114 protein-coding genes, 3 tRNA genes, 6 pseudogenes and 1 riboswitch (2 of these 124 cut by a window edge) are annotated in these 115,343 nt (G+C 46.6%); of the genes and pseudogenes, 44 read left to right on the top strand and 79 right to left on the bottom strand.

Translation table 11 applies throughout. The annotated features are described in order from the left end of the window. The 8 genes from AB3Y96_RS09550 to AB3Y96_RS09515 form a co-directional block, all read right to left on the bottom strand. Positions 1 to 509, bottom strand: partial view of a CpaF family protein gene (locus tag AB3Y96_RS09550; RefSeq protein WP_025801730.1) — the 5' end (the start) only. Its footprint begins 772 nt before the window's first position; the window shows 509 of its 1,281 coding nt (coding positions 1-509); the start codon lies at positions 507 to 509; the stop codon falls past the left edge of the window. Continuing rightward, positions 510 to 1,637, bottom strand: coding sequence for a tight adherance operon protein (locus AB3Y96_RS09545; RefSeq protein ID WP_367299057.1), 1,128 nt, complete (start codon positions 1,635 to 1,637; stop codon positions 510 to 512). Positions 1,638 to 1,649: 12 nt separating this feature from the next. Beyond that, positions 1,650 to 2,144 carry a hypothetical protein gene (locus AB3Y96_RS09540; RefSeq protein WP_367299056.1) on the bottom strand — a complete coding sequence of 165 codons (495 nt, stop codon included), beginning with the start codon at positions 2,142 to 2,144 and terminating at the stop codon, positions 1,650 to 1,652. Beyond that, the gene (locus tag AB3Y96_RS09535; protein ID WP_282100190.1) at positions 2,141 to 3,472 is read right to left on the bottom strand and encodes a type II and III secretion system protein family protein; all 1,332 of its coding nucleotides are present in this window, start codon (positions 3,470 to 3,472) and stop codon (positions 2,141 to 2,143) included. Before AB3Y96_RS09535 ends, AB3Y96_RS09540 begins: the two co-directional genes overlap by 4 nt. Before the next feature lie 68 nt (positions 3,473 to 3,540). Then, complete coding sequence (locus tag AB3Y96_RS09530) at positions 3,541 to 4,362, bottom strand: SAF domain-containing protein (RefSeq protein WP_367299055.1); 822 nt, start codon at positions 4,360 to 4,362, stop codon at positions 3,541 to 3,543. 19 nt (positions 4,363 to 4,381) lie between these two features. Further along, entirely contained in the window at positions 4,382 to 4,819 is a 438-nt protein-coding gene (locus AB3Y96_RS09525; RefSeq protein WP_072307439.1) for a prepilin peptidase, read from the bottom strand. A 142-nt stretch (positions 4,820 to 4,961) separates the two neighbouring features. Then, positions 4,962 to 5,198, bottom strand: coding sequence for a Flp family type IVb pilin (locus AB3Y96_RS09520; RefSeq protein ID WP_025801724.1), 237 nt, complete (start codon positions 5,196 to 5,198; stop codon positions 4,962 to 4,964). Between the two features lie 173 nt (positions 5,199 to 5,371). Next, positions 5,372 to 5,962, bottom strand: coding sequence for a transcriptional regulator (locus AB3Y96_RS09515; protein WP_367299054.1), 591 nt, complete (start codon positions 5,960 to 5,962; stop codon positions 5,372 to 5,374). Between the two features lie 1,052 nt (positions 5,963 to 7,014). Between AB3Y96_RS09515 and AB3Y96_RS09510 the strand changes: the two genes are divergently transcribed. The 11 genes from AB3Y96_RS09510 (at position 7,015) to AB3Y96_RS09460 (ending at position 18,093) form a co-directional block, all read left to right on the top strand. Further along, on the top strand, positions 7,015 to 7,575 hold the full coding sequence (locus tag AB3Y96_RS09510; protein ID WP_367299053.1) for a fimbrial protein: 561 nt from the start codon (positions 7,015 to 7,017) through the stop codon (positions 7,573 to 7,575). Positions 7,576 to 7,704: 129 nt separating this feature from the next. Next, a complete protein-coding gene (locus AB3Y96_RS09505; RefSeq protein ID WP_367299052.1) occupies positions 7,705 to 8,397 on the top strand; it encodes a molecular chaperone in 693 nt (230 codons plus the stop codon). A gap of 118 nt (positions 8,398 to 8,515) precedes the next feature. After that, a complete protein-coding gene (locus AB3Y96_RS09500) occupies positions 8,516 to 11,092 on the top strand; it encodes a fimbria/pilus outer membrane usher protein (protein ID WP_367299051.1) in 2,577 nt (858 codons plus the stop codon). Positions 11,093 to 11,107: 15 nt separating this feature from the next. Continuing rightward, on the top strand, positions 11,108 to 12,034 hold the full coding sequence (locus AB3Y96_RS09495) for a fimbrial protein (protein ID WP_367299050.1): 927 nt from the start codon (positions 11,108 to 11,110) through the stop codon (positions 12,032 to 12,034). Between the two features lie 9 nt (positions 12,035 to 12,043). Further along, the gene (locus AB3Y96_RS09490; RefSeq protein WP_367299049.1) at positions 12,044 to 12,553 is read left to right on the top strand and encodes a fimbrial protein; all 510 of its coding nucleotides are present in this window, start codon (positions 12,044 to 12,046) and stop codon (positions 12,551 to 12,553) included. 30 nt (positions 12,554 to 12,583) lie between these two features. Continuing rightward, the gene (locus tag AB3Y96_RS09485) at positions 12,584 to 13,117 is read left to right on the top strand and encodes a fimbrial protein (RefSeq protein WP_072307432.1); all 534 of its coding nucleotides are present in this window, start codon (positions 12,584 to 12,586) and stop codon (positions 13,115 to 13,117) included. A 24-nt stretch (positions 13,118 to 13,141) separates the two neighbouring features. Beyond that, complete coding sequence (locus AB3Y96_RS09480; protein ID WP_367299048.1) at positions 13,142 to 13,675, top strand: fimbrial protein; 534 nt, start codon at positions 13,142 to 13,144, stop codon at positions 13,673 to 13,675. A gap of 513 nt (positions 13,676 to 14,188) precedes the next feature. Then, a complete protein-coding gene (locus AB3Y96_RS09475; RefSeq protein ID WP_367299047.1) occupies positions 14,189 to 15,136 on the top strand; it encodes a LysR family transcriptional regulator in 948 nt (315 codons plus the stop codon). 335 nt (positions 15,137 to 15,471) lie between these two features. Further along, positions 15,472 to 16,323 carry an aldo/keto reductase gene (locus tag AB3Y96_RS09470; protein ID WP_367299046.1) on the top strand — a complete coding sequence of 284 codons (852 nt, stop codon included), beginning with the start codon at positions 15,472 to 15,474 and terminating at the stop codon, positions 16,321 to 16,323. Between the two features lie 48 nt (positions 16,324 to 16,371). After that, positions 16,372 to 17,361, top strand: a complete 990-nt coding sequence (locus AB3Y96_RS09465; protein WP_072307428.1) for an aldo/keto reductase — start codon at positions 16,372 to 16,374, stop codon at positions 17,359 to 17,361. Between the two features lie 297 nt (positions 17,362 to 17,658). After that, the gene (locus AB3Y96_RS09460) at positions 17,659 to 18,093 is read left to right on the top strand and encodes a hypothetical protein (protein WP_072307427.1); all 435 of its coding nucleotides are present in this window, start codon (positions 17,659 to 17,661) and stop codon (positions 18,091 to 18,093) included. Positions 18,094 to 18,195: 102 nt separating this feature from the next. Here the strand turns inward: AB3Y96_RS09460 and AB3Y96_RS09455 are convergent, their stop codons facing one another. Continuing rightward, the gene (locus AB3Y96_RS09455) at positions 18,196 to 19,209 is read right to left on the bottom strand and encodes a magnesium transporter (RefSeq protein ID WP_367299045.1); all 1,014 of its coding nucleotides are present in this window, start codon (positions 19,207 to 19,209) and stop codon (positions 18,196 to 18,198) included. Between the two features lie 57 nt (positions 19,210 to 19,266). After that, a riboswitch (M-box (ykoK) riboswitch) is annotated at positions 19,267 to 19,451 on the bottom strand. Positions 19,452 to 19,650: 199 nt separating this feature from the next. Continuing rightward, positions 19,651 to 20,223, bottom strand: coding sequence for a TetR/AcrR family transcriptional regulator (locus AB3Y96_RS09450; RefSeq protein ID WP_367299044.1), 573 nt, complete (start codon positions 20,221 to 20,223; stop codon positions 19,651 to 19,653). Positions 20,224 to 20,342: 119 nt separating this feature from the next. Here AB3Y96_RS09450 and AB3Y96_RS09445 point away from each other — a divergent pair, with 119 nt between their 5' ends. From AB3Y96_RS09445 to AB3Y96_RS09435, 3 genes are all read left to right on the top strand, one after another. After that, positions 20,343 to 21,809, top strand: a complete 1,467-nt coding sequence (locus AB3Y96_RS09445; RefSeq protein ID WP_367299043.1) for an MFS transporter — start codon at positions 20,343 to 20,345, stop codon at positions 21,807 to 21,809. 22 nt (positions 21,810 to 21,831) lie between these two features. Next, complete coding sequence (locus AB3Y96_RS09440) at positions 21,832 to 22,353, top strand: DedA family protein (RefSeq protein WP_367299042.1); 522 nt, start codon at positions 21,832 to 21,834, stop codon at positions 22,351 to 22,353. 89 nt (positions 22,354 to 22,442) lie between these two features. Further along, positions 22,443 to 22,790 carry a nitrous oxide-stimulated promoter family protein gene (locus tag AB3Y96_RS09435; protein WP_367299041.1) on the top strand — a complete coding sequence of 116 codons (348 nt, stop codon included), beginning with the start codon at positions 22,443 to 22,445 and terminating at the stop codon, positions 22,788 to 22,790. A gap of 75 nt (positions 22,791 to 22,865) precedes the next feature. On the opposite strand, the gene AB3Y96_RS09430 is transcribed toward AB3Y96_RS09435, so the two are convergent. Continuing rightward, positions 22,866 to 23,438, bottom strand: coding sequence for a DedA family protein (locus tag AB3Y96_RS09430; protein WP_072307421.1), 573 nt, complete (start codon positions 23,436 to 23,438; stop codon positions 22,866 to 22,868). Between the two features lie 290 nt (positions 23,439 to 23,728). Here AB3Y96_RS09430 and chaA point away from each other — a divergent pair, with 290 nt between their 5' ends. The 3 genes from chaA to AB3Y96_RS09415 all read left to right on the top strand — a co-directional run bounded on the left by chaA (position 23,729) and on the right by AB3Y96_RS09415 (position 25,786). Further along, on the top strand, positions 23,729 to 24,838 hold the full coding sequence (gene chaA / locus AB3Y96_RS09425; protein WP_040046923.1) for a sodium-potassium/proton antiporter ChaA: 1,110 nt from the start codon (positions 23,729 to 23,731) through the stop codon (positions 24,836 to 24,838). Positions 24,839 to 25,028: 190 nt separating this feature from the next. After that, entirely contained in the window at positions 25,029 to 25,313 is a 285-nt protein-coding gene (locus tag AB3Y96_RS09420) for a DUF1778 domain-containing protein (RefSeq protein WP_046457807.1), read from the top strand. After that, positions 25,304 to 25,786, top strand: a complete 483-nt coding sequence (locus tag AB3Y96_RS09415; protein WP_367299040.1) for a GNAT family N-acetyltransferase — start codon at positions 25,304 to 25,306, stop codon at positions 25,784 to 25,786. The genes AB3Y96_RS09420 and AB3Y96_RS09415 overlap by 10 nt, the downstream gene beginning before the upstream one ends. A gap of 56 nt (positions 25,787 to 25,842) precedes the next feature. On the opposite strand, the gene AB3Y96_RS09410 is transcribed toward AB3Y96_RS09415, so the two are convergent. Further along, positions 25,843 to 26,685 (bottom strand): DMT family transporter, encoded by an 843-nt coding sequence (locus AB3Y96_RS09410; protein WP_367299039.1) that lies wholly within the window; start codon positions 26,683 to 26,685, stop codon positions 25,843 to 25,845. Between the two features lie 153 nt (positions 26,686 to 26,838). Further along, the gene (gene phoH, locus AB3Y96_RS09405) at positions 26,839 to 27,627 is read right to left on the bottom strand and encodes a phosphate starvation-inducible protein PhoH (RefSeq protein ID WP_025801705.1); all 789 of its coding nucleotides are present in this window, start codon (positions 27,625 to 27,627) and stop codon (positions 26,839 to 26,841) included. Between the two features lie 523 nt (positions 27,628 to 28,150). Here phoH and AB3Y96_RS09400 point away from each other — a divergent pair. After that, entirely contained in the window at positions 28,151 to 28,585 is a 435-nt protein-coding gene (locus AB3Y96_RS09400; RefSeq protein ID WP_025801704.1) for an Rrf2 family transcriptional regulator, read from the top strand. An 87-nt stretch (positions 28,586 to 28,672) separates the two neighbouring features. Here AB3Y96_RS09400 and cheZ read toward each other — a convergent pair whose 3' ends face one another. The 12 genes and pseudogenes from cheZ to flhD all read right to left on the bottom strand — a co-directional run bounded on the left by cheZ (position 28,673) and on the right by flhD (position 41,103). Beyond that, complete coding sequence (cheZ, locus tag AB3Y96_RS09395; protein ID WP_025801703.1) at positions 28,673 to 29,317, bottom strand: protein phosphatase CheZ; 645 nt, start codon at positions 29,315 to 29,317, stop codon at positions 28,673 to 28,675. 9 nt (positions 29,318 to 29,326) lie between these two features. Further along, the gene (gene cheY, locus AB3Y96_RS09390; RefSeq protein WP_025801702.1) at positions 29,327 to 29,716 is read right to left on the bottom strand and encodes a chemotaxis response regulator CheY; all 390 of its coding nucleotides are present in this window, start codon (positions 29,714 to 29,716) and stop codon (positions 29,327 to 29,329) included. A 34-nt stretch (positions 29,717 to 29,750) separates the two neighbouring features. Then, the gene (locus tag AB3Y96_RS09385; RefSeq protein WP_025801701.1) at positions 29,751 to 30,803 is read right to left on the bottom strand and encodes a chemotaxis response regulator protein-glutamate methylesterase; all 1,053 of its coding nucleotides are present in this window, start codon (positions 30,801 to 30,803) and stop codon (positions 29,751 to 29,753) included. Continuing rightward, a complete protein-coding gene (cheR, locus tag AB3Y96_RS09380) occupies positions 30,800 to 31,675 on the bottom strand; it encodes a protein-glutamate O-methyltransferase CheR (RefSeq protein ID WP_367299038.1) in 876 nt (291 codons plus the stop codon). Before cheR ends, AB3Y96_RS09385 begins: the two co-directional genes overlap by 4 nt. Before the next feature lie 67 nt (positions 31,676 to 31,742). Next, entirely contained in the window at positions 31,743 to 33,374 is a 1,632-nt protein-coding gene (locus AB3Y96_RS09375) for a methyl-accepting chemotaxis protein (RefSeq protein WP_367299037.1), read from the bottom strand. A gap of 254 nt (positions 33,375 to 33,628) precedes the next feature. Then, the gene (gene tsr, locus AB3Y96_RS09370; protein WP_072307416.1) at positions 33,629 to 35,293 is read right to left on the bottom strand and encodes a methyl-accepting chemotaxis protein; all 1,665 of its coding nucleotides are present in this window, start codon (positions 35,291 to 35,293) and stop codon (positions 33,629 to 33,631) included. 179 nt (positions 35,294 to 35,472) lie between these two features. Further along, positions 35,473 to 35,967 carry a chemotaxis protein CheW gene (gene cheW / locus AB3Y96_RS09365; protein WP_040046929.1) on the bottom strand — a complete coding sequence of 165 codons (495 nt, stop codon included), beginning with the start codon at positions 35,965 to 35,967 and terminating at the stop codon, positions 35,473 to 35,475. A 77-nt stretch (positions 35,968 to 36,044) separates the two neighbouring features. Further along, complete coding sequence (gene cheA / locus AB3Y96_RS09360) at positions 36,045 to 38,096, bottom strand: chemotaxis protein CheA (RefSeq protein WP_367300304.1); 2,052 nt, start codon at positions 38,094 to 38,096, stop codon at positions 36,045 to 36,047. A 150-nt stretch (positions 38,097 to 38,246) separates the two neighbouring features. Continuing rightward, positions 38,247 to 39,095, bottom strand: a pseudogene (gene motB, locus AB3Y96_RS09355) (flagellar motor protein MotB); the annotation flags it as partial. Beyond that, entirely contained in the window at positions 39,092 to 39,985 is an 894-nt protein-coding gene (motA, locus tag AB3Y96_RS09350) for a flagellar motor stator protein MotA (RefSeq protein WP_040046931.1), read from the bottom strand. The pseudogene motB and the gene motA, both read right to left, overlap by 4 nt. A gap of 183 nt (positions 39,986 to 40,168) precedes the next feature. Then, positions 40,169 to 40,750, bottom strand: coding sequence for a flagellar transcriptional regulator FlhC (gene flhC, locus AB3Y96_RS09345; RefSeq protein ID WP_046457813.1), 582 nt, complete (start codon positions 40,748 to 40,750; stop codon positions 40,169 to 40,171). Between the two features lie 2 nt (positions 40,751 to 40,752). Beyond that, positions 40,753 to 41,103 (bottom strand): flagellar transcriptional regulator FlhD, encoded by a 351-nt coding sequence (gene flhD / locus AB3Y96_RS09340; protein WP_025801692.1) that lies wholly within the window; start codon positions 41,101 to 41,103, stop codon positions 40,753 to 40,755. Positions 41,104 to 42,209: 1,106 nt separating this feature from the next. Between flhD and AB3Y96_RS09335 the strand changes: the two genes are divergently transcribed. The 4 genes from AB3Y96_RS09335 to AB3Y96_RS09320 all read left to right on the top strand — a co-directional run bounded on the left by AB3Y96_RS09335 (position 42,210) and on the right by AB3Y96_RS09320 (position 44,342). Then, positions 42,210 to 42,629, top strand: coding sequence for a universal stress protein (locus AB3Y96_RS09335; RefSeq protein ID WP_046457814.1), 420 nt, complete (start codon positions 42,210 to 42,212; stop codon positions 42,627 to 42,629). Between the two features lie 208 nt (positions 42,630 to 42,837). Beyond that, a complete protein-coding gene (locus AB3Y96_RS09330) occupies positions 42,838 to 43,068 on the top strand; it encodes a (4Fe-4S)-binding protein (protein WP_072307413.1) in 231 nt (76 codons plus the stop codon). Positions 43,069 to 43,078: 10 nt separating this feature from the next. Then, complete coding sequence (locus tag AB3Y96_RS09325) at positions 43,079 to 43,351, top strand: GNAT family N-acetyltransferase (protein WP_072307412.1); 273 nt, start codon at positions 43,079 to 43,081, stop codon at positions 43,349 to 43,351. Positions 43,352 to 43,436: 85 nt separating this feature from the next. Beyond that, entirely contained in the window at positions 43,437 to 44,342 is a 906-nt protein-coding gene (locus AB3Y96_RS09320) for an alpha/beta hydrolase (RefSeq protein ID WP_367299036.1), read from the top strand. Positions 44,343 to 44,398: 56 nt separating this feature from the next. Here AB3Y96_RS09320 and AB3Y96_RS09315 read toward each other — a convergent pair whose 3' ends face one another. Then, positions 44,399 to 44,902: a DUF2501 domain-containing protein gene (locus AB3Y96_RS09315; protein WP_367299035.1), complete on the bottom strand. Its 504-nt coding sequence runs from the start codon at positions 44,900 to 44,902 to the stop codon at positions 44,399 to 44,401. Positions 44,903 to 45,275: 373 nt separating this feature from the next. On the opposite strand from AB3Y96_RS09315, the gene ftsI reads away from it, so the two are divergent. From ftsI to AB3Y96_RS09300, 3 genes are all read left to right on the top strand, one after another. Further along, on the top strand, positions 45,276 to 47,048 hold the full coding sequence (gene ftsI / locus AB3Y96_RS09310; RefSeq protein WP_367299034.1) for a peptidoglycan glycosyltransferase FtsI: 1,773 nt from the start codon (positions 45,276 to 45,278) through the stop codon (positions 47,046 to 47,048). Between the two features lie 363 nt (positions 47,049 to 47,411). Continuing rightward, a complete protein-coding gene (locus AB3Y96_RS09305) occupies positions 47,412 to 49,019 on the top strand; it encodes a phosphoethanolamine transferase (RefSeq protein ID WP_367299033.1) in 1,608 nt (535 codons plus the stop codon). 503 nt (positions 49,020 to 49,522) lie between these two features. Then, the gene (locus AB3Y96_RS09300; protein WP_072307407.1) at positions 49,523 to 50,887 is read left to right on the top strand and encodes a GGDEF domain-containing protein; all 1,365 of its coding nucleotides are present in this window, start codon (positions 49,523 to 49,525) and stop codon (positions 50,885 to 50,887) included. A 7-nt stretch (positions 50,888 to 50,894) separates the two neighbouring features. Here the strand turns inward: AB3Y96_RS09300 and AB3Y96_RS09295 are convergent, their stop codons facing one another. Together AB3Y96_RS09295 and AB3Y96_RS09290 are read right to left on the bottom strand one after the other, a co-directional pair. After that, a complete protein-coding gene (locus tag AB3Y96_RS09295; protein WP_367299032.1) occupies positions 50,895 to 51,599 on the bottom strand; it encodes a DUF2461 domain-containing protein in 705 nt (234 codons plus the stop codon). Between the two features lie 73 nt (positions 51,600 to 51,672). Further along, the gene (locus tag AB3Y96_RS09290) at positions 51,673 to 52,245 is read right to left on the bottom strand and encodes a hydrolase (protein ID WP_072307405.1); all 573 of its coding nucleotides are present in this window, start codon (positions 52,243 to 52,245) and stop codon (positions 51,673 to 51,675) included. A 275-nt stretch (positions 52,246 to 52,520) separates the two neighbouring features. Here AB3Y96_RS09290 and AB3Y96_RS09285 point away from each other — a divergent pair, with 275 nt between their 5' ends. After that, a complete protein-coding gene (locus AB3Y96_RS09285) occupies positions 52,521 to 53,705 on the top strand; it encodes a multidrug efflux MFS transporter (RefSeq protein WP_072307404.1) in 1,185 nt (394 codons plus the stop codon). A gap of 60 nt (positions 53,706 to 53,765) precedes the next feature. Here AB3Y96_RS09285 and brnQ read toward each other — a convergent pair whose 3' ends face one another. From brnQ to AB3Y96_RS09260, 5 genes and pseudogenes are all read right to left on the bottom strand, one after another. Continuing rightward, positions 53,766 to 55,055 (bottom strand): branched-chain amino acid transport system II carrier protein, encoded by a 1,290-nt coding sequence (brnQ, locus tag AB3Y96_RS09280; RefSeq protein ID WP_367299031.1) that lies wholly within the window; start codon positions 55,053 to 55,055, stop codon positions 53,766 to 53,768. 571 nt (positions 55,056 to 55,626) lie between these two features. After that, on the bottom strand, positions 55,627 to 56,526 hold the full coding sequence (locus tag AB3Y96_RS09275; protein ID WP_367299030.1) for a DUF4434 domain-containing protein: 900 nt from the start codon (positions 56,524 to 56,526) through the stop codon (positions 55,627 to 55,629). After that, entirely contained in the window at positions 56,526 to 59,501 is a 2,976-nt protein-coding gene (locus tag AB3Y96_RS09270) for an NfrA family protein (RefSeq protein WP_367299029.1), read from the bottom strand. Before AB3Y96_RS09270 ends, AB3Y96_RS09275 begins: the two co-directional genes overlap by 1 nt. Continuing rightward, positions 59,498 to 61,698, bottom strand: a pseudogene (gene nrfB / locus AB3Y96_RS09265) (cyclic di-3',5'-guanylate-activated glycosyltransferase NrfB). Before nrfB ends, AB3Y96_RS09270 begins: the two are co-directional and overlap by 4 nt. A gap of 520 nt (positions 61,699 to 62,218) precedes the next feature. After that, positions 62,219 to 63,076: a nickel/cobalt efflux protein RcnA gene (locus tag AB3Y96_RS09260; protein WP_367299028.1), complete on the bottom strand. Its 858-nt coding sequence runs from the start codon at positions 63,074 to 63,076 to the stop codon at positions 62,219 to 62,221. Between the two features lie 120 nt (positions 63,077 to 63,196). Here AB3Y96_RS09260 and rcnR point away from each other — a divergent pair, with 120 nt between their 5' ends. From rcnR to AB3Y96_RS09245, 3 genes are all read left to right on the top strand, one after another. Then, positions 63,197 to 63,469, top strand: coding sequence for a Ni(II)/Co(II)-binding transcriptional repressor RcnR (gene rcnR, locus AB3Y96_RS09255; protein ID WP_072307400.1), 273 nt, complete (start codon positions 63,197 to 63,199; stop codon positions 63,467 to 63,469). 449 nt (positions 63,470 to 63,918) lie between these two features. After that, a complete protein-coding gene (locus AB3Y96_RS09250) occupies positions 63,919 to 64,584 on the top strand; it encodes a TetR/AcrR family transcriptional regulator (protein ID WP_247650375.1) in 666 nt (221 codons plus the stop codon). A gap of 79 nt (positions 64,585 to 64,663) precedes the next feature. After that, positions 64,664 to 65,818 carry an MFS transporter gene (locus tag AB3Y96_RS09245; protein ID WP_367299027.1) on the top strand — a complete coding sequence of 385 codons (1,155 nt, stop codon included), beginning with the start codon at positions 64,664 to 64,666 and terminating at the stop codon, positions 65,816 to 65,818. Positions 65,819 to 66,279: 461 nt separating this feature from the next. Here AB3Y96_RS09245 and AB3Y96_RS09240 read toward each other — a convergent pair. Continuing rightward, a pseudogene (locus AB3Y96_RS09240) lies at positions 66,280 to 66,490 on the bottom strand (DUF4113 domain-containing protein); the annotation flags it as partial. Between the two features lie 106 nt (positions 66,491 to 66,596). On the opposite strand from AB3Y96_RS09240, the pseudogene AB3Y96_RS09235 reads away from it, so the two are divergent. Further along, positions 66,597 to 67,091, top strand: a pseudogene (locus AB3Y96_RS09235) (tyrosine-type recombinase/integrase); the annotation flags it as partial. Positions 67,092 to 67,238: 147 nt separating this feature from the next. On the opposite strand, the gene AB3Y96_RS09230 reads toward AB3Y96_RS09235, so the two are convergent. From AB3Y96_RS09230 to uvrY, 6 genes are all read right to left on the bottom strand, one after another. After that, positions 67,239 to 67,325: transfer RNA gene (locus AB3Y96_RS09230), tRNA-Leu, on the bottom strand. Between the two features lie 10 nt (positions 67,326 to 67,335). Continuing rightward, positions 67,336 to 67,409, bottom strand: a tRNA-Cys gene (locus AB3Y96_RS09225). A gap of 52 nt (positions 67,410 to 67,461) precedes the next feature. Further along, a tRNA-Gly gene (locus AB3Y96_RS09220) sits at positions 67,462 to 67,537 on the bottom strand. Positions 67,538 to 67,695: 158 nt separating this feature from the next. Continuing rightward, the gene (pgsA, locus tag AB3Y96_RS09215) at positions 67,696 to 68,244 is read right to left on the bottom strand and encodes a CDP-diacylglycerol--glycerol-3-phosphate 3-phosphatidyltransferase (protein WP_025801668.1); all 549 of its coding nucleotides are present in this window, start codon (positions 68,242 to 68,244) and stop codon (positions 67,696 to 67,698) included. A gap of 57 nt (positions 68,245 to 68,301) precedes the next feature. Continuing rightward, positions 68,302 to 70,134, bottom strand: a complete 1,833-nt coding sequence (uvrC, locus tag AB3Y96_RS09210; protein WP_072307395.1) for an excinuclease ABC subunit UvrC — start codon at positions 70,132 to 70,134, stop codon at positions 68,302 to 68,304. Then, positions 70,127 to 70,783: a UvrY/SirA/GacA family response regulator transcription factor gene (gene uvrY, locus AB3Y96_RS09205; RefSeq protein WP_025801666.1), complete on the bottom strand. Its 657-nt coding sequence runs from the start codon at positions 70,781 to 70,783 to the stop codon at positions 70,127 to 70,129. The genes uvrC and uvrY overlap by 8 nt, the downstream gene beginning before the upstream one ends. 605 nt (positions 70,784 to 71,388) lie before the next feature. Here uvrY and AB3Y96_RS09200 point away from each other — a divergent pair. The 11 genes and pseudogenes from AB3Y96_RS09200 to AB3Y96_RS09150 all read left to right on the top strand — a co-directional run bounded on the left by AB3Y96_RS09200 (position 71,389) and on the right by AB3Y96_RS09150 (position 82,302). After that, positions 71,389 to 71,613 (top strand): DUF2594 family protein, encoded by a 225-nt coding sequence (locus tag AB3Y96_RS09200; RefSeq protein WP_072307394.1) that lies wholly within the window; start codon positions 71,389 to 71,391, stop codon positions 71,611 to 71,613. 128 nt (positions 71,614 to 71,741) lie between these two features. Further along, positions 71,742 to 72,086, top strand: coding sequence for a GlpM family protein (locus tag AB3Y96_RS09195; protein ID WP_367299026.1), 345 nt, complete (start codon positions 71,742 to 71,744; stop codon positions 72,084 to 72,086). Between the two features lie 119 nt (positions 72,087 to 72,205). After that, positions 72,206 to 72,466: a DUF2545 family protein gene (locus AB3Y96_RS09190; RefSeq protein ID WP_072307392.1), complete on the top strand. Its 261-nt coding sequence runs from the start codon at positions 72,206 to 72,208 to the stop codon at positions 72,464 to 72,466. A gap of 609 nt (positions 72,467 to 73,075) precedes the next feature. Beyond that, the gene (locus AB3Y96_RS09185; RefSeq protein ID WP_367299025.1) at positions 73,076 to 73,522 is read left to right on the top strand and encodes a VOC family protein; all 447 of its coding nucleotides are present in this window, start codon (positions 73,076 to 73,078) and stop codon (positions 73,520 to 73,522) included. A gap of 695 nt (positions 73,523 to 74,217) precedes the next feature. After that, complete coding sequence (locus AB3Y96_RS09180; protein WP_367299024.1) at positions 74,218 to 74,862, top strand: acyltransferase family protein; 645 nt, start codon at positions 74,218 to 74,220, stop codon at positions 74,860 to 74,862. Further along, complete coding sequence (locus AB3Y96_RS09175; RefSeq protein ID WP_367299023.1) at positions 74,808 to 76,007, top strand: acyltransferase family protein; 1,200 nt, start codon at positions 74,808 to 74,810, stop codon at positions 76,005 to 76,007. Before AB3Y96_RS09180 ends, AB3Y96_RS09175 begins: the two co-directional genes overlap by 55 nt. 429 nt (positions 76,008 to 76,436) lie before the next feature. Beyond that, the gene (locus tag AB3Y96_RS09170; protein WP_367299022.1) at positions 76,437 to 78,296 is read left to right on the top strand and encodes an acyltransferase family protein; all 1,860 of its coding nucleotides are present in this window, start codon (positions 76,437 to 76,439) and stop codon (positions 78,294 to 78,296) included. A gap of 796 nt (positions 78,297 to 79,092) precedes the next feature. Next, positions 79,093 to 80,175 carry an acyltransferase family protein gene (locus AB3Y96_RS09165; RefSeq protein WP_367299021.1) on the top strand — a complete coding sequence of 361 codons (1,083 nt, stop codon included), beginning with the start codon at positions 79,093 to 79,095 and terminating at the stop codon, positions 80,173 to 80,175. A 165-nt stretch (positions 80,176 to 80,340) separates the two neighbouring features. Then, positions 80,341 to 80,716, top strand: a pseudogene (locus AB3Y96_RS09160) (tyrosine-type recombinase/integrase); the annotation flags it as partial. A gap of 459 nt (positions 80,717 to 81,175) precedes the next feature. Then, entirely contained in the window at positions 81,176 to 81,613 is a 438-nt protein-coding gene (locus AB3Y96_RS09155) for a CidA/LrgA family protein (RefSeq protein WP_367299020.1), read from the top strand. Next, entirely contained in the window at positions 81,613 to 82,302 is a 690-nt protein-coding gene (locus AB3Y96_RS09150; RefSeq protein WP_072307385.1) for an LrgB family protein, read from the top strand. Before AB3Y96_RS09155 ends, AB3Y96_RS09150 begins: the two co-directional genes overlap by 1 nt. Positions 82,303 to 83,159: 857 nt before the next feature. Here the strand turns inward: AB3Y96_RS09150 and AB3Y96_RS09145 are convergent. After that, positions 83,160 to 83,324 carry a hypothetical protein gene (locus tag AB3Y96_RS09145; protein ID WP_247650376.1) on the bottom strand — a complete coding sequence of 55 codons (165 nt, stop codon included), beginning with the start codon at positions 83,322 to 83,324 and terminating at the stop codon, positions 83,160 to 83,162. 224 nt (positions 83,325 to 83,548) lie between these two features. Here AB3Y96_RS09145 and AB3Y96_RS09140 point away from each other — a divergent pair, with 224 nt between their 5' ends. Both AB3Y96_RS09140 and AB3Y96_RS09135 read left to right on the top strand, forming a co-directional pair. Next, complete coding sequence (locus AB3Y96_RS09140) at positions 83,549 to 83,827, top strand: DUF1471 domain-containing protein (protein WP_072307384.1); 279 nt, start codon at positions 83,549 to 83,551, stop codon at positions 83,825 to 83,827. A 243-nt stretch (positions 83,828 to 84,070) separates the two neighbouring features. Continuing rightward, complete coding sequence (locus tag AB3Y96_RS09135; RefSeq protein ID WP_072307383.1) at positions 84,071 to 84,628, top strand: fasciclin domain-containing protein; 558 nt, start codon at positions 84,071 to 84,073, stop codon at positions 84,626 to 84,628. 105 nt (positions 84,629 to 84,733) lie between these two features. Here AB3Y96_RS09135 and AB3Y96_RS09130 read toward each other — a convergent pair whose 3' ends face one another. From AB3Y96_RS09130 to AB3Y96_RS08945, 38 genes and pseudogenes are all read right to left on the bottom strand, one after another. Next, positions 84,734 to 85,933 (bottom strand): phage tail protein, encoded by a 1,200-nt coding sequence (locus tag AB3Y96_RS09130; protein ID WP_367299019.1) that lies wholly within the window; start codon positions 85,931 to 85,933, stop codon positions 84,734 to 84,736. Between the two features lie 15 nt (positions 85,934 to 85,948). Further along, a complete protein-coding gene (locus tag AB3Y96_RS09125) occupies positions 85,949 to 86,947 on the bottom strand; it encodes a DUF6453 family protein (protein ID WP_367299018.1) in 999 nt (332 codons plus the stop codon). Further along, positions 86,947 to 90,120, bottom strand: coding sequence for a host specificity protein J (locus AB3Y96_RS09120; protein ID WP_367299017.1), 3,174 nt, complete (start codon positions 90,118 to 90,120; stop codon positions 86,947 to 86,949). Before AB3Y96_RS09120 ends, AB3Y96_RS09125 begins: the two co-directional genes overlap by 1 nt. A 55-nt stretch (positions 90,121 to 90,175) precedes the next feature. Then, positions 90,176 to 90,817 carry a tail assembly protein gene (locus tag AB3Y96_RS09115; RefSeq protein ID WP_314349895.1) on the bottom strand — a complete coding sequence of 214 codons (642 nt, stop codon included), beginning with the start codon at positions 90,815 to 90,817 and terminating at the stop codon, positions 90,176 to 90,178. Further along, positions 90,817 to 91,548 carry a C40 family peptidase gene (locus AB3Y96_RS09110; RefSeq protein WP_131020498.1) on the bottom strand — a complete coding sequence of 244 codons (732 nt, stop codon included), beginning with the start codon at positions 91,546 to 91,548 and terminating at the stop codon, positions 90,817 to 90,819. The genes AB3Y96_RS09115 and AB3Y96_RS09110 overlap by 1 nt, the downstream gene beginning before the upstream one ends. A gap of 4 nt (positions 91,549 to 91,552) precedes the next feature. Continuing rightward, positions 91,553 to 92,308, bottom strand: a complete 756-nt coding sequence (locus AB3Y96_RS09105; protein WP_367299016.1) for a phage minor tail protein L — start codon at positions 92,306 to 92,308, stop codon at positions 91,553 to 91,555. A 63-nt stretch (positions 92,309 to 92,371) separates the two neighbouring features. Then, positions 92,372 to 92,713, bottom strand: a complete 342-nt coding sequence (locus tag AB3Y96_RS09100; protein WP_367299015.1) for a phage tail protein — start codon at positions 92,711 to 92,713, stop codon at positions 92,372 to 92,374. A 202-nt stretch (positions 92,714 to 92,915) separates the two neighbouring features. Next, positions 92,916 to 93,188: a hypothetical protein gene (locus AB3Y96_RS09095; protein WP_367299014.1), complete on the bottom strand. Its 273-nt coding sequence runs from the start codon at positions 93,186 to 93,188 to the stop codon at positions 92,916 to 92,918. Between the two features lie 61 nt (positions 93,189 to 93,249). Then, entirely contained in the window at positions 93,250 to 96,285 is a 3,036-nt protein-coding gene (locus tag AB3Y96_RS09090; RefSeq protein ID WP_367299013.1) for a phage tail tape measure protein, read from the bottom strand. A 29-nt stretch (positions 96,286 to 96,314) separates the two neighbouring features. Next, positions 96,315 to 96,584 (bottom strand): DUF1799 domain-containing protein, encoded by a 270-nt coding sequence (locus tag AB3Y96_RS09085; RefSeq protein ID WP_367300303.1) that lies wholly within the window; start codon positions 96,582 to 96,584, stop codon positions 96,315 to 96,317. Positions 96,585 to 96,622: 38 nt separating this feature from the next. After that, entirely contained in the window at positions 96,623 to 96,976 is a 354-nt protein-coding gene (locus AB3Y96_RS09080) for a phage tail assembly chaperone (protein ID WP_367299012.1), read from the bottom strand. Positions 96,977 to 97,062: 86 nt separating this feature from the next. Continuing rightward, on the bottom strand, positions 97,063 to 97,758 hold the full coding sequence (locus tag AB3Y96_RS09075) for a phage tail protein (protein ID WP_061554340.1): 696 nt from the start codon (positions 97,756 to 97,758) through the stop codon (positions 97,063 to 97,065). A gap of 74 nt (positions 97,759 to 97,832) precedes the next feature. Further along, positions 97,833 to 98,054 (bottom strand): hypothetical protein, encoded by a 222-nt coding sequence (locus AB3Y96_RS09070; protein WP_367299011.1) that lies wholly within the window; start codon positions 98,052 to 98,054, stop codon positions 97,833 to 97,835. Between the two features lie 2 nt (positions 98,055 to 98,056). After that, positions 98,057 to 98,479 carry a phage tail terminator-like protein gene (locus AB3Y96_RS09065; protein WP_367299010.1) on the bottom strand — a complete coding sequence of 141 codons (423 nt, stop codon included), beginning with the start codon at positions 98,477 to 98,479 and terminating at the stop codon, positions 98,057 to 98,059. Continuing rightward, a complete protein-coding gene (locus AB3Y96_RS09060; RefSeq protein ID WP_367299009.1) occupies positions 98,480 to 99,067 on the bottom strand; it encodes a hypothetical protein in 588 nt (195 codons plus the stop codon). It abuts the gene before it with no gap. 2 nt (positions 99,068 to 99,069) lie between these two features. Beyond that, positions 99,070 to 99,414, bottom strand: a complete 345-nt coding sequence (locus AB3Y96_RS09055; protein WP_061554336.1) for a hypothetical protein — start codon at positions 99,412 to 99,414, stop codon at positions 99,070 to 99,072. Between the two features lie 20 nt (positions 99,415 to 99,434). Beyond that, positions 99,435 to 99,941 carry a hypothetical protein gene (locus tag AB3Y96_RS09050; protein WP_367299008.1) on the bottom strand — a complete coding sequence of 169 codons (507 nt, stop codon included), beginning with the start codon at positions 99,939 to 99,941 and terminating at the stop codon, positions 99,435 to 99,437. Next, positions 99,941 to 100,420, bottom strand: coding sequence for a DnaT-like ssDNA-binding protein (locus AB3Y96_RS09045; RefSeq protein ID WP_367299007.1), 480 nt, complete (start codon positions 100,418 to 100,420; stop codon positions 99,941 to 99,943). Before AB3Y96_RS09045 ends, AB3Y96_RS09050 begins: the two co-directional genes overlap by 1 nt. A gap of 54 nt (positions 100,421 to 100,474) precedes the next feature. Then, the gene (locus AB3Y96_RS09040) at positions 100,475 to 100,954 is read right to left on the bottom strand and encodes an Ig domain-containing protein (RefSeq protein WP_367300302.1); all 480 of its coding nucleotides are present in this window, start codon (positions 100,952 to 100,954) and stop codon (positions 100,475 to 100,477) included. 53 nt (positions 100,955 to 101,007) lie between these two features. Further along, positions 101,008 to 101,967: a major capsid protein gene (locus tag AB3Y96_RS09035; protein ID WP_367299006.1), complete on the bottom strand. Its 960-nt coding sequence runs from the start codon at positions 101,965 to 101,967 to the stop codon at positions 101,008 to 101,010. Positions 101,968 to 101,979: 12 nt separating this feature from the next. Further along, the gene (locus AB3Y96_RS09030) at positions 101,980 to 102,756 is read right to left on the bottom strand and encodes a hypothetical protein (protein ID WP_061554331.1); all 777 of its coding nucleotides are present in this window, start codon (positions 102,754 to 102,756) and stop codon (positions 101,980 to 101,982) included. Positions 102,757 to 102,887: 131 nt separating this feature from the next. Next, positions 102,888 to 103,223, bottom strand: coding sequence for a hypothetical protein (locus tag AB3Y96_RS09025; RefSeq protein WP_367299005.1), 336 nt, complete (start codon positions 103,221 to 103,223; stop codon positions 102,888 to 102,890). Between the two features lie 119 nt (positions 103,224 to 103,342). Beyond that, positions 103,343 to 103,522, bottom strand: coding sequence for a GnsA/GnsB family addiction module toxin (locus AB3Y96_RS09020; protein ID WP_367299004.1), 180 nt, complete (start codon positions 103,520 to 103,522; stop codon positions 103,343 to 103,345). A 17-nt stretch (positions 103,523 to 103,539) separates the two neighbouring features. After that, a complete protein-coding gene (locus tag AB3Y96_RS09015; RefSeq protein WP_367299003.1) occupies positions 103,540 to 103,728 on the bottom strand; it encodes a hypothetical protein in 189 nt (62 codons plus the stop codon). Between the two features lie 641 nt (positions 103,729 to 104,369). After that, a pseudogene (locus AB3Y96_RS09010) lies at positions 104,370 to 105,452 on the bottom strand (phage minor head protein); the annotation flags it as partial. Between the two features lie 16 nt (positions 105,453 to 105,468). Further along, on the bottom strand, positions 105,469 to 106,875 hold the full coding sequence (locus AB3Y96_RS09005) for a DUF4055 domain-containing protein (RefSeq protein ID WP_367299002.1): 1,407 nt from the start codon (positions 106,873 to 106,875) through the stop codon (positions 105,469 to 105,471). Next, positions 106,875 to 108,203: a terminase large subunit domain-containing protein gene (locus AB3Y96_RS09000; protein ID WP_367299001.1), complete on the bottom strand. Its 1,329-nt coding sequence runs from the start codon at positions 108,201 to 108,203 to the stop codon at positions 106,875 to 106,877. The genes AB3Y96_RS09005 and AB3Y96_RS09000 overlap by 1 nt, the downstream gene beginning before the upstream one ends. Continuing rightward, positions 108,172 to 109,194, bottom strand: coding sequence for a terminase small subunit (locus AB3Y96_RS08995; RefSeq protein WP_325930175.1), 1,023 nt, complete (start codon positions 109,192 to 109,194; stop codon positions 108,172 to 108,174). The genes AB3Y96_RS09000 and AB3Y96_RS08995 overlap by 32 nt, the downstream gene beginning before the upstream one ends. Positions 109,195 to 109,921: 727 nt before the next feature. Continuing rightward, entirely contained in the window at positions 109,922 to 110,251 is a 330-nt protein-coding gene (locus AB3Y96_RS08990) for a hypothetical protein (protein ID WP_072307711.1), read from the bottom strand. A gap of 200 nt (positions 110,252 to 110,451) precedes the next feature. Next, positions 110,452 to 111,177, bottom strand: a complete 726-nt coding sequence (locus AB3Y96_RS08985; protein WP_072307710.1) for a hypothetical protein — start codon at positions 111,175 to 111,177, stop codon at positions 110,452 to 110,454. A gap of 69 nt (positions 111,178 to 111,246) precedes the next feature. After that, entirely contained in the window at positions 111,247 to 111,708 is a 462-nt protein-coding gene (locus AB3Y96_RS08980) for a lysis protein (protein WP_072307709.1), read from the bottom strand. Beyond that, positions 111,705 to 112,247 (bottom strand): lysozyme, encoded by a 543-nt coding sequence (locus AB3Y96_RS08975; RefSeq protein ID WP_367299000.1) that lies wholly within the window; start codon positions 112,245 to 112,247, stop codon positions 111,705 to 111,707. Before AB3Y96_RS08975 ends, AB3Y96_RS08980 begins: the two co-directional genes overlap by 4 nt. Then, a complete protein-coding gene (locus tag AB3Y96_RS08970) occupies positions 112,247 to 112,462 on the bottom strand; it encodes a class II holin family protein (protein WP_004094663.1) in 216 nt (71 codons plus the stop codon). The genes AB3Y96_RS08975 and AB3Y96_RS08970 overlap by 1 nt, the downstream gene beginning before the upstream one ends. A gap of 178 nt (positions 112,463 to 112,640) precedes the next feature. Further along, the gene (locus tag AB3Y96_RS08965) at positions 112,641 to 113,048 is read right to left on the bottom strand and encodes a type II toxin-antitoxin system HicB family antitoxin (RefSeq protein ID WP_072307707.1); all 408 of its coding nucleotides are present in this window, start codon (positions 113,046 to 113,048) and stop codon (positions 112,641 to 112,643) included. Between the two features lie 50 nt (positions 113,049 to 113,098). Further along, a complete protein-coding gene (locus tag AB3Y96_RS08960) occupies positions 113,099 to 113,272 on the bottom strand; it encodes a type II toxin-antitoxin system HicA family toxin (RefSeq protein WP_061059845.1) in 174 nt (57 codons plus the stop codon). A 335-nt stretch (positions 113,273 to 113,607) separates the two neighbouring features. Further along, positions 113,608 to 114,381, bottom strand: a complete 774-nt coding sequence (locus AB3Y96_RS08955; RefSeq protein ID WP_367298999.1) for an antitermination protein — start codon at positions 114,379 to 114,381, stop codon at positions 113,608 to 113,610. After that, positions 114,378 to 114,581 (bottom strand): protein ninH, encoded by a 204-nt coding sequence (locus AB3Y96_RS08950; RefSeq protein ID WP_367298998.1) that lies wholly within the window; start codon positions 114,579 to 114,581, stop codon positions 114,378 to 114,380. The genes AB3Y96_RS08955 and AB3Y96_RS08950 overlap by 4 nt, the downstream gene beginning before the upstream one ends. Continuing rightward, the gene (locus tag AB3Y96_RS08945; RefSeq protein WP_367298997.1) at positions 114,578 to 115,174 is read right to left on the bottom strand and encodes a recombination protein NinG; all 597 of its coding nucleotides are present in this window, start codon (positions 115,172 to 115,174) and stop codon (positions 114,578 to 114,580) included. The genes AB3Y96_RS08950 and AB3Y96_RS08945 overlap by 4 nt, the downstream gene beginning before the upstream one ends. A gap of 74 nt (positions 115,175 to 115,248) precedes the next feature. On the opposite strand from AB3Y96_RS08945, the gene AB3Y96_RS08940 reads away from it, so the two are divergent. Continuing rightward, positions 115,249 to 115,343, top strand: the beginning of a protein-coding gene (locus tag AB3Y96_RS08940; RefSeq protein ID WP_072307376.1) for a universal stress protein. 343 nt of this gene lie beyond the right edge of the window; only the first 95 of its 438 coding nucleotides appear in the window; the start codon lies at positions 115,249 to 115,251; its stop codon lies off the right edge, out of view.

The raw sequence follows: 115,343 nt of genomic DNA, 5'->3' as shown, positions 1-115,343 counted from the left end.
CTTTTACCAAATTTACGGATAGAGATAGAGGTTCCGTCTAACGCTATTGGCGGGATCGCGACGTTTAATCGACTGCCGTCATGTAGCCTCGCATCCACCAACGGTCGCCCTTCATCGAGGCGGCGACCTACTTTTTGTACCAACCGTTTGGCGATATCGGTTAATTGATTATTATTAATAAACCGGCATTTTGTGAGCTCCAGCTTACCCGCTCGTTCGATATAAATATTTTCGGGGCCATTAACTAAAATATCGCTGACGGTTTCATCTTCCAGCAGCGGCCTTAATGGACCATAGCCAAGGATTTCATCCGCCATCATTTCAGCAAAGCTATTTTGGTTTTGGGAATTCAAATAGATATTTTGCTGTTCAGCCACGCGTTCCAGCACACGATTCATTTCAGCTAGCAGCTGGATACGATCGTCTACTAATGCTTCAATGGTATTAATCTCGATATTTTGTAATACGCCATCGCGCAGTGCTTCTTGAATTTCAACGCTGATGTCCATTTACGCCACCTGACTTTTTTTCAGCAGGCCATTTTTCATCAATCGATGGATGATCGATCCTTTGTGGACCGGAGCCCCGCCGAGAATTAAGCGAGTGAGTTGGTCGATAGGCGCAACTTTGCGATTTAGGCCAGCAAAACGCGTGATACCGTCCTTTTGTTTGTTATAGGGAAACACCACATCCATCGGTCGTCCTAATAGCGACTGGAGATCTTCAATACTCAACATATTCATGCTGAATGGTCGACTGTCATTTAGGCATATAAATAGCCTACGCGGTGCCAGCTGGGAGCGATTAAGCGACTCGACGACTTCGATCATGCCGCGCGCAACCCGCACTGATGCCATTGAACGATCCATGACTAAAACTAGGCAGGAGGAACTTTCAACCAGCTGGCGTAGCGTCTCTTTATTGGCGGTATTAATAGCCTCTTCAAACAGCACAAAATTATATTTTTGGAAGCCATCTAATGAGAGATCGGGATATAGCGGGCTGCTGCTGCTCATAAGATCAAGATTCTTTTGCCCAGCCACAATTTCCTGCACCATTTTTTTGCCCGTAAGCAAATCAAGGTCGCGCGAACCGGCCGCGCCCTGAACAAAGAGCGACGGCATTTCTTTGGCTTGCACAATATTACTGATGGTCTGGTAGGCAATAGCGCTATTACCTACCCCACCTTTGCAGCCCAATATGCTAATGCTGACCGCCCAGCGCATTGATTTTAGATTAGTACTCGAAATAGCCGACTGAACAAAAAGCTCACGCTGAGAGTTTAAATTGAAATATTGAATACCATCGCGCAAGAACGCCTGTGCCAGCATAATAGAATCGCTGTCACCAACTACGCAGCACCATACGCCACGCGGCACCATGGCTAAAATAGCGGGCACAATATTATCGATATACTCTTGACGCCCAATATCAATAACGATGCCATAGTCTTTTTCAGAAATAGCCAGATTATGGCTTGAATCTAAATCTTGCAGGACGCTGGTGACCTGATTAAAACCGGCTAATCGCAATAATTGACTTAGCTCTTCATTAATGACCTTGCGCGAGGATAAAACATAAAATGCTTTCTCATTCTGCGCTGACTTAACATCGTCCTTTTGTGGGAATAACAGCATATTTGCTCTTCCTCAGAAATAATATTTGTATGGGCTAACCAGTGAGGAAGCGAGATTGTTGTTAATGGCGCATCCCGTATCATCATAAAGATCAAACTTATAATTCTGTGTCATATAGCGACACTCAGGTAAACGCAGCGTAATTTTTTGAATATGAACCTGAATACCCGAGGCTTCTTGAGTGCGATAGCCGCCGCCCTGATAGGCTAAAGAGATCCTCTCCGGCGTGATGCCTTTGGTAATCAGATCTTGTCTCACCTGCTTGGCGGTGGTCGAAAAATCATCATCAAACCACTCAAGGCGGATATAACCGTTAAATCCACCGCTGGCTTGATTAATAATTTTGCCCACCGCAATTTCTTTAGAAATTTGGTCGCTTGACGTTAGCGCAATGACCTGTTCAGTTATTTGTGGTGAACCGTGCTTTTCTAATTGGCTAGCCCAGCTGGCAGACGATGCCACCGCCATGAATAAAAGAGCACAACGGAATAGATATGAGATCCTCATTTAATAAATCCTCCCTGTTCGACAAAGCCTTCAGCAAGTTTTCTATCGCGTAAATTACTAATGCCTTCAAAATTCATAAAACGGGCAAGCGTTGAAGTACGTTGAAAATCTGGCAAAACGATGTCGCGCATGGTGACGGGTTTAACCAGGTTAACGGTGGCGACCACCACCAGTTCGCCGCGTGTGCGCTCGGTTTTCGCATTTCTAAACAACGCACCAAGAATCGGTACATCGCCAATAAACGGTAGGCGCGAGAGATCTTCGCGTTCGTTATTGCTGATAAGCCCGCCCAGTAGGAAGCTTTCTCCATCGGCAAGTTCAACGGTAGTTTTTGCCCGACGCGTTTGGAATGCAGGGAACGAGTCGCCGGCGTTGGTGCTGTAGGTGCTATCCACGTTGCTGACCTCTTCCCCCAGCGTCACGCGGATACGTTTGCTACTGCTAACTTTGGCGCCCACGTTGAGCTTGATACCAAAATCCTTATATTGGACATTGGACCCATTGGCAGAGCTGGTAACCACCGGCACCTCCCCCCCAACCAGAAACTCGGCGGATTCGCCCGATAATACGGAAAGATTCGGCTCAGCCAGCACGCGAGCCACCGAGTCATTGCTGATGGCATGCACCAGCGAACTCAGCGTGTCGGCGTTGAATTTCACAAAGCGGAACGTGCCGGGCGTAATATTGCCGCCGGTTCCGCTGATGGTTCCCCAATCAATGCCCACGTTATCGCTAAACGTCTTGGTCACCTCGACGACCGAGAGCTTCACGTTGACTTGATTGGTGATCGGCAGTTTTAACTTGTTGATCACCTCCTGATAAACCACCTCATCAAGCCAGGCATTGCTGTTTTCGCTTCCACCCGCGCTGCCGCCGCTCATACTCGGCACATCTTTTTTATTCGCCGTGCGTTTAGCGCCGACGCCTTCACCCACAATTTGATAAACACGGTCGCGATCTTCTTCTGTGGCCACGGTTCCGCTCAAAATGTAGGTTTTGCCCACTTTTTGAATCGAAATTTGACTATCCGGTACCAACTGCCCCACTTTTTTTTGCACCGCGCTTAAAATGGGGTCAACCACCAGCGTGGTTTTAATGAGCTGGTCACCATTTTTATCAAAGGCAATGAGATCGGTTTGACCATCGCTTTTGGCATAAACCATCACGCCTCGGTCACCGATAATCTCATAGTCGGCCACTTTAGGCGCAGAGATGAAAATCGTGTCAATATTTCCGTCGACTTGAATAACCTGAGACTCTCCGGCCTCCATGTAGACCTCTTGAGCATGCGCACAATAGGAGAGAAATAAACCCGTTACGCCCAGCAGCCATAGCGCTCTTGAATTTACTCGTCTTATTTTTGGGTATTTATCGTGTTGCTTTGTTAAACAAAAAATCACTCTCCACCTCTCAACTCTTTAACGGAATTAAACTGGGGCAATACTTCATCCATTCTTATTTTTTGGTTGTTCTCATTCTCATATTCGTCAAACGGGAATAATAGAATTTCACCTGCCTTCTCAACGACCTTGAGTTCAGCCAGCTGTTGACTGTCTAATCTCAATACCACGGTTCCGACCGAATCATCCCCGCTATAGCTTTTGCTGACGGCTTTGGGTGTTTTTTTTATATCTACGATAGAGATGGGCCCCATCACGCGGCTAATTGCATAGCGCTTCATGTTTTTGTCTGGGTTATTACTGCCTTCAGTCACCAGACCCACATTATTTTTTTTGCTTTTATCAACCTCAACTAATCGGATGTAGAGTGAGACTTCATCACCAATAGAAAGAGAAGAAAGAAGATATTCGTCCTCCGGCTTAATTTTATAGCTATAAGGTGTCTCATTGCTTCTCAGTGAGTGAGCTGAGAAGGTTGGACTCTTCGGTGACTCCACCATTTCAGGTAAAATAATGCTGCCTTTTGAAATATTGTGTCTAATTAAGTATCCCTGAAGATCTCCGTTATCTAATGAGGAAATATCACGGCGATCTTTGCTTTCTTTGGAAATCTCAATCGACGTTATTTTGTAATCATCACGATCTAAGATGTCATAAGGTTTTAGCTCCCTTATGGCTTCAGCCACCATGATGGTATGACTTGTCTGAGGCGCAGGCTTCACCTCCGCGATCTCTGGCGTTTGCTTTTGCACAAAAATACCGGCGATTCCGACTGCAATAACAATTATTGAAAGAAAAAAAAGCATGCGATGGTTCATTAAGATGTCCTAAGCAGGATTAATAATAAAAAGACGCCACGGGATAGATAAGGATAAATGCTAAAGAAATAGCGACACCGTAAGGCACGCCGTGACTACGTAGATTATTACGAAAAAAAATAAGACCGCCGATAGCGACAATGCCGCCAATAAATGCAGTTAAAAACAAAAAATCATAAAATGCGCTGCCCTGAAAGGAGATTGCTAATACCGTGACCAGTTTGGCATCACCGCCGCCCCATAACCGAGCAATGAAAAGAACAAAACCGCCGGTTAAAGCGATAAGACCGAACAGAATATTTGGTAGGTGTGATTGCAAAAGAATCATTGGCAATAGCGATATGGCGAGTAGCAAAAGACTCGTGTGGGTAATCTTTCTAAAAAAAATGTCCTGCCACATAATAAAAATCAAAATTATGCAGGTGACAATAAAATTAGCTTTGATTAACCACGCCATGTCTATTTCCATTTTAGTTATTAGAAAGGTGAACAATAAAATGCAGCAAGAATATCATCCATGATGTTCTTGCTGCTAAACAGAGAGCCTTACAATAAATACGTTCTAACTTATTGTTAGTGCATTATGGTGTTGTAATCCGTTACGGCGTAGTTTTGCTGATAGTAACGCTTTTGATTGCTTCAGCAATTTTATCAAACGTTTCTTTCAATGCGCCCAAGAAGCCGGAGTTCTGATCGCCAAGAATAAATGCCAACAGTGTAGCCATGGCTACGCCGATTAATGCATATTCAATCGCAGTCACGCCGCGTTGATCTTTACCAAACTCATGAAAACGAACATGAGCAGCCACATAACATTTAGTTAAAAAAGTGTTCATTGGTATTCCTTGTAAATTTAAATCCGCCATTTCGGTGGCGTGTTAATAACCATCTTGTTGTTGCCGATGCCCCATAGGTAACGACGGAGCCATTAGAATATATTGCACCTCAGGAGTCCTTATTGAGGTCATATTTGTTTTTATAATTTATGATTGATAAACAACGCTGAGAGTTATTTAGCAAAAAATAAGATAACCACAACGACAAGCGTTGATATCCAACACACCGCCAGCAGCGATAATATTGAGATAAAAACATTCCACCGGCGTGAGTGATACCACTCTTTCCCGCTATTCGATGTCTCCTTCTGGTAAGCATATCCCATGGCCTCTAAGGGAGACGTTGGCGCGTCAGTGATTCCAGTCGATGTGGCTAACGATAGTATTGCCGCGTTAGCCTCAGGGCCGCTATCGGGTAGAAACTTTTTTTCACGTAGCACATTCCCCATATACTTAACGCCTTTTCTAGGTATCGTTTTTATAAATGCGCTTGAAAGACCGATCTGATCAAATGACTTTCTCAACATATAGATTTGGCCATAGTAGCTACTGTCACTCACCGAACCCCGCTGCTCATGCCATACCTGATTGATAATATTTTGTTTATCGGTTTCCCCTTCCAATAAAAGAAGCAAGAACCTATAACTATTTTCTGGTAGGTTAATCACTGTACCAAAGTCATTAATCAGACAGCGCTTTTCAGGCTCAAACCGAATGCCATCCCCAAGGATGAATATCGTGTCATCCTTACTTACATCATTCATTAGCCGTAAGCTCCTGTGTGACTTAAACCTTCAATATCATTGGCCTTCGCCGTTAAAAATAGAATCTCATTATCCTCATCCATCTTATCGAATAGCCTATTTAAGTTTGAATTATACAAGAGAGAAATAATCGAATAAACCCTATTAGTCTCATTTGATCTCATTCATAGAAATAAAGAATAATATAGCGGATATTATATCGATCCCCCTTTTTTTAAAGGATGTCAGATCGCGAGAAATACAAAAAAAAGATTATTCATTAACACTATTCTGAAATAACCATAAATAACCTCATGTTGATAAAAAATATAACCATTATAAACACGAACATTCCTTTGAAATTTAGAGAGTGTTATTACTTAGCTGGCGGTTGTTTTTTATCAACATGCCTAATTTATACTCTTAGGAAAATATTATTAATAAGAAAATACTGAACTTCGCGAGATTTATAATTATTTACTGAGAGTTATTGATACATGACGGCGCAGCGCTGCAAGGTTTTCTCATACTCTCACGCCATTTTTCTGAAGATTCCGTGCCAACGATTCTCCGGTCATTTTTCTAGCATACCGCCAGCTTGACGAAGTCACATTCGCCTTTAGGCTGCTGTTCAGGCATAAATTTAGTCCGTGTCATTCCTTTTGTTGAGAACATAGCCTGATCTAACGGCCTCCCTAAGGCGTTCTCAGATATATACTACGGCGGATTAAGGGGGTTCCTGCCTAAATAAATCGTAGCCAAGTTATCAAAGAATAATACCCTGCTGGAAATAACCGGGGTAAATTATCGATCATAGTGATTCATGACAATATAAACTGTTCTACCATGCGATATTTACGCAATATATCAGCAGGTATTTAATTAAACTAAATCGCGCTGTTAGATATAATAACTTGAATGATACTTTTCTGATTGTATGATGCCTCCAAGATAAAACATCGATGCAAGGATGCAAGAGCGATGAGCATTTACTCTTCCAGTTCTCCGCATTTATGATTTATTTACACTACCTAGTATTATTTTAGTTATGTTAGTAAAAAAGGGAAATTTAAATGTCGACTAATAAAACTGCACTTCTTATTGCGCTGTCTTTGGCTTCTGCTGCTTCAACATCTGCAATGGCAGCCGATGGCAAAATCAACTTTACAGGTAAAATTACCGATGCACCGTGTACAGTTTCTATTCCAAGTCAGAACCGTGATGTTACGTTAGGCAACGTACCGTCATCACAAATGGCGACTGCTGGCGCAAAGTCAGAATCTAAACAGTTCCAAGTTGATCTGCTGAACTGTAGCGCAACAGTGAAATCAGCATCAATCACCTTTGGCGGATCAGTGGCCACACCAAGCGGCGCTGGCGTAGCGGATCCAACTCTGTTCGCCGTAAACTCTCCTGATGGTTCAGCCACGGGGACCACGGCAAGCAACGTAGGTATCGAAATTTCTGATTCAGCAGGTGCGGTGCTTTCACCAAACAAAGCGTCAGCGGCTATGACTCTGACGCCTAAAGCAGCCTCTCAGTCTCTGTATTTCAATGCCCGCTATAAATCTTTGGGTACCGCAACCACGGGTGATGCTAACGCCACAACCGACTTTACTATCGCCTACCAATAATTTAATAGCCTTCATTTAATCTATTTATTGGCTAAAGCCCAAGGGACAACTGTTTTTCATATTTGTACTTGGGCTTATTTTTTATAAGGCGCTATGACCTAAAATCTCATAGGCCAAAAGGTTAATATCATGCACGCTAAATCCGCACTCTGCTCTTTTGTATTATTAGCTATTTCTCACTCCGCATTTAGTGCTGCGACGGACTCAGGGGGTGTGGTTTTAAGTGCCACGCGGGTTGTATACGATGCGAGTAATAAAGAAACCTCTGTTTCTATTAAGAATAAAAATACCGATCAATACTTCCTCGTTCAGTCATGGATTGATGACAATACAGGAAATAAGAAAGTACCTTTTGCAATAACCCCGCCGTTATTCCGTTTAGGTGCAGATAAGTTAAATATGCTACGCATTGTTAAAACATCAGGCAATCTTCCTGATGATAAAGAATCTGTGTTTTATATTAACGTTAAAGCTATTCCTCCCGTGCCTGATGACTCGGTTACACAAAATACGCTTCAGGTGGCAATTAAAACGCGGATTAAACTCTTTTATCGCCCAAAAGGTTTGCAGGGCAAACCTGAAGACGCCTACCAGCAACTTCAGTGGTCTATTCAGGGTAATGATCTGGTGGTGAAAAACCCTTCCCAGTATTCCGTCAGCTTTAATGAAATCACCGTTGGCGGTAAAGACGTGAAAGAAATAAACATGGTTGAGGCCAAATCAGAAGCCCACTACCCGCTCTCTGCTGGGCAACGAGGGCAGATATCATTTAGCGCCATCAATGATTTCGGCGGCGTGTCAAAAACTGTAACTGCACACTAATTGCGTATTACCTCGATTGTTTATTAAAGAGACAAACATGTTGCCGTCAATAATATCTACAAAGAAAAAAATGAATGCATTGACTTCTTTGTGCAGGGAAAGCCATAGATATTTTACTTTGAGTACTCTTACCCTGCTGGTGTTGTCGGGGCACTGCTTTGCAAGATCAAACTTTAACCCTGCGTTTTTAGAAAACTTAGGCGCAGGCAGCGATGTTTCTGACCTTTCCTCCTTCGCAGCACAGTCTGACAACCAAATGCCGGGCAAATATCTGGTTGATGTTTATCTCAATGGTAATCCTGTCGATCACCGAGAAGTCGAATTTATCACGGCTCCGGCAGCGGTCGTGCAAAAAGACGCCACGGGATTAATCCCCTGCTTTACGGAAGAAACGTTGCGTAACTACGGGGTTAAAACAGATTCGGCCGAGTCAATGGCGGCAAGTTCAACAACGCCAACAACACCAACAAAGGCGGAGAGTACCGATAAAAAAGACACCGCGTCTTCAGCCACAGCATCAGCATCAACCGCACAGTGCAGTAACCTTTTGCAGGCTATTCCCGCGGCAAAAACGACTTTTGATTTTGACCGCTTGCGTTTAGATATCAGCGTGCCACAGATTTTTGTCTCTAATTCGGCCAGAGGATACGTTGACCCCGCTTTATGGGATGACGGTATTTCCGCATTATTGCTGAATTACAATTTCACCGGTGCCAATGGTGACGATCAGAATGACTACTATTTAAACCTTCGCAGCGGCTTCAACCTTGGTGCTTGGCGTTTGCGTAACTACTCGACCTGGAACCAAAACAACGGCCAGCGTGAGTTCAACAATGTTAACACTTATTTGCAGCGCACCATCGTTCCGCTAAAAGCGGAACTCACCATGGGCGACAGCTATTCTGGCGCCGACGTTTTTGATAGTTTTCAGTTTCGTGGCGCACAGCTTGCCTCCGACGATGACATGCTGCCAGACAGCATGAAAAATTTTGCGCCCGTGATCCGCGGTATTGCTAAAACCAATGCGCAGGTCACCATCAAGCAAAACGGTTATACCGTTTATCAATCCTATGTCACGCCGGGCGCGTTTGAGATTAACGATCTCTACCCTAGTTCTGACAGCGGCGACCTTACGATCACTATCAAAGAACAAGACGGCAGCGAGCAAACCTATATTCAGCCGTATGCCTCCGTGCCTATTTTGCAACGTGAAGGCCGTCTCAAATTCAGCGCTACGGCTGGGCAATATCGCAACGGCTATGGCTCCGATAAACCTGAGTTTGCGCAATTCACGCTGATCCGTGGTTTCAGCAAAGGGCTAACGGTTTACGGCGGTATGCAGGGCACGCAAAAATATGCCTCTGCCGCGCTGGGTATTGGTAAAAACATGGGCGATCTTGGCGCTATCTCGTTCGATGTCACTCAGGCCCGCACCCAACCGCCCGAAGATGAAACCGACAGCGGCCAGTCTTATCGCTTTTTATATGCCAAAACTTTCGCTGAGACAGACACCGATTTTCGCTTAGTGGGCTATCGCTATTCCACCAGCGGTTATTACAGCCTGGATGATTCGGTCACCCTCAACGATGACCACGACGATTATGCAGATTTTAACATTCGCACCCATAAGCGCAGCCGCGTCGAGGGGTCAGTCAGCCAGCAGCTCGGTGAAAATGGCGGCTCTCTCTACTTTTCTGCCAGCCTGCAAGACTATTGGGACAGCAGTGAAAAAGAACAAACCCTGCAGACAGGCTACAGCAATACATGGAACAGTATTTCTTACAACATTGCCTATAACGATAACTATGTAGGCAACGAAGAGCATGATCGGCAAATATCGATTAATGTCTCTATCCCGCTCGATCACTGGCTAAAATCCGCCTCGGCAAACTACAGCATGAGCCACGATTCTAACGGTCGGGTGCAAAATCAGGCGGGGATCAGCGGAACGTTGCTTGAGGATCACAATCTTAGCTACAGCGTTTCTGAAGGCTATACCAATCAAGGCCAAGGCGACACCGGGAATACCAGCCTGAATTATCAAGGGCAATACGGCAACAGTAACATCGGCTACAGCTACAGCAAGGATTCACACCGGGTCAACTACGGGCTCCAGGGCGGTATCATTACACATAGTCACGGCATCACGCTCTCGCAGCCGCTGGGAGATACCGTGGCTTTAGTCGAAGCGCCCGGCGCTGACAATGCCCGAATAGTCAATAACACCGGGGTGAAAACCGATTTCCGCGGCTATGCCGTTGTGCCCTTCCTTTCTCCTTACCGTCGAACCAGCGTGGGTTTAGATACCACAACGCTGGGCGATAAAGTGGAACTTGACGAGAGCGCCAAAGATGTTATTCCGTCACGCGGAGCGATCGTTCGAGCTAATTTTAATGCGCACGTAGGTTATCGCGTGATGATGACGCTGAAACGCGAAGATGGTAAGCCGTTGCCTTTTGGTGCCACCGTAACATTATTAAATGAAACGGAAAGCGATACAAAAAATAGTGATTCTATAAGTACAGGCATCGTTGGGGAACAGGGTGAAACATTCTTAAGTGGATTACCTGAGCAAGGATTGCTTATTGCTCAGTGGGGCACTGATAAAAACCGAAAATGTAAAATTAAATATGAGATAACTGCTCAGCAGCAGTCTGAATCATTACCGATCATCATTGCCACTTGCAAACTATAAATTAAAAGGTTTTCTATGTTTAATAGCATAAATAGCAAACTCAAACTTGCTTATTTTAGATTTATTATCTTCATTGTTATTTTTAGTTCGTCGTATGCATATAGCGATGATATTATAGTTAACATGGGCACTTTGACCGTAAATAATATATCAACAACTGGCAAGGTTACCATTCCTGTCGGTGCTTATCGACGTGAAGGTACGCCAGCTATTGCCAATAATGATAATAAGTACAAGTACGATGCTGTCCATTGCGATGTAGTCACTTCAGAAAATGTCTGTTTACTTATGATTACCGGAAATACAGGTGGGAAACGCGATGTATATATGGCCCCAGGAGTAAGACGAGGTCAAATACAGCTTTTAGGAGGCGGTTTCTCTCCCCTTCTGCCTGGGGATATTATGACGCTAGATTTGGTTCTTAATAATAGTGGGTTTAAAGGTTCAACCACGTGGGAAAATGCATTGGCTGGGAGATTTTACGATAAAAATAGGAACGTTGTTGGATATCTTCGGTTTTATGTAACCATAATAATAAACAGTGCCACGTGTACAGTTTCAACAGCACATGATATGAATTTTACATGGCCCCAATTATCCCCAAGCCAAATAGAAAATGGCTCCGCAGAGGTAAAAAATGCGCCAATCAGTATGTCATGTTCTACTACAGATGAAAACAAACCAGTGACTGTTACCGTGACATCTGCAAATGGGTATGCCAATGCTTCCGACGGGGTTATTAATACAAACAAAAGCAATTTAGGCATTAAACTGACATGGGCGGACTCTGGGGAAGCCATACCATTAAATAAAGGATTATTAATGAATGCATACAATGGATCAAATTTCAGCATTAATGCAAAACCCGTATCAACTAGCAGCGAAAAAATAATCGCTGGAGATTTTGAAACTACAGTAACAATAAGTTTTGATTATCATTAAGGAAACTTTATGATTAAAAAAATGATGTTTTTCTATTTATTATTAACAAGTAGCCATGCGTTTTCAGCGGCTCCTGAAATAGTACAAATACACTATCGTGGAACGGTAGTGATTCCACCATGCACAATAGCAACACCTTTCGCATCAGTTAATTTTGGCAATATTATTGCTGCCGATTTTGCTAGCTCAAGCGCAGCCACGGACTGGAAAGAGTTAGATATAAATTTAACGGATTGCGTCGGAGTTACTAGCTTTACTATTTCGGTAAGCGCCCCAGTATCAACGGCAAACCCAGCATATATTGGTTCAACAGGAACAGCTGAGCATATTGGCATCGAAGGCGCTGCCATTTTGGAGACCAATACTCCCATTTATAATGGTGTTGTTATAGCACGTAATACAGGTGGGGAGTTGAGTCAGACAATCCCCTTAAAGTTTCGTTTACACAATGATGACTCTGGCGAGGCCACCACCGGTACTGTCAGCAGTACAGTTACGTTAACCTACGCATTTCAATAATGCGTTAATTTGAAAATGGAATTACATACTATGATAAACAAAAATATATATCCCCTTGCGCTAGCATTTATATTTCCCGCAGTATTATCCAGCTCCGCAGGAGCTGCCGATAATACCGTGATCAATATTACTGCGACGGTCTCTGCGGCAGCCTGCACCACCTCGGCTCCGGCATCCATCCCCCTCAATTTCGCTCTAAATGCCAATGATGTTGCCGCGTCAAATGCCAACTCGGCCTGGTCTGGTGATGCCACCATATCTTTAAGCGGTTGCCCATCAACCACTAAAAGCATCGACGCCGTGTTTAGCGGCCCGGCCATCAGCGGCGATACCAGCGGCTATCAAATGAAGAATAGCGCCGGCACCGCTGTAACCACCGGCAGTATTCAGCTGGCAAAGTCGGCAGACAGCACCCTGCTCACCAACGCCAGCGGCACCTATAACGTTGCGACAGCCAGCAATGCCGCCTCCTTTAAAGTGAAAGCGCGCATGCACTCTATTACGGGCGCAGTTATGCCGGATACCTATACCACCGCCATCGACGTTACCTTTAACTACCATTGATTTCACTGCTAACAGGAAGCCATTATGTTCATCCTTAGCAAGCAATCTAGGGTTGCCTTAAACAGTTTGCTGATATCAACGCTGTTTACCTCGCTCTCCTGTCTGGCATCGGATACAAGTCTGGGAGTGAGTGCAACCGTGATTGCCTCCTCCTGCACCGTTGAAGCCTCGGCAAATCAGGATGTGAATTTAGGCTCATTTTATGCCAACGTACTTAATTCGCCCGGCAGTGCAACGGATTGGGCTAACTTTACTATTGATCTAAGCAGCTGCCCTGCCTCAACGCGCTCAGTTGATATGAAACTCAGTGGAGAGGCCGAAGGTGCGACGAAATATTTTCAGAACACCGGGGGGAGTAGCACCAACGTGGCAATTGAAATTGCTTCTCAGCAAACCAGCTCAGCCACTATTGGTCCAGGAGATACCATCAGTACTGCCGTGGTTCAAGCCACGCATCAGGCATCATTTCCGTTGCATGCCAGAATGATCTCTCCAGTAGGAGGGGCAACGTCTGGTACGATTGCAGGCTCCGTGGAGCTTACGTTCCAATATAAATAAATTCCGTATCACGAATAAATAGCTGAGGTTGTGTTTTATCAACCTCACCTAACATAGAGTTAAAACAGCGAACAGTGCGCATAATAAGTATATGCGGCAATATTATTAGCATGCTAATTCAAAGAATGAGGTTTCTGTCGCCAGTTTATTAACCCCATTTTCGGCTAATGAATTTATTGTCTCCACGACTGTAAGTTGCGTTCTTAATCTTTATAATACCTATAATAAAAACAACGACTCTCTATTTAAGCCATCAGTTTTACAATACCAATAAAGCGTATCACATTTTTAAAAAATCATTTCGCAAAACAATAAAGATAAAAAATTTATACAGTAAATCATTAACCAATACTAGCCACACAATCCACCTTACCATGTTAAATATTGGTTACTTTATTGTTTAATTTTTTTTGCAATTCAATTGCATGCTCTTTATAGAGTATATTTCCGTTATGAATAGAAAACAGATCATATATATTTTCAATTGGAATTAAACATATAAAGGAAAATACCATGAAAAATACACATCGCAATCTCTCACCAAAAAGTAAAGGCATTGACTTTAATCTTCTGGTTATCTTTGAAGCCGTTTTTCTGCACAAAAGCGTGACTAAAACAGCGCTTATATTGAACGTGACGCCTTCTGCTATCAGCCAATCACTGAGTAAACTACGGCTCTATTTTTCTGATCCGCTATTTGTCCGTGAAGGAAATACGCTATTTGCCACCACGGTAGCTGAAAATATTTACGATCGCCTCAAGGATGGGCTATCCCATGTTCGTCAAAGTCTAGATTATATCTCAGACGTCAGTTTGCAGAGTTCATTTATCATTCACGCGTCCCCTTACCTCGGGGTGCGTTTACTCCCTGAGATTTGTGCTGAAATCGAAAACAGGGATCTTAATATCAATATCTCAAACAATTACAATGATACAAAAGAAAATAATATCGAAAACATCTTATTACAGAAGAAGGCTGATATTATTTTTGACGTCAAACCTTTTTACAGTTTTTCAACTGTCTCTGAAATCCTGCTCATTGAAGATGTTATTGCCGTATGCGCTAAAAATCATCCTCGATTAGACTCAAAATTAACCAAAGAAGATATACTTGCTGAAAAATCTATTTACTCAAGCATCGCTCATAACGGAGGATTAAAAGTACAAAGCGATATCGATGATTACTTCCCCAACCGTAAATTTATTTTCTCCAGCAATTCCATCATTACGAATATTGCTATAGCAGAAAAAACCAGTGCAATTAGCTTTATTCCAAAATCGTTTTTTGATAAATTTTCCGATAGCTTTAACATTAAAATGCTTGAGCTTGATATCACACTAGAGCCTGTGAAAATTTATATGTCATATAATAAAATTTCGTTAAAAAATAGAAACTTTAATTCCCTTATCAATATTATCAAGGAGCATGTTTTTCCTTCAATAGTGCATCCTACACAATAATATAACTGGCCTGATAATTATGACCTCATTGTTCTAGCGGCTTATGTCCCTGAAGTTCATAACGGTGGCACAGCACCAACGTGACATGGCATCAACGTGACATAGCATTAACGCGGCACCGCGCCGCGGTTAATTAGCGAATACTGTTAATATTCATCAAGCAATCTACCTTCTATCAACGCGAATACCTCATTTCTTCAGTTGATACTCATAATGCACCTACTCAGCTTATCATTCATGAATTTAACTCATAAAGGCTAGCGCATTTAGGCATCTAATCGAATAAATCTGTTTGGAGTATGCTTTCTCTATCGTCACATACGGAGGACTGCATCATGCAGACGGTCACACTTAACAACGGTATTGAAATGCCTTTACTCGGCTTTGGCGTCTTTCAGATGACGGACGCAGCCGAATGCGAACGTGCGGTGATTGATGCTATCGAAACGGGCTATCGCCTCATTGATACCGCGGCCTCTTATCAAAATGAAACTCAGGTGGGTAATGCCCTGCGACAAAGCGGGATTGCTCGCGATGAGCTGTTCGTAACCACCAAACTTTGGCTGCAGGATACAAATTATGAAGGTGCAAAGGCGCAGTTTGAGCGCTCGCTCAATCGCCTACAGCTTGATTATATTGACCTGTATTTAATTCATCAGCCATATGGCGACGTGCACGGCGCGTGGCGGGCGATGGAAGAATTACAGCAGGCAGGAAAAATTCGCGCCATCGGCGTGAGTAATTTCCATCCCGACAGACTTGCCGACCTGATAGCGTTTAACCGTGTTGTACCGGCGGTAAATCAGGTGGAGGTCAATCCGTTTAATCAGCAGCTGCACGCCGTGCCTTGGATGAACAGCCGCCATATTCAACCTGAGGCTTGGGCGCCTTTTGCCGAAGGCAAAAATGGTTTGTTTCAGCATCCGGTGTTGACGGCTATTGCCAACCACCACGGCAAAACCGTCGGACAGGTAGTGCTGCGTTGGCTATATCAGCGAGGCATTGTGTCGTTGGCGAAATCCGTTCGCAAAGCGCGGATGGAAGAGAATATCAATATTCTGGATTTTGCACTTTCTGATACGGACATGACGCAGATCGCAGCGCTTGATACCGCCACCAGCGCTTTTTTCTCTCACCGCGATCCGGCGATGGTGGAATGGCTCACCCAGCGCAAGCTAGACGTGTAACTCCGTTCATTTGCCCGCAATAAAGAACTCAATAACAAGGCGATTAATATGCAAAAACGTATGCTAGGTAAATCTGGGTTAGAAGTGTCAGCGCTGGGTCTAGGCTGTATGGGGCTGAGTTTTGGCTATGGCCCTGCTACCGACACCAAACAAGCAATAGAACTGATCCGCACCGCCGTTGAACAGGGTGTGACCTTCTTTGACACCGCCGAAGTCTATGGCCCTTATGCCAATGAATCATTGCTGGGCGAGGCGCTGAAGCCTTTCCGCGACCGCGTGGTTATTGCCACGAAATTTGGTTTTACCTTTGGTAATGATAATAAGCAACAGATTTTAAACAGTCGTCCTGAGCATATTCGTGCCGCCGTCGAAGGCTCACTGAGCCGATTAAAAACAGACGTCATTGACCTGCTCTACCAGCACCGCGTTGACCCCGAGGTTCCTATCGAGGACGTGGCAGGAACCGTGAAAGATTTGATTGCTGAAGGCAAAGTTAAACACTTTGGATTATCTGAAGCTGGCGCCCAAACCATTCGCCAAGCGCATGCCGTTCAGCCCGTTACGGCGCTGCAAAGCGAATACTCAATGTGGTGGCGTGAACCCGAGCAGGAAATCATGCCGCTGTTGGAAGAGTTGGGCATTGGTTTTGTTCCCTTTAGCCCTCTGGGTAAAGGTTTTCTGACTGGCGCAATCAATGCACAAACCACGTTTGGCGCTGATGATTTTAGAAGCAAAGTGCCTCGCTTTGCCGCCGAAGCGCGGGAAGCTAACGAAAAATTGGTGTCGCTGCTTGCTGCGTTAGCCGCAGAGAAAAATGTCACTCCGGCACAAATCGCGCTGGCTTGGCTATTAGCACAGAAACCGTGGATTGTGCCCATTCCTGGCACCACCAAACTTCATCGTTTAACAGAAAACTTGGGCGCAGCCGATCTGGCGCTGAACGCAGAAGATTTGCGTAAAATCGCCAACGCGCTCGAAACCGTGAAAATCGTGGGCGATCGCTACCCTGCTTCATTGATGGCGCGCGTAGGACGATAAGGGATTAATGGCAGGAGGCCATCGGGTTAATACTCGCTATTTATCAGACCGAGATAAGCGGCTCTACCACACCGCGGGGCGCTCAGGCGGCTTACGCCGCTGCGACCCCATCGGTGTGCTCCCGCTAAAAATTGGCTTAGATCAGCAGTGCTAATCGTCCGATCATCTGCCTTCATTGGCTATTCCCATTTTTCACGCCGTTTGATTGTGTGGGGCAAAAATTGAAGTCTGAACATTTAAAGTTTGCACGTAATGTGTCGCTCTTAGTTCAGTACCCATTTGATAATAAGCCCTAACATGAAAAAATTATCCGCTCTCGCCTTAGGCTCCGTATTATCACTGACGGGATGTGCCGCCATCGTTGGTGATGAATCTCAAACTGTTTATGTAGATAGTTCACCGTCTCAGGCTCTGTTTGTTATTTCTGATAATAACGGGCGAGTTGCCGCCACAGGAACCACGCCCACAACGGTTACTCTGCCAAAATCAGCGGGTACTTATTTGGGGTGGCTGAGCTATCAGATCACTTTTTCCAAGGCTGATTTCCAGCCTGTTATCATGCCGCTAAAAACGCGACCTAATGCCTGGTATATATTCGGTAACTTGACCACCTTAGGCGCGGGCTGGCTGATCGATCCTTTTTGGGGCGGCATGTATAACCTGCATCCCGATTCCGTTCATATCAATATGCTGCCGTGCCCGGTCGGTAGATTCGGTTCATTCTGTTCTTAATCTTGGCTAAATCATCTCATGAGTATCCCTTCCCACACGGGAAGGGATATTTGTATCAGTAAATATCTTCCGAACTTCGCTTAATATAAAGCGGCGTCGCCTTTAATTGATTCCCAAGGTGTACTGCGCAATTTTGAAATAAATAATCAAACCGGTTCCGTCGATAAACGTGGCAATAAACGGTGCAGATACAACCGCCGGGTCAATTCCCACGCGCTTCAATACCATGGGGATCACGGAAGAAACCACGGCGCTCCACAGCGTAATACAAACCAGCGTTAAGCTAACAATCAGCGTAATTTCGGGGCCAATCCCCATCATCCACGCACGCACACACCCCGCGAGTCCTAAGGTTGCCGCGATCATCAGCGACGTCGTCATCTCTTTACGGATAATTTTACCCAGATCGCGTAACCGCACCTCGCCCAGCGCCATCGAACGCACCAAGGTTGATGTTATCTGCGTGCCACTGTTTCCCCCGGTGCCAATGAGCAGAGGGATAAAGAAAGCTAACGCAATCGCAGATTCCAGTGCTTCTTCAAAATGCTGGATCACGCTGCTGGTGTAAGCTTCAGCCACAAACAGCAGCAGCAGCCACACCGAACGTTTCTTCCACAGCGTTACCGGACTGGTTTCCAGATACGGTTTTTCCAAGGGCAAACTGGCCCCCTGACGCTGCGCATCCTCAGTCACTTCATCTTCTAATAAATGCGCAATCTCTCTTTCGGTAAGGCATCCGACTAATTTACCGCCCGCGACGACGGGCACAATATCGACATCCTCCTTGGAAATACGGGAAATAACCTCAGTTCTTTCATCCGCAGGGCTAACATGAAAAAAATGATGCTCCATTAAATTCTGAACAGTCTGGTTATCATTCATTTCCTGAAGCAATTTTTTAACGGGTAATACCCCGCACAATTGCTCGCCGGCAACAACAAAGACCTGTGCTGGTATATCGTTAGTTTTGAGTTGGGAAAGAAAAACTTTACGTGCTTCTTGCACGCTAAGAATATGAGATAGCATGATGAAGTCAGTACTCATATATTGAGCAATGGCATCATCTTCAAACTCATCATTATGATTGTGGATCGCATTTTTTACATGGTAAGACATAGTTTGATTCCCTATAGAATTAAAACCTCATAGGGGCGAACAAGACTAAGATAGGAAAGTAGATCCCTACGTCTTGGGTTTAGCACTATACAACGTATTCAGCAATGTATTGATTTTGCTGAAAGTTACCTTGGCAACACCTTGATTCGATGGATGCCTGTATTTCCCTGTGTGGTCTCTCTCGATACCATCAGGGCGATAACTTATGTTTGTATAGGAGCCTCGCCATAACGAGATCGTCATAAAACACGGAAATCCTACACTGCAAAAATAAACCCGTTTTAATAATCCGATTTTGGTTTATTGAATATTTAGAAAAATGCTTTCAAGTTAAACGAAATCTATTTAACTTAAACAACCCTTTGCTAATGGTTACTTCTTTTTAGTTATTTACCACTCATTTTTTGAACAGCCATTAGGTTCTAAAACGTTAATCTCGCATTATTTATTGATGCCTTTAGCTGTGTTTTTGTCTGCGGGTAAAATAATCGTTTCAATATCCTTAAATATAGACTCCCACTCGGTTTCATCTATATCCATCAAACCAAAATACCGCAGCATAAATGCGCCCTCGGTCGCTAAAAACGCGATTCGAGCCTGCTTTCCTTGCTCGGAATCGAGGTCTAAATTCGCGATGCGCTCACGATACCAACGGCGCGTATTTTCGAGATGCTCTTTGGTCTGCAATAAACTAACCAATAGTCCTGCCGCCTTGGCGCTGGAAGCCTGATCGTATCTATGCGTGGCCACCACGTGCGCCGCAACGCGATGAGTCGGTGAGTCATCCTGCGTTGCCACCAGATCAAACACGCGATCGTAGGCATTTCCCCAGCGTTCAAACATGGCATCAATCAGCGCATCTTTGTTGCCGAAACAGTATTGTACCCCGCCTTTTGAGATCCCCATCGCACGCGCTACAGAGTCGATAGTCAATGCAGCAGCGCCAAGGTTTGCAATAATTTCTTCCGCTGCATCCAGCACTTTTTCTCTATCGATACTGCGTTGACGTCCCATTTAGACACCCTCGTTTTAAATACGTACGTATGGATTAAAACTATACATTATCAATCATAAACTTTGTTAGCTGAATGATTGTCGCCACCTGCGGCATCACAGACTTTAGAGACAAGACGATGAACGTACATTATCGCTGGTTAACGCTCACACTCGTATCCAGTGCGCTGTTTTTAATCGTTGTTGATATGACGGTACTTTACACCGCGCTACCTAAACTAACGCTGTCACTGAACGCAAATGCTTCAGAAAAACTATGGATTATCAACGCGTATCCGCTGGTTGTCGCTGGGCTATTGCCAGCCACAGGCATGCTAAGCGATCGTATCGGCCACAAAAAATTATTTATCTATGGCCTTCCGGTATTTGCCGCCGCCTCACTGTGCGCCGCATTTTCACCGACCGCGGCAACGCTTATCGCCTCACGCGTATTTTTGGCCGTGGGCGCGGCCATGATGATGCCGCCGACACTTTCGATTATTCGCCATACGTTTACCGAGCCTAAAGAACGCGCCTTAGCCATTGGTATTTGGTCTGCTGTTGCCTCCGGCGGCGCGGCGATCGGCCCCGTCATTGGGGGGGCTTTGCTGGAATATTTCTGGTGGGGTTCCGTTTTCCTGATTAACGTACCGGTCGTTCTGCTGGTTTTCCCGCTGGCGATACACCGGATCCCAAACTGTGGCAGCCTCAGTCGCTCTCCTTGCGACTACCTAGGTTCCATTCAGATCATGGTAGGACTGGTCGCATCGATCTACGCATTGAAAGAGCTCAGTAAACCAGATGCCTCGTGGACGATAATGTTGCTTTCCGCCCTGATTGGCATCCTGTTTTTGGTGCTGTTTTATAAACGCCAGCGCAGATCCATGTCGCCCATGATTGATTTTTCGCTGTTTAGCAATCGCATGTTTTTCAGCGGCGTCTGCATTGCGTTGGTCGCTATGCTGGCGATGGTTGGCGTTGAACTGGTGCTCAGCCAACGCCTTCAGCTCGTGGTTGGATTATCCCCGCTGCAGGCGGCGTTATACATCCTGCCAATCCCTCTGGCCTCAGCGCTGGCGGGGCCTTTTTCTGGCCTTTTGCTACCAAAATATGGCGAGCAGAAGATCGTATTGGGTAGCCTGCTGATAACCGGACTTGGCATCATTGGTTTAGCCCTGCGCTATCAGGAAAGCACTATCGAAATTTTTGGCTACTTGATTGCGATTGGCTACGGCATCGGCGGTGCATTTACCGCGTCGTCAACCGCCATTATGTTCAACGCGCCGAATGAAAAATCAGGCATGGCCGCCTCGATTGAAGACGTGGCTTATGAATTGGGCAGCGTACTTGGCATTACCCTGCTGGGTGGAATGATGACGGCTATCTATAGCAACAGCCTGATTCTTCCCGCTGAGTTTGAGGATAATGTTGAAGCCTACGACAGTATCGACGAAACCCTGAGGCTGGCGGGAAATATGGATATAGAGCAGGCGCAGAGCCTAACGCATCTTGCCCATATGGCGTTTGATCAGGCGTTTGTTTCCGTCTTGATTTCTGCCTCCCTTTTGCTGTTGCTGAGCGCCGTTACGCTAAAACGCACTCACTAGCGCCGATATTTTGGAGATTCTCATGGCATGGTTCGAACGCTTTTTATCACAGATTGCCGATCACCCCGCGCAAATTTTTGCCCTGTTGTTTGTTATCGCGCTCGGTAAATCTACCGTGATGATCTCCTCGGTCCTGCCGCCCGCATCCTTGATGTTGCTGGCGGCGATCGCTATCAGCCAGCCTTCGCTTTCTATTGAACTGGTCTGGCTCGCGATCACGCTGGGCGCCACTCTTGGCTCAATACTGACGTTTCATTTTAGCCAACTGATAAACCAGAAAATGCTTTTTCCACGTTTTTTCGCTCGCCATAACGGCAGGTTGCAACGCATCAGCGAAAAACTACAGCATAAGGGTGGCCTGCTGGTCTTGTTCACGTCGCGTTTTGTGGCCGTACTGCGCTATATGGTTCCAATGGCCGCCGGAATGCTGACTTTTAGCCGCACGCGCGTTTACTGTGTTACCGCATGTTCAGCCGCCGTTTGGGCTTGCCTCTTTATCGGTATCGTTTCAGGCGCGCTCTATTTCACCGCGCCCCTCATTTAGCCATCAGCGTTAAGGGGTATGGAATCGGCCTCATCAATACATGTATGATAAATGAATATTATATATTGATGATGCGGAGAGATTTAGCGATGCCAGACAGCCGAATTCAAAGGGAAAAGCTGACGATCAGAAAAATGATCTCGCTTTATCAGCGCCGCAGCCCGGATGCTCAGCACGACAACCAGCACTACGACAACTTATATGCCTATGCGGTAAAACGCCTCGATCGTTGTGTTTTTGGCGCAGAAAAACCCGCCTGCAAGCAGTGTCCGGTACACTGCTATCAACCCGCCAAGCGCGAAGAAATGAAGCAAATTATGCGCTGGTCTGGCCCGAGAATGCTGTGGCGGCACCCTATACTTACCATCCGTCACCTGATTGACGACCAGCGTCCTGTACCCGAATTGCCGGAAAAGTATCGTCCTAAAAAACCGTAAACGATGAAACGCGTGGGCAGCATACCCGCGCTAATACAAAGGACCCTCTGCCCTTTGTATTCTATGCATCGTTTGTTACGCATCGCTGTCAGGCTGTTTTGAGCGATACCACTTCACCCCGATTAATCCCACCAGCAACGCGACCATCAGCACCACAAAAGCAATGCGCCGTTGATGCTCGTGGGCGAACAAACGGAACAGCACCTCACTGGCGGCATAGCCGAGCGTGACGATAATAAATGCCCAAATCGCCGCACCGATAACATTCAGCAGCACAAACTTGCGCAGCTTAACGCCCGACGAGCCGATGATGATGGGTCCAATGGTGCGAAAACCATAGGCAAAACGCATCCCTAAGATCAGCAGCGTTTCATGCTCACGCACTCGCTGTTGGAAACGTTGGATTTTTTTCTGCTGTCGCTTAAAACGCGCCAAGATCTGACGACCAAACCGCCGCCCCACCAGATACAGCGTGAAATCCCCCGCCGTTGCGCCCAAGAAAGTCATCAACAAAACCAAAGGATAGGACAGTAGATGCTTGTGAGCCGCTGCGCCTGCCAGAAAAGCGATGGTTTCGCCCTCAATAATGCTGCCAATCACCACCGCAACATAGCCGTAATCTGAAATCCACTGGCCTGCATCCGTCATATTTGCTTTCCTCTCACTAATATCCCTTAATGATACCGCAAAAAAGTCATTCCCTTTGGTTTCAGAAAACTAATGAATGTATTCTCAGCATTTCCCGCGCGGTTAAACGTATCGCCAACTAGCATGATTTAATTGAGCAGACCGTGATAAAAATTCATAAAATAAGTAAAGCTAGGTAAAAACTAATCGATAAAACACATTTTTTTGATAGGCTATATATAGTTTTATCGAAGTATTGATTGGATTTTGCGATTGACCGCCTGCGCATCGTTACACGGAGAATAATCATAATGAAGTCAGAAACTGAAGCATGCCGCGTGAAAACACGGCATAGCGAGTACTCATTAGCTCTACCTGTTATCGCCTTAGTTGTCCTGACCCTGTGGGGCAATACTCAGAGTTTACCCGCCGTTGCCGGCATCAATATCCTCGCGCTGATCGCTATATTGAGCAGCGCGTTTAGCGTAGTGCGTCATGCTGACGTGCTGGCACACCGTTTAGGTGAACCCTACGGCTCATTAATTCTGAGCCTTTCCGTGGTTATTCTTGAAGTCAGCCTGATCTCGGCGTTGATGGCCACCGGCGATGCCGCTCCGGCGCTGATGCGCGATACGCTCTATTCCATCGTGATGATTGTTACCGGTGGTTTGGTTGGTTTTTCATTGCTGCTCGGCGGGCGTAAATTTGCCACTCAGTTTGTCAATCTGGCCGGTATCAAACAGTATTTAATTACGCTGATCCCACTGGCGATCATCGTTTTAGTATTGCCAATGACCTTTCCCGGTGGAAACTTCACCACGGGTCAAGCGCTTATGGTGGCCGCCATTTCCGCCGCGATGTACGGCGTGTTCTTGCTGATCCAAACCAAAACCCACCAGAGCCTGTTTGTTTACGAGCATGAAGATGACGGCGACGATCCGACTGACCCGCACCATGGTAAACCTTCGGCTCACAGCAGCGCCTGGCACGCCGGTTGGTTAGTGGTGCATTTGATTGCCGTTATTGCGGTCACTAAGTTCAATGCCAATCCGCTTGAAAGCCTGCTAAGCACGCTGAATGCACCGCAGCAGTTCACCGGTTTCTTGGTGGCACTGCTGATTTTGTCGCCGGAAGGATTGGGGGCATTGAAAGCCGTATTGGCCAATCAGGTGCAGCGCGCCATGAACCTGTTCTTCGGTTCTGTGCTAGCCACCATCTCGCTGACGGTGCCTGCGGTCACGATTATTGCAACGCTAACCGGCCAGCCGCTGATCTTTGCGCTGGATGCCCCACAGGTGGTGGTGATGGTCGCCGCATTGATGCTGTGTCAGGTTTCATTTAGCACCGGGCGTACTAACGTTCTGAACGGCGCCGCTCACTTGGCGCTGTTTGCGGCTTACCTGATGACGATCTTCTTGTAGTCTTCCTGAAATATCTATCAGCGCGTGAAGCGGAGGAACTTATTCCTCCGCTTTGCTTTTTCACAAAGCAAAGCACGCTATCAGTACAAGCACCGCCTCTAGAGCAATCCTCATTGCGCACCAGCATAGCAATCTGTTATCCGCCCTGCTATTATTACGTATAGCAATTTGTTACCAATCGGAGGTTTCTATGCAAACAACTCCCCGTAAATCTACACGTAATAAGCAAATTAACGTTCGCGCCAGCGAAGAAGAGAGAGCCGTTATAGACTACGCTGCCAGCCTAGTGAATAAAAATCGGACTGATTTCATCATTGAGAAAGCCGTACATGAAGCCCAAAATATCATTCTCGATCAACGTGTGTTTGTCTTGGACGATGCCCGTTATCAGGCGTTCATTGAACAGCTAGAAGCACCGGTTCAAAATGTTGAAGGCCGCCAACGCTTGATGGATGTGAAACCTGAATGGGAATAAATATCACGTCTCCTGAGCTACTGACCGAAGAGCACGAACTGCAATCTTTCAACAGTGGAAATGATGTGCTCAATAATTGGCTTCGCCGCCGCGCGATGAAAAATCAGTACCTTAATGCCTCCCGCACCTTTGTTATTTGCCTCGAATGTACCAATCGCGTCGTTGGCTATTACTCTCTTGCGACCGGGTCCGTAAGCCATGCCGACTTGGGACGTGGCTTACGCCAGAATATGCCAAATCCTATCCCTGTTATACTGCTGGGCCGCCTCGCCGTTGACGTGTCTACTCAGGGTCATCATTTTGGGAAATGGTTACTTAATGATGCGGTGATACGTGTATCTAATCTGGCCGATCAGGTAGGAATTAAGGCCATTATGGTCCATGCCATCAATGAGCAAGCGCAGGCGTTCTATGAATACTTTGGTTTTGTTCAGTCTCCCATTGCGCCAAACACGCTGTTCTACAAAATTTAAACACCGTGTTATTGGGGACCTTTACCTCATGGTGCGCGGTATAACATCTTGCACCCTCACCCCAACCGCGACAGCATAACCCCCGTCACAATCACCAAGCTGGCGGCGATCCTTGCTTTCCCCAGCGGTTCTTTCAGTAACCACACCGAAAATATCATGGCGAATAACACGCTACTTTCACGTAGCGCGGCCACAACGCCAATCGGCGCCTGCGTCAATGCCCAAATCACAATGCCATAGGCCAGCAGCGACATCGTGCCGCCCGCTAAACCCACCCGCCAGTTGCGCTTAATCTGCCCCCAGATTTTTCCTCGCTGATGCAGCCATAACAGCGGTAGCATAATGATCCCGTTGAGCGTAAACAGCCACAGCGTGTAGGTGAGCGGAGCTTCGGCGGCGCGGGCTCCTGCTCCATCTGAAAGCGTATATCCGGCGGTAAACATGGCGGTGATTAAGGCATAGCGTACGGCTTTACCATTCAGCTTGCTGCGCCCGCCGCCGCGTAGCGCCATTAACAGCACGCCTGAAACCAATACCAGTGCACCGATAATGCCTAGCAGAGGCGGATATTCACGCAAAAACAGCGCGCTGAGCATCATCGCCAGCAGCGGCGCACTGCCGCGTGCCAGCGGATAAATTTGGCCGAGATCCCCTTGTCCATAAGCCCGGCTGAGAAACAGGCAGTAGCCGGTATGCAACACCAAAGAGAGTAGCAACCACGGCAGCGATGAGAGGCTAGGTAAACCGACCCACGCTAAGCCACACAGCGAAACCGCGCCGGAGAAAACCGCAATCAGCGCCACGCCAACAAAGCGTTCCTCACCGATTTTAACAAGGGTATTCCAGCTCGCATGCAGCAATGCGGCACACAGCACCGCCAGAAAAACCGTGGTCGTCATACCAACTTCTCACTAAATTAATCGAGATACCAACAGCATAAAGTCTCCACGCTGGATTGTCATAAATACGTCATAGAAGTGTTATGTGTAGGCGTTTAAATAAGCAAGGCCACCCGAAGGTGGCCCTGAGAGCAAAATTGGATGAGGAAAAGCTTATTGGTAGGCGTTTAAGGTGCGCTGGCAAAGCGCCGAGCGAACGCAGTCTTGGCTGTCGAAGCGGATAATACTGACCATCCCATCCTCGGTGAAGCGTTGCAGCGCATCTTCGAGGCCGGATTTCACTCCGCGAGGCAAGTCACATTGGGTAATGTCGCCGTTAACCACCACGGTGACGTTTTCCCCCAAGCGGGTCAGGAACATTTTCATTTGGCTAGCCGTGACGTTTTGCGCCTCGTCGAGGATCACAAAGGCGTTTTCAAAGGTGCGGCCACGCATATAAGCGAAAGGTGCAATTTCCACCTTGCCGATTTCAGGACGTAAGCAGTATTGCAGGAATGAAGCCCCTAAACGTCGAACCAGAACGTCATAGACCGGGCGGAAATACGGTGCAAATTTCTCAGAAACATCACCGGGTAAGAAACCAAGATCTTCATCGGCCTGTAGCACAGGGCGCGTAACGATAATACGATCGACCTCTTTATGGATCAGAGCTTCGGCCGCTTTCGCTGCGCTGATGAAGGTTTTACCGCAGCCTGCTTCGCCTGTTGCGAAGATTAACTGTTTGGATTCAATTGCAGACAGATAAGCGACCTGCGCTTCCGTTCTGGCCGTGACTGGCGCGTTATCACGTTTTTCCCGCGCCATGCCAATGGTTTCAATACCGCCCATCTGAACTAGAGAGGCAGCCTGATCTTCCTCGCGCTGACGTTGACTACGACCATCACGTTTAACCACACGTTTAGCCTCACGACGCGCTCTGATAACAGCTTTCTGTTTTCCCATTTTGGCACCTTACAGTTGGTTTCAATCGTCATTCCACGTTTCATGAACGAACTGTCACTCGCTTATCTGAGAACCTCCTCATAGGATAGAGACGTGCTTAATACGAACCCGCGCGCGAAGCCAATCCCTGCGGCGCGCAGTCGTAGCCAATAGAGTGAAAATAGAGGTATGGATAAATTTTTCGGGGAAGAAAGCCGTGACGCCCATTTTGCTGCGTCGACTTTTTGGCTGTCAGAGACAACCTGTTGAATGGTGCTGATTTGACATCGTGCTAGCCCAGGTAAGGACTGTTTCATCCGCGCTCCTCACAAACCTGCTGGTGCAATAACCTGCGTTGATGTGAATACTTCCGTCGCCTCATGAAAATGTACTGCTTGATAATGACAGTATAATGACAATGTTAATACTTTCTCCACTTATTGTTAATAAAGTTTTAACTTTGCTATTAATTCACTGACAGCCAGCCAAAAGCGCCATAATTATGTTATAAACATGGTTAATATTCTTTCTTTCACGCGGCTTCATGAAATTAACCACCTACACCGATTTTGGCTTACGCGCTCTGATGTATCTGGCCTCAATGCCCTATGGTCAGCGCACCAGCGTGGGCGAAATTGCGACCCATTACGATATTTCGCGTAATCATATGGTCAAAGTGGTGGCGCAGTTAGTGGGCTTGGGTTATATCCATGCGGTACGCGGCAAAGGCGGCGGCATCGAGCTGGGCAAGCCTGCGGCGGAGATTAATATCGGACAGGTGATCCGTGCGTTAGAGAGCAATCTCAGCGGCATTGACTGCAATTCACCCGGCTGCAAATTGATAAAAATCTGCAAGTTACAGGCTGCGCTAAAAGTGGGTATGGAAGCATTTTTAACCGCAATGGAAGACTTCACGCTTGCCGATCTGGTCAGCAATCGCGGCGAGATTATTGCAATTCTGGGCATTCCAGCAGAGTAAAAAGCATCAAGGCGGAAAACGTTTCCCGCCTTGATAAAAACCGTCAGAGCGTCACAAACACATTCGTGCTATGCCAGCCTTAGGTGATTAGAAGCCTAAACTTCCCAGCAAATCATCCACCTGCTCCTGATTCGCCACAATGCCTGGGCCGTTTTGATTCATCTGAGGACCATTGAGCAAACCATCGTTGTCACGTTTTGGTTTTGCCGTCACGTCTGGAATGTTTTCGACCAACACCGCCAGCAGCTCTTTCTCGATTTCTTGCACCACGCCCATCATGCGCTTGATAACCTGACCCGTTAGATCTTGGAAATCCTGTGCCATCATAATTTCAAGCAGCTGAGCATGCGTGAACGCCGTGTGTTCTGGCACCGCAGCCAAATAGCTACGGGTGTCAGAAACCAAAACGCGCGCATCAGAAAGTTCGATAGGATTTTCAAACCACTCATCCCAACGCACTTTTAAATCTGTCGCCCCTTTTTCTAACGTCGTTTGACGTGGCTGCGCCGCTTCAACACAGTTTAAAGCACGCTCTGCGGCCTGAGCCGTCATCTGCACCACATAATCTAAACGATCGCGGGCGTCTGGAATCGCTTCTGCCGCCTGAGCAATGGCCTGATCCAGCCCAAGTTCTTTTAGGCTGTCGCGCAACATGCGAGTTAGTTGCCCAATCCGAGCAATAATATCGTTGGCCGTCGCCGCATCAGTTGCTGGCATAGGATGTTCGTTCATTGTGACTCCTTAGATCCCCAACTTTTCAAAAATCTTATTCAGCTTTTCTTCTAGCGTTGCTGCCGTAAACGGTTTAACGACGTAGCCGCTGGCACCTGCCTGCGCTGCTGCAATAATGTTTTCTTTCTTCGCTTCCGCGGTCACCATCAATACCGGCAATGTTCCCAGACTGCCGTCGGCACGAATCGCCTGTAGCAGCTGCAGACCATCCATATTGGGCATATTCCAATCGGAAACCACAAAATCAAATGCCCCTGTACGCAGCTTGGTTAACGCGTCCGCGCCATCTTCCGCTTCTTCTACATTGTTAAAACCCAGCTCTTTAAGCAGGTTTCTTACGATGCGGCGCATTGTGGCAAAATCATCGACAACCAAAAAACGCAGATTCTTATCCGCCATACTGACTCCTCAAAAGTCCCCCCATTAGGGAACGTTAAATACGCAGCGCCTGTCCGGCGCTAATTTGCGTCAGCATTCGCTGACTGACTTGTTGCAGATCGACCACTTCATCGACGCCGCCCGTTAAAATGGCCTCTCTTGGCATGCCAAACACCACGCAGCTGGCTTCATTTTGCGCGATGGTATAGGCCCCTGCCTGATGCATTTTGAGCATACCCGCAGCGCCATCGTTGCCCATGCCGGTTAAAATCACGCCCACCGCGTTGCGTCCTGCATAGCGCGCCACTGAGTCAAACAGCACATCGACCGAAGGCCGATGACGGTTAACCGCCGGGCCCTGATGCAGGCGCACAATATAGTTAGCGCCGCTGCGCGCCAGCTCAAGGTGCATATCCCCCGGCGCAATATAGGCATGCCCCGGCAACACGCGCTCGCCCTCTTCGGCTTCCTTTACGGTGATCTGGCATAGTTTGTTCAACCGTTCGGCAAACGAACGCGTAAACCCCGGCGGCATATGCTGGGTAATTAACAGCGCCGGACTTGATGAAGGCAGCGGCTGTAGCACATGACGAATCGCTTCCGTTCCGCCCGTTGATGCGCCAATTGCAATCAGTTTTTCACTGCTGAGCAGCGGGGTATGGCTGAGCGTCACCGGCTTCACCGGCATCGTGCCGCGTGCGGGCAAACGCGCTTTCGCCGCCGCACGCACTTTATCGGCAATCATTTCGCTGTAGGCCAACATGCCTTCACGGATCCCAAGCTGAGGTTTGGTCACGAAATCCACCGCGCCAAGCTCAAGCGCCCTAAGCGTAATCTCTGAGCCCTTACCCGTTAACGACGACACCATCACCACCGGCATCGGGCGCAAACGCATCAGCTTTTCAAGAAAATCGATGCCGTCCATGCGCGGCATCTCAACGTCTAGCGTGAGCACCTGCGGATTAAATTTTTTGATCAGATCGCGTGCCACCAGCGGATCTTGCGCCACCGCCACCATTTCCATATCAGGATGGCTATTAATAATCTCGGTCATCAATTGACGCATCAGCGCTGAATCATCAACGCACAACACCCGAATTTTACTCATCGACTCTCCTTGGACAGCCCATACACGGTTTGTCCGCGCAAATAAAACTCTTGGCTGATATGGCTAAAGTTTTCCGAATGCCCCGCAAACAACAATCCGCCGGGTTTCAATAGTTTGATAAAGCGATTGAGGATGCGCGCCTGAGTCTCTTTGTCGAAATAAATCATTACGTTGCGACAAAATATGGCGTCAAACGGCCCCGGTAAATCCCACTGCGGAGCCAGCAAATTCAGCATTTGAAAGTGTACCCGCTGGGCAAGCTCTGGCCTGACACGGACAAAGCCCTCCTGCGGCCCGGTGCCACGCAGAAAAAAGCGTTGTAGCTGTGAAGGCGTGAGATGCTTGGTTTCTTCTTGTCGATAAACGCCGCGCACCGCTTTCTCTAACACCTGTGTATCGATGTCGCTCGCCCAGACCTGCGGCCCCACAGGCGTCGTGCCTAAGGCTTCCGCTAGGGTCATCGCGATCGAATAAGGCTCTTCTCCCGAAGAAGCCGCCGTACTCCACACGCAGTAGTTGTGTGGTCGCTTACGCGCATGCTCCGCCAAAATGGGGAAGTGGTGCGCTTCACGAAAAAAGGCGGTTAAATTCGTGGTTAATGAATTAATAAACGTTTGCCACTCTCCGTGGCTCTGGCTGCTTTCTAATAACGCCAGATACGCGCCAAAATCATTCAGATTCAGCGCGCGTAAACGCCGCACGAGTCGGTTATAAACCATCTCCCGCTTATGGTCGGCCAACACAATCCCTGCGTGTTGGTAAATAAGTTGGCTGATGCGACGAAAATGGGCGTCTGCCAGAGGCACTCTCTGCATCATTAATGCAGGTACCTGAGCATCATCGTTTCCTGACTGTGTAAATAAATTCGCCATCACTCACCCAATTTACAATACGCGAGCAGAGAACCTCCGCCCGCGATTAACTACCGTTTAGCCGATGCTAAATCGGTTGCCATACATCTTTGTCCTTGGGCAGCGACTGCTCTGAGCTGGCAATAGGATTATCGACAGCTCGGGCAGCGGGTGCTGATACCAGATGGAACGCGGCAACAGAGCGGGTCAGAGCATTGGCTTGCTCTTCCACCGCCTGCGTCGCTGATGCAGCCTCTTCGACCAGTGCCGCGTTCTGCTGCGTCACCTGATCCATTTGCGTTACCGCCAAGGCAACTTGTTCTATGCCTCGGCTCTGTTCATCGGAAGCAGAGGAGATTTCCCCCATAATGTCGGTGACGCGAGCTACCGAACGCACGACCTCATCCATGGTGCTACCGGCGTTTTCAACCAGTACCGATCCCTGCTTCACTCGGCTGACCGAGTCATCAATCAGCCCTTTAATTTCTTTTGCTGCCTGCGCGCTGCGCTGCGCCAGATTGCGCACCTCTCCGGCGACCACGGCAAAACCGCGACCTTGTTCACCGGCACGCGCCGCCTCAACCGCCGCATTCAGCGCCAGAATGTTGGTTTGGAAAGCAATGCCGTCGATCACGCTGGTAATATCGCCAATTTTCTGCGAACTGGTGGCAATCTCGTGCATGGTACGCACTACATTGCTGACGATTTCACCGCCGGTGGTGGCCGTTCCCGAGGCTTCTTTGGCCAAGCGTGCCGCCTGACGTGCGTTATCGGCGTTCTGTTTCACCGTTGCGGTGAGCTGCTCCATGCTGGCGGCAGTTTCTTCCAGCGAAGCGGCCTGCTGTTCGGTGCGCGAAGAGAGATCGTTGTTACCCGAGGCAATCTCTTGCAGACCGCTATAAATCGCGTCAGATCCTTGGCGGACGGTTAATACCGTTTTCACCAGCGACTGCTGCATTTTTTGCAGGCTGCCAAACAGCTGGCTCAGTTCATTACGGCCAAATACGTGAATTTCGGCTGAAAGATCGCCTGCGGCAATGCGATCAAAATGCGCGCGCATGGTATTCAGCGGCGAAATCAGCATTTTGCGTAGCCAATACAGCGAGCCTAAAATCACAACAATCAGCATTGCCACGGCACCCACCACCATCAGCATTGAGAGGGTGTACGAGTTTTTATTTTCCGTTGCCGATTTTGTCAGCACATCATCTACGTGCTGGGCATAGGCCTGTGTCTGGACTTCAAACAGGTCTTGGACTTTCTGCGTGGGCTGATCCATAAAGCCTTGCAGATCGCCTTTCTCTAATAACGCAATGAGCTCGCGTAGCGTAGTACGCAGATTCTCGTAGCTCACTTTGGTGGTTTCCGTCAGCTCAATACCTTCTTTGGTCACGCGTGGTATGGCTAAGAACTGATTAAAATAAAGATCCGCTTTTTGCAGTGATGAACGAGTACCGGCCATTAGTTCATTCACTTTTTCCTGCGGGACTTTCAACGCAGCCCTAGTGCCAGCGCGGTTAAGCGTGTTACGCGCCTGCAGCAAAGCAACCCATGACTGATTCAGCGCTTCTCGCTGATCGTTAACGATCTGAACGTTAGAAAAGTTGTTGTTATCGGAACGAATCGACATAAATGACAAGCCGGTAGATCCTAATTGCAGCAGACAAAACACCATCAGCAGCACGAATAGACTGGTTGATACTCGGATTCGGTTAAACACGATGCTTTCCTTTTGGGCCGGTTCGTTTGTAGGGTACCCGGCGCTGTCACGTTTAATGATTTCCAACGCAGTTGGCGCCGTGTTGCCAGCGACAGCGCCAATGCGAGGAAGACATACTCATAATTTCAAGGTGCAGCTCGCTTAAAACATAAAGCAGGTAAATGTCTTTCAGCTTTTCCGTGAGGCCGCTTTCTCTGCCACACAGACGGTGATCTTCGCCACCGTGTTGCTGGTTAGATCGTCATAGCGAAAACTTAGAACGTTTCCCAATTGTCTCCAGTATCCGCTGCCGCGATACGTGGCGCAGGCGTGGAAATAACCGGTTTGACGCTGCGACTTTCGCCGATGTCTTCTTTGAACTCTTGTTGGATACGGAAAACAGACACCGCCTGCGTTAGCATGCTGGCCTGTTCTTCCAAGGCAGCGGCGGCAGAGGCAGATTCCTCAACCAACGCGGCGTTTTGCTGGGTAACGCGGTCCATTTCAGACACCGCCTGACCGACCTGATCGATCCCGCGGCTTTGCTCATCCGACGCAGAGGCGATTTCGCCCATAATGTCGGTAACGCGCGTCACCGCACTGACGATATCACCCATGGTTTCACCGGCGCTTTCCACTAAGGTTGAGCCGATATCCACACGGTTAACGGAATCTTCAATCAGGCCTTTGATCTCTTTAGCGGCCTGAGCACTGCGCTGGGCTAGGTTTCTAACTTCGCCCGCCACCACCGCAAAACCGCGCCCCTGTTCACCGGCGCGCGCGGCTTCAACCGCCGCATTCAGCGCCAGAATATTGGTTTGGAAAGCAATGCCGTCGATAACGCTGGTGATGTCTGCGATTTTTTGTGAGCTGCCAGCAATTTCATGCATGGTCTGCACCACGTTAGCCACCACTTTGCCGCCGCGCTGGGCGGTTTCAGAAGCACTTAGCGCAAGATGGCTGGCCTGACGCGCATTTTCGGCGTTTTGTTTCACCGTTGCGGTTAGCTGTTCCATGCTGGCTGCGGTTTCTTCCAGCGATGCGGCCTGCTGCTCGGTACGTGAAGAGAGATCGTTATTACCGGCTGAGATTTCACTCGCGCCGCTGTAAATGGCGTTAGCGCCTTGGCGAACGTTGCCCACGGTACGTACCAACTCACCCTGCATGTGCTTAAGGCTTGCGGCTAACTGCCCCATTTCATTGGTGCCGCTCACATCAATACTGCGGGCCAGATCGCCATTGGCGATATGCTTGATACTGCCAATTAAGCGATTTAGCGGCACGATCAGCGTTCTGCGGATACCAAACCAAACCAGAATAATTGCGGCGGCTACCAAGGCAAGAACGCCGACTAAGATCCACATCGCCATGCTGTAAGAGCTGTTGTTATCATCAACGGCTTCCTGATACAGGCGATCGTTTTGAGTCAGATAGGTCACGTAGCTTTTCTCAAATCCGTCTTGGTAACCCTGAGTCGGTTGGTCAAAGAACTCATTGATTTTGCCGGTAGACAACAGCTGAATAAGCTCAGATAGCGCACCGTGCAGAATATCGTAGTGACGTTTTAATTCAGCGGTCGCATCTTGGCTTTGACGCGGGTCGATAGGCAGTGCCTCATATTCAGCCCAGCGCCCCTCTGCCTGTTGCAGCGTAGTTTTAGCAATTTGCAGTAAATCATCGACCGTCGCACCGCTGCCCGTTTTGTTAACATCCATCATGTAGCGAATGCCAGCACGGTTTAGCGTGTTTCGTGTTTGCAGCAAGGCTACCCAACTTCCGTTCAGCGTAGACTGCTGCTGCCGGATGGTTTGTAAAACAGTGAAGTTTTCCTTGTCGTTTTTCAGGGCGTTAAAGAACAATCCTCCGGATGTCATTTGCAAAATACCAAACAACCCCAGCACCAACAGCAAACTGGTGACAACTTTTATACGGTTTAACATGGTTTCTCATTCTCGGTACGTCGGATAGAAGGGATATCGGCGTAGCTGAGAAAAACTTTATGGGGAAAGTATTTTTTATTCGGAGTTTTTGTTGCGGAATTTGCGGAGACCCCCTCCCAGCCTCCCCCATCTCAAGGGGAGGGTTGGGGTGGGGTCATTTCAATGGGGCAATATAAAAGTTACACCGTAACACTTTCCACCAGCGCCATCTCTTCGCTGCTTAACAGCTTTTCAATATCAACCAGAATCAGCATACGCTCGCCCAGTGACCCTAAGCCGGTGAGATATTCGGTCGATAGCGTGACGGCAAATTCAGGCGCCGGACGGATCTGATCGGTGGTTAACGACAGCACATCGGATACGCCATCCACCACGATGCCAACCACGCGCTGGCTAAAGTTGAGCACGATCACCACTGTATTGTCGTTGTAGGTCACGTTTTCCTGTAAGAACTTCACGCGCAGATCGATGATCGGCACAATGACGCCGCGTAGATTAGTGACGCCTTTGATAAACGCAGGCGTATTGGCAATACGCGTGACCTGATCGTAGCCACGGATCTCTTGTACTTTTAATATATCGATGCCGTATTCTTCATCGCCGAGAGTGAAAACCAGAAACTCCTGCCCTACAGTTTCTCCCGCCAGTTTGGTTACAGAAGCCAGTCCTGTCATGTTAGTTCACCTTTATGCACAAATTACTTGGGTATAAGAGCCAGCGGTCACCCACTGGCTAAAATAAAACGCTCACGCTATGCCGCAGATACCGCTACGCGCTTTTCACGGTTAATGTTTTGCAACGCGGCAACATCCACAATCAACGCCACGCTGCCATCACCGAGGATCGTAGCGGCTGAAATCCCTGGTACTTTTCGATAGTTGGTTTCCAGATTTTTTACCACCACTTGGTGCTGCCCAACGAGCTGATCGACCAGCAAGGCATAGCGACGGCCCGCACTTTGCAAGATGACCACAATGCCCTGCATGGCATCGGTTTTAGCCCCTTGCACTTCAAACACGCTATACAGTTCAACCAGCGGTAAGTATTCGCCGCGCACTTGCAGCACGCGCTCGCCGCCCGCTAACGGATAGAGATCTTCTTCGCGAGGCTGAAGGGATTCCATCACCGCATTTAATGGCAGGATGAAGACTTCGTTATTCACTTTGACCGACATGCCGTCGAGGATCGCCAGCGTTAACGGCAACACGATGCGGATCGTGGTGCCCTTTCCGCCCTGCGATTGAATTTCAACGTGGCCGCCCATCTCCTGAATATTTCGCTTCACGACGTCCATACCCACGCCGCGTCCAGACACGTCGGTGACCTGTTCTGCGGTGGAGAAGCCCGGCGCAAAAATCAGCAACCCGACTTCGTCATCGGTCATGCTGTCGCTCACCGCCATTCCCTGAGAACGCGCTTTCGCCAAAATACGTTCACGGTTCAAGCCAGCGCCGTCATCACGCACTTCGATGTAGATATTGCCGCCCTGATGTTCCGCAGACAGCGTTAGATTTCCTACCGCGCTTTTTCCCGCCGCAACACGAACTTCTGGCGTTTCGATGCCGTGATCGAGGCTGTTGCGGACCAGATGGGTTAACGGATCGATGATGCGCTCGATCAGGCTCTTATCTAATTCGGTTGAGCTTCCGAGCAGGGTAATTTCTACCTGCTTGTTTAGCTTACTGGCTAGATCGCGTACCTGCCGTGGGAAGCGGCTGAATACGTACTCCATCGGCATCATACGAATCGACATCACCGACTCTTGCAGGTCACGCGCGTTGCGTTCTAACTGGCCGAGACTGTTAAGTAAATCACCGTGCTCTACCGGATCGAGCATGTCTGAACGCTGCGCGAGCATCGACTGGGTAATCACCAGCTCACCAACCATGTTAATCAGCTGATCGACTTTCTCCACGGCCACACGAATACTGGTGCTTTCTGCCGCTTTGGCTGGGCGTTTTGGCGCTTCGGTCTGACGCGGAGCGGACTGCTCAGGCACCAGTTTTAATTCTGGCGCGGTGGTCGGTTTTGCTTCGGCGGTTGGGGCTGGCGACACGGGCTGAGCAGCAGTCGCCGTATTTTCAGCCGAAGCCATCGCACCGTGATTAAACGAAATTTGCTCAGGTTCCAGCACAAAACAGAGTACGGCAGCAATATCATCTTCGCTGGCCGTGGTTTCCAGAATCGCATCCAGCCCGTGCTCGGTTTCAGCGTGTTGGCGAATGGTGCCTAAATTGCCAAGCTCTTCCAGCATCAGCGGCACTTCTTGCGACTTCAGCCCGCACAGGGAAAGAGAAATGCACCCTTCGGGTACTGCCATTTCGCTGGTTTCGTTATTGCTGCCTGCGGTAGTTCCACTCTCTTGCGCGACGACGGTGAGATGCTGGCCGTCGGCGGCCTCGGGCTCGTTGGTTTCTTGAGCTTCTAACGCCAGTTGCCTTAATGCCTGACAGATATACTCAAAACTGGCGTGATCGGGATCCTGCGTGGATTTATAGGCATCGAGCTGGTCCTGCATAATATCTTTGGTTTCCAGAAACAGGTTGATGATATCGGTGCTCAGCCGCATTTCATGACGACGTGCACCATCGAGTAAGTTTTCCAGCAAATGGGTGGTTTCTTGCAAAATGTTGAAACCAAACGTCCCTGCGCCTCCTTTGATGGAGTGAGCGGCACGGAAAATCGCGTTGAGTTGTTCAATATCTGGCTCTTCAGGATCCAGCTCCAGCAGGTGCTGTTCCATATCTGCCAGCAGTTCATCGGCTTCATCAAAAAACGTTTGATAAAACGCAGTAATATCCATGCTCACAGGTCACCTCTTTTCGGTCGGTGTTGTTGTAATAATATGGTCATTCATCGGTGCTAATGGACTGGCTTGCACCGGTGATGCCTGTGGCGCAAGGTTTACCGCGCCTCCTACGCTCCACTGCTTCATTGCCGCAGGATTAGAAAAATCCATTTCCTGACTTTCTGAATTCTCATGTTCAATGTTGTGCTGGGCGTTTTTGTTTAACACTAAAATACTGATACGACGGTTTATCGCCGCGTCACTCGATTGGGATTTCAAACTCATGGTGTCGGCCATGCCGACTACGCGCAGAATTTTTCCTTCAGCAAGTCCACCGGCAATCAGCTCGCGGCGCGATGCGTTGGCGCGATCGGCGGACAGTTCCCAGTTGCTGTAGCCGCGTTCACCGCTGGCATACGGCAAATCATCGGTATGCCCTGACAAACTAATTTTGTTCGGCACGTCATTTAAGATCGGCGCAATAGCCTGCAAAATATCGCGCATATAGGGCTCAACTTTGGCACTGCCGTTTTCAAACATCGGGCGATTCTGGCTATCAATAATCTGAATACGTAAACCTTCGTCCATCATGTTAATCAGCAAATGCGGCTGTAACGCTTTTAGTCTTGGATCGGTCAGGATGAGCTGATCGATTTGCTTACGCAGTTTCTTCAGTCGTTCGCTGTCTGCTTTGGTAGCGGGATCCGGCATAGATTTTGCGACCTCGCCCTCTTTTTGCATCATGTCGTCACCACCGCCTGGGATTGGGCTAGTGCTGGCGCTTGAGCGGTCGCCGTGAGTTAATGCAACAGCCAGCGGCGTTCGAAAGTACTCCGCGATCTTAGTCAGTTCCTGCGGGCTGGCGATTGCCAGCAGCCACATCACCAAAAAGAACGCCATCATTGCCGTCATAAAATCGGCATAGGCGATTTTCCATGAGCCGCCGTGATGTCCCCCCTTATGGGAGGACTTCCGTTTTTTAACCAGAATTATCGGGCGGTTGCCATTTTTCATACTTCCTCTTCCACCGCCGACTGTTGTACCGCAGGCGCTTTCACCTGACGTACATGCTCTTCAAGCTCGATAAACGATGGACGCTCGGTGGAGTACAACGTTTTACGGCCAAACTCGACCGCAATTTGCGGCGCATAACCATGCAGGCTAGACAGCAACGTGGTTTTCACGCACTGCATCATCTTGACGGTTTCGGCACAGTTTTGACGCATCAGAGAGGCCAGCGGAGAGACAAATCCATACGCCAGCAGAATGCCTAAGAACGTACCGACCATGGCATGAGCAATCAGCGCGCCCAGCTCTGCGGCAGGACGATCGGCTGAGGCTAAGGCATGAACCACCCCCATAACCGCGGCCACAATGCCAAAGGCCGGCAACGAGTCTCCGACCATCGCCAGACTATCTGCCGGACCTTCTGCTTCGCTCTCGAAGGTTTCAATCTCTTCGTCCATCAGTGCTTCAATTTCAAAAGCATTCATGTTGCCGCTTACCATCAATCTCATGTAGTCCGTGATGAACTCAATAAGGATCTTATCGGCAAGAATTCGGGGATAATTAGAGAAAAGTTCACTTTCCTGCGGGTTTTCAATATCGCGTTCGAGCGTGAGCATGCCTTGCTGGCGTGCTTTCGCCAGTAAGAGATACATCAAACCCATGACTTCCATGTACAGTGCTTTGTTGTATTTAGCACCACGCCCCAGTTTGGGTAGCGTGCGTAGCGTCGCTTTGATGGCTTTGCCGTTGTTGCCAACGATAAATGCGCCAATACCAGCACCGGCAATGATGAGCAGCTCAGCGGGCTGATACAGAGCACCAAGATGCCCCCCAACGATCATGTAACCGCCGAGCACGGCGATAGTTACCACGGCATAACCCAATAGAATAAGCACGCGAATTCCTTAATGCTTAGAATGGAAATTGGGTGTAACGCGCTGTCCAAGAGGACGGAGAAGGAGAATTCAGAAGTCGTCAGATGACGGCTCGAAAGGAAGTTAACCGGTGGTTTAGCCAAACAATATCGTTTTTGCTACCCCACCGATTGCCAACCTATAAGACTGATTGCCTCAATCAGGTTACACCACGCGTTTCTCTTGCTCATTGAGCAATTGTGGGAACATATCGGCAAGATTGTCAGAAAGTTTACGTTTTTTTATTGCTCGTGACGGTGGTTGGCACAAACTGCAAACAAACGAGCTGAGCGGTTGGTGTGCATGCGCAATAAACGAGCCACCGCAGCAAGAGCATGGAGAAGACTCCAGCATCCCGCTATCCACAAAGCGAACCAATGTCCAAGCGCGTGTCAACGCCAAAACAGGCTGTTCACCTGGCATGACGGGGCATTGTTCAAGATAGAGTTTGTAGGCTCGTATCACGGCCTCCACGCCACGGCATGATTTACTGTTAATCATGAAGGCATAGACGTTATAGAACATCGAAGAATGAATGTTCTGTTCCCACGTCATAAACCAATCGGTTGAAAACGGTAACATGCCTTTCGGCGGAGGACTGCCTCGCAGCTCTTTGTAGAGCCGAATAAGGCGGCCGCGGCTCAATTGCGTTTCACTTTCTAACATCTGGAGGCGTGCCCCCAGAGAGATAAGCTCCATCGCTAGCTGAATGTCGCGTGCTTCCTGAATAATGCTTTTTTCACTCATTATCAGACTCTTTTGTGAGGGGGGCAGGCATCTGTTGGCGAAAGCTGCTTCAGCAAATGGCTGGAAAGCATAATTCCAGTATGGATCTGCTGGAGATCGTCAACGCGTGACTCTTGCGTCAATTTTTGAATCGTTTCGTGGTCGCTGAAACGGAACTGGCAAACCAACTGATTAGTTTCAGCTAATTTAACCATCTGCGGCAGGGTTAAGAGAGCCAAAGAATCTGCCATTTCATTGTTAATCCCCAGCCTAAACATCGCTGAAGCCTTCTCTTCATGAATTAGACGCTGTGCTAATAACAAATATGACAAATTGATGTCATAAATATGCTTGAGTATTTCAGAGGTACTCATTACTCCCCCTGTAAAATTTGTTCGCCAACATAATGAAACGCACCATTTACTTTTCACGCTCTCGCGGAGCGAAAAAGTAATGGCGCCTGATAACTATCTACTCAAATGAAAGCCTGACCCTATCAAGGCCCCCCCCTAAAAAGAGGAGATTTCAACCGTAATATCTTTGGAGGTTGTATCTTAGATGTACAATTTTTTCAGACTTACAATACTTAGGAATTTTACAATCAAATAAGAATATTCCTGATTCGTGGCAACTCTACCCCCGTTTAAGAGATATATACAACGAGCGCCTCAGGTTAATTTAAGAAAAACGTGACATGGATCACATAAAATCAGTAAATAAATATTACGAATGATTTAATAGTTCATTAATGCGTCAAAGATTACGACTTCCTAACACGAGAGCTAAGCGCTTGAATCTCAAACACATCACATACAAAAAACACATAAAAAAAGCAGGTATTTCGAGTAAAAAAACCTTAAATCTTAAATTAAAAGCTTAAAACGCTACTTATATAGCTTTTGTAGATATTTAGTCCTACATCCTTGTTGAAAGTATGTTTTCTATAAATAACCCATGTAAATTATGTTGCTGCTAGTACAGGTTTCTACGAGTAATTCTAATGTTAAAACGAAACAACATTTTATAATTTTAAACTATCTTTTGTTGAATGTTGGATAAGCGTAAATAATGTGAAATACGTCACGGTGTAATCGGTTTCATTGCAGACTAAAACCAACATAATACCTTTAAATTTATGTTTCATTAAGCCGCCCCGTTCCCTTCTTAATACCTATAGACTCAATATTTATATGTAATAACGTAATCTATTTTTATTTATAAATACGAAATCCCTGACGCTTTACCGCAATATCATCCAACCAGAATACCCATAAAGAGTTAGTGGAAATACATAGCTGGCTCATCAATACATTAACCCATCTGCTTTATGACCTACGTATCCGCGATAACATCCGGCAGGAATTTGATTAGACATAAGTGCTTTTTTCTCATGGTGTAAAACTGGTTGTGATTTTCCCCACAGCTTATCTGTGGTCTATTCTTTATCATGGTTATATTGTCATAGGGAATGGAGGCAGGTATGAGCTACAGGAGAGTTCTCGTTGCCGTTGCACAGGCACCGGACAGCATTAAACTCGTTGAAAAAGCTATCGCAATCGTTCGCCCCTATCAGGGCGAAATTACACTACTGACCTTGTGCAATGAGGCCGACCTTTGTTCTAGTTTTGCTGGGTCGATGCTGGGCTCTTTGCGAGAGCTTATTCACGAAGAGGCCAACCTGTTTTTAGAGCAGCTGCGTTCACAGGCTGACTACCCCATTAGCCGCACTATCGTTTGCAATGGGGAATTAGCTGATGGCGTGATTTATGCGTGTAGTGAAAGCCCGGTTGATTTGGTGATTTGTGGTAACCACTGCGAAGGCTTCCTAAAGCGCATTTTAAACTCGGCAACCCACATTATCGACAAAACCCACACCGATGTTTTAATCGTCCCGCTTTAAGGGCAATTCCTAATTTCTGCCTCGTTTGGATACTTATCCATCAGCAAGGCGATGACGTTAATGCCGTGAGGGGCATTTTTGGCTAATCTTGATCGGGCTACTAACAATACTGGCTACTAACAATACCGGCTACAGTCCATACCGGCTACAAACAATAAAAATGCAGATCGGCTCAGTCTGCTTACTGCAATGTCGTAGGAGAACACCCATGGATCAAGAGCTACAAGATGCGGGTTACCGCCTGTATCACGGCAAAGAAATTGACGTCTATTTTAACCTCAGCATTTGCCAGCATTCTGGCAACTGTGTAAGAGGAAATAGCAGCCTATTCAAACTGAACCGCCAGCCTTGGATTGTTCCTGATAACGTCGATGCCAAAACTGCGATTAGCGTTATCAATACCTGCCCCAGCGGCGCACTGAAGTATCGTCAAAAATAGGGAGCTTACGGTGGAAATTCTTGAAGGTACCAACAATTTTTATGTGAATGATGCACAAGGTAACCTGATCGCCGAGGTGGTTTTTGTCCCAACCGGTGAACATCTGGCTATTATCGATCACACAGACGTAGATGAAAGTTTGAAGGGTCAAGGCGTTGGTAAACGGTTAGTCGCCAAAGTGGTTGAGAAAATGCGTAAAGAAAATCGCAAAATTATTCCGCTATGCCCGTTCGCCAAGCATGAATTTGACACCACGCCAGAATATCAAGATATCCGTGCCTGATTGTTTTTCTCATTGGCATAATCATAAGTCTTGAACCGCTTTCATTTGGCCGAACTCGGATGTTCAAGACAGAAAAGGAATTCACATGCGTAGTTTTAAAAGCCATCTGTTTAAGTATGCCATTAAGCGTCATTTTGCTCAGGCCGATCTAGATGACGTGGCTACCATGCGCAAACAAATGGATGAGTTAGGGGAGCGTCTCCCTCTCGCTCAGGGGACGCATCTTAAAAGCGTTGAGCCATCCGGCATTTATGCTGAATGGCTTACCCCAACCAATGCTCACGCTGATGCTGCTATCCTCTATTTACACGGTGGCGCCTATCACATGGGCTCATGTTCCAGCCACAGAGCGATGGCATCATTTATCGCCGATGCCGCCAAAATTCCATTATTGCTGGTCGATTATCGCTTAGCGCCAGAATCGCCCTATCCGGCCGCACTCAATGATGCAGAAACCGTTTACCGCTGGCTGCTGAATCAGCCTGAAATTAATCCCAAACGCATTTTCGTGATGGGTGATTCCGCCGGTGGTGGATTAGCCTTGGCGCTAACGCTGCGAATAAAATCAGATTCAGCGCTTCCACTCCCAGTAGGCATTGCGGTGTTGAGCCCTTGGGTCGACCTTTCGATGAGCGGAGAGTCCGTGAAAACACGTCTGACGCGCGATCCTTTTTTTGCGCATCATCTCCATCAAGCCGAGCGCTGTGTAAAAGCCTACAGCGGTGTTGCATCGCTAACCGATCCGAGTGTTTCTCCACTATTTGGAGATTTGAAATCGCTGCCGCCGCTATTGATTCAGGTTGGAAGTGAGGAGATTTTATATAGCGATGCCGAGCGTTTCGCCCAAAAAGCTGAAATCGCCGGGGCTGACATACGCTTCTCTCGCTGGCAGGGGATGTGGCATGTTTGGCAATATCTGGTACCTCGCATGAAAGAGTCACGCTTGGCAATTGCCGAAATTGGCGATTTCTGCCGCAATCGGCTGCAATAAAAAAGGGAGTGGCAACTTATGCCGACTCCCTTTAAAACGGGGATCATTTACGGTTATTAAACGATTTTTTTCGCCTGATCCAATACCATGCCGCACACTTTGGTCTTAATTTTTGCCTTCATGTCGGTCGTCATAGAGCCTAAGTTGTTCAGATTAACATCATCTTTACCCTGCAGATCCAAAATACCGTTCAAACCATTCTGGTAAGACTGGCTCTCTGTTTGAGTGCCCAATTTATTCAACAACGAGTCTTTAACAGATTCGATCTTTTGGTTACCAGCCGCCAGCACGTTGTTCTTTACGCAGTAGCTCAGCACACCACCAATGTTTGCACTGCTGGTAGATTGTAGTGCCTGAGAGTTTCCTCCCATCAATGAACCCAACGCACCGCCCAGCAACGAAGGGCTGCTTGCGCTAGTTGAAGTATTGGAACTGGTAGACGAAAGCTGTTCGCTTGCGCTTTTCAGTGAGCCCATGAGATCTGCATGAGCTGCGTTCATACCCATAACACCAGCTAAAATCAGCGCGGCACGGCTCAGTTGTTTTAATTTTTGGTTCATATTTAACCTCATTCTCTTAGTGAGACGGATAATAGGGTTGCCTATTAGAGAGATCAATATTTGTTTAATATAATCCACCCATTAAAGAATAATCTGTATCTATGGTTCATTATCAGTACAATGCACCAGACAATTCTCATCACCCATCTTATTTATTTTCTGGCCGTCTCGACGAAGGGCGTTGTGTTCAGGCCTCATGCGGCTTTGCCACAGGGTGAGGTATTTTTAATCATAATATTTTTAATTGTTTCATTTATTTCAATGATAATTGAAGTGCGAATAAATGTTTCATTTTCCTGCCTTTCCATCCTGTCTCTTTTATAGTTAGCGCATTCCAGCATCCCGCTTTTATTATTTTTTTACTGGCACAACTATGCGCAAAAAAAGCCCATCGAATTCACGTGGCAATTATTTTCAAGGACGATTTGTTCTCATCTGTATTGGTATCGTCGTTTTTCTTGTTCTGCTACTTGGCAGAGTGGGCTATCTACAGTTGATGAACCATCCCCTGTTGGAAAAAGAAGCCGATCAGCGTTCGTTGCGCTCGCTCATTACTCAGCCGTTGCGTGGCACAATAACCGACCGTGAAGGCCAGCCGCTGGCCGTTAGCGTGGCATCAAACGATATCATTGCTGACCCTATCCATATATTGGAGCGCGATCCTAACTTAACGAGCACACAGTGGCCTTATCTCAGCACGGCCCTTTCTATCCCTGAAAGAGATATTAAAGAGAAGATATTAGAAAATGCCCATCGCCATTTTCTTTATCTTGGCCGTCAAGTTGAGTCAAATATCGCTGAATATGTGAATAAACTGCACATCTACGGTATTTCTACCCCAGCCGATTCTAGCCGTTATTATCCAATGAGCGACGCCGCCTCTAACCTGATTGGTATCGTCGGTATGGATCAACAGGGTTTGGATGGTATCGAAAGCGGGTTCAATAACCTGTTGCAAGGTAAACCAGGGCACCGTGTGTACCGCAAAGATCGCTACGGCAACGTAGTGAGCCTGATGGAAGACGATCCTGCACAGCAGGCACCCACGCTCAGTTTGAGCATCGATCGCTATTTACAGTACGCGCTTTATTCCCACCTGCGTGAAGGTGTGTTGCTCAATAAAGCCGATTCCGGCGCAGCGGTACTGGTGGACGTTAACACTGGTGAAATTTTGGGGATGGCGAGCTATCCCTCCTACAACCCAAATAACTATCAGGGCGTTCCGCAGAAAGATATGCGCAACGTGGCGATTTCTGACAGCTTCGAGCCGGGCTCAACGGTAAAACCGCTGGTGGTCATGGCGGGCTTAGAGCGTCATTTGATCCGCCCTGATTCGGTTATCGACACAACGCCTTATCCCGTCAACGGGCACTTGATTAAAGACGTCGGCCACTGGTCACGCTTAACCATTACCGGCATTTTGCAAAAATCGAGCGACATTGGCGTGTCACATATTGCGCTGGCGATGCCGTCTGACGTGCTCGTTAATCTTTATCATAGCTTCGGCTTGGGGGTTTCCACCGGTCTAGGCATCGGCGGTGAAAGCAGCGGCTATTTCCCGCTACACCGCGAACGCTGGTCAGACATTGAACGTGCGACCTTCTCATTTGGCTATGGTCTACGCGTCACACCGCTCCAGATGGCGCGTGAATATGCCACCATTGGCTCTTTCGGCGTTTTCCGTCCGGTATCTATCACTAAAGTCACGCCGCCGGTATTAGGGACGCGGGTCATGGATGAAAAAACCGTGCGTACCGTGGTTCATATGATGGAAAGTGATGCCCTACCCGGTGGTAGCGGCGTGACTGCTGCCGTGCCTGGATACCGTCTTGCCATCAAAACCGGTACTGCCGAGAAGATGGGCGACACCGGTAAATACGACGGCGGCTACGTCAACTACACCGCAGGTGTGGCACCCGCTAGCGATCCTCGCGTTGCGTTGGTGGTGATGGTCAACCATCCAAATGCGGGTAAACACTTCGGTGGCTCGGTAGCCGGTCCGGTGTTCGGTCAGATCATGGGCGACGTTTTGCGCCACATGAATATTCCTCCTGACGCCTTAACTGATCAGCAATCCATCAATTTAAACAACCAAACGCTGACACATAACATACAAAGCAGCAACATCGTTCACAAAGGTGCCTAAAACTACGCATCCCGGATGATATCAACCGCGTTGGTATCATCCGGTGAGTATGGTTTTTTGTTCTGTTAACCCTCTGAGCTCTCAAACTTTTCGCTGTAAACACCGACTAAATTTCTGCAATTCTCTGTACTAGAAAATTTGCTTCCTAAATCACACTAAGAACCCGCAGTTTCTGTTGCTATTCGCGCCCGCTCGGCATATCTTCTTGCAGCTTTGCCCCATGAGATTAGGCATAGCGCAAAAAGTAAAATGGAAACTCCCCCATGACACACCAGAGACAATGATGACAGTGACCGTCAACATGCGAGTGGAGATGTATCCCGCGGTTAACTTTGGTGCTCTGCACCCTTTCAGATAATAAAAATGAACTTTACATCAAATCCTTTTGAGCCAAAAAATAAGGCTCGTGAATTACTGAGTCCTTATACCCTGCTCTATTTTGTGCTCGCAGCGCTGATTAATCTGGGCCTCGGCTACGAATTTAGCGTTATTTACGCCGTTGGCCTCGGCTGTTTCTTCCTGCTGCTCGGCAGCTACTTACCACGTCTGCAAAAAGCGGTGCTGTTTGTCTGTACCTTAACCGCCGCATTTTACTATCCGTTTGGCCGCGTTTTCGGTCCGCCAAACTTTAACTCGATCCTTTCGCTTTACTCAACGAACCCAGAGGAAGCCGGTGAGATGATGCAGATTTTCCCCTATTGGGACTATCTGATTGCCGTCTTTATTATGATCCTCGGTATCTTCATCTTGCGCAGAAAAACGCCGCAAATACGCCGTTGGACAATGGCTAAATCATTGTTCTTATTTGCTTCCGTAGGGGCATTGCTGCTCGCGCCGGTGACAAACCTGAGAGCCGGTGGCGAATTTAAACTCAGTGATACTGGCTATCCGGTAGTACGCTTTGTTGAAGACGTATCACATGGGAAAAAAGAAGTCGAAGCCGAAATGGCTCGCATGAAAGAGTTATCCTCTGTACCGGCGACCTGGCACGTAGATAGCGTGAAAGCAAATCGTCAGGTATATGTGCTGGTGATTGGCGAAAGTGCCCGCCGTGACGCGCACGGCAGTTTTGGCGGCAAGTGGGCCAACACGCCGTTCGCAAGCCAAGTGCCCGGCGTATTCTTTAACGACTATCTTTCAGCAGCACCTTCTACGCAAAAATCACTCGGCCAAACGCTGAATCTGGTTCGTGACGGAAAACCTGAGTACCAAAACAGCATTATTACGTTGGCCAAATCAGCGGGGTTTCACACCTATTGGTTTTCCAATCAGGGGCAGATTGGCCGCTATGACACCGTGGTAGCCAGCGTTGCCAAGCGCGCAGACGATGTGCGTTTCTTGAAGAAAGGTGATTTTGAAGATGGTAAAGCCACGTCTGACTTCGATCTGCTTCGCTTTACCGATGATGCTTTACAGGCAACTACCGAGGGGCCAAAACTGGTGGTATATCACCTGATCGGTTCACATCCGAAGGCCTGCGATCGTACCGGTGACCGCTATGAGACTTTCGTGCACTCAAAAGAGACCTCATGCTATCTCTACAGCATTACGCAAACGGACAGCTTTCTCAGCCAGCTTTATAACCAGCTAAAGAGCAGCGGACAAAACTTCTCGATGATCTATTTCTCCGATCATGGCTTAGCATTCCATGAGAAAGGCACCAGCAACGAGTTTCTGTCTCATGATGATAAATACCAGCAAAACTATCAGGTGCCGTTAATGATGCTATCTTCAGATGACACGCGTCATCGGGCGATAAAAGCACGCCGCTCAGCCGAAGATTTTTTGCTGCTGTTCTCGGAATGGACGGGAATTAAAAGCCAAGAAATTGCGGCTAAATATCAGTTTATTTCCAACCAAAAACGCCCTTCGCCAACGGTAATGAATTTTGCCTTAAAGCAGGTGCCTTATAGTTCTTTGGGCAACGATCCTTTTACGCCTAAAGCAACACCGGCAACCATGCATAAATAATTCATCTGATTGAATTTAATAAGCCCTACATTGTTAATTACGCTGTAGGGCTTTTTTATATCATCTTATTTGTCACTAATACTCACTCATTATAGTTATTTCCCACTGAGCAGAGAGATATTTCTCCCCCTTCTGTCTAAGCGAATAACTATATTAGCTCAGATTATTTATAATATTTACGTCACGCTGGCGGCACTTAATGTAGCGTTATTTTTACAGTTTCATCAAATTCAGCTCAGAAAATTCCTATTGAGAATTATTTCTTACACCTCTTCAGATAAGCTAAACTAGCGCCGAGAATAGCGTTCTTAGCCCAGCAAACTTCTCTCATCAAAAAAATTAAGATATTGTTTCATATGATTTATTTATTAAATCTCTGGGTGCCTAATAATTAGGGCGAGTACAAAACCAAGAGCAAGACGCTCACTTAAAATTACAATGTTAAAATAAAGTCATTAAGCATTGATATATTGTAAACACATTGCACTGATGGAGTAATGGATATGTTTTTGAAGTTAGCCCCTAAGCGACTTCATACACCGCTTCTCATTTTTTTCACTCTGGCGGTGTTTATTTTCGCTGGTAGCTATCGCAGTGAAAGTGCGCCTGTGAATTTTTACTTTATGCCGGTTTTTTTAGCCGTTTGTGTGCTGTGCGATATCATTATTACCACCATTGCATTTAGTCACTCTCGGGCTTTCAATAATCGACAAACCTACGCAATCGGCGGTGCATATTTAGCATCTGCAATATTAGCAGCCTTCATTATTGCGGATTATCCAACAGCCTTAGCCGTGGGTGCTACGTTTGATTATGATAGCAACTCGGTTTGGTTATGGTTCTTGTTAGAAATGAGCGCCTCAATTTGCGCTGCGATTCTGATTTCTTTACCCAAATCACTCAGCCTCAGGCGCACGGTGGTGTTTGTATTATTAGGTTGTCTCGTCGCCTCGTTCATTGGGCCATTAGTCTCTCATTTTATTCCACTGCTCACAGAGAAGTGTAATCACTTTCACTGTGAACTCACGATTAGATCGGGATTAATTTATATCTCTGGTTTGGTGAATTTTCTTTGTCTGATCTTTTTGTGGTTTAAATTAAAAAACAAAGGGCTTATCGAACAGTGTTTTCTTTTCACATTGTTCCTACTGGTTCTGGATGACGCCTTTAGCCTATCGTGGCAAGCCCGCTATACCGTCGGTTGGTATACGTGGAAGATCATGATCATGCTATTAAAACTGGCTATGTTGATGATTGTGTTGCTGCGCATGATGGACGACTACAAGCTGATTGATGAGAATAATCGTCGCCATTATCGTCAATCCATTACCGACGATCTGACTGGGTTACATAACCGCCGTTACTTTGCGCAAAATACACCTGCGCTTTGGGAAGAAAATAGAGCCTCCGGCCAGCACATTGGTCTGATCATGTTAGATGTGGATAAATTCAAAAAATATAACGATCGCTACGGGCATTTAGCCGGTGACCGTTGTTTAGCGAAAATAGGCCACGCGCTGGATCTGTCAGGCAATCTTGATGGAAATCTGGTGGCACGCATGGGTGGCGAAGAGTTTGCAATGTTTATTCCGTCAACGGACAAGCAGCAGTTAGCACAGCTTTGTGAACGCGTACGTTTGGCCATTGCAGAATTAAAGATCCCCCATGTTGGAAACCCAGAGGGGGATCACTACGTCAGCATGAGCATTGGCGCGGTCTTGGTTGATCCCAGCCAAACCGCCCTCGACATCAGCGGCACCATGAACCTTGCCGATAAAATGCTTTATCTAGCCAAAAAGCAAGGGCGCAATCAGTCTAAAACAATTAGCGAAGGCGAATTCACTCAGCAAATGAGCGAACAACTCTAACCCGCAATTATAGATCCTCGAGAGGAACCTGTTTTAGTGCCTCTACCTTCATCAAAAACTGATACAACGGTGCTAACTTCGTCAGTTTTTTTGCCAGCATGGTGGCCAGTTCAGGCGTGAAGAGCTGCTCAACGTGATGATCTGTTGCCATCACCGCAAACGTTTTGCGGTTGTACCAGTCAGCAATTTCAGGGGCTTGGTCTTTTATGAGTGGGCGCTTGTACATATCGCCCACCAGCTCAAAGGGCGCTTTGCAACAGGCTCGAGCCGCGGCAAACTCTGCGGGTTGGCGCAGCGCCAAATGACGAAAACGATCCATAGTTCCCTTCGACGCCGAGTAATAGCCCAGCCCATAGCGCAGCATGTCGGGGCTGATTTCGAAGAAAAACACCGGTGCATCGGTCCATTCTTTGGAATGGCGTTTAAACGTCAGCCACATCCGGCTGCGGTAGCGCGATTTATCATGTGAAAAACGGGTATCGCGATGAATACGAGAAAGCGTTTTGCCAATCGCTGGACGCGTTTCAAACAGTGGATCGATTTTTAGCATGGGCTGCGCGAGTTCATCGACTAAAGCGCGGAACGGTGTCAGAACATGTTGATCATAAATCGGACGGTGTTCTTCAAACCAATCCTTACTATTCTCGATACGTACCTGCTGTAAAAAATTTAATCCCTGTTGGGTAAAACCGTTGAATTTTGTCTCTTTCACACCCTATTCCCTGCTTATCTTTCCACAGGCATCTCGCCTGTGGAAATGGCTCTCAATAACAGCCGTTATAGAATTAAGGCTTCATGGCTGCAATGATTTTTTCGCTGTCAGATACCCGTGCAATACGCGGGAAAATATACTTAAAGCTGTGTTGGTGTTGGATATCGTCAAAAGCGCTACAGGCGTCTTCGGCTATCACCAAAGCATAACCATGTTCCCAAGCATTTCTCGCGGTAGATTCTACGCCAATATTGGTGGAAATCCCCGCTAAGACAATATTGCGGATGCCACGGCGGCGCAGTTGGAGATCCAAATCGGTGCCGTAAAATGCGCCCCACTGATGCTTTATCACCTCAATGTCTTCCGGCTGCGCATTAAGCGCTTCAGGGAAGTTCCACCAATTCTCCGGCAGCGCATGGGCTGGCGATGGTGCATCAACCGGCTGTTTAAGCGCTTCGTCAAATGACTCATTCCAACCAACGCGCACCAAAATCACCGGCGCATTTAGTTCACGGAAACGTTCCGCCAGCCGCGCCGAGCGGGCCACTACGTCACTGGCTGAATGAGGGCCGCCAGCAAAAGGCAAAATCCCTTCTTGAAGATCGATAAGCACCAGCGCGGTTTCAGCGGCATTCAATGTCAGCATATAAACTCCCGTTATTCTTTGAATAAATTATCACGCTAAATTTGACCTTAAGTACGGCACTAGTTTAGGCGTTAGGCGATACTCAAGGTGTAAATAAAACCTCCCACGCAGCGAGAAAGTGTTAGTAAATGTGATAAAAACTCGTTGATTCAATGAATTGAAAATAAAACGTCATTTCTTTTTACTTTTTTTGTGTAACAGGCACGTCATTACCAGTGATATTATTACATCGACAATCTTTTCATTTAGCCTTCTCCCCCGCATATTGAGACGTCATGGAATCTTGGAAAATAAACCTCATCTCGGTGTGGTTTGGCTGCTTTTTTACTGGCTTAGCCATGAGCCAAATCTTACCCTTCCTGCCGCTGTACGTTGAACAGCTTGGGGTTCACAATCACGAATCGCTGAGCCTGTGGTCAGGTTTAGTATTTAGCGCCACCTTTATGGTATCGGCACTGGTCGCTCCGCTATGGGGAAGTTTAGCCGACCGCAAGGGGCGCAAACTGATGCTGCTACGCGCCTCATTGGGCATGGGCGTGGTGATCGCATTGCAAGGCTTGGCGACCAACGTATGGCAGCTGTTTGCGCTGCGTGCGCTAATGGGGCTGACCTCTGGCTATATACCCAATGCGATGGCGCTGGTGGCCTCTCAGGTGCCTCGGGAAAAAAGCGGTTGGGCGCTAGGCACACTGTCGACCGGACAAATCTGCGGCGTGATCGCCGGCCCTCTATTAGGTGGCCTGATGGCCGACCATCTGGGGTTACGCACGGTATTTTTCTCCACCGCGACCATGATGTTCGTGAGCTTTTTGGTGACGCTGTTCTTAATCAAAGAACGCCGTGTGGTGGTTCGTAAAGAAGATCAGCTCAGCGGGAAAGAGGTTTTTCGCTCTCTGCCCTATCCAACGCTCATCATCGCTCTGTTTGTCACCACGCTGATGATCCAATTAGCGAATGCCTCGATCAGTCCTATTCTGACGTTATTCATCCGCCAACTCGCCGCAGACACCAATAATATCGCCTTTGTCAGCGGAATGATTGCCGCGGTTCCCGGCATTGCGGCGCTGATATCTGCACCGCGATTAGGCGGGTTGGGCGACAGAATCGGTACCGGCCGTATTTTGATCTTTGCGCTGGGATTCACCGTGGTGCTCTTTGCCATGATGGCCTGGGTGAGATCGCCGCTACAGCTGGGGATGCTGCGCTTTATGCTGGGCTTTGCCGATGGAGCCTTGATGCCGGCGGTGCAAACTTTGTTGCTGAAATACTCAAGCGATCGCGTGACGGGGCGTATTTTCGGCTATAACCAGTCGTTCATGTACTTAGGCAACGTGATCGGCCCAATGCTTGGCTCCAGCGTTTCTGCGGTGCTGGGCTTCCGCTGGGTCTTTGTCTTTACCGCCGTGCTGGTGCTGATCAACATGCTGCAAATTCGTCATGCGTTCAAAAAAATACGTTGAGGACTGACGATTCCGCATTACGGCAACACAACGCCATGTTGCCGTAATATCTGTTGGTATTTAATTCTCAACCGGTACCGGCTTCTTATATTTCGCAAATACCGCGCTGAGCATAAAGACCACGATAGTTGGAATAATCCACGCCATACCCTCTTTATAGAATGGAAGGTTTCCGGCCACCCAAGGCAGCTCTTCGGCTGGAACCACGCTTTGTAAAATCCCGATGACGAACGCAACCAGCGTTGCAGGCATGCACAGGGCGACAGAATGATCGCCCGGTCTAGCCAGCGCGCCATATATCACCAGCACAATGAATGGCGGATAGACCGAGGTTAACGCGGGCAAAGAGAAGTGAATAATTTCGGTCAGCCCAAGATTAGACAGCAGCATAGAGGCGGCGGCCAAAATCACCACGAACATCTTGTAGGATTTACCCGTTATCTGACTGAAATAGGAAGCACAGGCGCTGGTTAGGCCAATCGCCGTCACCAAGCAGGCAACAGTAATGATAAAGGCCAAAAATATGCTGCCTTGATAGCCGAACCCATTCACGATGAAGGCATGTAAAACATCAGCGCCGTTAGTGGCTGAACGCGCCAGCGGCAGACTATAGGCACCTAAATAGAACAGGCTGACGTAAACATAGGTCAGCCCTGCTGCGGCAATCAACCCCGTGATTACCATGTAGCGCGTGATCCGCTGCGATGAATCAACGCCATGTGACTTAATCGCATTCACGATAATAATACTAAACACCAGTGCAGCCAGCGTATCCATGGTGAGATAGCCGTTAATCATGCCGCTGGAGAGCGGATTCTCAACATATTCAGGAAACGTGAACAGTTCGTTGCCTGCCGGACGCCAGAATGCGTACAACCCCAAAGCGCCAAGCGAAGCCACTTTGATCGGCGAAAGAAACTTGCCCACAATATCAATCAGCTTTAGCGGGTTCAGCGAGCATAGAACCACGGCAATAAAGAACAATAGACTAAATACGCTGAGTGGCACATGGCCTGAAAACAGCGGATTAATACCGATTTCATAAGAAACGGTGGCGGTTCGCGGTGCGCCAAACAGCGGCCCCAGCGCCAGATAACAAATCAGTGAAAGGATCAGACCAAACAGCTTACCTGCCGGCTTAGTCAATTCCACCAATGAACCGTTGTTACGCGCCATCGCAATCAGCGCCAGCACCGGTAAACCCACGCCGGTAATTAAAAATCCCCCGGTGGCATACCAAAAATTCTCACCGGCTCTTAGGCCAATAAAGGGGGGAAAGATGATGTTTCCTGCGCCGACGAAGAGCGCAAAAGTCATAAATCCAAGTGTAATAGTTTGTCTAACATTCATAGGTTATAAGCCGCTTTGTGTCTGGGTGTTCTCTGAGCAAAACCTTACCGACCACGCGGCATGCGCACTCATCTAAAGTAATCAGAAATGATTCAAGCCGAAATATCAGCCTGATATATACATAATTTATCACATCGCTGCCCGGCGATGTGTTGGATTCAAATTATCAACGAGAAGTTGAAAAATCAACATTGCGTTGAAAAATAAACCTATGTTAAGGTTCGTCACCTTACGGTCTGTCATACCCATAATCGGCCTGTTCCGGCAGTTTGACCTAGACTTAGCCAACTCATTGACCTTTTGAGACCCGATATGCCTAACCAAAACAAATCTGATAGCAAACGCCAAGATCGGTATCTTGTCGCAGGAACCACTGTTGTGATGCTGGCGCTCTACATCATTATTTTGGCATCTAATCTGATGTGAATGTTTCAGCGTTAGCGAAAAGAGAATGGTAAATAGGTTCGGAGGGGTTTACTGCTGCGGCATCAGCTATCGCTTACACGCTATAAATTTCTTTAAAATGCTGGCACCCTGCAAATCATCCGCAAAGTGCCAACACATCATGAACTTAATAAGCCAAAATGCCCACAGCCGCGGGTAAATAGCGCAGCGAGAATATCAGCTTATCTTTTCCACAGGCTGAGGTTTGGCGCAACACCGAGCTAATTTCTTGCGCCGATGCCGGCTGTGCATGAAAGGCTTTATCGCCTTTGATTTGGCGGAAGATTTCAAAAACCTCACCCGCCGCTGGCGATGTTTTCTCGCATCCTACCGTGGTATTTAAATACAGTGAACGTTCGCGTTGGCTGAGTTTATCCACACCCGCGCCATCCTGAGCCCAGATCTTCACCCCAGTCGCCGCAAAATCAGCCACCGTATCGCGGTAAGTGTCTGGCGTCATATTACCGGCAAAAAAGCTACTGATGCTCACCGGTTTATCGGCGACAGCCAGCAACGATTGCTTAGTTTCAGTCAGCCATTTCACGGCCACCGAACGACTTGTTTCATCACGCCAGCGTAAATCATCCAGCTCAGGCGTCAGATACCAACCCGCAATATTTGCGCTACCAAACTTATCTATCCAGCGCTGAGCAACGGCAACATCCTGTGTGCGCTGGCGGTTTAGGTAATTGCCTAATGCCTTCACGGGTTGGTTTTGGCGGGTGAAAAACTCGGGGTCAGCATGCAGCCCCACCACGATATGCAATCCGCGGTCGTGCGCAACGCGTGCGCGATCCATCAGCCACTGCTGCTCTTCCCCTTGGCTAAAGGCGCTGCCATATTCGCTCCACTGCAGCACTAAGGTATCGAAACCCGCATCGCGTAATGTGTCCATCAGCGTTCGCCACTGGGATTTATCCGCGCTCATATCTCTAAGCTGCGGCTGATAAATTATGGCGTTCATCGCGTGCGCCCAAGGTGCCATCAGCAAGAGTAATAAGACGCACCAGCGAGAGATTATTGTCATTACCAGCGTCCTCCAAAGGTCACAAAGGCGCCATTTTTAGATTCCACGATTTGGTTCTTCCCACTAAATAAATGTTGGAATTCAATACCAACGCTGATTTTGTGCGGGTAGGCATCATAATGATTTTCGCCTGACCACATATTCCAGCGCACGCCAACGCCACCGAGTTTAGCATCAGAATATGCACCGTTCTGAGTGGCGTTATATTGCAGATGCCCATAGGGTTCCACAGTTTGCGCACTTGGAATATTAGGGATTTTCTGATGCCAGCTCAGTCGATAATCAGCGGTGTAACTTTGGCTATCCTGTTTGACGTAGTGAGCCGCATCCAGATAGAGGTTTTGCGCGATCCAACCGTTCCCATTAGGATGCCATTCATCGCTATACTTGCCGCCGTTAAGGAAGGATGCGCTGGCGCGCAGTAGCATATCCGCTTCGCTTTCATGTCTATCCAGCGGAATTTGCTGTTCTGCCGCTAAATAAAACACCTGCTCGCGCAGCGGTTTCCAGCGAACGCCAAGCCCCATCATCGGTGCCTTAGTGGGTAAGAAGTTACCTTCGTTTCCGCTACCGGCAAACACTCGACTGTAAACAGATAGCAAATCACCATCTACAATTTGGTTGTGTCCGATGCGGTATTCCGCCTCCATCTGCCCGTAACTTCTGCGCGCGGCATACGGCTGGGCCGAACTGCCTAATACGCTGCTGTTTGGAATGCTATTCTTACCCGACAGCCCCATCGATGTATCAACGCTAAATGTCCAGCGACGCCCAGTGTCTTCATGCATGCGGCGGAAATTGAATCGACGCTCGCTATCCTGCTCGCTCAATCCCTGCGGCGCATAGGCTCGATCGATATCATCCACCACGCGTTCGGTATAGCTTTGCGCCTGTGGAATGTCATCTAAACGTTGATTTACATAGGCCAACTGTTGAATCAAAGCAGGATCGTCTGGCGTATTTTGTTCCGCCAGTTTCAGCTCATCGCGAGATAGCGCAATTTGATCCGCATCCCATAAGGCATAACCCAACGCCGCATGGTTGGCCGTATTATCAGGCTCTAAGGCGATCGCCTGACGCAAATCAGCCAACGCGAGATTAAGCTGACCTTGTTGGCGATACAGCGCCGCACGGTCGGCCAACGCTGATGCCATCGGTTTAATTTCAATGGAACGATTCAAGTCAGCCAGAGCGCCGGATGGAGCGTTTTGGCTATGAGAATGCAGCCACCAATATTCCGCCGTCTGATCTTGCTGATGCTTCTTCGCTTCGCGAAGCCAACCCGTTAACGCATGGATATCGTGGGCAGCCAGCGCACTATTTGCCGCCGCCATCGTGTCGTTCGCGCTCATATCAGCCACCGGAACCGCAGACCATGCGCGTGAAGCTGCTTGGAAATCTTGAACCGCATAGGCTTGGTAGGCGAGCGAGCGCTTGCTGAAGGTATTCGGTTGACGCCGATCGGCCTGCTGATACGCGAACAGAGCGAGCCCCGGCGAATCAGTGTGATAGCAGTTAGCTAATTGATACCATGCCGTAGCACCATATTCTGGCGACATATCGCCCAGCAAACGACGCACAATCGGGCACTGTTCCTCAGTGTTGAATATCGATGCTTGCTGCATTCGCTGCTGTGGCGTTGGCAACGGCACCGACAATCGTTCGATGTCTTTTGCCGTCAGCAAACGGGGATCCTCTTTTAGCAGAAGCATTAAGCGGCCAGTCAGGTTTTGTCCCGTTGCGCCCGCGTTTTGATATGGATAGCGCGCCAGTAACAAGCGGCTAGCCTCTGCCTTCTGCCCGGTCTGAACCAGCTGATAGCTAAGCCGATCGAGTAATGTGAGATCCTGCGGCGATCGCTGATACATCTGTCGTGCAAGCTGCACTATTTGCGCAGTATCGTTTTCCGCTTCGCTCAATTGCAACCGCTGCTCTAACAGCTGATCGCGGGAATATCCCGCCAGTAGGCGTTTGGCCCCCGCAAGATCGTGCTGTGCAATGCGATCCGGGATTAGCGTTTGCGCGATATAGGTTTGGTTTTCAGCAAAGTCAGTGGGGTAGCTGGCTAACGCCTCACTTGGATCCTGACTGTATTTTGCCAGTAAATAGAGCCAACCGCGTTCCTGATCCTGTTGTACAAAACGCGGCGTTCGCGTTTGTAGATAGGTACTAAGGCGAGCATTTTCATTACGCAGCGCCAGCGACTGAGCATAATGTAGCTGCTGCAAGGGCGCGTTCATCACGTTGATCCCTTGCAGCGCGACGAGTCTGTCGTCGCTATGCTGTGCCAGTAAAATACCAAACCACTGATTTGACTGTTCGTATGTCAGCTTACCCTGCGTGCGTAGTCGCTCAAAGCTGTCGTCAACGTCATCCCATTTTTTCAGGAAGATCGCCCTTTGCATAATGGCATCCGCCAGCGTATGTCCTTCTGGCGTGGCGTTAAATGTAGCATCGTTAAGCTGCGCTTTAGCGATATCAAACTGACCCAGACGCAGTGCATGCTGCCCAACATCGCTGCGACAGTAAGTCGTAGGATCGCTGTCACAATCAGCTTGATAGCGTTTTAAATCTGCCAGCGTATTGATAGTCCACGTTTTTCCCGGAACCGCCGCGAGCGCCGCTTTTAATTCGATATAACCTTGCGCACTGCTTGGGGTTCTTTTCAACTGCCGATCTAATACCGCTTTCGCCTGCTTATCATGCCCAAAGTGGCGATAAGCTTCAGAGAGATAAAGGGCTAAACGCGCACTTTCCTGTGCTTGCTTGTGGGCTCGTTCAAATTCACTGATAGCCACATTTTCACGCTGTTCTTTGAGCGCCCGCATCGCTTTTTCCAGATGCGGGTAAACCATGAAGTATTGGCGGTCACTAATGCCGAGATCCTCTGAACTTCCCGGTTCCGGCGCCGCAAAAGCCACCGTGCTCATCAAAACTGAGCCGATGAGCACGCTGAGGTGACAACGCTTAATCATGCGGCCTCCAGCATCTGAATTTGTTCCTGACTTAATCCCGCCTGCGCCAGCAATGACGCGAGCGTTGGCTGTAGTTCTTTTTGTATTTCGAGGGCGCGATTCAGCGTTGCTTGGCTCACCACATTTTCGGTCACTAAAAACTCGCCAAGTGGCAGAATGCTACGCTCGTGTCGAAGCAACAATGCCTTAAGCGAAGCACCATCAATGCTCCCAAGCGATGCCAAGATTTCCGCAAACAGCAATTGGCGCGAAACAAAGTTCGACCAGATTGACTCGCTTTGCTCCTGAGTAAGCCACTTCTCAGCCACCGCTTTTTCAAGCATGGCGTAGTGATCCTTTCCTCGAAGACGCGCATACCAATGACGTAGCCCCACCACCACCTGCCCGCTCGGCGCAATAACGTAGCTGACCCGCTTTCCAACTTTGCGCGCCAGCGCCGCCAACGAAACAGGGTCTATCGCACTTTCGCAAGCGAAGATCATTTTCTCATTCTCTTCGCGTATCGGCAGCGCCGCATAGTGCAAAGCGACAGAGGCAGGCACTTTTTCGATCAGCGCCGGATCTATTTTGCGTTCATCAATAGATTCTGCCGTAACATCATTTTGTACTGCTAAGGCTTGAGCCAGCTGCATTGGCGTGATGATGCCGCGATGTACCAACGTATTGCCCAGTTTTAAACCTGGAATACGGTTGACCAACGCATCTTCGAGCTGTTCCTGCGTGACTGCACCTTGCTCAATCAGAATCGAACCTAACAGACGCAATGCGCGGTTCTGACCCACGCTAGGAAAATCATGGGTGGTTTTGTCCCAAGCCACTCGCCGTGGATCGCCATGCTGAATCACCTGCCTTAACGCACGCCAGTTCGCCATAAAGTTGATCAGATTGCCCCAGAACAAGCGCAAAATCGACATCAAGCCTTGTCGCAGTCCATAATAAACCGTCACGAAAACGACTCGCTGGAACATACGATTTACCATAAGACCAAAGTTGATCCACAGCAGCGTGAACAACCATGTGTCGCCGGTAAAAATCGATAAAAAGCGCCACGCATCGGGCCAAAATCGTTGGTAGAGTGCCAGCAAGGTCAGTTGAATCATTACCAGCATAGCGAAGAAGCTCAGGAAATTATTGATAGCCCCTTTTCTGTCGCGCCACAGGAAATAATTCATCATCGGGCTGCTGCTCCAATGATGAGTTTTGAACCCTTGAAAGACGATACCAATAATCCAACGTGATTTTTGTCTGACCGCGGTTGAGTAGGTATCGGGGAAATATTCACGCACGCAAATAACATTGGCCGATCTGGCTCGCTGGCCGAACGGCGTTGAATGCGGCTTAACCCCGTCTGGCAATACCGGGAAGCGAACAAAAATCTCCTTCATCCCTTTCTCTTTTAAACGAAAACCAATGTCATAGTCTTCGGTCAAACTTTGCACATCAAAAGCAATACCATCACCATCGGCTAACAACGCCATCACCGCTCGACGGCTAAAACAGGTCCCTACGCCAGCGCTCGGTACCTGCCCCGCGATAACTTCACGTACCGGTACATCTTTGCCGTGCTGTTCAGCAAATTCATCAATGTCCAAGGGCGTTCAAAGGGATAAACAGGGATTTGAATTAAATCTTTGCGTTCAACCAGATAGTTGAACAATCTCAGCTCCATCGGCGAAATCACATCTTCAGCATCGTGCAAGATAAACCCTGAAAACTTAAAATTGGCACTCTGCTCAAACTGAAGGATCGCATCGAGTACGTTGTTCAGACAGTCGGCTTTGCTGGTTGGGCCCGGTCGTGCACAGACAACTTTATGAATATTGGGAAATCGGGCACAAACCTCGTCGACATCACGCTGGGTGTCTGGGTCATTTGGGTAGGTGCCAACAAAAATATGATAGTTTTCATAATCTAGCGTCGTCGCGGCTAGCTCGGCCATATTGCCTATGACGCCGGTTTCGTTCCAGGCAGGAACCATGATCGCCAGCGGTTTTTCATCAGGCTTATACAGCTCTTTGTGGCTTAAGTGTTTATGCTTTTTGTAGGTCGTTAGACTGCGCCAAATGCGCCTTGCCCAGTAAACAATATCGATGAAAAGATCATCAATACCGCTGATAAGCATCAGTATTGCTAAGGTTATCGCAATAATCTTTATGCCATAAAGATATGTGGTAAATGCATCAACCATCCAATCCATTAAAAACCCCAAAGTGATTTCAAAGCGGTGCAGAGCCGCAACTGAGCAGGTGACGTGGGCGTATCGTTGATCTATAGGAGATTTTTTTCACTTTGCCCAACCAGAGGGTAAAACTTATAGGAGCCGCAAATCTCAGGTATAAAAACAGCCAGATGGCGGGCACTATGCAGCGAGCCCCAAGATTGCCACCTACACGCTGTTGGTTGCACAGCGCATAGTCGTTCCGTCGCTGTAACATAGATGGATAATTTGGAGGAAAAGATGTGGGCTACACATAGCAGTGTCTCGATTACCCGCTATATATCGAGGTGCAAACTACTATAAAATATCAATGAAGTAAATTTAGGAATTTTCCACAGTTATTAATTTCTTTATACAACACAACGACTTAACCTCTGTGAAAGAGATAAAAAACGGTATGACGGTGAGTGGATTTCCAACAGATAAAAGCCCTAACTTGCATCAGGGCTTGATAAAAAATTATGGACTCAATGCAATCTTCAAAGTGGGCATCTGAAGATTATTTTAGGATCGCCAAACCCCCATGTATTGCCATGTATACCCCAACTAAACCAATAAGAGCGCTAGATAAGTAAGGCGCTTTTTGCGCGAGCAGGTTAAATCCATGCCATCTTTTTTGTGCCTGCTTCACCCCCACCGCGGCGCCAACGCCAACAGCAACTAATGTCAGTGCAAGGCCAATACTGAAACAGACAACCATAGTGGCACCCAGCGTCAGCGCTTTGAGTTGGATGCAGATGAGAAGTACGGTAATAGCCGCAGGACATGGGATTAGCCCTCCCGTCAGGCCGAACAGCAGAATTTGTCCATTAGTCACGGTGCTATTTGTGAACCGTTTTTTGATATCATTGGCATGTGCCAGGGCGTGAGCGTCTTGGTACTCTTTGCTCTCTTGCAGCAAACCATCAAATTGATGTACGTGATCATGGTCGTGGTCGTGGTCGTGGTCGTGGTCGTGGTCGTGGTCGTGGTCGTGGTCATGATGATCGCCAGATTCCATATCCGCCAACCAATTTTTTTCACCTCTCCACGTTCGCCAAAACATCCAAACAGCGGTGGTTAAAATGATCATCGCTGAGATCAACTGAAGCCAAGGTTCAACGGACTGGGCGGTAAACTTCTGACTCACATACATCCCACCAAATGCTATCAACCAAACAATGGTGGTATGAGAGAACGTAGCCGCGAGCCCGAGCATCACTGCCTGCCGAACCGTGCCTTTAATGGCAATAATGAATGCAGCCATCATCGTTTTTGAATGACCAGGCTCTAATCCGTGTAACGCCCCCAAAAGGATCGCGCTAGGGATAAAAAACCACGCATTACCTTGCTGAAACACTGACGCAAAATCGTTCATGATAATAATTCTTACTATTATGGGTGCAAAAAAGCATACTCCCCCCCAGTATCAAATACTACCCCCCAGTATAAATGAAGTGCTATATTGCATACCTGAGAATGTTATGAAGGTGTTGCTGTGTCACATACGATTAGAGATAAAAAAAAGCTGAAAGCCCGCACCAGCAAGCTTCAAGGGCAAGTTGCAGCACTCAATAAAATGCTCGATGAGCCCCATGAATGCTCTGCGGTATTACAGCAGATTGCCGCTATTCGTGGTGCGGTGAATGGATTAATGCGAGAGGTCATTAAAGGTCATCTGACTGAACATATTGTGCATCAGGACAACGTCGCACAGCGCGAAGAAGATCTCGACGTTGTGTTAAAGGTACTGGATTCCTATATCAAATAAGCTGAGATCACGTAAAGAGAGCCTTCGTTCAAGGAAAGTGCCCCTTCAGCATTAGATATAACGCTCGAATCCCTGCGCATAAGAGCTGATGAAGACGATCAAGATAGCGATTGTTTATATTGATGCAGGGATCTGTAACCAAAGTGCCATCAGATATATTCCTTAAAAAGTCATGTAGAGCAGCATCAGCTGCTACTCTCTTCACATTAGAGGTTCATCGCTCTTAGAAAAAGTGAACCTTTAGGTCAGCCCTGTGCCAAGAGCGGAAGTTGTGTGTTTACTAGAATACGGCAGATTCAGGCATGATGATTAACCATTACGCGTAGTTGCCATTTTATCAACGTACTATCCTGGAAAGGATAAAATCCACACGTTCCTCTACAGAAACACATGGCAATTCATAAGAAAATTTGTCTGCGCATCACCGCTGATTTTTTTATGAAAATTATTTGACTGATCGTTCCATAATCAATACTATGCCGCCTCAACTCATTTCAAGTCCCCCCATCCCTATGAGTGCTGAAAAACCAACCTTTCCAGGTCGTCCACGTAAGTTCGAAGATCAGGATGTCATTGATGCTGCCGTTGCTGTTTTCAGCGCCAATGGCTATGCGGGTACCTCTGCGCAAGATTTATGCGATGGTACAGGATTAGGGCGGGGAAGCTTATATAATGCCTTTGGTAGCAAGCAAGCTCTGTACGAGCAAGCGTTACTACGCAGCCATGAACAAACTATGTCAGCACAGTTATCAATACTCACACAATCTGGCCGGGTAAAAGAGCGGTTACATACCCTTCTGCTTTGGGGTATTGCCGAAGATCTTTCTCAGCCAGAGCAGCATGATGCCATGGTCTTATTTTCAGCGCTGGAGATGGGCAGTAAAGATGAAGCCGTTGCCAGTCTGAATAATGAATATCGTCAGCATTTAGAACAAACGTTGGTCGCCGTTTTTATCGAAGGTCAACGAAGCGGTGAACTAAACAATAAAGCATCAGCCGTCGAAATGGCGAGAGGCTTTATGGCAGGCTATTACGGTTTACGTGTACTGAACAAAAACATTTCAGATAGAAAAATCCTCGAAGATGTCGTCGCTGGTCTGTTAATCAATTTATAAATTTAAGCGCAAACGTTCATTAATTACTTGTATTCATTTTTGTAACGATCATTCCAATACAGTAGGGAAATAAAAAAACATGCCATTAGTTGTATATATTTTAGGGTTAGCCATTTTTTCATTAGGCACAGCAGAGTTAATGGTGGCGGGTATGATGACCACGCTATCTGAAGCGTTTGGCGTTACTGTCGGTGAAGTTGGGCATTTGATTTCGTATTATGCATTCGGTGTGATGCTAGGTGGCCCAGTATTAACTTACGCTTTTCTTAAATTTAAAGCCCCATACCGGGCAACGTTATTATGGATGCTAGGACTCTATGTTATCGTGCAGGGGTTAAGTGTCTTTGTCTCTGATTACAATGTGTTAGTTGCCATTCGAATCGTTACGGGTATTTTGTGCGCGGGTTGTTTAAGCCTTTCACTAGCGACAAGTATGGCCCTTGTGTCTGTAGAAAATCGCCCAAGGGCAGCATCAATAGTGATCGCAGGCTTTATGGTATCCAATGTCTTTGGTGTACCTATCGCGACAATCATTGACCAATACTGGGGCTGGAAAATGAGCTTTGGGTTGGTCGCAGTCCTGGTATTGATATGTTTGTTGGTCTTAGTACGCTTATTACCGCAAATGACAGGCGGCGGTGCTATTAAAATGGCCGAAGAGATAAAGGCATTTAAAAATAAAGCCTACTGGAAAGCCTGTACGACCAGCTGTTTAATTTTAGGCGCAAGCTTTGCGGCATTCAGTTATTTTGTTCCCGTGCTGACTGATGTCAGTGAATTTACAATGCAGACTGTCCCCTTCATTCTGATGCTTTATGGGCTAGCCAATATCATCGGAAATATGGTAACGGGACGTCTTGCATATCGCCATAGTTTAGCTGTTATGGTTGTCGGCTTAACAATATTGAGTATTTCTTTGATCGGCATGGCACTATTTGTTCAATATCAAGTTATTGCTATTCTGGCTGTCATACTCATCGGTTTATCTGGTGTGCCAATGAATCCGGCAATGATGGCAAGAATTGTCAGCGTGGCGCATCCAGGTCCAATGGTCAATGCCGTTCATACTTCCGTTATCAATATTGGATTAGGTGGCGGTTCTTATTTAGGTGGGATGGCAATTTCATCAGGATTCGGTTTACGTTCAGCTTTATGGATTGGAATGGTATTAGCAGTTCTGGCTTTATTATCCGTATTGCCTTATATCCGTCGCAGTAAACAAGGCTGGAGTTAATAGGTTCTGGAGTTAATAGGTTCTGAAGATAAAAATGCCCTGATTATAAAAAATCACGGGGCGTCGATTTAGCCGTTAAATTTATTCAAAACTAACGGGCCTTTATCATCGAGTAGGCTCTGCGTGCCGGGGTCTTAATCCATCCGGATTTTGCCCTGCTGATAGCCATGTTTGATGCTTACAATACCGGGAGTTTGGTCGAATCCTGCTAGGGAAAATCATCGCGAAATATTTTATACGCTTCGCTCAAAGGGCGCTAAGAAAGCGGCAGAATTACTCGCAGTTCATCTCAGTGAAAGCCGCCTTCGCCTACTGGAATCCATCATTTCAAGCAGACATAGGCTGAGGGCAATATTCTTATATCCTGACCATGAGGCAAATGTCACCACCTCATGACAAAGGACAGCTTTTCGCTCTTAGCGGACTAAACTCTTTCTGTATCCTGATGCAGGACTAGGCACTTACTTAGCAAACGCTATGGGCGACTCTGAAAACCGCGTGGTGTAGGCTGGCGAAAGCATGTTTCGTTTCATCTGCCAGCCCTTCGATCCCTTGACCTGCAAACCAAATCTTGCCCCTACCCTTATTGTTTATCTCATCGAGGACCTTCATCAGCGCCTCGCTGTTGGGCTTTGGCCCCAACTCATCAAACAGATTAAGCTGCGACACGCCTTTATCGTAACGTGAAGACGCTATTCACGTACTTCACGCACAAAATCTTCAAGATTACGGCAATGGCTCACACCACGAAGATCCATGAACGCCTCATCAATCGAATACACTTCAACACGCGGTGCCAACGGTAGTGAAAGTTGCCATGGAGTTAGCTTATTTATGCTGTGCTCGCCAGGGCGACGTTCTCGGACTAACAAAGCAGCAATTATTAAAAGATGGGATCTTCATCGAGCAGGGAAAAACAGGGAAGCGACAGATCAAGGCATGGAGCCAGAAGCTGATGGACGTAATCTCGCTAGCTAAAGAATTACCCGGCTCCGATTGCGTTTCTAGTTTGTACGTAATCCACCAGCAGCATGGCCAGCGCTATACTCGCGATGGATTTAATAGCCGCTGGCAAAAAGCGCGGGATGCGGCAAAAACGGCATTTCCTGAATTAGCTTTTGATTTTACCTTTCATGATTTAAAGGCAAAGGGAATCTCCGATCTGGAAGGGAGTATTTCTGATAAGCAAAAAATTTCAGGACATAAAACCACATCACAAACCGCACGATATGATAGAAAAACGGAGATCGTTCCGGTAGTTGGCGGGCAGTGAATTCTAAAACATTCCTGCTTTTGTATGATGATAAGAGAAAATCATGTTAGGCATGATGTTAGGCAAGGAGGATTTTAGACACAAAAAAACCGCCTCTCGGCGGCTACGACACTGCTTTATTGCTTTGATTATTCTAGTAAATTTCCTTGGTACCCGGGACGAGACTTGAACTCGTACAGCCTTACAGCCGAGGGATTTTAAATCCCTTGTGTCTACCGATTCCACCACCCGGGCTAAGGAAATTTGGAGGCGCGTTCCGGAGTCGAACCGGACTAGACGGATTTGCAATCCGCTACATAACCGCTTTGTTAACGCGCCAAAATCTTTAGCTTTCTAACTAAACCCGCACTTTCATGCCAGCTTTTAAATTTGGAGCGGGAAACGAGACTCGAACTCGCGACCCCGACCTTGGCAAGGTCGTGCTCTACCAACTGAGCTATTCCCGCTTAGCATTTTAGCTAGTAAATTTCACTAACTTAGCTGCTTGTATCTTCTGGCTTTTCGTCGTTGCCGTCTGATGCGATGCATTCTACTTATCTCACGAACCGCGTCAACATCATTTTTATCTCACAACGACTGTTTGCTGATTTTTAACGCATTTCGATCACGGTTCGAGCAAATCATTCCGCGCAGCGTTCAAATATTGGAACATTGACCAGAATGTCAGTACTGCTGCAATGTACAGTGCGATGACACCCGCAATGATCACATAGGTATCTGGACGCCATAACAGCCCCACTAAGGCCAGCATTTGAGCAGAAGTTTTTACCTTGCCGATCCAAGAAACCGCAACGCTGCTGCGTTTACCAATTTCAGCCATCCATTCGCGTAGCGCCGAAATAATGATTTCACGGGCGATCATCGTCGCAGCAGGCAAAGTGATCCACCAAACGTGATAATGCTCGCACACCAGTACCAGCGCCGTTGCGACCATCACTTTGTCAGCAACTGGATCAAGGAATGCACCGAAGCGCGTTGTTTGTTTCCACCGGCGGGCGAGGAATCCGTCAAACCAGTCCGTTACCGCGGCAAACACAAAAATCAATGCGCAGGCAAAAGAAGCCCAGGTAAACGGAAGGTAAAACGCCACAACAAAAAATGGGATCAGGACAACGCGAAACAGAGTGAGTAAGGTCGGTATATTTAATCGCATAGCGTGAGGTAACTATCTTCCATATGTGGATATTATTTGTATGTTGCTACAATGCCCCTAGTGTTTCAATGCATTGTGGATCTTTTCTGCCAAAGCCTGTGAAATACCTGGCACTTTTGCAATTTCTTCCACGCTTGCATTCATCAAAGGCTGTAGACCACCCATGTACTTCAAAAGCGTTTGACGACGTTTTGGCCCAACGCCTTCTATAGTTTCAAGAGAGCTGGTGTTGCGCACCTTTGCACGTTTCTTACGATGACCCGTGATCGCATGATTGTGGGAATCATCGCGAATATGTTGTATCAGGTGCAGCGCCGGAGAATCAGGCGGCAATGAGAAGCCTTCCCCTTCCGGTTGCAAAAAAAGCGTTTCTAAACCCGCTTTACGATCGCTGCCCTTCGCGATACCCAGCAATAAAGGCCGGTTTTTATCCCAAGGCACATCAAGTTCAGCAAAAACATCTTTTGCCTGCCCTAACTGACCTTTACCGCCGTCGATAAAAATAACGTCTGGAATTTTATCTTCTTCAAGCGCCTTGCCATAGCGTCGGCGCAATACCTGATTCATCGCCGCATAGTCATCACCCGGCGTAATACCGGTAATATTGTAGCGTCGATATTCAGAACGAACCGGTCCGTGCTGATCGAAGACGACGCAAGAAGCAACGGTTTCTTCACCCATAGTATGGCTGATATCAAAACACTCCATACGACGAATATCAGACAGATGCAGCACTTTCTCAAGCTCAGTCAGCCGCTGATGAATAGTCGACTGTTGAGAAAGTTTCGTGATCAATGCCGTCTGCGCATTGGTTTTCGCTAATTTTAGGTAGCGAGCGCGATCGCCTCGCGGCCGTGTTTGAATATTAACCTTGCGGCCAGCAAGCTCTGAAATAGAGTCAGACAGAATATCTTTTTCAGGCAGCGAAAAATCGAGCAAAATCTCGCCTGGTAGCGTACGTATTTGGCTGCCTTGCAAATAAAACTGCCCCACGAAGGTTTGCACCACTTCGCTCAGTTCAGTCCCGCTGGGTACTTTAGGGAAATAGCTACGGCTGCCTAATATTTTACCCTGTCGGATGAAGAGTACATGTACACACGCCATACCCGAGTCAAACGCCACACCAATAACGTCAAGATCATCACTGTTGCCAGAAACAAACTGTTTCTCCGTAACGCGTCTTACCGCCTGAATTTGGTCCCGGATCCGGGCGGCCTCTTCAAACTTGAGCGCTTGGCTAGCCTCTTCCATTCGAACAACAAGTGAATCGAGCACTTGGTTATCTTTGCCGGACAAGAATAAGCGAACGTAGTTTACCTGCTGCTCATATTCCTCATCGCTCACCAAACCTTTGACACAGGGTCCTAAACAACGACCAATTTGGTATTGCAGACAAGGGCGTGAGCGGTTGCGATAGACGCTATTTTCGCACTGGCGAATAGGAAAAAGCTTCTGTAAAAGTGCGAGTGTTTCACGCACTGCATAGGAGTTAGGGAACGGGCCAAAATATTCCCCTTTCGCATGCTTTGCCCCACGGTGAATGGATAACCGTGGATGGTTGTCAGCGCTGAGGAAAATAAGAGGATAGGATTTATCATCGCGCAACAATACGTTATAACGCGGCTGATAAAGCTTTATATAGTTGTGCTCAAGCAGCAAAGCCTCTGTTTCCGTATGGGTTACGGTAACATCTATCTGAGCGATATTTTTAACCAACGTTTCCGTCTTGCGACTTCCCACATTTTGGCGAAAATAACTCGATAGACGCTTTTTGAGATCTTTGGCCTTGCCGACATAGATAACCGTCTCAGTGGCGTCATACATACGATAGACGCCGGGCTGATTGGTCACCGTTTTTAGAAACTCTACAGAATCAAAACGTTCAGTCACTGTTTAACAGGTTCTCTGCATTGCACAATCCATGGCGAATTGCTAAATGAGTCAACTCGACGTCACCGTTAATATTGAGTTTGCTAAACATACGATAGCGGTAACTATTTACCGTTTTCGGGCTCAAATTGAGCTGTTCAGAAATCTCCGTCACTTTGCTGCCCTTAGTAAGCATCAGCATAATTTGGAGTTCGCGTTCGGATAAGCAACCAAACGGCGAATCTGTCTGCGGCGTCAGCTGGCTCAGGGCCATCTGCTGTGCAATGTCAGACGCAATGTAACGCTGCCCTGAATGAACGGCCCGTATCGCGTTCACCACTTCCTGCGGCGCGGCACCTTTACTTAAATACCCAAACGCCCCCGCCTGCATAACCTTTGCCGGCAGCGGATTTTCCGTATGAATCGTTAGCATAATGACTTTGACATCGGGGTTATAACGCAATATTTTCCGCGTCGCCTCAAGCCCGCCAATGCCTGGCATATTCATGTCCATTAATACGATATCTGCGCTGTTACTGCGGCACCACTTGACAGCATCTTCGCCACATTGTGCTTCACCAACAACTTTGATCCCTTTGATATCTTCAAGAATGCGTCGAATCCCTGCGCGCACCAGTTCGTGGTCATCAACAAGAAGAACGCTGATCAAAGAAAAGTCTCCCCAAAGAAGGAATTAATGACATGTTTTTATTGCCAGTAGGCTTCGATAATACTGTTTTTTTTAGCAAGAATGAATAGTTTAATCGCTTAATACTGATTTTATCTTCTTGAAGATACAGTTTTCTATTTCACAACCATTCTCATGTGAAAAAACTGCATGATTAGTGAATAAGAAAGAAGATTACGTGAAAATATATACAAAAAAATCAATAAGTTAATAATAAATCAACATTAACAATATCTTTGTATAATTAAACGTAAACAAGTCGTGAAGTTAATAGTTTTTTTGCTATACACGCGTACAGTCTCCAACCGAAAATATCGTCTTGGTAATGAAATCTATTATTACCAATAACAATCTGAATATATTTTACTCACCCAGAACAAACATTAACCGATTGAAACTATTTAACTCATCAGCAGATAAAAGTTAAACCGATGATTTGATAAAAGCAATCGTGCTCATCCATCCTCAAAGTTTCTAACCTGTGGTATACTCTTGGGCTTAAAAAATCCGCCCTTGATGAACAGTTCTTCCCATGCGCTGACCAATTTAAATGCATTTAGGGCAAAACACACCACTAAAGGTACAATATGAGCAACGTAGATTTCTCAACCGAATCCACTATCGAATCTCTGGCCAATGAAGTCGCGTGCTTAAAAGCCACTCTGACCTTCATGTTAAAAGCCATGGGCCAAGCCGATGCGGGTAAAGTTATTATTAACATGGAAAAATTTGCGGCCCAGCTCGAAGATGCCTCTCAGTCAGAGTCTTTCAAGCACGCTATTTGCCAGATTAAACACGCCTACCGCCAATAATCTGCCTAGATTTGGCTTACACCGCGCTGTAGGCCAAATCTTATGCTGTTCTGTATTGATATAGTTTTTCGCCCTGCTTTATTATGCAATGATAATGCGTAATTATATGAAAATGAGCGTGGCTGAAGATGGGATTGCTGTTCAAAGCATTATTGGGTGCATCAGTCGTTTTGCTGATTGCTATTTTGGCTAAAAGTAAAAACTACTATATTGCTGGCTTAATTCCTCTTTTTCCTACCTTTGCTCTTATTGCCCACTACATCGTTGGTACAGAACGCTCTATTGAAGCGTTGCGCTCAACCATCATCTTTGGCATATGGGCTATCATCCCCTACTTTATCTATCTTTTATCCCTCTATTTTCTGATTGCGCATTTGCGCCTCTCATTTTCCCTCATTATCGCCGTATTTTGCTGGGTTGGCTCTGCTTGGGCCCTTGTGACGTTGTGGAATAAATTTCACGGCGTTGGGTGATGACCTACACTAAATTTTTTATCGTCAATAAAATCAAACATCTCATGACTAAGGTTAATGTTTTGATGCAAATTAAAAGCCATCATGTAAACAGGAAACTTAGCTAAAGGAGCTTGACGATGGAACCCCTCTACGGATTTGTTATCCTGTTACTCGCCATCCTTACCGTTAGTTTGTTTGCATATTCTCGCCGAGGTGCAATGTACGCGGTACTCAGCGGCCTTGGCATGGCGATCCTAGCTGCTGCTCTTTACTTCGGAGCATTGTATATCTCTGATGGCGCCGAACTCACTGCAGGAATATCCACTTTATTAGCACCTATTGCAGGAGCGTTAATCGTATTTACCACTAGCTATGGAACACACAATGGTGATGAATAAAAGGAATATTATTACTATGGTAAATTTCGGCTGAAATGAGTTTTAGATTTGCCACATACAAAAAATAAGGCCACCCTTCGGTGGCCTTATTTTATTAACTTCTGCCCCATCCCGGCGCTTATCTCCGGCACTCACTCTCGGTGGCGTTAGCTCTTTAACGGGGCCAAATCACTATGTCATAATACCGTATGTTATAATTAACAATTATTGCTATTGCACTTCGTCATTAGTTAACTAATAGATGCTCTCTTTACGAAATGACAGCCTGTGCATCAATAAACAACGTTCAATCCGGCGCTTATCTCCGGCGCTCGCTTTTCGCGGCGTTAGCTCTTTATATGAACGCCAACGCACTATATAGACAGCCGACTAAACGCTCTATGAACAAAAAACGATGAATTCCCTTGATACGCTTTCATACTTAGGATTACTCATCATCCGCTAAAAAAAGCAGACAAATCTAGCAACAAAAAGTAACCTTTTACATGTTTTTATATACAGTATTATTTTTTTGAGCTCGATAGAATATCGTTGTTGTAGGCGATAACGCTTCAATGGATGAACGCCTACATATAAATATTGAACAGCTAATTTTTGAAGGAAACAAAAATGGATAAACTCATCTGGTTCAACAATGTTGAAGATCGTACACATCCGTGGGAAGGAATGGGCCTCACTTGGCTAACCACCGCGCTTAACGTTCCCAATGTCAGCGCAGCCGTTGATTTTTATACTCATGCTATGGGCATGGTGGCGATTGCCGAACTTGAGGGGGACGATGGTGAGTTACTGTTTGCTCGTATTCGCTACCGTGGTACGAATTTTACGATTAATAAGGAAGGCTGGGACTCTGACTTAAGCAGCCCACAAACATCTGGCTCTTCGACACCATTCATTTTCTATATGTACGTTGATGATGCAGTAGCGCTAGTGGATGGTATGCAAAAAGCCGGAGCCACCATATTGAGTCAACCAGCAGAAATGTTCTGGGGTGATTTAAAAGCACGCGTGAAAGATCCCTTTGGCTTTATTTGGGACATTGCACAGAAGATCTAGAAAACATGTTTCCGCTCGTCACCATTGTGATATAAAAGCAAATAGACGTTTTCCTGGGAAAACGCTGCTGCACGGCCCAATAAACAAGGCCTGCGAGTTATCGCAAGCCTTTGGGTTTCTCAGTGGACCGTGGTGAGCTCAAGTCGCCGCCCCATTGATTAAATTGTAGCCAAAAGCTAATGCCCGATTAATTCTAAAGACAGCTACTGCATTCTCGCGGCGTCATACCATACTAATTATTTGTCATATCCAACAGCCGCTACACAGAAACAACACAGAGAATTGCCGAAGCCTAGCCGACTATCGAGTGCTCAACGATTGTCCTCGTTACCCCACATACACGAGTTAGGATCAAACATGCTCACCGATATGTCATTAGCCACATGCATCGAATCCTCCATCTTCAGCAACAAACTTCACGTCATTGTAGTTTTCAGCATGAGCTAAATGGCTGTAGTTTCAATAACAATCGGCACAGGACGCCCCAGCAACGACCACACTCCCGTAAACAGGGCGACTTCAGTTCATATATTGAACAAATAATTTAATCAGTGAATATTTATACAACTATCTGCTTGTGGATATATGGTTACGATACTGATAAAATATCGCTCGCCTTTTGGTTTATTTATTGGTTTAGTTCAAGTAGCATTTTTTGGTGCTACTTTTTTATTGGTTGATTAAACGAGACAAAGATGAATTTCAGATATGATATAAATGGACTACGCTGCTTAGCTGTAATGATGGTTGTTTTATTTCATTTTAAAGTACCATTATTGAACGGTGGATTTTCTGGCGTTGATATATTCTTTGTTATTTCTGGATTTCTCATGTCTAAAATATATCTAAAAAAATTAGACACAGGGCTTATTGGGATATATTCTTTTTACAAAAGCAGATTTTCGAGAATATATCCAGCATTATTTTCAACAATCGCAATAACATATCTGTTTTTATACTTTACTGGTTCTCCATTTATATCGACTGATTTTTTCAATGAGTCAAAATATGCGCTTTTGTTCATATCAAATATTTTCTACATGTACAATTCCGGATATTTTGATGTATCTTCAGATAGCAGATGGTTGCTACACACTTGGTCGTTATCTGTTGAATGGCAGTTTTACATACTATTCCCAATACTTACCTTCTTGTACTTTAAAATATTTGGGAAACGTAGTTTAATTGCACTTTACATTGTTCTTTTCACAATATCATTGTATTTCTGCCTATACTTTTATAGTGAGGATAAAAATACGTCGTTTTATGGAATTGCTAGCAGGTCTTGGGAGTTATTGTTTGGGGCTTTAATTTCACTATTGCCGCAACAAAAAAACTAAACCCAAGAGTAATTGAGATCTCTGGACTTATATTAATATTTTATTCATTATTTTTCTTAGCAAACCCACAAAACTGGCCTGATATCAGAACAGCGTTGCCAGTTCTTGGTGCTGGTCTTATTATCTACTCACAAGTAGATAATTCGAAAAGTCTACTTAAGAATTTTATTTTTCAATACATTGGCACAATATCTTACTCTCTATATCTTTGGCATTGGATTGTATTCTATTATTTAGTAAATAATGAAATTGAATTTAGCCCACAAACTATAACGCTATCAATTCTCGCTTCGTTTGTTTTAGCCCATTTGTCTCACCGATTCCTTGAAAGATTCAACGGAGATAACACTAAGATTTTAGTTATAGCGCCTATAGTATTTTATTCATTAGCAGCTCCAGCCAACTACTTTATGAATAAAAAAATTGAAAAGTTATACTCGTATAAAAATTATGGTGGTTCTCCTCAATCAGAAAAACAATTTGGAGCTAAACCCCATTTATGTTTTTTGACAAGTGTTAACAAATCATTTGATGATTTCGATAAGGATGGATGCTTAAAATATGAACCTAACAAGAAGAACATACTTCTCATTGGTGATAGCCATGCGGCACAATACTCGCTAGCAATTAAAAACCTCTATCCCGGATATAACATTATTCAAGCTACCGCATCTGGATGTCATCCTTGGCCCAACTCGCTAGGTGCCAGCAGATGCACTGATATGATGAATTACATTTATGATACTTATATTGAAGACAAAAAATTCGATAAGGTTATTGTCTCGGCTTATTGGTTAACTGCAGGGCCTCACGATGCCAAAGTTGGTATATCATTAATTACTCAAAAATTTAAACCTATCACTGATAATTTATCCATCATTGGTCAAACACCAGTTTTTAAATCGCCATTTTATCAGGTAGCGATAAAAAGCGACCCCACTGAATACAAGCTTCACATCGATAAAAAAACAACGGATTTCAATGACCTTTTAGCTAACTATTCAAAAGAGGAAGGGATTCCGTATATTAATGTCTACGAGTTGTTTAACGAAAACGAAATGATATCAAAATCAGGGATCCCTTTCATGTTCGATAAAGATCATTTTACACAATATGGAGCAGATAAAATAATACCACATATATAAAATGTAAAAATGATGGCTACAGCTCAGTGATTGCGCGGTCATTTATATCTCCATGTATATTGGCATCACTAGGAAAGGGCTGGTAGTGATGCTTTTATCTGTTTTACTAAGCTTTGTGAACTCTAAACCCCAAAACCAGTATTCAAAGAGATGCGAAACCAGTTTTCTTAAACTATCTATAACAAGTAGAACACCTTTGAGTACATCAGTGCTAGAGCAATACACTTAATCAAAACTTATAGGCTTATCGATATAGTCTGACTCAAGAGGATGGAGAGCCTTTAAAGGAAATAAAAATTTGTAAATAAACAGCCAAACATAAACAATTCACACGATGACACCCTAATTACTGAGGGTTCTATGCGATCAATAGCTGATCAGATGCTCTCCAGATGATAAACTTATGGTAATTCTAACTATATAATTTATATGAAAATGGAAAAATTAAGCAGTAACTTCAGGTATGACATTAACGGTCTCAGGGCTTTAGCTGTCATCGCCGTAATGGTATTTCATTTCAATCCTACATGGATGCCTGCTGGGTTTGTTGGTGTAGATATATTTTTCGCTATCTCTGGTTATTTGATGACATCAATAATTTACAGAGGGATTGATAGTGGGAGTTTTTCTCTTATAAAATTCTATGCAGCAAGGTGCAAAAGAATTATACCAGCGCTAACTTTAATGGTTTCAATAGTTGTTTTTATCGCCTATTTTATAATTGAACCATATGACTATCAAAAAATAGGAAAACATGCTAGAGACTCATTGCTATTTATATCAAATATAACTTATTTTAGTGAATCAGGTTATTTTGATGTTGATTCATTGGAAAAGTTTTTGCTTCATACTTGGTCTCTTTCTGTTGAGTGGCAGTTCTACATTATCTATCCTGTAATAGTTTTGCTGGCCTCTATTTTCATTGGAAAAACCCATTTAAAACATTTTATACTTTCATTGTTTTTGGTATCTCTTATTCTTTCATGTTACATAACAAAAACTAACGCAAGTGAATCTTATTTTATGATTCACACAAGAGGCTGGGAAATGATGGCCGGGGGTCTAGCTTATCTATTCCCATTGAAAGCCTCAGTAAAAATAAAACGGATTGTTTTTTATTCGTCTATTTTTATAGTGTTATCTTCAATTTGGATTTTCAGCAGTAAAACGCCATGGCCTAGCTTTTACGCCGCATTACCAGTGATATTTACAGCATTAGTTCTCTCTATAAGAAACGATAAAGAATGGCTTCTAGGTAATTATTTTTCACAGAAAGTTGGAAGCTTGTCTTACTCGTTATATCTTTTCCATTGGCCAGTATTAGTTTTCGCTAGAAAACTAAATGAAGTATTATCATTCCCATCATTTATTATTATCACATTCATACTATCATTTATATCTTACCATCTTATTGAAAAAAGAAGAGCTAAGATTATACATATACTCCCTTTCTATATTATAGTAATTGCTGCTTGTCAGGTTGTATCAATAGATGGAATAGGATCTAGGGTTGATAAAAAAGCGCAGGAGAGAGCGAGTGATTATAACTTATATTATAATCCTTGGATGCAATACAGGAATATCCAAAACAATCCAATTGAGATAAATCATGCAAATGGTTCTCCACAGTATATATTAACCGGAGATAGCTACGCGCTGATGTATGTCAAAGCCATGGAACAACGTGGGATTAGCTTTGATGTATATGCAAACGAATCTTGCAATGTATCGATGCTATCATCAAAATATGTTGGCAGTCCTAGCTGCCAACGAATGAAATTTTTACTAAAGAAAAAACTAACGAGCGATACAAATACGCCATTATTAATATCACAGTCATGGGATATTTATTTAGGTGAACTTGGATATGATGATGCAAAAAAAGAAGTAGAGACTTTTATATCAGAGCTCGCATCAATAAACAAGAATAGAAGAATTTACATTATCGGAACATATCACCAGCCTAGTTACAACCCTTATACATGCATCTTAAATAATATTGGATTAAAATCAAATTTTATATCCAATATGCTAAGTTCAGGAAAATGCCCAGTATCAGAGAGTAGTTCGAGGGATCTGACGAAGTCAAAAGTAAATTTAGATGCTCTTTTATCAAGAGTTACAGAAAAATATCACAACGTTAAGTTTATATCTATCAAAGATGAACAGTGCAAAAACGATAGTTGCACAATTATTGAAAATGGCGAGCCAGTGATTATCAGACCGCATTTAACTAAATATGGTGCCAATAAGTACACTCAATATATAATAAATGCAATGAAAAATTAATAATACTAGATAGGCATGGATTCATAACCATGTCTATCTAGCCAAAAAAGTTACGTCATTGCTAAATTTTTTGAGTAAACTCTTACCTGAAGACCCTTTTGTGCTTTCTTATAATACCTTTGCAAAAAATGCCACGACTTTCGGCTAGCACATACCACCAGCCCCGCCTAATAACACAAAAATGGAAATTAACCTTAAATTTACGACTATCTTGATCACCCCACAAACCCGTCTGTCACTAAAGGCAGAACGCTTGCTTTCTTGACTAAGACTTAATAGAACAGAGCGTAGGTCGCAATACAAAAATCGTAGGAAAGGATAAGTGCACAAAAAATTGAGAATTACTGCTTCAACCAAAAAGAAAACCCATCGACTAAAAATAATTTTTCCTATCCTCTACCACACTAGTAGATGCCAGCTACAAAGTTAAGGTAATCATCTACAACAACTGGATAGCTACAACTATTGAGTTGCTAGCCACGAAAAGTAAATTTAGAACGATAGAAAATGGTGACTAATGGTATACGCCTTTAATAACGTAGCTGCTAGTTTAAGCTAATTCATTTATCGCACAATAGTACTCTCACTAACAAAGAAAGCATGCGTTCAATAGCTGATCACATGCCTCTCAAGTGCTACACTAGCATAGTATGTTTTCCTCAGGGCTAACAGACTACTATCTATTACAGAGATCATTTGTATTTGCATAGTAATTTCACTAGCAGACTAGCCTTATAGTTTGCTTCTTGGCAAGTCATGTGCATCACCATTAATTAAAATAGACTGGCATTTTAAAATGAAAAGAATTGAATCCTTAGACATTTTTAGAGGTATTTGCGCAATCTTAGTAATGTTTTTTCATATAAGAGTATCAGGCACGATTACTGAGTTATCAATTTCAAGAAATGCATTTATATTTGTAGATTTCTTTTTTATCCTAAGTGGTTTTGTTATAGCAATGAAATACACAAATAGCTCTAACACATTCAAGGAATACATAACAAGTCGTTTCTTTAGAATATACCCTCTTTTTTTCATATTAATGACAATATCAATTTTAACTGAAATTTTAAAATACATAGCCCATAAGAAACTAGGCATCGAATTTGGGGCTACTCCACTCACCGGAGGTTCGTCCCCTGAGTTTATACCTTATTATTACACTTTAACTCAGGCGTGGTTTTCGTGGGTAAAAAGTGATGGATTCCTTTATCCATCATGGAGTATAAGCATTGAATTTTATATGTACATTATTTTGTGGATCCTGATTTCAGGGAAATTTTATAAGTCATCATCGTTTGCCTTTTTATTATTTTCAATTCCCATATCGCTTTATCAACACGGAGCATCATATCCAAATGACATAATTAGAGGCATGACTGGTATCCCTTTGGGTGCATTAGCATTTTATTTCAGAGATAAGATTAGAGCGTTGCCATATATGGAACTGCCTATGATAATAATTTGTTATTTTGCTGTTAGTCAGGATTATAGTTACAAATACTTTTGTGTGGCCGCTAGTTTCCTCATTACAATAGTAGTATTTAGTCATGATGCTGGGATTATTTCAAAGATAATAATAAACAGACTTTTAAAATACATAGGAAAACTTTCTTATTCAATCTATTTAACTCATGCACTTGTATTATATGCATTTGTCTTATTATCAATATTAATCGGTAAAGCTGTTGGTGTGAATTTCAGCCATTATGAAGGGAGCGCCAGAGTAATTGACTTTGGAAATATATTTATTAATAACACATTTATTATAAGCGCGATTATCGTTACTATTATTACATCGCATATTACAAATAAATATATAGAGGTACCGTTTATGAAGATAGCAAAAAGAAACAGTTTAAATATATTAACAAAGTAGTTTTTATCCAAATTTAATTTAATGGTTGTCACATGGCAACCATCAAATAAATTTGGATTATTGCTGTTATTGAGTTTATTTATGAACACTGCCCCCATAAAAGATACCCTGTTGTAATAACTAGCACTACAGCACTCAACACCAGCCCTAGCTGATACTGATTGTCAGATTGGTAAATATCACAGGTGGGTATTCGTACATGAGGATTCCCGCATTCGACCTAGCGGTGAAGTTGCTCCGAAGTTACGCAAAATGCGAGTCGATAGCAATAAAGCATGGCGATCGGCACTCAAGAGGGCTGGTATAGAAGACTTACGTTTTCATGATCTCCGCATGGGCAAGTTGGTTAGTTCAGTCTGGCGTTCCTATCTCCGCACTACAAGAAATGGGTGGATGGGAGTCTGTAGAAATGGTTCTCAGATATGCACATCTGTCACCTAATCATCTAACGGAGCACGCTAACAAAATCGACGTTGTTTTTGGAGTTTACGGCACAAATACGACACAAGGGGAGATGGTGGAACTGAAAGAAGTGATGTAACTAATTGAATTTGTTGGTGGGTCGTGGCGGGTTCGTCCCCCCGCCAATTGATTAAGAGTGAGTAGAACTGCCTTTTAAACCAGTGACTTACCGCATCTTCCGCCGCTCACACGCCCCAAGACGGAAAAGTTGTAAAGCCATTGAAGATGCATGAAAACACAGTGAGTCCCATATCTGCCCCAGAGAATTACCGCCGGCCACTCATCTGATGATCTACGAAAATGCTCTCTCCCCTCACATGACACTAATATGCAACGCCCGTGCGGTATCGCGGAAACCAGAGTTGTTCATAGTAAGGTCAACACAAAATGGATACTTCACGTCAATTTTAACCATTTCATCCACTCGATTAAAAAGGTGATCTTACAACCTAGCCAATTCTTTGAATACTTGACCAGAAAACTTATAAGCACATTTTATAATAACTTATAATCGCACTTTATAATTTCCTCTGGAATCATGAACATGGCGTTCAGCCGTTTTACACCTGCTGTTGTCAGCAGTATTCAGGTACCAATTCAGATTATGGTGTATGCAGGACTGTTTGTTTTTTCCGAATGGTTGGTGGTTGTGTGGCATTTGCCACTGCCTGCCAATCTGGTCGGTATGTTGCTGCTGCTATTATTGTTGGCCTGCCATATAGTGCCGCTGAAATGGGTGCGAGTAGGTTCTCGCTGGCTACTGGCAGAAATGCTGCTATTTTTTGTGCCTGCAGTGGTCGCCGTGGTGAATTACACTCAGTTATTGATGGTGGATGGATGGCGTATTTTTCTGGTGATTGCCATCAGCAGCCTGCTGGTTCTGGGAACGACTGCACTGGTTGTAGATAAAGTTTGTCGTTTTGAACGGGCTCGCGAAGCGCGCAAGCAGGCAAGCATTGAGCGGGCAGGTGCGTGATGACTAATTTTCATACCAGCATAGCGTGCTTGATTCTCACGCTGGCTCTCTACTTTGCCAACAAAAAACTTTATCGTCGCGTTCACAAAATGCCGCTGATGCCACTAGTGCTTACGCCGATTCTACTCGTTGCGACGCTTGTTTTCGGCCATATCTCTTATCACAACTATATTGGTGAGACGCACTGGTTACTATGGCTTCTTGGCCCAACGACTATCGCTTTCGCAGTGCCAGTGTATGAAAATCTGGGAGTGATTAAGCGCCACTGGATGTCGCTCTCTGCAGGCGTGCTTACGGCAACCACGGTGGCTGTGACTAGCTCAGTTTGGCTAGCACGTCTATTTATGCTACCGGATGAAATTCAGCGCAGCCTCGCAGTGCGCTCCATTACCACCCCCTTTGCATTAGCCGCTGCGAAATCGCTGGGCGGACAGCCACAGCTCGTCGCCTTGTTTGTTGTGGTGACGGGTGTATTCGGCATGGCAGTTGGCGACGTACTTTTTCTGCGCCTCTCCATTCGTGAAGGTATAGCGAAGGGCGCCGGATTTGGCGGAGGCTCACATGGGGGAGGTACGGCACGATCCTACGAAATAGGTCTACAGGAAGGTGTGGTTGCAAGTCTTGTAATGATGCTTTCCGGCGTGGTGATGGTGCTGGCTGCACCACTGATTGCATTGTTTATGTTCTGAATTGACATTACAGGGTAGTTACGCAAGCTACCCTGTAGTCGCTTAGATTGATTCTCGTTGCTATCTTAGATTTACCCCGCACAATCCGCGCCTGGCAATAACCATTTGAATCACTTAAACGCATTAGCGATCCACTGGTATTGTCAATGCGCCGGTCTCTTGCATACGAACCGGCGCAAACTAAACGACTCTTCTGCGATTTACTCTTGTTCCATTTGTACTTGTATTGTTTTATGAAAGCCCAAGTGTGTCTGCAGGTGTATCAATAAATGAAGCCACTAATAATGTTACGGGGATTATAAGCTGGAACAGTGACCACACACTGGCGTTATCGAGAGTGCCGGCACTGGTGGAGTGATTACGGCCAAAGTGACGATGGATGGGATAAACAATGAGTTATGGGCGCATACAGGCATACAGGCATACAGGCATACAGGGTATAGCGTTATCCGGCATAAGGGGGGGCTAATCGCTGAGGTGTTGAGGTAACAGAACGGCCTACCACGTCAAAATTTTATACCCACGAAATTCAAAATCCATTAGAGAGATTTTAGGTCGGAATTTTAAATCTGATTTTTTCTCAGGTATCCCCGAAAAAAAAAGGCTCGCAATTTTCATGCAAGCCTTTGAATTTGTTGGTGGGTCGTGGCGGGTTCGAACCGCCGACCAATTGATTAAGAGTGCGTAGAACTACCTTTTAAACCAGTAACTTACCGCATCTTCCGCCGCTCACACGTCCCAAGATGGAAAAGTTTGTAAAACTATTGAAGATGCATGAAAACACTGTGAGTCCCAAATCTGTCCCAGAGTATTACCGCAGGCCACTCATGGGTGATCTGCGATAGTGCTCTCTCCCATCAAATACACGGGTTGTCATCGAACTCGCTCATCGTCATATCGTTGACTACATGCGTCACAACACCGAATATCTCAAATCCCGTCTCTTCATCAGCAAACGTCACATCATCATAATTTTCCAGCTTCGCTAAACACGGCACTGGCATAGTCAGTAATCGGCGCAAGACGAACTCACCACATAGTCCTGCCTATATGTTAAGTAACGTCACTTGATGCATCATTAGTGTACATTTCCTTTAGTATCTAAACCATAGCAAAACAAATCAGAAACATATTATAACGATGCGTTTACTACAAGCCTGCATTTAGCTACCCTCACATAACCCACAGGACTAGTGGGTGTTTTGTTGCTAAGCAAATAATTGTAAGCAAATCCGAGGATGAAAAAATGAATAAATACCTTTTGGTTGCAGTAAGTTCCACACTCCTTTCTTTCTCAGCTTTATCTCATGCGGCGACTGAAATTACTCGCTCAGATGCTGATAACTACACAAAAATCGGTGTGGTCAGTGTTGATGTGCATGATGGTACCCTAGATGCTGTTGTCAAAATGATTAATAAAGAAGCTGATGAGAAGAATGCGGATGCATATCGAATTTCTTCTCTTGGTGATGCAGGCATGGGTGATACCATGCGTGGAACTGCTGAAATATATAAGAAAAAATAAACATTAGTTAGTTATGCTGGTCACAACCGTGATCAGCATACTTGTGACCACATTCTTTCCTATCTGCATGAATATCAATTAAATAATTAAATAATTAAATCATTCTGGCTATATTCGATTTCCACACTTCGTGACAAATATCACACTCCAACATTAAAAAAACATATAACTACTATTCTAAACTAAAGTTCTTATGTAATACCCATAATCAACGTTTAACTTAAAAGACATAAGGATTTGAAAATGAGAAAATTAGCGTTAAGTGCAATTGTTTTAACATTAATCTTCAGCGGTACTGCAGTTGCGGAAATGTCGCAGCATTCTGTTATGGTTGGCGGCTCTGCAATGATGCCAAATAAAAATATTGTACAAAATGCCCTCAACTCTAAAGATCACACAACGCTTGTTGCTGCCTTAAAAGAAGCAGGATTAGTTGACACCCTAGAGGGTGAAGGACCATTTACAGTTTTTGCTCCAACTAATGAGGCTTTTTCTAAATTGCCGTCCGGCACGGTTGAAAATCTTCTTAAGCCAGAAAACAAAAAACAATTAACTGATGTGCTAACTTACCATGTTGTCCCTGGCAAATATGATATGAAAAAAATGGCGAAAATGCTTAAAGATGGTGACGGCAAAGCAGAGCTAAAAACCGCTAACGGTGAGGCACTATGGATAATGTCTAACGGGCCTCATAATATTCAAATCAAAGATGCAAAAGGTAATATTGCTAACATTTCCACCTACGATGTTATGCAAAAAAATGGCGTCATTGATGTAATTGATACCGTACTAATGCCATAGTCGGATACTCTGTCCTGTGATTTATTTTAATCACTTAAACGCATTAGCGATCCACCGGTGTTGTCACTGCGTCGGTCTCTTGCATAGGGATCGGCGCAAACCTAATTAATCTTCTGCAATTTCTTCTTGCGCCATTTCTTCTTGCGCTGCTTTTTGAGCCAGATTCCAGATCGAGTCCTGTGGCATTTCTACACGAACGGAAAGGAATTGGTCAGACGGTATATCAATAGGATCGCTTTCCTCATATCCATCCTTGATGTTTCTGGCGAATATGGGGGCGTCTGGATAAGTGCGGTGATAAGTTTTAACCAAAATTGAGCCATCAGCTTCAACCTCATAATCCAACCAAATTAATCGCTGGCCATTGCGGTCTTTTGGTATTTCAAAACCGCCATCATTACCACCCCACGCACGATCCGAATTCATACCCAGAACATTACTTATCCGATAAACGCCGACGTCTTCACGCGATACCTGCGCACCTTCTGACTCATCATTGGTGTCGAATGTGCCATCGTGGAAAATATTAACGATTGGCGATGCCGTTTTTAACGTTCCATCAGAGGCTACCGTGGTATTACCAGTGTGATAAATCTTTCTCCACGCTTCAAAAACAGACGATTCGCTCCCCCTAAAATAGAGTCGACTCCCCCTGCCGGCAATCTGTAGCTTAAATTCTGCTGGGTTGACGGCATGGGCAATTTGTATCCCCATGGTTCCAGATGACTCAGCTCCATCTATTGCACTTGTCATAATAGTGCTTCGCTGATAAGAGTTAGACCATGCATCATTCAGCGATGGGCCACCTAAGCCATGAGCACCATTAATCATCACCCTGCCTTTAGCGGCATCTCCAACACTTTGCTGAATATTAGCCGTAGATGCCGAGCCTAAATTAGATAGCTGATTTGATAAACTATTCCATGATGGGCCTGAGAAAGTGCTGCCATCTGGCAATCTAATCGTAATGTTACCGTTACTGCTGAATACTAACTGCCAGTTCTGTTTATCGTAATTCAGTCCACGCAACGCCTGTGCTGTTTCTGCTGCCAGTTGTGCAGTTATAGCGTTCATTGCATCGCGCGGTACCGATGACCATGCCGCACCAGCTTGAGTCGGACCGTCATAATTTTTGAGCAGCGTAACGCTAGTGGCACTATTTACAGTTTTAACCGGCAGCGTATAGGTAACACCACCAACAACGGAGACGATAAAGTCCCCTGCCTTTAAATCTGTGGTGAATACCGTTCCTGTACCAGATACCGCCGCTGAGTTATTTGTTAGCGTTATTGTTCCGGCTGACATATTTATTATTCCTCACTAAAACTTAAAATAGTCACTTGCATCAAGCACGATTGATGGCGTAGATATATTTGGAAACTGCAATGTTACGCCGCCTGTATTTATCGTTCCTTCGATAGTTCCCCTTCCTCGTCTAATTTGACGTCCAGATATTTGCAGGCCCATATTATAAACAGTCCAGACAGTTCCGCTTCGCGTTCCCGTTTTCGCTGAGCGTTCAAGAGGAACCATCGGGCGAAGAACACCACTATCCTTGTAGTCATTCGATATAGATACGGATGCACCTAAATTAAATGGGGCGTATTTGCTAGAAAACACAAGACGACCGCTATCATTCCATATGGCAAGCCCCCATGTATCTAACTGCAATGTAAAATCAGAGGCGAATACGCAGATATATATTTCTAAGGTAGTGACACCCGATAATCTAATTACATTATCCAATCCCATTTCAACAACGGCAGAAGCATTGTTCCAATAACAAAACACACGCTTGTTCGAGCCGGGTATATTGCTAGGCAGCGTCCATCCATTGGAAATGTTTAGCTTTTGGGCGTAAACACAATAACCTAACTTCATTGTGTCATTTATCTCGGTATATCCTCTCATTCCTTGTACTGCTAGCCCCCAATGTCCTGATGGTGCCTCAGGAACTTGGTTGTACTCATATACATCAACGGTAAACCCATTCGGTACACCACCTTGTATGCCGGGAACGGCGGGGCTAACGTTAAAAGTAATAGTATTACCAGACCTTGACCATCCTGTAATAGCATAAACCTGATCATTATAAGGTGATGAGCTTGAAGATGTTCCAATCTGAATTCCGTCACGTGGAACACACAAAGCCGTTGATCCCGTGGTAAACCCAAGATTAAAACTATAAGACGTCCCGGTCCCAGAGTTATGTTTTATTTTTACTGTTCCGATATAGCTAAGAAGTCCTGCTGTATTTTTATCTATCCTTAGTCGTGTATTTCCATCATCGCCGTAAATAGCCAACCCGAAATCTGACATTAGAACACCCCCGTCAAATAGCCTAGTTGGACTTTTAATTGTCGTGATGGATTAGCAATACTAATTGTTACATTATCTTGTTTCATCATCCCCAACGAATTAGAGCCATTAATTTCTATTGTTCCTGTTCTAAATCCAATCCTCATGCCAGAACGACCAACAACATAATCATCTGATTGGAGATAGTCGGCTATTTTCCCTGAATTGATGGACGCTTTGCGAATAAATGCATCATCAATAAACACCTGACCGTTAATAGATGCAAATGGAGAATATTGAGTATCACCGCTTCCACTCATCAATACAAATTGATTCGCATTAAACCCAATTCGTGTAATAACCGGTGAACCCGCTTGGGCTAGAACAGCAATAGACATACCCGCACTATAAAATACATTATTGATGCGAACGCCTGCTTTGAGTGTATGAATTGCTGTAGCGCCGTCTGCATCTACAGTCGCCGTAAGCTTATCCTCAAGAACAGAGGTGACATCCTCGATTTGCGCCTGTACCTGAGTAGACATCTCGGCTAAAGCCCTATCCACTTCCGCGATAGTTGTCTTTACAATAAGAATATCGGCGCGAACTTCACCGTATTGCGCCCACTGATGTTCTACAGTGGCATTGTTAGCCAGCGCATTTTGCATGATGCCTTCAATATTCGTATCAATATCGCTGGTTAGCTTCTCACCATCTTCAGAGGTGAGAAATTCATCTCCAATACCCTCGAGATAATCCCCCGTATTACCGTTTGACGCTCCACGTATCCACCCTGTCCAATCCCCTTGATTACCAGTACGATCAACAAGGCGTGCGCGATACCAAAACTCTTGCCCAGCCTTTAATCCAGTTTGCGTATAGCTTCGCTGTGGATAAGGGATATCAGAAAGCAGCATGGCATCACCACTGCCAGCAGTTGAGGAGTATTGAATTTCGGTTTTTAGCGTATCCTCAGCACCATCAGGAAATCCCCAAGAAAGCAAACCCCCCCACAAGAGTGGATCAGCTTTGAACCCGACAGGCAACGGTGGTTTTCCTTCTTTCCCATTAAGCTGCGTCTCGAGTGATGTGGCCCATGCGGATGATATATCACTGGCATTGATCGCCCGAACACGCACACGGTAACGCCCAGCATAAATTCCCGGAATATCAAAGCTGGTAACGGAAGACCGCGGCACGCTGATCCAATTGCCATTGTCTTTGCACCATTCAGCCTCGTAAGCGATAGCATTCGGCACCGCATCCCAGCCTGCATGCATTGTAGTTATTGCGATGCCTTGATTAACGATTGAGTAGCTAGTGATTTGAATGTTAGCCGGCGCTGCCTGAACACCAGGCGGGATAACCGTGATCGGCCGCTCGTCTATTTTTGCGCCAGTATCGATGCGCGCATATTTGTCTGGATCATGCTCAATGCATGAGATATTGAAAGTATTATCGTTGTTATCTTCAATGCTGATAACTCGATAAAGTTGAATAGCTAGATCATCAGCTTCTATACCCCATATAGCTTCTGGCTCTGGCGTTTCAGTGTAAGCGATTGAGACTGTTACAACGGCGTCATTTATTGCGGTTATCGTGCGCGCCTGCAATGAGCCTGAAGGCAAGTTGATTTGCAGGCGGTCACCGGCTTTAGCATCCGGTTTGCGGTCTAGCTTGATATTTCGACCATTTACCGAAGAAATACGGCCGCTATAGACGCGTCCCGAGCGGCGCTGATCCGGCAGTCCAATAATATAGCCAGGCATCGGCAATTGGCCTTCTAAGCCCGTCGTGAAGCTGGCGGCACCGTCCTTGCTATTGGTTAGAATGGCCCATAATCCACTGCGCCTTGCTTCGCTTTGACGCGTACAACCAATGGCCGATAGTTCAATCTGATTAACACTATAGCGCCGCATTAATGCCATATCTGAAACGGCTTCGATTTCATCTTGATAATTCGTTACCGGATTTGACCAGCTAATAAGCGCCTGGGTAACGCGATTGCGTTGGCTACCGCCTACATAATTAATTTTTCCCACAATATTTGCATGGGTAAAGTTGCGAAATACATCGCGCGGCATATCGGCAATAACTGAAAGCTGATTATTCATCCATGAAGTCATGCCACGGAAGATGCCGGCCACGTCGCGCAACACGGTAAAGGCGTCAGCTTGCGATTGAATATAAACATCGCACATATGGCGCGGCTCCACACCATCGCCGCCTCGGCCATCCGGTACCATCTGATCGCAATATTGCGCGATGCGGTAGAGTTCCCACTTATCAACTTGCTCGATAGTCAAACGACGGCCAAGGCCGAAACGCTTTTCAATGATCAAATCAAAGAGAACCCACGCAGGGTTATTGCTTACGGCAAATTTAAAGGTTCCGTCCCAACTGCCGGAATAAGTGCGCATCTTTGGATCGTAGTTAGTCGGAACACGGATCAGGCGCCCATCTGGCCTGCAACTAATTTTAGGGATATTGGAAAAAAGCTTGGAATCAAACTCCACGAATAACAAAGCTGTATTCGGATAGCGTAATTTAGCGTCGATCACTTCTGCGATAGCTTCAATCGTCGATTTGCTGGCGATTTTTGCACTCGTAGAATCAGCTGTAAGGCGACGAATGCGCACTTGCCATCCGGTATTAGCCGCAGGTAGATTAATACGATGGCTGCGCTCGTAAAGCGTCGTCGTTTTGCCATCTACCGCCGTTTTCAAAACGGTTTCATAGGCTCCGCCATCTATCGCCAAATCGATTTCATATTCCACGCGATAACCTATCAAATCACCGTTATCTTTTTGCTGTTGTAGCGCGGGAAAACCAAGGCGAATGCGCACGGCTGATAGCTGCGTATTATTGATAGCGCGGATCCACGGCTGAGACTGTTTTAATTCGGTGTTAATCGTGATTTCATTTTCTACGCTTGGGATCCCTTTGATATAGGTCTGCGCCTGCGTACCTGGCCGATATTCCCATGTAACGCCCGGAAAATTATTGCTTCCGTCTGCGTTCATAATTGGCGTTCCATCCAGATAGATATGCTTACCATCCAACGTACCGCCCAGCTCGCCTTCCGCAAGCGCTAAAAGAATCTTTGCGCGGGCAACTGACTGTAGGCTGTCTGGTGATTCTGAAGGCTGGCGACCACTACCGCCTCCGCCTTTGTTACCTTGGATTAATTGCATAATTCCTCGCATAAAAAAAGGCCGCCCGTAGGCAGCCTATTTGATTCTTTTAACGCTATTGCTGATCTTCAGCGTAAATGCCTGCCGAAGCGATGGCACCGCCTATTTCGCGGTTATTGTCTTGCGTATAAAGGACGCCAACGGGATTGCCTTGCGTCGTGGTATTCACTGGCCCGCCGAAGGCGTAAGACGGTTTATTATCTGGACCCTCACGCATTGAAAGGCCCGTTGGTTGTGGTGCTATCATCTGCATAACGCCGCCGATTGCCATTGACGCACCTACTAGCGCCGCGGTACCCCATGCGCCAGAAATGGCAAAGCCGGCAGAACCAAGCAAGCCAACTGCGGCGCCACCAGTCATAAAGCCAGCTACGGCAATTAAAGCAACGCCTAATACCGTTTGAAAAATGCCGCCGCGTTTGCTGCCGGTAATAATCGGGGCGATGCGAATTTCTAGACTTCCTGAATTATCTGTTAATTCGCTTTCGCCGATATTTTTCTTACCTTTAAAAACGGCATATTCAATGCCGCGCTGGGTAGAAGAATTCATGAAAGCTTCAAAGCCAGGGATAACGACGGATAGCGCCTTCACGGCTTCTTTTGGCGTTCTGACCGCAAGCCGATGTACTCGGCCAAACGTGGTACCCAACACGCCGTAAAGTCGGATAGTTTTTAGCCCTTCGTTTAATTGGCTCATCACATCAGATCCTTATATCTAACCACTTTCATTGTGCGATCAACCCAATAACCGCCATACGGTACGCGCTGGCTTAATTGGCCGTATAAGTGATGTAACAGCATCCCATTTTCAACCAGAATGCCGGCATGGTTCCATTTATCGGCCTGTACCTGCATCATGACCATATCGCCTTCGCGCGTCGGCCCTTCAAATTCACGAAAGCCGCATTCAAACCAACAATCGTGATAAAAGTTTTCATCGTGTCCGTCTTCCCACCAATGATGCTCTACGCTGTAATTAGGCAATTCAATCTCATGATTCATGCGGAAGTAATCGCGAATTAAAGACCAGCAATCAGCATGGCCCAAATCGAATTGCCGGCCAACGAGCGGCCGATCTCCGCGCGGGTAAATCGTTCTTATATCGCCTTCCGGCCATGACGCTATAACCCATGGCAACTTTGTTTCATCACATAGATTTTTGTCGCGTTCCGATGCTTGCGTGGTGGCGTCAGGATGGCTATGCACAATAGCGGTAACTGTTCCCCAATCTTCGGCCGTGGCGTAGTCCTCCGGCGCCAGAATGAATCCGTATTCGGGGCCTTCTTTTTTTTTCTCATTCGATGGAAGGATATTGCGGCAAGGAAAATAACGCTCTACGCGGGATTTTTGGGCAACTACGCCGCAGCACTCCAGCGGGTAAGCCTGTTTGGCGTGGGCCATGATGGCCGCTAACGTTTTATCTTGCATTGGTCTATCTCCGAATCAAAGAGCTACCAGGAAAACCACCGAAATCTAATTCGGCCATTTCTCCAAAACGTAATTTACAAGATGATAAACAACCTGAGCATGCATCTTGGCTGGGATCGTCCGTTGGTTTATCGTCCATGGTAAACATGCCGTTTTGTCCCGCATATGAGCAGCCAATACCGGTGCGGTATTCGTTATTCATGGCCCATTGGCAAAGCGAGTGAATTTGTCGGGTAGGAATGCGCAGGCCTTGTAAGTCGATCGGGCTACTTAACGTAAATTCGACTTGTTCGTCGTTTTCACCGCTTCGGCTATCGATGAAGAAAACCTGCGTAAATTCTTGTTCTGGATCGGCTTCGGGATTACCTTCTGGAAAATTGCGCGCATCTAAATAATGTTTGAATGTTTCGTGAACGGTCACTTTCGCTTGAACCATATCTTGATAAGCAATGCACATAGCGCCGATCGTGCCGTCTAAGTTTGCTACTGTTAATTTAGGCTCTGCCGCTGTTCCATCTGTCGAATATGAAAGGCCTGAAAGCTCACACGGCCACGCGCCATATTCTTTACCTTGCCACCATATCGACTTCGCTTTTAATTTCGACTCGTCCCCGCCGGCTGTAGCGATTTCCTCCGGTGTATGGGGAATAGTGTCATTATGAAAGCGCAGGATCCCTGCGTTGAATGCTTCACCATCAACTTCAATAAGTCGAATGCGGTTACCGGGTTCAAGCTTTTGAACGTCGCTAGTAATTGCCATGATTACCCCATAAAAAAAGGCTATCCGAAGATAGCCCTTTATTTTGTGATCGATTAAAGCACCTTATGGCGCGAATGATTGTTGGAATGTAGCCGATACCGTCATTACTTGGCCGCCCACCGGCGTTGCCCTAATAGAATCGCTAACAACTCGGTAAAGGCCTTGTTTTCCGTAAGGCGGTGACCAAACAAAAGATTTGATAACGTGGCGCCGCATAAAAGAGAGGATCGGCACCATTTCTTTTTCTAAGCCACTGAAGCTTAGAGGCCAGCTTTGTTGCTCTGAGTTAATACCATCGGCGGCTACTTGCTCGTAACCATCCCCAAACTTGGCCGTTCTAACGCGCTGACTAAAAGAGCCTTCCGGCTGGCCCTGCGTTCGCCATGTGAATGTTTCTAAGGCCATTTGACATTCTCCAGTCGTAAAAAAACCCGCAATTAGGCGGGCTACGTAGGTAACTATGCTTTTAGTGTGATCAATCACAGCAATACAGGCTGCACCTTGTTTTTCAGGTGCATCCTGTACACCATGACCGAGCCCATGATTCTATTTAAGTATTCCGCCATGCGGAGATCGACTAAATAAGTGGGCATACTAGTTGTATTAACTATTTATTAAATTCATCTTCGACAAATCTGGAGAAATTCTTGGAATCTTCACATGATTTCGTCTTTAACTTTTCGTCTTTACATCGTTGATTGTGCTCGCCATGTAAATTTGAAAGGTAAATCAGTGTGTAGAATGTTTTTTGACAATCTTTTATATCATTGGTTGTGATACAAAAATTATCTACTTTTTCTCTTAAAAACTTAGATTCATCATCTGCAATAGCAGTCATGCAAAAAAAAACCAAAGGCATTGAGATCAATAACTTCTTCATATTATTTCCCCAAAATAAAGTGACAATATCCTATCACCCTCCTTTTGTTGAAGTAACTGTTCTATCTTTTATTTTGGGACAACCAAATCAACCCACCTGGCCGCAAAGCCTTCGATATGCCATCCCTTACCGAAGTGTCTATTACCTGCTGATAAGCTTTGCCTAGCGCATCACTGTTGCCGCCTCTCTGTTGTTGGCCTCCTTCGCAATTAACGACTACGGATGTTTGAATGATAGGCCCGCTGGTGCTTCCTCCACCTTGTAGCCCCAACATCGGAGCGCGGCCAGTTGATGCTCCGCCCACTAACCCACCATTAGCATAGCCCCGCATCAGCGCGTAAAGATTATCCGTCCCGATCCGGCTCGTTGATTCCTTTGTAAAAACAAACTCGCCACCGTGGACAATCCCTTTTGGCTCATACTTGCCGCCATCCCCCGTATAGCCACCAGCATCGAACCTCGGCGGCATAGGGATCCCTTTTGTTCCATCATTTAAGCCTGTAGATGAAAATGAAGCGCCTCCGCTCATCCACCCTAACGCTGATTGAATCGCATAAGCCACAAGCAACTGATTAATAACCTGCAAAATCATTTTTAGGATTGAAGTTCCAAATTCCTTAATGTTTGCTTTGCCGGTACTCGCTAAATCCGTTGCCATATCTGAAAGGCTTTGCATTGTGGTTTGGCCGATTTGAGCCGTTGCCTGAAAGACATTTAGCGAGTTTTCGGCAAACTGATTGATGCCAAGATTTAAGCCAGAAATCCAATCCGACTCGCGCGCATCTTCATCCCTAAAACCTTCATGCAACTTGTCGCGCGCCTTTACATACTCCGCCGTTATTTTTTCCAGCTGAGCCGGATCGGTAATGCCTTCAGTTGATTTGCGGAAAGTTTTCCCCAATTGCGATTCCTGAGCGGCGCGTTCCGTTTGCTTTGTGGTTAAACCGAAGCTTTCAGTCGCTAGCCGGTTACGTTCTGCAATCTCTTTAGCGTAATCGCGCATTGTCTTCATCGCCTTTACGGCTTTTTCACGCTGCGCATTCTCCTTGGCGATACTCGCTTCAAGCTGAAGGCTTGCGCGAATTTCGCTTTCACGCGAAAGCAAAGACTTTTGATCGGCGGTTAGAATGGATTTGTTTTTCAGGTCTGCAATCTGCTGATTAAATTCAAGCAAGCGGCTTTCTTGCTGCGTCATTTTGTCAGTGATTGAAGATTGCCCACGTAAAACCGCTAGACGCTGTTGGCTAGCTGCTAATTCCTTTGTAGCGTCATCATCCGTGATCGCTTTGGCGGCTTTTGGCTTTTTAGTCTTACGGGCTTGGGCTTCAGCAAATTCTATATTTTCGCGCTTTATTGCTGCGTCTTTGGCTTCCTTAGACGCATAACCGCTGCGGATCTCCAATAGTGTGCGCTGGTGCTTTTCCTCGGCCGTTTCATATTTCTTATTCAATGCTTGGGTAGCATTATATTCACGCTTTTGGCGATCCTGTTCGTTTTGTTCCGCTTTATCCTTGGCGACTTTTATATCGCGTTGAAATTTTTCCTCCTGAAGTGTAGCAATCTCGGCGCTAGTATCTACGCCCACATTTACATCAGCCATACCTAGCGCGCGCGCCTTGGATACTTTCTGTAAGCGTTCGATCTTGTCTTCGATAGTATCTTCACGGCCTACGCCCAGCATCGCATCCCAAGCGCTTGAAGCAATGCTTTTGATGCTATTCCAGCCAGTTTCTAAATATCCGAGACTATCGGTAACATCTGCCGCGCGGTGCTGCATTGTGTCTGCGTAAGCATCCATAGCCACGCGGGCCGCTGCCGTTACATTCCCCGTTTCCGATAGCTTGGTGATGCTTTCCAACTGCGTAGCGGTCAGGAAGTGCAATTGCTTGTCTAAATCCTGCGCCGCGCGCAATGGATCTTCCTTCAACCGCTTGAAGTTCTCGATCGTGGCGTCTACTGATTGGCCGGTGGCCTTCTCCATAGCCAGCGCCGAGCGTGTAACGCTTTCCAACTGGTTAGCGCCAAAAGCGCCAGTGCCTACAACCTTTGCCAGCGCCGCGGCCGCCGCGCCCTGCGTTCCGCCAGATTTCGAGATGGTCTTAGCCATGTCATTAAGGCGATCGGTTGTCACTCCAGCATAGTTTCCGGTTAGGATTAGCTGTTTATTAAACTCTTGGCTTTCTTTGGCTCCCTGATAATAGGCTAGGCCCATCGCCACAGCCGAAACCGTGATACCACTAACCAATAATCGCATTGGTGTTAACTGCGAGATAAGAGCCTTTGCTGCGTTACCGATCCCGCCGAAAGAGTCTTTAATCTGACCGCCCTGTTGAATGGCGACCATATAAACCGGCATACCCGATGCCAACGACGTTACAACGTCCGTAATCTGCGCCGGTAGTTGTCGCATAGCTTGGCGGTACTGTCCGGCCGAAATAGTCCCTTTCTTCCAGGCGTCCTCTTGTTGCTTGAGGCTAGCGATGAATGGCGCTGCCTCTTTCGTGGCGCCCAGCTGCGCGGCACGATAAGCCATAATTTCGGAGTTGGTCTTTCCTTGTGTTTCGGCTTGTTCACGCAATCGACTAATAAACGCTTCTTTCGCCACGGTGGCGACTTTATCAGCCTGCGCGGCTTCTTTGGCTGCTTTCCCTGCGGCTGAGCTCTCATAAACTGATCGCTCTAAAGAATTAGTAAGGTTATCGATCCCCTTCACACTGGCCGCATAATCAGCCGGATCGATAAGCCCTTGGCGGAGGCCTTCGCGTAGTTTGTCTGACATTGCCGCCAAGTTGTCGAATGCCACGCCAACCGGATCAACCCGCCCACGAATAGCGACTAACTCGCGCTGTAAACCTTGAAGCTCTTTCGTTGTTCCTTCGTAAGATCGGCGGGTTTGCTCTCTCACTGCGGCACCGGCTGCAAACGCGGCGTTCACATCTTTTATTTTTACCGATGTTTGCGCGTTTGAATCATTCAGGCTATCGGCTGCCGTTGCAGCTTTATTGCCGGAAGCTGCGAATTTATCTAATTCGTTGGTAGCACGTTCTAGGCTACTGGTATCTGCTACTAGTGAAATCTTGCCAATTTCATCGGACATATTGCCCCCAAAAACAAAAGGCGCCGTGGTTATTCGGCGCCCTGATTTTTATGAAGCATCCGAAGTGCGGCGGCTTCCATAACTCTAAGATCACTCAACGCGCTTGCCTCGTCCTCTACGCCGTTCACCTTCATAAGCCACGGCAGGCAGTTATAATCCAAGCCGCTAACGCCATTCATACCGGTTCTCCATTGCGTAGCCATGCATATGAACACGTCAAAGGCGGGGGCAATATCCGGCCAGATTTCCACGATCACATCGTCGTAATCATCGGGGCTAAAGCCAAAGGCGTTATTTATTGGGATTTCAGGCGTATAGAATGCCTCGGCAAGCGCTATTAGTTTTTTTCGCGGATCGCCATCATTTCGCGGGTATATTCCTGCGCGATAGCATCAAATGCGCGCGGGTAATTTTCCAAAAGCGTGATCAGATTATCGCGGTTGAATTCTTCCGGCAGTTCCCAGCCTTGGCAAATTTCCATTAAATAATCTGCGGTTGGTTCATTGGTGAATTTTTTATCTTTACGCATTGCGACCAATTTTTCGTTTAGCGCTTTTTCTAATGATTCCAAATCTGAGCGGCGTTTATTCTTAAATGTAATGATTAACTCGCCGTCATCAGCGCCAGCGCGGGGAATGGTTACCGGCTTAGAAAAGTTAGGGTTTGGAATTAAAGTAAATTTGGTAGCCATAAAACTATTTCCTATTGAATTAATTCATTTCTAATGATGGGAGTAATAGCCCGTCATTACGGGCTATTAGCGCTAAGGTAACGGTGTTATTTTTTTGGTGCGGCGGCGCTCGCTGGCGCAGTAGCGCTAGCCTGTTTATAGGCAGTCAACCCAGATTGAAGGTTTAGCGTTGCCGTGACCGTTTCAACCGTGTTCACCGCAGTGTTAGGAATATCGTTAAAGGATGCCTTAGCAGACCAGTAGCGATTCTCTTTTGCCTTCGGCACAAACATGTAAGCGGCTAAGGTGTCTTGCGAGCTATCCGCTTGTCGCAATAGGTCATAAAACGGAAGGCTTGAATCATGGGCAATTGTGTATGTTTGGACGCGGGCAGTTTTGAACGTGTTTACGTTGCGCTGCGTTGTATCGGATAAGAACTGAAGCTGTATGCTCTGCTGTTCACCACCTGAGCTAGCCACTTCAGTAATTTGAGACATTTCCTCCCATGACTTAATGACTCGGAAGCTACCTGCGCCGCCACCAGCGGCAAAATCGCCGGTGTTCAACGTATTAATGTCTTCGAGCGTTACAGAGGATTCAGAGGCTTCTTTAACTCGCGCGATAACCTCATCAAGACCAGGCCACGCCGAGCGGATGTGAATAATATCGCCGGCTTTTGCCTTGGTTGCTTCGGCAGTAGTGAAAACAGTTTCGGCCGCGTTAGTTGCTGCGGTTACGGTTTCGGCTTCCGCATATGTTTTAGCAAGATAAACATGCGAGCCGTTAGGCAATGCAAAGCCCATAGGGAATACTCCAATTTTAGGTATAAAAAAACCGCCCTAAAGGCGGTGTGTTTGGTTTGCTTGCTGGGGAATATTTAGCGGCGGATCGCTTGGTAAATACTTCCACCAGGGCGCAGTGCTTTTGAGATACTTTCTTGCATTAATTGCTCTGTATCTTTGTAAGCGGGTTGCTTAGGAGCCGTTTCGGTACCCAGCATGCCAGCTGGCAGGCGTTCAACCAATTCCAGAAGATGGGAAACCTTAGCTATCGCCGCGTCAATCTCGCTGCTATCAATTTTGATTTTAATTTCTGCCATGATTATTCATCCTGTACGGTATCAGCCCGATAATCGATATTAACGGGGATTAAATAACGGGTATCACTAGGAAGAGGCCGCATGCGGTAGGGCACCGCCTCGATATATGCGGTAAATTCGCCGCTCGTTAGCTCCAAGCCGGCCGGAAAGGCGTTCAGGATACTATCTGCCACTTCTCCCGCTTTCGTCTTGCCTGAGCCCGCAGGCGCTACCACGTCCACTTGAAACACGCCGCGGAAGACTTGCAGCGCGCCGGCAATATCAATGCCAAGCGTTTTAGCAGGCAAGATATGCGAGCGCAGATAAATTGCTTTGCTGTCTTTAGGCTTGAAACTGATATTTTCCATCGCGATTTCTAAGCCTAGCGTCGCGGCCACGCCGGCCAACTTTGATTCTAAAAGCTGCGTGATTAGTGTCGTTGACATTTAGCCGTTAACCTCCTGCATAACTTCGCGAAAAATGCTTGGAGAATCCTTCACGGTTACGCGGATCATTCCTTCCGGTGCCTGCTGTGAATGGCCTTCGACTTCTAACCGGTAGGCATAGGGAACGTTGTTCACAAAATAAATGGTACGCATGCCTACTTTGAATTGCTCTAAAACCATGTTCCCCGTTGCCATAGTTGTAGATCCGCCCGCGTCTACGCGGTTTGTTTCTCCGCTAGGTTCGTGATCTATTCCTATTTGCCAATTACCCTTGAAGCGGCCGCCGGTATATCCTGCCGGCGCTTTAATATCCATACTGTCCGAAACGCGGGCTTTCTTCTTCAGTCGCCCCGTTTTGGTCAGATTAGCCGGATCCTGCTTAGCGGCCTCGTTGGCCTCGTATACCGCGCGGTTATATTGGGCCGCAGTCTGATTAATGGCCCATATTTCAGGATTACCAACGGGTGACATATCTACAAGGCGCGCAAGAATTTTTATCCCCGTTCGCCTTACTACTTCGTCCATCTTATTTTTCGAGCCATCAACGAATAGATTGATAGATGCCATAAACTGATCGCTATTTGCCATGACTAGGCCCTTAGCTGTGGTTTATATAAAATGAGAACGCCAGCCGGCTTGATGGGGTTAGGTGCTATAACTCGATAGCGGCGGCCGTCTACATCGATCCAATCGTCTATCTTAATTTCAGTTTCGGCCGTGGCTATAATTTGAAAATCGCCAGATTCAATTAGCGTTCCGTCGATTTCGTTTAATTTGTACTGCACAACAATTCCGGTGATCGCCAGGCTTACTTCCGGCGTTTCAACCTCGATGCCGCCTATGTTTTCGACCCCGCCACCACGCCAAAGGGCAAACTTCTTCCCATTCTTCGCGATTGACTTGGCCGCTCTTAACTGCGCTTTCAGGTAGTTCATGGCCGCAACTCCTTAGCAAGCTAGTTAATTTTTCCAGACTCAGCCGCCGCGCTGCGAGCCCATGAATCCAAATCCAAAGATGTAGCCACGCTATAGTGATGCTGTTTATCCATTTCATAGCAATTCACATCCCCGCCGGAATAAATATCTAATTGAATGGCGACTCTTACCGCTTCTACCGCATCCTTGCCGGCCAGCATGGCAGCTAACGCAAAGCTTTTACCGGTACCAGCTACCCAAGGGAATTTAGGAATAGCCATTGGGATTAGCTTTTCACCGAATTCCTGCGGTGCGCTGCCGTCATTAGGAATGAATAGACCGACAAAACTTGTTAAAACCGGCCGGGTTTCTTTGCGCCCTGCATTGAACCATTGCACGACCAATAATCCATCTTCTTGATTCCCTGCGGTGGCAAGTACCCCGCCAACAACATTGGCAATCTTATTTATGGTGCCGGCTCGCATATCGTCGTATGTGACGAGCGAATCAGTCGCAAGCGTCTTACCGTCAAAAGCGATAGTAGTCATTACGCGCGCCTCGCGATGGCGTTAGCCTCAAAAGTGCTAGTGGTGAATTCGCGCAGCATCGAATCAACGGCCGGATAAGACGGCTTGAAAGATTCGCCATCCGCGATCGCGTAAGTGGTATCGATAGCGCCTTCAATGCGTTCGCGCTTGATAGCGGCTTCACGGTTAGAAGCCAGTAAATCACCTTCTTTGGCTTCGATTGCGAGTATGCATTGTGCGGTGACCAATTCGCGCGGGATCTTGTCTTTAGGGTATAAACGACCATCAAAGACAACGTTAGAACGCGGCCACGCCAACGGCTGATCGTCTTTGGTGCGCTGCCCCTGCCAGTTTAAGCCGGTTAGATAATCCATCGCCTTAATGAGTAGCGGCTCTGTTTTTTCCGGCAGCTCTAGATCGCGCCCTTCCGCGTACTTGGCCAAATCATCCGCTGATGCATAGCTATTAAAATCCGGTGATGTTGGATCGGTGACTAGCATTAATCCCCCTGCAAAGAAAAAGGGGCCGAAGCCCCTTGTTTATAAACGCATCAGTTATGCTGTCGGTACCGTTACTTTACTGACGGCGGTTTTATTGCCATCCATAGTTGTAACAGTAATATCGGCCGCGCCTGCTGTAACGCCGGTAACCTCGCTGGTTCCTTCATCTACGGTAGCGATAGCCGCATCAGACGTGGTGAATTTAACGGCCTTATTGGTTGCGTTTGAAGGCGCCACCGTTGCTGCTAATTTCACTTTTGCACCGATCGCCACATCAGCAGTAGCTGGATCAATCGTTACGCCCGTTACTGCGACGTTAACCGCATTAAAGGTGATGCTTTCCGTCTTGGCTTCAATACCATCTACGGATACCGTTACCACTGCGGCGCCGGCGGCATTAGACGACAATTTAGTCGTTGCGCCACCTGCTGCGCCCGTCTTACCTGATTCAGAGCTCAAAGTTCCCGCAGTCGTCTTCCAAGTAACGGCCGCCCCGCTTACTGGCTGGCCGTTTTTGGTAAACGTTAGGGAAATTGTAGCGTTATCAGTTCCATCGGCGGTGACGGATGTTTTATCCGCCGATAGTGTTACTCCCCCGCGCTGGCCGCCTTCAGCTTGATCATCACGCCTGCGGTTACTTTGTTGTCTTTGGCGTATTTCTTCCAGTTCGCCGCGGTGCCGATCTTGGTTAAATCAGGGTTAGCGCCGCCGGTAGTTTCATTCCAGCTATAACCAAGCATATCAATGTTCACGGTGCCTTCCGCGCGGTAACCAACGCCCAAGTTTTCTTCGTCGTTGATTTCGTAGGAGCGGAAACCCGGTGCTTGCGACTCGGTAATCGCGATAGCGTTAGGCAACAAGCCCAAGATGACATCGACCGGCGCGGTATCAGTCACTAGAACCGGTTTACCCAGCGTACCAGGCAGGCCGCCATAAACCACCACGCCGGCTTCTTCATAAAGCTTGTTAGTGATCGCCTCATCAACAATGTCAAAGTAGGAAGCGGAATGCATAACAAAAAGACTAATACGGCCGAATTTATCGCCGTACTTACGCATGCCTTTGGTCAGCGTTTTTTTACCATCGGTTGCGATGTCGGCAGTAACAACCATATCGGTATTAGCGCCAATGGCTGCAACGGCGGCGCTAATGGCATATTTCACAAAGCCTTCCAGCGTCGCATCGGCAACATCGGTGCCAACTACGGAAGAGAATTCATCTAGCGCACGGCCGCGGCGCTTGAATGCTTCTTCAGTCGTCGCGTAAGGGCCATATTTCCACGGTGCCTTCACGCCTACGGCTTCGCCCGCACCGATTTTCGTGTTGGTTACTTTGCCAACGGAATCAACATCACGATGTTCGATAGAGCCGCCGAGAACGTAGAAAGCACGCTTTTTGAAATCGCCCTCAATCATTTCGTTATCTAAAACGATGGCGCCATTAGAAGACGCATTGAAAACGTCCAAGTTATCTTGGCGACGCTCTAAATAGGAAGTCTGCGCCAAATCGTTATAAATAATCAGATCACTGTTTACTGTAGTGGTCATATCTTTAAATCCTTATTTCGGAAGTCGTAAATAGGCCTGCTGGCCGTTAGTTCGAATAAATTCGTTTTTCTGCGATTGGCTCATTTCTGAGCGTTTCAGATTGCCACCGCCATTTTTGTGTGCGCCAGCTCCGCTACCTTCAGCGCGCGGCCACAAATGCGGCGCCGTGTCTTTCATTGATTCGGCCCATTCAAAAGGCGAAAGCGGCGTTTTGCCGTCCTTGCCTAATAACTGGTTACCATCCTTATCAACGGCTACGGCCTCGCCTTCCTCGTTAACTTGGAAAAGCCCTTTAGCGCGTAGGATTAAATCGTCTACGGCATCAGGGATTGCGCCAGCCTTCAGCGCAGCTGCGCGGATTGAATCGCCTAAAACGCGATCACGGAATTTGTTTGAAAACGCTTCCGCTTTATCTGCGCGGTCATTTGCGGCTTTGATTTGCTTATCGGAATCAGTGCGCATGCGCTCTGTACGTTTATTTAATACTTCGTCGATCTGTCCGTTGGCGATTAGCTTGGCTTCTTCGTCGTCGGAAAATCGCTGCAAGATAGTGCGCACCGCATCGGGATCAATGCCGTCGAAACGCTTCAAGTTATCGCCTTGCTCTTTAAGCTTGCCGAGTAACTCACTATTTTTCGATTTCAAGCCGGTTACGTGAGTAGCCACCTGTTGATCGATTAGCGCTTGGATTTCTGGTGTAATTTCAACGCCACCACCTTCGCCGCCCGCGGCGCCTTCGCCTTCTCCTGCTGCTGCGTAGTATTTAATAAACAAATTGCGATAAAGCATGATCATTCCCCTCGGGAGTTGTTGCGGGCCTCGCCCATAAAAAAAGCCCCGTTTTTAGGCGGGGCCGTGCTTCAGATATAAAAAAAGCCGCCCTAGGCAGCCATTTAAAAGATTCGATGTAATGCCGCTAACTAGTGCGGCTGGTATTCTTCGCGCTCACATGGGATCGGCGTATAAATCGGCGCGGCCATTGCGGCTACATATTCATTTATGCGGGTTGCACTTTCCTTAACTTCGTTTGCGGATAGCGTTACATAATCTGCATTGCTTCCGTAAAAAAGCTTCAGGCTATCGATGGGAACGTCTTCAATGATGTAAATCGCGTGATGCTCATCGGCTTTACCGAATACCACATTTTCATGAATGACCATTTCGCCGCTCATGATCCGGTAATGAAGTTCGGCACCTCGCACCATGCCGCCGGAATTTCGCGTTAGGTTTTTAACGAAAATATCAATTTTAGCCATTTTTAACCCACTCTATTATTCGCTGTGCGCTTTATGGCAAAGCGTAATTTTAAGCTATGCAGTTGCATTACTTTAGCGGCGCTCGCCTAATGCAGCCCGCGTAGCGCTATTTTTTGATATTAGGTTAGCGTCATTCTTACATAGGGGCCTTTCCATTCAGCGCCATTGCGCATCGGGCGCGGTAAAACGTCCATTGATACCACGTTCAAACCGGTTTGCTCTTTCAATTCACGGCATTTCAGACCGATAAATTCGCCTATTTCAGCCTCAATACGTTCTTTGATTTCGCATGCTGTCATAATGTAACCTCGATTAATTAACTGTCCTTATTGGCATCATCCATCACAGCCGCGCTAATCAACCCCCCGATCATGTGCGCTTCTGGCGTATTTCCGCCTGCCTTATCGCTCAATGCTTCTAAGGCATCCAGTAGGTTATCTGGCCTTGGGTTGGCGTGGTATAGCTCTGTTGCCTGTTTTAAGTACGGGAATTTTTCTTCAGCCATTCTAAAAGCTCCGGGTTTATTCGTTTATGCTCACTCTCATCGCCCAACATATAAAGCGCGACGGCCTCAGCAAATAGCTCTCGCTCATTACTTGCAGCATAGTAGCTTACGGGGCGCCACCAGCCTGCCTGATAAGCTTTTGTGGAAAGATATTCCAGCTCATCAAGATTAGAATAATAAAGGTGATGTCCCATTTCATGGGTAACAGTACCCGCTACAGATTGCTTTGCTGCATATTCAAAAGCAAATCCCTTAGCGGCTTTCTCTGCTGCGACATTAACCATATCTAGCTGTTTGATAGGTAGCATAGAAAGAAAATCAACATCAGATCCATTCTTACGAATTTCGTCCCATCGTTGTTGCTCTAACGCCCAAGCTGAAATATGAATAGACTGATTTTCCTTGAAGTAAGCCCCTGCGGCAGATGCCTTCATCCCTTCTCGCTCGCTGAATGAAGAAAGCGGCGCAAGGTTGAACTTAGTTAACACATCGCTCATCGCTTGCGCTGCTTCTTTAGCAGATTCAATTGGCGTTCCATCGGGGAAATGCAACTGGTTAGCGATAACACCTTGCATGCCATTTTCAATGTCACGCAGCGTTTTAGCATCAGCCAAAGAAAAACCGGACTTACGTCCGGCTGTTTCTATCTCTTTTAACTGCGCTAGCGTTAGCCATTCGCCGTTATCTGTATACATATCACTAAGCTTAATTTCGCCTGCACGATACATCCGCCCACGCTCAGCGCCTAGAACCTGATCTTGCCGGTATGCTGATTGCTTAGATAACCATTCTAAATATGATGTTTCGGCGGGGATCTGTCCGTCCATCGTTGCGCGCGTGGCACCGCTTAGCTCGCCCTTTTTGAAACCAAGTTCCCGCCATGATTTAGTAACAAACTTTTCGCTGCTGCGGCAGCAAAAATGAATTTTGCCAGGGCCTTGTAGATACGGAATTTTATGGCCGAGCGGCTTGTTTTTGAGTGAATACATTAGACGATCGCGGATCCGGCACTGCGCCGAAGTCATCGTGTCTAACGTGCTGCTCCACTGCTTCGCCTTAATAATATCGCTATTGTTTTTAGCGAATTTCTCGCGCGCTTCCGCGGCCGTATGGTTAACCGCTGTTTTGATAATGCTTGCCGCGTTGGCGCGGCTAACCTGCAAGGCACCGTCTTTATAATCGGCCCCTTTGGTACCACGCACCCGTCGAATAATCGTTTCAACCGTTTCGCCTTGAAGAAAGCCATTACTTACGGCAGTGGTGATGCGCTTCAGGCGGTCTGATTCAAGGTTACTGGCCCAATCCTTCAGCAAGCGGCCTTGGAACGGCTTAGACATTACCGCCGCGTATACCTGTTCAAACGATATGCCAGCCAACGGGAAACGCTCTAACACTTCCGCAGGCAGAAGAGATGAAAACAAATCTAACTGATAGCCGGCTTCATGCTTGGCAAAATCTTTGATTTCGGTTTGCAAGCCAGCAAGCATGCTTTGTGTCGCTATTTCGTTCACCTTTCGAACGTCGCCTAAGAGGCTTTCAAGGCGTTTCACCGTGAAACTGTCCGGCTCTAATTCATCCAGCGCGGCGAAAAGCTTGGCGGATAACTCCGCATCGTTTTGATTAAGGATCTTAATCATCTTTTTCGCTACGCCGGTTGAATAACGGCTTACAAACAACGTATGGGCGATTGCTTCATCGCTAAGTCTTTCGTTTACCGTTGCCATGTTTCACCCTTGATGGCTATTGTGTGCCGTTGCTACCGCCGGCCATGAAGTTCGGGCCTTCGCTGTTCAACTCATCCATAATTGCATTGAAATCCTTACCAGGATCGATAACGTCCATCTTTTGCAGTTGGCGAATAAGATCAGCGATAGGAAGCGCTTTATTCATCCAGGCAGAAACCAGTGCTGTGATGGTCTGCGGATCTACTAACTTGGCGATGAAGTCTTGATTCAGCTCATACTTGATATTCTCTTCAGACTGGCCCATGTAACGCGCGCACCATTTAAGCGCCTGCGTGTAAGCCGCTGATACGTTAGCGCAGCAAAGGCCAAGAACTGACGTAGACGCGGCTTGCTCACCGCTAGATTGCGTCGCAGTCTTCGCTGTGGCGTTCTGCTCAAGCAAGCGGGCGCCAAGCTTAATCATGTAATCAACTTTATCGTTCATGGCTTCGCGAACAATCATATTCGGCTGGCCCTGCATGATGCCGCAAGAGCCTTGCTTGGGTAGCATGATGGGATTACGCGAACCAAAGGCGATGCCGTTTTTCTTAATGTATTCCCGCCAATCCGAATCCGCACCGCTTACCCACGGCTGGGCCTGCCCACAAAAGAAAACGCTATCTTCATAATCGGCAGAGTTGCGGTAATGACCCAAGTTGATTTCGACCAACGCCGATAAAGGCGCGTCGTCGATCACGGCGTCGTTATTCTGAGCGCCAATAAAAGTAAACGGGATCTCGTCCCAATGCGTTTTTCCTTTCGGCTTAGGTTCAATTGTTGAACTAATAGAATACGCGCCGGCAGCTTCACTGCTTTTTGTCCAAATATCGACAAAAAAACGGGAGTCTTTAAGGTACAAAACGCGATATTGAATTTCGTCTTTGAAGCCGAATCCATCCGGTTTTTCGATACATTCGCGCAGAACAATTAACGTATATTTATTCATGCCGCCAATATTTTCAACGCGCCAGTTCGGCACATCCTCGGCCCGATAAGCTACGATAATGCTCTGCTCTCCCGAGGCTGCATAATCGACGTAGAGACCATGGCGGCCGACTTCCAAAACGGATTCGAGCGCGAATTGGGATTGCTGAATAATGCTAGTGTTAGAACCATCAGCGTTAGTTTTCAGCTTATCCATTTTGTCGGGAATTTCTAACGCCGGCGGCTTGCGGAATACCAACCCCTGAAGCCCGATCCGAGTATGCCCCACGATGCCGTAAAACACGGCGCGCTTTAAATAATCCGCGTTTCGCTGCTGATTTAACGCTGCTTTATCGTTCGGGCTCAACATCGGCAGATAAACATGGCCGGCAGCTTTAACAGCGATCGGCCCGCTGCATACATCGCGGTTTTTCTTCCATTGCTCTGATGCGGCTTGATATTCGGGCCGCGTAAAGGTTACATCGTTGTTGTTGCTCATCAGTACGCAGACCCCATGAAATCATTTTCGTAAATATTCTTAGGCCCAAGTGGGAAGAGTTTAATGATCGTATAGCCACCAGCATCGACCGCATGATCGAAGCCGCCTTTTTTATCCGGCTCGCCTGCGTCGTTATAGATTTGGCGCTCTAAACACTTGGTATAGATTGGGCATTTTTTGGTATTAACTTTCATGCGCCGTTCATCGTAGGTATTACATAACATCGAGTTAACCGCGTTGATGCGGTCTTTTACGGCAGGGTTTGAATCGTTAACGCGCACAATAAAGCCGGCGTCTTCAAGCAAAGACAAGTCTGACTGGCTGGCGTTGTTTGATTTTCGGTTTTGACCTGAAGCATCGGGATATACATAAACCTTATGATTCGGATAATCCTTCTTCAGCTCTATGATCATCGCCGGCGTGTCGAATATCTCCATATGCTCGGCCAAGGCGCTGATCGCGTTCTTGCCTTTCCGAACGTACACAACGGCGGCCATATGTTCGACGTTGAAGTCCATCCCGATATGCAGCTCATCATCAGGCTTTATCGTGTCGTCTGTATGATTCAGCGCGCGATTGAAGCAATAATAAACAACGCCTTTGTAGTTCTCGAAACTGGCTTCGTATTCTTGCCGGAATGTTCGCGGATCCATCTTGCGACGGGCCTCTTCGATTTCTTCCGGCGGTACGTTTCCGCCATCCAATGACGTATAAAGCCAGCTTTTATGATCGGGCTCACCACCGTCTTTGCCGTCTTGCCAAGTATCGTAACAATGGTTAAACCCTTTCGGCGTTCCGATGCGTAGCGCATGGCCGCCGCGACGTTCTTCACCGTTCACGTAATAGCGGCAGGATGAAAGCATGGGGCGCAATACTTCTTCCCACGCTTCATATGGGCAATCGGCCCACTCATCGACCAGCGCAAAGAAAAGACCGGATCCGCGCAAGTCGTCGTAGTTGTTCAGGCCAACACATCGCATTATATGGCCGCTTTTCAGCGTAATAACGCATTCGGTTTCGTTCGGCTTGCCAGCTCGCCAGTGCGGCGGGATTGATTGCTTTAAACGGCGCCAGAAAACGCGCTTAGCCTGTTTAAACGTGGGCGCGCAGTACCAGATTTCATCCTCAACACTAACGCCCCATTTCACGGCCAGCCGCGCCGCTCTGCGCATTTCAGCTTTTCCTAAGAATGTTTTCCCGAAGCGGCGGCCGCAAACGGCATCGCGGAAACGGGCTTTAGGCTGCCATCCCCAGGCATAAATATTGGCCTGCTTTGGCGTTAAAACAGGCGCTAAGTTAGAGGATCGGCTCGTCGGGGATTGGTTCATCAGGGCTCACCGTTTGCAGTTGGTAATCTTCTTCGAAGCCTGATCGATCATCCGGCCGGCTAAGCTCGTTGCGTATCTTCTGAGTTTCCAGATTTTCACGCTCAAGGCGGGCGCGTTTAATGGCCTTATCTTCCGGTGATTCAAGCGCCCCTAATGCGCGGGCGATATTCTCCAGCATCTTTTCTTTGCTGATTGTTAAGACTTCGATCCCGTTCTTGGTTTGCTTCACACCGGCATAAGCCAAACGGGCTAGCGGGGATAATTCGCGCGTGTCGTGTATGTGTACGCGGCTAATACCTTCGCCACCGCATTCGGGGCAATCGGGATTAGGTTCACGCGTCTTTAAGTAATCAAGGCCACCAGCGCAGTCGGGCGCGTCTTTCTCGGCACGCTCCGCCTTCTCGCATGCCAACCGGTATTCGTCGGCCGTCCATTCGTAAGCGTGACCAATGCCCCAGCAATGGCGGCAACACCCGCGGCGCAACTCTGAAATTTCATTGGCATCGAGCGTTGCTAATTGCCACATCTGCGCGATAACGTCGGCCGCGGAAACCAGCGATAACTCGGCCGCGGCGCGCAGCTGCTTATCAATTGCGGCTCTAACATGCGGTTTTTGTAGCAACTGATAACCGAGTGTAGAGGCGCTTTTAGGACTATAGCCCGCGCGTAAAGCGGCTTGCGTGGCGTGTTTATCCTTTAGATATTCAATGACAAATTGTTTTTGCTGATCGTTTAGGTCTTCATCATTGATTAATATGGCTGCGCTTTTCGATGCCTGCGCTTTGCGCATTCGTGTTTGCGCAGATTGCGCATTTTTATTCTGCGCAGTTTGCGCAGTTTTTGCGGAAGTCTTTGTGGGCTTCTTGATATACCGGCGGGCTGATGTGTAATTAATTTCTTTTGCTTCACACCATTCTTTCGGTGATACGCCAGTGCTGATGAATGCGGCTAAATATTCCTTTTGCCTGGCTGCCCAATCTTGTTTAGCCATGGCGACTTCTCCAAAGGTAAATGCGCTTTTGCGCAAATCGTAAAAACTGCGCTCTCGCAGCTGTCACGCCGTTTTGCCTGCTCGGGCTGACGTTTCCCGAAAACGTGGGTAAAAAGGTATAAAACTCCCTGCATTGATTGTTTTTGAATAGCCTTGCACGAATGGTCAAATCTATAAATCAGCAGAAAATAAAATAACGTCAGCAAAGCCACCAACTTAAAAACTTTGGGGAAATGTTTTTTTAAATGATGACTGCATCCCGGTATTTAGTTTTATGTCTTTGAGGCAGCCCATAACCACTAGGAGCTTTCCTTTTCTATCAGTAATGATTTGGGCATCAGGACGTAAGAAGAGGTGCTTGGGCTTTACAGACCGTCCATTACTCTTGTTATTCATGGTGGCTCTCCAATAAAAAAGGCCACCAGCGGTGACCTCATGTATTTCGGTGTTCTTTTGGCATTATCACAGGCACTCAGTGAATGCCTGCTGTAATGCCCTAGAGCGGTCAGCGATAACCACTGCCCTATCTCAAGCTCAACCCCGAAAGGCTCTTGGTTTTTTATTGCGCGGAGAAAGCGCGGTGAAATGCAGATGTAAAAAGCCCCGCGAATGCGAGGCTATCAACACAAGATGAAGTCTCGTAAAAACTAATACTAAATAGAATTGCTATAAAAAGTCGCTGGCGGTTTTATCAATCCAACAATAAAACATTAATGATGAACGAGTCTTATTTTAAAATTTCGACTCCATCAATATGCCAGTATGTAGAATAATAAACCCAGTCAATACAAACAGACTTATTTAAAACATAAGACATATTCAGTATTTTAATTATATTCGCGTCAGTAGCTTCATAACTGCCAACGTTTGATTCACTTATTCTGTTCCCTTCCTTATCCACCAGGGTATATCTATAGTCACCCGCGTAGGCGCGTATTTCGGATACATACGCACCACATGCGCGATCAGTAGAATTGTCCGGAGTGACAGTGCTGGCAGCAAATGAAGCCAATGGAGAAAGAGCAATACAGGCAATTAAAATTTTAGCGATTTTCATATCTGACATACCTCTGTTTACTGGATATTTAAGGGCGGGTGGAATAAAAGATTCATTTTATGATTTACCACGTAAAACCATCAGTTTTAACTTGCGGGAGTTATATTAAAAGCTTTTCGAGTTTGACAATAGAAAAGTGGCAACTTTTCTTAGGTTAACTGTCAACAAGTTTTTATCATTGATTTGTATACACAGTAATGCTACTCAATGGCCGGAATAAGTAAGGATTCAAGCCTAATCACATTATCTGAATTATCGTTACGAGACTTATCACTAAAAAAACCAAAGCAGGCACCTACCGTGGGCATGGCACGAAGAACCCACGTAAACCGGTGTATCACGCCATCTGATTGCGAGCCGAAAGCAGAGTTATTCGCATGAGTATCTCTGGCAATATAGCCAGAATTAGGATATACGTCATTTTGCCATTGATAAAAACGGGTTGCACTTTCAATATTCTCCGGGAGAATACGATTTAAAGCTAAATATTCATGAGCCTCTTCCTGAACAGTACGATTTGCAGGACTTATCCGGGCCTCAGGGTTATCCCTTGCATAAGCATCCAGGGATTCCATGCCAGGATAAAAACCTGCATCAGCACGAATACGGTAAAGATAAACCGGTTGATCTGGTGACTGCATGGATAACTGAAGTGCCCGGGCAGTACTCCAGGTGATATCTGAACTTGTGGCAATAAATGCTGAGTCGCGTTCCGAACCTTCAACCTGAATGCATGATCTACCCCCTATATGAGCAAAAACATTTTCATTATTACCCCAACTGGTAAACCCATTTACAAAAATATCGCTGGGTGGTCGGGTATCAAATCTGTATACAAATTTAGGCGGGGCGGCCATTGCAGCTGACTGAATAAGCATTACCGACGCAACAAGAGCCCCCAGCAAAAGCTTTATCGATTTGTACATTATTTCTTCCTCTAAGATGAGTGGATAAAAATCACAACTAATATTTCGTCTGTCCTCCGATTTAAGATTTCAGGGAACACACTGTGTCTTTATGTAATCCTGAAGGTATTTTATTTTTGCCTGGTCGCTGATAATTCCGCCCCGGATACCGAGAACGTTTCGTCCAGCAGCAGGAGAGAGTTCGACGGTGGCATCATGGCCCATGCGGGCGGGGCGGGCGGTTTGGGTTGCGGCGGACATTGGACACTTGCCTCTGACGAGCACCCGGCCACCAGCATCAAGCCTACGGCGTAGAGCGTCAGTTTCAGATTGCGCATCGGCTAACTCCTTTGTGTACTTGGCATCCAGAGCAGCAACGTCGCGCTGCCGGATTGTCATATCAGTGATGGTGGCATTAGCCGTCTTCAGCTCATTAACTTTGTCGTCACGCTGTTTTTTATATTCAGTTGCGTTTGAGTGATAGCAATCGGTTAGAAATGCTAGGGCGGCGATGATAATGATGAATACAGGCGTTAGGTTAATCTTGCTCATTCATCCAATCCCCAGCATGCCAGCGCACTTTCCTGATCGCGTCTTTCCACTTGACCATAACAGCCATTCTTTTGGCCTTTGGTCAGGCGGCAATCACGGCCACCATCTTTAATCCACCAACGGATTGCCTCACAAGCACCTTTCCGATCGCCTGAATTAAGTCGCTTATAGAACGTTGAAGGGAAGCATTTACCGGGGCCGATGTTGTAAGGGCAGAATGATGCAATGCCGGCTTTCTGTGGTTCGGTTAGAGGGACGTGAATATTTCGCTCAACCCAAGCTAATGCCTTGTCCCGTTCTATGGCGTTTACTTGGTCGCATTTGGGCTGCGTTAACTTCATCCCCTGAACGGCTGGCTTACCATCAACCATCGTTGCACCACGGCATATCGTCCAGATTCCACCGACATCTCGGTACGCCGTTAGGCTGTTTCCTTCTTTCTCATTCAGAAACTGGTCAAGCAATACCGGAGCCGATGCACCTGATACGATGAGGGTAATCATTGCCGCGCTTAATTTATTTCTCAGGGATGGATTCATCACTCACCCCTTGAGGCTTTGCGCCTGTCTTCTTTTACCTTGAAGTAGAGATTCGTTAGAAACGTCAGGAGGCCAAATAGCAGGCTTCCAAGAACGCCAAACGCTGCCCACTGTTCAGGTGAGAAGCCATCAAGGAGTTGTTTAAGCCAGAATAAGGCGCTACCGCCTGACGCTCCGTAGGAAATACCTGTTGTGATTTTGTCCATACGTAGCATCGTCTCACCTCCCCGTAGGGTTAGGCGCTGAGTAATTAATTAGGGAATAGCGTCACCCTTATCCATGCCAGACAAGGAATGTGTGAGTGCGGTTGGTTGGTTTTGGATGACGCTAAATGCAAAAAGCCCCGAGCTATTAACTCAGGGCTTCGTGGATTGATACTTATCTTTGGTCTAGTTAGATAACTTGAAACTCTAACCGCTTACCGAGTACCCGCATGGCTTTTTGAACCGCATCGATTTTAGTCGCATGCTTCAGATCGAATAGCCGAGTGATCTCTTGTTTCTTCACGCCCATGCGATTAGCCAGCTCGGTTTGCGTCATGCTGGAATCAATAAAAGCATTAAGCATAAGCACTTTTGAGGCCACGCTAAGCGGCACATCAACAAACTCGCCGGTTACTTCACTGGGTAGCGGTACTTTTCGGTTATCTTCAAAATAGAACTCAAACGCTGTAACTAAAGCATCGAGCGCCATTGATAACGCGTCTTCGCGGCTATCGCCCTGCGTGAGTGCCTCCGGTATATCTGGGAAGCTTACGAAGAATCCGCCGCTGTCTGGTTCTAGATTTACGGGATATCGCATATTGTTATGATGAAGCCTGCAAGTACCAGCCCCTTTCGAGGCTGGTTTTATTACAATCCTAACTGCTTAATGATTGCTTTTCTTAGCGGCTCTTTTATCTCAGAACTGGGATGCCTTGGCATTACACTTCGCTTCCCGTTTAGTCTTAGCTTCAAGTGATTCGTACCATTTGAAACCTCAACCCCCTGAGCTTCGAGCCATCTTCGAAACTCGCTTTGCTTCACCACTCCTCCATTCTGTTGAACATGTTATTATAGTAATCATTTATGTTTACTGTGTCAATATTTTTGATTACTACATATCAGAGAAGAGGATTGAATTGATACCGACCTTCCAGCCGGTTAGGGGGGATTGCAGTCAATGAGACGAACTTACCCACTGTGCGATTGTTTTCTGGCGTCGCACCGGTTATCCAGAAAGCAAAAAGGCCAGCGATTAAGCCAGCCTTTCTTGAAATCACGTTAAACATCTTCACGGATTTCTAGTGTTAGAGCTAGATTATTCTAGTTTTCTGCATTTTGCAAGCAGCAATCGTTACCGGATTGAAACTTTCTTCAAGTTAGTTGGTAACTTTCGCAAGTTCGCGATTTGCCCCCTCTTCGGATGAAAGCAGTTCTGTGATGAGTTGCTCGTAGAATGGCTTTATTGCCTTATCCCATACTGTCGCTGATATTGCATCAGTGTGAGCGCATATAGCCCTAAATGCTTTTTGTGCCGGTATTCGTTCATAGCCACGGCCTGAGCATTGCTTACAGGTATGTTTTACTGGTACACCCTGCCGCTCCGTCTCTTCGCGATTAACGGCCTCACCGCGCCCGTTGCACTTACAGCACGCCACGGATACTTCACCCTTTCCGTTGCACTTCGGGCACATCGTATGGGTAACTTCCTCCGCATACTTCGGCGGCGTTTTCTTTCCGCATCCGGCGTGTTTCATGACCATGGCCTTCGACCTGATAAATCGCGTACCTTTGCAGCAATCGCACTGTTCAGTTCCTGCTGCAGAGCGGCAATAGTCTTTGTATGCAAACTTTGCGAGCGTTTGCACGACCTTCACCTTAATATTCATATCAAGCTTGCGTAAGGCGGCAACCTTATCGCAGTGCTTGAGTCCGTATTGAGTGAGTAACTGTACCGAGCGTTTTTTATCGTTTTCGCTGATGCTCATTTTCCCGTTGAAGGCAGCAAATCCGAGTGGTGCTCTACTCTGCACCATCCCCAAAGCGCACATGACATCAGTGTTGGTTATAGCGTCTGATGCTGTTGCGCGAGGGGAATCGCTGATCTGAGTAGATTTCGGTGAATGAAATTTCACTGTGCTTTCGATATTCATCGCTTACCCCACCTGTTCTTCCCACAATCTCCGCGAGCTGTCATGAATACACCGTTAACTATTGCGTGGTGCTTGGCATCTTTGTCGTTGAGGTATTTGGATATGGTTTCTCTGTTGATGTGTAAGCGTCGTGCTAGCTCGCTCTGATTGCCGTATGTATCGACTAGCATGTCGGGTATGGTTCGGATTTCAGCATTCATGCAGCCTCCTGATTTAACGCCTTACGTTTCGCTTTGTACTCGTCTCTGATGCTCTCAAAGTCCTTTCGTGTGTAATGACGAGCCTCATGCGGCCCCATAAGCCTGTTGAACCGCTCAGTGCCAATTTTCGCAATTAGATTTGGCTGGTATCCGGCGATGTTTCCCGAGAGGTGGTTATTACAGGGGGCGCACTGTTTGTAGCAATTGTCCTCATCAAACCTCAACTCTGGATTAGCGCCAACGGTGCGGAAGTGGCCGGCGTGGTATTGCCCATTATGAAAACGCCCACAACTGATACATGGCTCTGCTGAGTCACGCTCTCGTATGTAGGCGTTGAATTCGGTTTGGGCTTGTTTTGCGAAGTAACTGAGGGGTTTGACTGATAACTTTCGGATTTTAAGTTTGTCTTTCTTTTTCTTCTGCTCTTGTCGTCGCTTGGTTTCTAATGCCTTTATCGCCTTTTCTCTATTCTTTAGGTTAAGTCTGACGCCTAACTCTTCCCCATGTTCAGGACAGCACCATCGTTCATTTTGGAAGCGTGGGATGAACCACTCTCTACAAATTGCACACTTACGTCGGTGACTTTTTATCATTGATTACCCTTCGATTATTTGATGCTATATTGGGAATAAATCCCAAATAGTTATTAATTGATAAGGAATAATTGATGTACAAAACAATCCTCGTTCCAATTGATCTTGATGAAGATACATTGATCTCTCTGGCTGCGAAGCATGTTGAGGATTTAGCAGAACAGAATGA

The organism is Hafnia alvei (assembly GCF_964063325.1).
Classification (GTDB): Bacteria; Pseudomonadota; Gammaproteobacteria; order Enterobacterales; family Enterobacteriaceae; genus Hafnia; species Hafnia alvei_B.
The sequence above is the reverse complement of the archived record's forward strand: the minus strand, read 5'-3'. Positions and strand labels throughout refer to the sequence as shown.

Excerpts from the sequence above, each read along its gene's own strand:
- ftsI (WP_367299034.1), top strand. The coding sequence starts at position 45,276 with ATGCGCAAAAAAAGCCCATCGAATTCACGTGGCAATTATTTTCAAGGA.
- AB3Y96_RS09450 (WP_367299044.1), bottom strand. The coding sequence starts at position 20,223 with ATGGGACGTCAACGCAGTATCGATAGAGAAAAAGTGCTGGATGCAGCG.
- AB3Y96_RS09490 (WP_367299049.1), top strand. The coding sequence starts at position 12,044 with ATGATTAAAAAAATGATGTTTTTCTATTTATTATTAACAAGTAGCCAT.
- AB3Y96_RS08970 (WP_004094663.1), bottom strand. The coding sequence starts at position 112,462 with ATGCTACGTATGGACAAAATCACAACAGGTATTTCCTACGGAGCGTCA.
- AB3Y96_RS09330 (WP_072307413.1), top strand. The coding sequence starts at position 42,838 with ATGGATCAAGAGCTACAAGATGCGGGTTACCGCCTGTATCACGGCAAA.
- AB3Y96_RS09025 (WP_367299005.1), bottom strand. The coding sequence starts at position 103,223 with ATGGCTAAAATTGATATTTTCGTTAAAAACCTAACGCGAAATTCCGGC.
- AB3Y96_RS09275 (WP_367299030.1), bottom strand. The coding sequence starts at position 56,526 with ATGACAATAATCTCTCGCTGGTGCGTCTTATTACTCTTGCTGATGGCA.
- AB3Y96_RS08945 (WP_367298997.1), bottom strand. The coding sequence starts at position 115,174 with ATGATAAAAAGTCACCGACGTAAGTGTGCAATTTGTAGAGAGTGGTTC.
- AB3Y96_RS09430 (WP_072307421.1), bottom strand. The coding sequence starts at position 23,438 with ATGACGGATGCAGGCCAGTGGATTTCAGATTACGGCTATGTTGCGGTG.
- cheY (WP_025801702.1), bottom strand. The coding sequence starts at position 29,716 with ATGGCGGATAAGAATCTGCGTTTTTTGGTTGTCGATGATTTTGCCACA.
- AB3Y96_RS08965 (WP_072307707.1), bottom strand. The coding sequence starts at position 113,048 with ATGCGATATCCCGTAAATCTAGAACCAGACAGCGGCGGATTCTTCGTA.
- cheZ (WP_025801703.1), bottom strand. The coding sequence starts at position 29,317 with ATGAACGAACATCCTATGCCAGCAACTGATGCGGCGACGGCCAACGAT.
- AB3Y96_RS09135 (WP_072307383.1), top strand. The coding sequence starts at position 84,071 with ATGAGAAAATTAGCGTTAAGTGCAATTGTTTTAACATTAATCTTCAGC.
- AB3Y96_RS09385 (WP_025801701.1), bottom strand. The coding sequence starts at position 30,803 with ATGAGTAAAATTCGGGTGTTGTGCGTTGATGATTCAGCGCTGATGCGT.
- AB3Y96_RS09445 (WP_367299043.1), top strand. The coding sequence starts at position 20,343 with ATGAACGTACATTATCGCTGGTTAACGCTCACACTCGTATCCAGTGCG.
- phoH (WP_025801705.1), bottom strand. The coding sequence starts at position 27,627 with ATGGGAAAACAGAAAGCTGTTATCAGAGCGCGTCGTGAGGCTAAACGT.
- AB3Y96_RS09270 (WP_367299029.1), bottom strand. The coding sequence starts at position 59,501 with ATGATTAAGCGTTGTCACCTCAGCGTGCTCATCGGCTCAGTTTTGATG.
- AB3Y96_RS08955 (WP_367298999.1), bottom strand. The coding sequence starts at position 114,381 with ATGAATATCGAAAGCACAGTGAAATTTCATTCACCGAAATCTACTCAG.
- AB3Y96_RS08995 (WP_325930175.1), bottom strand. The coding sequence starts at position 109,194 with ATGGCTAAACAAGATTGGGCAGCCAGGCAAAAGGAATATTTAGCCGCA.
- AB3Y96_RS09150 (WP_072307385.1), top strand. The coding sequence starts at position 81,613 with ATGACTAATTTTCATACCAGCATAGCGTGCTTGATTCTCACGCTGGCT.
- AB3Y96_RS09440 (WP_367299042.1), top strand. The coding sequence starts at position 21,832 with ATGGCATGGTTCGAACGCTTTTTATCACAGATTGCCGATCACCCCGCG.
- AB3Y96_RS09165 (WP_367299021.1), top strand. The coding sequence starts at position 79,093 with ATGAAAAGAATTGAATCCTTAGACATTTTTAGAGGTATTTGCGCAATC.
- AB3Y96_RS09035 (WP_367299006.1), bottom strand. The coding sequence starts at position 101,967 with ATGACCACTACAGTAAACAGTGATCTGATTATTTATAACGATTTGGCG.
- AB3Y96_RS09470 (WP_367299046.1), top strand. The coding sequence starts at position 15,472 with ATGCAGACGGTCACACTTAACAACGGTATTGAAATGCCTTTACTCGGC.
- AB3Y96_RS09185 (WP_367299025.1), top strand. The coding sequence starts at position 73,076 with ATGGATAAACTCATCTGGTTCAACAATGTTGAAGATCGTACACATCCG.
- brnQ (WP_367299031.1), bottom strand. The coding sequence starts at position 55,055 with ATGAATGTTAGACAAACTATTACACTTGGATTTATGACTTTTGCGCTC.
- AB3Y96_RS09030 (WP_061554331.1), bottom strand. The coding sequence starts at position 102,756 with ATGCTTTATCGCAATTTGTTTATTAAATACTACGCAGCAGCAGGAGAA.
- AB3Y96_RS09140 (WP_072307384.1), top strand. The coding sequence starts at position 83,549 with ATGAATAAATACCTTTTGGTTGCAGTAAGTTCCACACTCCTTTCTTTC.
- cheA (WP_367300304.1), bottom strand. The coding sequence starts at position 38,096 with ATGGATATTACTGCGTTTTATCAAACGTTTTTTGATGAAGCCGATGAA.
- AB3Y96_RS09290 (WP_072307405.1), bottom strand. The coding sequence starts at position 52,245 with ATGCTGACATTGAATGCCGCTGAAACCGCGCTGGTGCTTATCGATCTT.
- AB3Y96_RS09315 (WP_367299035.1), bottom strand. The coding sequence starts at position 44,902 with ATGAACCAAAAATTAAAACAACTGAGCCGTGCCGCGCTGATTTTAGCT.
- AB3Y96_RS09000 (WP_367299001.1), bottom strand. The coding sequence starts at position 108,203 with ATGAACCAATCCCCGACGAGCCGATCCTCTAACTTAGCGCCTGTTTTA.
- AB3Y96_RS09420 (WP_046457807.1), top strand. The coding sequence starts at position 25,029 with ATGCAAACAACTCCCCGTAAATCTACACGTAATAAGCAAATTAACGTT.
- AB3Y96_RS08975 (WP_367299000.1), bottom strand. The coding sequence starts at position 112,247 with ATGAATCCATCCCTGAGAAATAAATTAAGCGCGGCAATGATTACCCTC.
- flhD (WP_025801692.1), bottom strand. The coding sequence starts at position 41,103 with ATGAGTACCTCTGAAATACTCAAGCATATTTATGACATCAATTTGTCA.
- AB3Y96_RS09200 (WP_072307394.1), top strand. The coding sequence starts at position 71,389 with ATGAGCAACGTAGATTTCTCAACCGAATCCACTATCGAATCTCTGGCC.
- AB3Y96_RS09015 (WP_367299003.1), bottom strand. The coding sequence starts at position 103,728 with ATGGCTGAAGAAAAATTCCCGTACTTAAAACAGGCAACAGAGCTATAC.
- AB3Y96_RS09070 (WP_367299011.1), bottom strand. The coding sequence starts at position 98,054 with ATGGCAGAAATTAAAATCAAAATTGATAGCAGCGAGATTGACGCGGCG.
- AB3Y96_RS09545 (WP_367299057.1), bottom strand. The coding sequence starts at position 1,637 with ATGCTGTTATTCCCACAAAAGGACGATGTTAAGTCAGCGCAGAATGAG.
- AB3Y96_RS09080 (WP_367299012.1), bottom strand. The coding sequence starts at position 96,976 with ATGGCTACCAAATTTACTTTAATTCCAAACCCTAACTTTTCTAAGCCG.
- AB3Y96_RS09480 (WP_367299048.1), top strand. The coding sequence starts at position 13,142 with ATGTTCATCCTTAGCAAGCAATCTAGGGTTGCCTTAAACAGTTTGCTG.
- AB3Y96_RS08950 (WP_367298998.1), bottom strand. The coding sequence starts at position 114,581 with ATGAATGCTGAAATCCGAACCATACCCGACATGCTAGTCGATACATAC.
- AB3Y96_RS09130 (WP_367299019.1), bottom strand. The coding sequence starts at position 85,933 with ATGTCAGCCGGAACAATAACGCTAACAAATAACTCAGCGGCGGTATCT.
- AB3Y96_RS09415 (WP_367299040.1), top strand. The coding sequence starts at position 25,304 with ATGGGAATAAATATCACGTCTCCTGAGCTACTGACCGAAGAGCACGAA.
- cheW (WP_040046929.1), bottom strand. The coding sequence starts at position 35,967 with ATGACAGGACTGGCTTCTGTAACCAAACTGGCGGGAGAAACTGTAGGG.
- AB3Y96_RS09485 (WP_072307432.1), top strand. The coding sequence starts at position 12,584 with ATGATAAACAAAAATATATATCCCCTTGCGCTAGCATTTATATTTCCC.
- AB3Y96_RS09105 (WP_367299016.1), bottom strand. The coding sequence starts at position 92,308 with ATGGCAATTACTAGCGACGTTCAAAAGCTTGAACCCGGTAACCGCATT.
- AB3Y96_RS09525 (WP_072307439.1), bottom strand. The coding sequence starts at position 4,819 with ATGGCGTGGTTAATCAAAGCTAATTTTATTGTCACCTGCATAATTTTG.
- AB3Y96_RS09065 (WP_367299010.1), bottom strand. The coding sequence starts at position 98,479 with ATGTCAACGACACTAATCACGCAGCTTTTAGAATCAAAGTTGGCCGGC.
- AB3Y96_RS09095 (WP_367299014.1), bottom strand. The coding sequence starts at position 93,188 with ATGAAGAAGTTATTGATCTCAATGCCTTTGGTTTTTTTTTGCATGACT.
- AB3Y96_RS08990 (WP_072307711.1), bottom strand. The coding sequence starts at position 110,251 with ATGAAAATCGCTAAAATTTTAATTGCCTGTATTGCTCTTTCTCCATTG.
- tsr (WP_072307416.1), bottom strand. The coding sequence starts at position 35,293 with ATGTTAAACCGTATAAAAGTTGTCACCAGTTTGCTGTTGGTGCTGGGG.
- AB3Y96_RS09540 (WP_367299056.1), bottom strand. The coding sequence starts at position 2,144 with ATGAGGATCTCATATCTATTCCGTTGTGCTCTTTTATTCATGGCGGTG.
- AB3Y96_RS09180 (WP_367299024.1), top strand. The coding sequence starts at position 74,218 with ATGAATTTCAGATATGATATAAATGGACTACGCTGCTTAGCTGTAATG.
- AB3Y96_RS09305 (WP_367299033.1), top strand. The coding sequence starts at position 47,412 with ATGAACTTTACATCAAATCCTTTTGAGCCAAAAAATAAGGCTCGTGAA.
- AB3Y96_RS09455 (WP_367299045.1), bottom strand. The coding sequence starts at position 19,209 with ATGTCTTACCATGTAAAAAATGCGATCCACAATCATAATGATGAGTTT.
- AB3Y96_RS08985 (WP_072307710.1), bottom strand. The coding sequence starts at position 111,177 with ATGTACAAATCGATAAAGCTTTTGCTGGGGGCTCTTGTTGCGTCGGTA.
- AB3Y96_RS09195 (WP_367299026.1), top strand. The coding sequence starts at position 71,742 with ATGGGATTGCTGTTCAAAGCATTATTGGGTGCATCAGTCGTTTTGCTG.
- AB3Y96_RS09090 (WP_367299013.1), bottom strand. The coding sequence starts at position 96,285 with ATGTCCGATGAAATTGGCAAGATTTCACTAGTAGCAGATACCAGTAGC.
- AB3Y96_RS08980 (WP_072307709.1), bottom strand. The coding sequence starts at position 111,708 with ATGAGCAAGATTAACCTAACGCCTGTATTCATCATTATCATCGCCGCC.
- AB3Y96_RS09125 (WP_367299018.1), bottom strand. The coding sequence starts at position 86,947 with ATGTCAGATTTCGGGTTGGCTATTTACGGCGATGATGGAAATACACGA.
- AB3Y96_RS09020 (WP_367299004.1), bottom strand. The coding sequence starts at position 103,522 with ATGACAGCATGCGAAATCAAAGAACGTATTGAGGCTGAAATAGGCGAA.
- AB3Y96_RS09495 (WP_367299050.1), top strand. The coding sequence starts at position 11,108 with ATGTTTAATAGCATAAATAGCAAACTCAAACTTGCTTATTTTAGATTT.
- flhC (WP_046457813.1), bottom strand. The coding sequence starts at position 40,750 with ATGAGTGAAAAAAGCATTATTCAGGAAGCACGCGACATTCAGCTAGCG.
- AB3Y96_RS09005 (WP_367299002.1), bottom strand. The coding sequence starts at position 106,875 with ATGAGCAACAACAACGATGTAACCTTTACGCGGCCCGAATATCAAGCC.
- AB3Y96_RS09320 (WP_367299036.1), top strand. The coding sequence starts at position 43,437 with ATGCGTAGTTTTAAAAGCCATCTGTTTAAGTATGCCATTAAGCGTCAT.
- AB3Y96_RS09055 (WP_061554336.1), bottom strand. The coding sequence starts at position 99,414 with ATGAACTACCTGAAAGCGCAGTTAAGAGCGGCCAAGTCAATCGCGAAG.
- AB3Y96_RS09300 (WP_072307407.1), top strand. The coding sequence starts at position 49,523 with ATGTTTTTGAAGTTAGCCCCTAAGCGACTTCATACACCGCTTCTCATT.
- AB3Y96_RS09050 (WP_367299008.1), bottom strand. The coding sequence starts at position 99,941 with ATGACTACTATCGCTTTTGACGGTAAGACGCTTGCGACTGATTCGCTC.
- AB3Y96_RS09530 (WP_367299055.1), bottom strand. The coding sequence starts at position 4,362 with ATGAACCATCGCATGCTTTTTTTTCTTTCAATAATTGTTATTGCAGTC.
- AB3Y96_RS09155 (WP_367299020.1), top strand. The coding sequence starts at position 81,176 with ATGAACATGGCGTTCAGCCGTTTTACACCTGCTGTTGTCAGCAGTATT.
- AB3Y96_RS09115 (WP_314349895.1), bottom strand. The coding sequence starts at position 90,817 with ATGAGCCAATTAAACGAAGGGCTAAAAACTATCCGACTTTACGGCGTG.
- AB3Y96_RS09520 (WP_025801724.1), bottom strand. The coding sequence starts at position 5,198 with ATGAACACTTTTTTAACTAAATGTTATGTGGCTGCTCATGTTCGTTTT.
- AB3Y96_RS09505 (WP_367299052.1), top strand. The coding sequence starts at position 7,705 with ATGCACGCTAAATCCGCACTCTGCTCTTTTGTATTATTAGCTATTTCT.
- AB3Y96_RS09435 (WP_367299041.1), top strand. The coding sequence starts at position 22,443 with ATGCCAGACAGCCGAATTCAAAGGGAAAAGCTGACGATCAGAAAAATG.
- pgsA (WP_025801668.1), bottom strand. The coding sequence starts at position 68,244 with ATGCGATTAAATATACCGACCTTACTCACTCTGTTTCGCGTTGTCCTG.
- AB3Y96_RS09060 (WP_367299009.1), bottom strand. The coding sequence starts at position 99,067 with ATGGCAAATAGCGATCAGTTTATGGCATCTATCAATCTATTCGTTGAT.
- AB3Y96_RS09245 (WP_367299027.1), top strand. The coding sequence starts at position 64,664 with ATGCCATTAGTTGTATATATTTTAGGGTTAGCCATTTTTTCATTAGGC.
- AB3Y96_RS09190 (WP_072307392.1), top strand. The coding sequence starts at position 72,206 with ATGGAACCCCTCTACGGATTTGTTATCCTGTTACTCGCCATCCTTACC.
- AB3Y96_RS09100 (WP_367299015.1), bottom strand. The coding sequence starts at position 92,713 with ATGGCCTTAGAAACATTCACATGGCGAACGCAGGGCCAGCCGGAAGGC.
- AB3Y96_RS09110 (WP_131020498.1), bottom strand. The coding sequence starts at position 91,548 with ATGCAAGATAAAACGTTAGCGGCCATCATGGCCCACGCCAAACAGGCT.
- AB3Y96_RS09410 (WP_367299039.1), bottom strand. The coding sequence starts at position 26,685 with ATGACGACCACGGTTTTTCTGGCGGTGCTGTGTGCCGCATTGCTGCAT.
- AB3Y96_RS09260 (WP_367299028.1), bottom strand. The coding sequence starts at position 63,076 with ATGAACGATTTTGCGTCAGTGTTTCAGCAAGGTAATGCGTGGTTTTTT.
- AB3Y96_RS09335 (WP_046457814.1), top strand. The coding sequence starts at position 42,210 with ATGAGCTACAGGAGAGTTCTCGTTGCCGTTGCACAGGCACCGGACAGC.
- AB3Y96_RS09400 (WP_025801704.1), top strand. The coding sequence starts at position 28,151 with ATGAAATTAACCACCTACACCGATTTTGGCTTACGCGCTCTGATGTAT.
- AB3Y96_RS09170 (WP_367299022.1), top strand. The coding sequence starts at position 76,437 with ATGAAAATGGAAAAATTAAGCAGTAACTTCAGGTATGACATTAACGGT.
- AB3Y96_RS09465 (WP_072307428.1), top strand. The coding sequence starts at position 16,372 with ATGCAAAAACGTATGCTAGGTAAATCTGGGTTAGAAGTGTCAGCGCTG.
- AB3Y96_RS09045 (WP_367299007.1), bottom strand. The coding sequence starts at position 100,420 with ATGCTAGTCACCGATCCAACATCACCGGATTTTAATAGCTATGCATCA.
- AB3Y96_RS09515 (WP_367299054.1), bottom strand. The coding sequence starts at position 5,962 with ATGAATGATGTAAGTAAGGATGACACGATATTCATCCTTGGGGATGGC.
- AB3Y96_RS09460 (WP_072307427.1), top strand. The coding sequence starts at position 17,659 with ATGAAAAAATTATCCGCTCTCGCCTTAGGCTCCGTATTATCACTGACG.
- AB3Y96_RS09475 (WP_367299047.1), top strand. The coding sequence starts at position 14,189 with ATGAAAAATACACATCGCAATCTCTCACCAAAAAGTAAAGGCATTGAC.
- cheR (WP_367299038.1), bottom strand. The coding sequence starts at position 31,675 with ATGGCGAATTTATTTACACAGTCAGGAAACGATGATGCTCAGGTACCT.
- AB3Y96_RS09075 (WP_061554340.1), bottom strand. The coding sequence starts at position 97,758 with ATGGGCTTTGCATTGCCTAACGGCTCGCATGTTTATCTTGCTAAAACA.
- AB3Y96_RS09120 (WP_367299017.1), bottom strand. The coding sequence starts at position 90,120 with ATGCAATTAATCCAAGGTAACAAAGGCGGAGGCGGTAGTGGTCGCCAG.
- AB3Y96_RS09510 (WP_367299053.1), top strand. The coding sequence starts at position 7,015 with ATGTCGACTAATAAAACTGCACTTCTTATTGCGCTGTCTTTGGCTTCT.
- chaA (WP_040046923.1), top strand. The coding sequence starts at position 23,729 with ATGAAGTCAGAAACTGAAGCATGCCGCGTGAAAACACGGCATAGCGAG.
- AB3Y96_RS09285 (WP_072307404.1), top strand. The coding sequence starts at position 52,521 with ATGGAATCTTGGAAAATAAACCTCATCTCGGTGTGGTTTGGCTGCTTT.